At 45.2% G+C, this 115,343-nt stretch carries 101 protein-coding genes, 1 pseudogene and 2 other annotated features (2 of these 104 cut by a window edge); of the genes and pseudogenes, 76 read left to right on the top strand and 26 right to left on the bottom strand.

Annotated elements, in window-relative coordinates; translation table 11 throughout:
* Positions 1 to 243 carry the start of a helix-turn-helix transcriptional regulator gene (locus tag J2736_RS16330; protein ID WP_310499665.1) on the bottom strand. It extends 648 nt beyond the left edge of the window, so the window shows 243 of its 891 coding nt (coding positions 1–243); its start codon is at positions 241 to 243; its stop codon lies beyond the left edge, outside the window.
* Between the two features lie 158 nt (positions 244 to 401).
* Between J2736_RS16330 and J2736_RS16335 the strand changes: the two genes are divergently transcribed.
* Positions 402 to 1,799 carry an MATE family efflux transporter gene (locus J2736_RS16335; RefSeq protein ID WP_310499666.1) on the top strand — a complete coding sequence of 466 codons (1,398 nt, stop codon included), beginning with the start codon at positions 402 to 404 and terminating at the stop codon, positions 1,797 to 1,799.
* A 92-nt stretch (positions 1,800 to 1,891) separates the two neighbouring features.
* Here J2736_RS16335 and J2736_RS16340 read toward each other — a convergent pair whose 3' ends face one another.
* Positions 1,892 to 2,797 carry an ArsR/SmtB family transcription factor gene (locus J2736_RS16340; protein ID WP_310499667.1) on the bottom strand — a complete coding sequence of 302 codons (906 nt, stop codon included), beginning with the start codon at positions 2,795 to 2,797 and terminating at the stop codon, positions 1,892 to 1,894.
* A gap of 161 nt (positions 2,798 to 2,958) precedes the next feature.
* On the opposite strand from J2736_RS16340, the gene arfA reads away from it, so the two are divergent.
* The 16 genes from arfA to J2736_RS16420 all read left to right on the top strand — a co-directional run bounded on the left by arfA (position 2,959) and on the right by J2736_RS16420 (position 22,286).
* Positions 2,959 to 4,470 carry an arabinosylfuranosidase ArfA gene (gene arfA / locus J2736_RS16345; protein WP_310499668.1) on the top strand — a complete coding sequence of 504 codons (1,512 nt, stop codon included), beginning with the start codon at positions 2,959 to 2,961 and terminating at the stop codon, positions 4,468 to 4,470.
* 195 nt (positions 4,471 to 4,665) lie between these two features.
* Positions 4,666 to 5,001, top strand: a complete 336-nt coding sequence (locus J2736_RS16350) for a c-type cytochrome (protein ID WP_310499669.1) — start codon at positions 4,666 to 4,668, stop codon at positions 4,999 to 5,001.
* Positions 5,002 to 5,100: 99 nt separating this feature from the next.
* Positions 5,101 to 7,110, top strand: coding sequence for an LTA synthase family protein (locus J2736_RS16355; RefSeq protein ID WP_310499670.1), 2,010 nt, complete (start codon positions 5,101 to 5,103; stop codon positions 7,108 to 7,110).
* Positions 7,111 to 7,635: 525 nt separating this feature from the next.
* On the top strand, positions 7,636 to 8,412 hold the full coding sequence (locus J2736_RS16360; RefSeq protein WP_310499671.1) for an ABC transporter permease: 777 nt from the start codon (positions 7,636 to 7,638) through the stop codon (positions 8,410 to 8,412).
* Positions 8,409 to 9,200, top strand: a complete 792-nt coding sequence (locus tag J2736_RS16365; RefSeq protein ID WP_310499672.1) for an ABC transporter permease — start codon at positions 8,409 to 8,411, stop codon at positions 9,198 to 9,200. Before J2736_RS16360 ends, J2736_RS16365 begins: the two co-directional genes overlap by 4 nt.
* Before the next feature lie 31 nt (positions 9,201 to 9,231).
* A complete protein-coding gene (locus J2736_RS16370) occupies positions 9,232 to 10,203 on the top strand; it encodes an ABC transporter ATP-binding protein (RefSeq protein ID WP_310499673.1) in 972 nt (323 codons plus the stop codon).
* 26 nt (positions 10,204 to 10,229) lie between these two features.
* Positions 10,230 to 12,554: an RNA polymerase recycling motor HelD gene (helD, locus tag J2736_RS16375; RefSeq protein WP_310499674.1), complete on the top strand. Its 2,325-nt coding sequence runs from the start codon at positions 10,230 to 10,232 to the stop codon at positions 12,552 to 12,554.
* Between the two features lie 313 nt (positions 12,555 to 12,867).
* Positions 12,868 to 13,959 carry an endospore germination permease gene (locus J2736_RS16380; RefSeq protein WP_310499675.1) on the top strand — a complete coding sequence of 364 codons (1,092 nt, stop codon included), beginning with the start codon at positions 12,868 to 12,870 and terminating at the stop codon, positions 13,957 to 13,959.
* Entirely contained in the window at positions 13,960 to 15,411 is a 1,452-nt protein-coding gene (locus tag J2736_RS16385; protein WP_310499676.1) for a spore germination protein, read from the top strand.
* Positions 15,408 to 16,565 carry a Ger(x)C family spore germination protein gene (locus J2736_RS16390; protein WP_310499677.1) on the top strand — a complete coding sequence of 386 codons (1,158 nt, stop codon included), beginning with the start codon at positions 15,408 to 15,410 and terminating at the stop codon, positions 16,563 to 16,565. Before J2736_RS16385 ends, J2736_RS16390 begins: the two co-directional genes overlap by 4 nt.
* Positions 16,566 to 16,792: 227 nt before the next feature.
* The gene (locus J2736_RS16395) at positions 16,793 to 17,728 is read left to right on the top strand and encodes a hypothetical protein (RefSeq protein WP_310499678.1); all 936 of its coding nucleotides are present in this window, start codon (positions 16,793 to 16,795) and stop codon (positions 17,726 to 17,728) included.
* Between the two features lie 74 nt (positions 17,729 to 17,802).
* Complete coding sequence (locus J2736_RS16400; protein ID WP_310499679.1) at positions 17,803 to 18,540, top strand: ABC transporter ATP-binding protein; 738 nt, start codon at positions 17,803 to 17,805, stop codon at positions 18,538 to 18,540.
* On the top strand, positions 18,533 to 19,285 hold the full coding sequence (locus J2736_RS16405) for an ABC transporter permease (RefSeq protein ID WP_310499680.1): 753 nt from the start codon (positions 18,533 to 18,535) through the stop codon (positions 19,283 to 19,285). Before J2736_RS16400 ends, J2736_RS16405 begins: the two co-directional genes overlap by 8 nt.
* Positions 19,286 to 19,290: 5 nt before the next feature.
* On the top strand, positions 19,291 to 20,769 hold the full coding sequence (locus J2736_RS16410; protein ID WP_310499681.1) for a sensor histidine kinase: 1,479 nt from the start codon (positions 19,291 to 19,293) through the stop codon (positions 20,767 to 20,769).
* The gene (locus tag J2736_RS16415) at positions 20,766 to 21,455 is read left to right on the top strand and encodes a response regulator transcription factor (RefSeq protein WP_310499682.1); all 690 of its coding nucleotides are present in this window, start codon (positions 20,766 to 20,768) and stop codon (positions 21,453 to 21,455) included. The genes J2736_RS16410 and J2736_RS16415 overlap by 4 nt, the downstream gene beginning before the upstream one ends.
* A 144-nt stretch (positions 21,456 to 21,599) precedes the next feature.
* Entirely contained in the window at positions 21,600 to 22,286 is a 687-nt protein-coding gene (locus J2736_RS16420; RefSeq protein ID WP_310499855.1) for an MgtC/SapB family protein, read from the top strand.
* A 49-nt stretch (positions 22,287 to 22,335) separates the two neighbouring features.
* On the opposite strand, the gene J2736_RS16425 is transcribed toward J2736_RS16420, so the two are convergent.
* Positions 22,336 to 22,788 carry a flavodoxin gene (locus J2736_RS16425; RefSeq protein ID WP_310499683.1) on the bottom strand — a complete coding sequence of 151 codons (453 nt, stop codon included), beginning with the start codon at positions 22,786 to 22,788 and terminating at the stop codon, positions 22,336 to 22,338.
* A 158-nt stretch (positions 22,789 to 22,946) separates the two neighbouring features.
* Here J2736_RS16425 and J2736_RS16430 point away from each other — a divergent pair, with 158 nt between their 5' ends.
* The 6 genes from J2736_RS16430 to J2736_RS16455 all read left to right on the top strand — a co-directional run bounded on the left by J2736_RS16430 (position 22,947) and on the right by J2736_RS16455 (position 29,578).
* Positions 22,947 to 23,915, top strand: coding sequence for a TrmB family transcriptional regulator (locus J2736_RS16430; protein ID WP_310499684.1), 969 nt, complete (start codon positions 22,947 to 22,949; stop codon positions 23,913 to 23,915).
* Positions 23,912 to 24,580, top strand: coding sequence for an HD domain-containing protein (locus J2736_RS16435; protein ID WP_310499685.1), 669 nt, complete (start codon positions 23,912 to 23,914; stop codon positions 24,578 to 24,580). Before J2736_RS16430 ends, J2736_RS16435 begins: the two co-directional genes overlap by 4 nt.
* Before the next feature lie 1,147 nt (positions 24,581 to 25,727).
* Positions 25,728 to 26,975, top strand: a complete 1,248-nt coding sequence (locus tag J2736_RS16440; RefSeq protein ID WP_310499686.1) for a DUF445 domain-containing protein — start codon at positions 25,728 to 25,730, stop codon at positions 26,973 to 26,975.
* A 27-nt stretch (positions 26,976 to 27,002) separates the two neighbouring features.
* Positions 27,003 to 27,842, top strand: coding sequence for an ABC transporter ATP-binding protein (locus J2736_RS16445; RefSeq protein ID WP_310499687.1), 840 nt, complete (start codon positions 27,003 to 27,005; stop codon positions 27,840 to 27,842).
* On the top strand, positions 27,775 to 28,539 hold the full coding sequence (locus J2736_RS16450; RefSeq protein WP_310499688.1) for an ABC transporter permease: 765 nt from the start codon (positions 27,775 to 27,777) through the stop codon (positions 28,537 to 28,539). Before J2736_RS16445 ends, J2736_RS16450 begins: the two co-directional genes overlap by 68 nt.
* Positions 28,540 to 28,552: 13 nt before the next feature.
* Positions 28,553 to 29,578 carry an ABC transporter substrate-binding protein gene (locus J2736_RS16455; RefSeq protein ID WP_310499689.1) on the top strand — a complete coding sequence of 342 codons (1,026 nt, stop codon included), beginning with the start codon at positions 28,553 to 28,555 and terminating at the stop codon, positions 29,576 to 29,578.
* An 87-nt stretch (positions 29,579 to 29,665) separates the two neighbouring features.
* Here the strand turns inward: J2736_RS16455 and J2736_RS16460 are convergent, their stop codons facing one another.
* Both J2736_RS16460 and J2736_RS16465 read right to left on the bottom strand, forming a co-directional pair.
* Positions 29,666 to 30,130, bottom strand: coding sequence for a bactofilin family protein (locus tag J2736_RS16460; RefSeq protein ID WP_310499690.1), 465 nt, complete (start codon positions 30,128 to 30,130; stop codon positions 29,666 to 29,668).
* Positions 30,127 to 31,143, bottom strand: coding sequence for a M23 family metallopeptidase (locus tag J2736_RS16465; RefSeq protein ID WP_310499691.1), 1,017 nt, complete (start codon positions 31,141 to 31,143; stop codon positions 30,127 to 30,129). Before J2736_RS16465 ends, J2736_RS16460 begins: the two co-directional genes overlap by 4 nt.
* A gap of 185 nt (positions 31,144 to 31,328) precedes the next feature.
* Here J2736_RS16465 and J2736_RS16470 point away from each other — a divergent pair, with 185 nt between their 5' ends.
* The 8 genes from J2736_RS16470 (at position 31,329) to J2736_RS16505 (ending at position 39,292) form a co-directional block, all read left to right on the top strand.
* Positions 31,329 to 32,522 carry a beta propeller repeat protein gene (locus tag J2736_RS16470; RefSeq protein WP_310499692.1) on the top strand — a complete coding sequence of 398 codons (1,194 nt, stop codon included), beginning with the start codon at positions 31,329 to 31,331 and terminating at the stop codon, positions 32,520 to 32,522.
* 152 nt (positions 32,523 to 32,674) lie between these two features.
* The gene (locus J2736_RS16475) at positions 32,675 to 33,463 is read left to right on the top strand and encodes an alpha/beta hydrolase family protein (RefSeq protein ID WP_310499856.1); all 789 of its coding nucleotides are present in this window, start codon (positions 32,675 to 32,677) and stop codon (positions 33,461 to 33,463) included.
* Between the two features lie 77 nt (positions 33,464 to 33,540).
* Complete coding sequence (locus tag J2736_RS16480) at positions 33,541 to 34,476, top strand: ABC transporter permease (RefSeq protein ID WP_310499857.1); 936 nt, start codon at positions 33,541 to 33,543, stop codon at positions 34,474 to 34,476.
* Positions 34,477 to 34,494: 18 nt separating this feature from the next.
* Positions 34,495 to 35,361, top strand: coding sequence for a carbohydrate ABC transporter permease (locus J2736_RS16485; protein WP_310499693.1), 867 nt, complete (start codon positions 34,495 to 34,497; stop codon positions 35,359 to 35,361).
* Between the two features lie 57 nt (positions 35,362 to 35,418).
* Entirely contained in the window at positions 35,419 to 36,960 is a 1,542-nt protein-coding gene (locus tag J2736_RS16490; RefSeq protein ID WP_310499694.1) for an extracellular solute-binding protein, read from the top strand.
* Between the two features lie 121 nt (positions 36,961 to 37,081).
* A complete protein-coding gene (locus tag J2736_RS16495; RefSeq protein WP_310499695.1) occupies positions 37,082 to 37,591 on the top strand; it encodes a hypothetical protein in 510 nt (169 codons plus the stop codon).
* On the top strand, positions 37,527 to 38,012 hold the full coding sequence (locus J2736_RS16500) for a PDC sensor domain-containing protein (RefSeq protein WP_310499696.1): 486 nt from the start codon (positions 37,527 to 37,529) through the stop codon (positions 38,010 to 38,012). The genes J2736_RS16495 and J2736_RS16500 overlap by 65 nt, the downstream gene beginning before the upstream one ends.
* Positions 37,946 to 39,292, top strand: coding sequence for a helix-turn-helix domain-containing protein (locus tag J2736_RS16505; RefSeq protein ID WP_310499697.1), 1,347 nt, complete (start codon positions 37,946 to 37,948; stop codon positions 39,290 to 39,292). Before J2736_RS16500 ends, J2736_RS16505 begins: the two co-directional genes overlap by 67 nt.
* A 41-nt stretch (positions 39,293 to 39,333) precedes the next feature.
* Here J2736_RS16505 and J2736_RS16510 read toward each other — a convergent pair whose 3' ends face one another.
* The 4 genes from J2736_RS16510 to J2736_RS16525 are packed head-to-tail and all read right to left on the bottom strand — an operon-like array spanning position 39,334 to position 42,680.
* Positions 39,334 to 39,834 carry a hypothetical protein gene (locus tag J2736_RS16510; protein ID WP_310499698.1) on the bottom strand — a complete coding sequence of 167 codons (501 nt, stop codon included), beginning with the start codon at positions 39,832 to 39,834 and terminating at the stop codon, positions 39,334 to 39,336.
* A 27-nt stretch (positions 39,835 to 39,861) separates the two neighbouring features.
* A complete protein-coding gene (locus J2736_RS16515; RefSeq protein ID WP_463675858.1) occupies positions 39,862 to 41,040 on the bottom strand; it encodes an MGDG synthase family glycosyltransferase in 1,179 nt (392 codons plus the stop codon).
* A gap of 36 nt (positions 41,041 to 41,076) precedes the next feature.
* Entirely contained in the window at positions 41,077 to 41,652 is a 576-nt protein-coding gene (locus tag J2736_RS16520) for a thymidine kinase (RefSeq protein ID WP_310499700.1), read from the bottom strand.
* 50 nt (positions 41,653 to 41,702) lie between these two features.
* Complete coding sequence (locus tag J2736_RS16525) at positions 41,703 to 42,680, bottom strand: HD domain-containing protein (protein WP_310499701.1); 978 nt, start codon at positions 42,678 to 42,680, stop codon at positions 41,703 to 41,705.
* Positions 42,681 to 43,056: 376 nt separating this feature from the next.
* On the opposite strand from J2736_RS16525, the gene gltB reads away from it, so the two are divergent.
* The 3 genes from gltB to J2736_RS16540 all read left to right on the top strand — a co-directional run bounded on the left by gltB (position 43,057) and on the right by J2736_RS16540 (position 49,897).
* The gene (gltB, locus tag J2736_RS16530) at positions 43,057 to 47,649 is read left to right on the top strand and encodes a glutamate synthase large subunit (RefSeq protein ID WP_310499702.1); all 4,593 of its coding nucleotides are present in this window, start codon (positions 43,057 to 43,059) and stop codon (positions 47,647 to 47,649) included.
* Between the two features lie 33 nt (positions 47,650 to 47,682).
* The gene (locus J2736_RS16535) at positions 47,683 to 49,167 is read left to right on the top strand and encodes a glutamate synthase subunit beta (protein ID WP_310499703.1); all 1,485 of its coding nucleotides are present in this window, start codon (positions 47,683 to 47,685) and stop codon (positions 49,165 to 49,167) included.
* A 265-nt stretch (positions 49,168 to 49,432) separates the two neighbouring features.
* The gene (locus J2736_RS16540) at positions 49,433 to 49,897 is read left to right on the top strand and encodes a hypothetical protein (RefSeq protein WP_310499704.1); all 465 of its coding nucleotides are present in this window, start codon (positions 49,433 to 49,435) and stop codon (positions 49,895 to 49,897) included.
* A 67-nt stretch (positions 49,898 to 49,964) separates the two neighbouring features.
* Here the strand turns inward: J2736_RS16540 and J2736_RS16545 are convergent, their stop codons facing one another.
* Both J2736_RS16545 and J2736_RS16550 read right to left on the bottom strand, forming a co-directional pair.
* On the bottom strand, positions 49,965 to 50,645 hold the full coding sequence (locus J2736_RS16545) for a response regulator transcription factor (RefSeq protein WP_310499705.1): 681 nt from the start codon (positions 50,643 to 50,645) through the stop codon (positions 49,965 to 49,967).
* Between the two features lie 20 nt (positions 50,646 to 50,665).
* Positions 50,666 to 51,868, bottom strand: coding sequence for a sensor histidine kinase (locus J2736_RS16550; protein WP_310499706.1), 1,203 nt, complete (start codon positions 51,866 to 51,868; stop codon positions 50,666 to 50,668).
* A 205-nt stretch (positions 51,869 to 52,073) separates the two neighbouring features.
* On the opposite strand from J2736_RS16550, the gene J2736_RS16555 reads away from it, so the two are divergent.
* Both J2736_RS16555 and J2736_RS16560 read left to right on the top strand, forming a co-directional pair.
* Positions 52,074 to 53,009: an ABC transporter ATP-binding protein gene (locus J2736_RS16555; protein WP_310499707.1), complete on the top strand. Its 936-nt coding sequence runs from the start codon at positions 52,074 to 52,076 to the stop codon at positions 53,007 to 53,009.
* 19 nt (positions 53,010 to 53,028) lie between these two features.
* Entirely contained in the window at positions 53,029 to 53,937 is a 909-nt protein-coding gene (locus tag J2736_RS16560; protein WP_310499708.1) for an ABC transporter permease, read from the top strand.
* A 530-nt stretch (positions 53,938 to 54,467) separates the two neighbouring features.
* Here J2736_RS16560 and J2736_RS16565 read toward each other — a convergent pair.
* From J2736_RS16565 to J2736_RS16575, 3 genes are all read right to left on the bottom strand, one after another.
* Complete coding sequence (locus tag J2736_RS16565; RefSeq protein ID WP_310499709.1) at positions 54,468 to 55,202, bottom strand: HAD family hydrolase; 735 nt, start codon at positions 55,200 to 55,202, stop codon at positions 54,468 to 54,470.
* Between the two features lie 84 nt (positions 55,203 to 55,286).
* Entirely contained in the window at positions 55,287 to 55,739 is a 453-nt protein-coding gene (locus J2736_RS16570; protein ID WP_310499710.1) for a bactofilin family protein, read from the bottom strand.
* 1 nt (position 55,740) lies between these two features.
* Positions 55,741 to 56,805, bottom strand: coding sequence for a peptidoglycan DD-metalloendopeptidase family protein (locus tag J2736_RS16575; protein ID WP_310499711.1), 1,065 nt, complete (start codon positions 56,803 to 56,805; stop codon positions 55,741 to 55,743).
* Between the two features lie 175 nt (positions 56,806 to 56,980).
* Between J2736_RS16575 and J2736_RS16580 the strand changes: the two genes are divergently transcribed.
* The gene (locus tag J2736_RS16580) at positions 56,981 to 58,072 is read left to right on the top strand and encodes a ParM/StbA family protein (protein ID WP_310499712.1); all 1,092 of its coding nucleotides are present in this window, start codon (positions 56,981 to 56,983) and stop codon (positions 58,070 to 58,072) included.
* A 90-nt stretch (positions 58,073 to 58,162) separates the two neighbouring features.
* Here the strand turns inward: J2736_RS16580 and J2736_RS16585 are convergent, their stop codons facing one another.
* Genes J2736_RS16585 through J2736_RS16600 form a run of 4 tightly spaced genes read right to left on the bottom strand, consistent with a single transcriptional unit; the run spans position 58,163 to position 62,628 of the window.
* Positions 58,163 to 59,539: a GerAB/ArcD/ProY family transporter gene (locus tag J2736_RS16585; protein ID WP_310499713.1), complete on the bottom strand. Its 1,377-nt coding sequence runs from the start codon at positions 59,537 to 59,539 to the stop codon at positions 58,163 to 58,165.
* 20 nt (positions 59,540 to 59,559) lie between these two features.
* Entirely contained in the window at positions 59,560 to 59,790 is a 231-nt protein-coding gene (locus J2736_RS16590; protein WP_310499714.1) for a hypothetical protein, read from the bottom strand.
* A 2-nt stretch (positions 59,791 to 59,792) separates the two neighbouring features.
* Entirely contained in the window at positions 59,793 to 60,965 is a 1,173-nt protein-coding gene (locus tag J2736_RS16595; protein ID WP_310499715.1) for a Ger(x)C family spore germination protein, read from the bottom strand.
* A complete protein-coding gene (locus J2736_RS16600; RefSeq protein WP_310499716.1) occupies positions 60,952 to 62,628 on the bottom strand; it encodes a spore germination protein in 1,677 nt (558 codons plus the stop codon). The genes J2736_RS16595 and J2736_RS16600 overlap by 14 nt, the downstream gene beginning before the upstream one ends.
* A gap of 196 nt (positions 62,629 to 62,824) precedes the next feature.
* Here J2736_RS16600 and cls point away from each other — a divergent pair, with 196 nt between their 5' ends.
* Positions 62,825 to 64,252, top strand: a complete 1,428-nt coding sequence (cls, locus tag J2736_RS16605) for a cardiolipin synthase (protein ID WP_310499858.1) — start codon at positions 62,825 to 62,827, stop codon at positions 64,250 to 64,252.
* Positions 64,253 to 64,278: 26 nt separating this feature from the next.
* On the opposite strand, the gene ligD is transcribed toward cls, so the two are convergent.
* From ligD to J2736_RS16625, 4 genes are all read right to left on the bottom strand, one after another.
* Positions 64,279 to 65,169 (bottom strand): non-homologous end-joining DNA ligase, encoded by an 891-nt coding sequence (ligD, locus tag J2736_RS16610; protein ID WP_310499717.1) that lies wholly within the window; start codon positions 65,167 to 65,169, stop codon positions 64,279 to 64,281.
* Between the two features lie 93 nt (positions 65,170 to 65,262).
* Positions 65,263 to 66,555 (bottom strand): arsenic transporter, encoded by a 1,293-nt coding sequence (locus tag J2736_RS16615; RefSeq protein ID WP_310499718.1) that lies wholly within the window; start codon positions 66,553 to 66,555, stop codon positions 65,263 to 65,265.
* A gap of 154 nt (positions 66,556 to 66,709) precedes the next feature.
* Positions 66,710 to 67,186 (bottom strand): GyrI-like domain-containing protein, encoded by a 477-nt coding sequence (locus J2736_RS16620; RefSeq protein WP_310499719.1) that lies wholly within the window; start codon positions 67,184 to 67,186, stop codon positions 66,710 to 66,712.
* Positions 67,187 to 67,206: 20 nt separating this feature from the next.
* Positions 67,207 to 67,686 carry a hypothetical protein gene (locus J2736_RS16625; protein ID WP_310499720.1) on the bottom strand — a complete coding sequence of 160 codons (480 nt, stop codon included), beginning with the start codon at positions 67,684 to 67,686 and terminating at the stop codon, positions 67,207 to 67,209.
* A 154-nt stretch (positions 67,687 to 67,840) separates the two neighbouring features.
* On the opposite strand from J2736_RS16625, the gene J2736_RS16630 reads away from it, so the two are divergent.
* Positions 67,841 to 68,809, top strand: coding sequence for a helix-turn-helix transcriptional regulator (locus tag J2736_RS16630; RefSeq protein WP_310499721.1), 969 nt, complete (start codon positions 67,841 to 67,843; stop codon positions 68,807 to 68,809).
* 7 nt (positions 68,810 to 68,816) lie between these two features.
* Here the strand turns inward: J2736_RS16630 and J2736_RS16635 are convergent, their stop codons facing one another.
* A complete protein-coding gene (locus tag J2736_RS16635; protein ID WP_310499722.1) occupies positions 68,817 to 69,794 on the bottom strand; it encodes an ATP-dependent DNA ligase in 978 nt (325 codons plus the stop codon).
* Positions 69,795 to 69,961: 167 nt separating this feature from the next.
* On the opposite strand from J2736_RS16635, the gene J2736_RS16640 reads away from it, so the two are divergent.
* Genes J2736_RS16640 through J2736_RS16650 form a run of 3 tightly spaced genes read left to right on the top strand, consistent with a single transcriptional unit; the run spans position 69,962 to position 73,788 of the window.
* Positions 69,962 to 71,488, top strand: a complete 1,527-nt coding sequence (locus J2736_RS16640) for a spore germination protein (RefSeq protein WP_310499723.1) — start codon at positions 69,962 to 69,964, stop codon at positions 71,486 to 71,488.
* Between the two features lie 17 nt (positions 71,489 to 71,505).
* Entirely contained in the window at positions 71,506 to 72,657 is a 1,152-nt protein-coding gene (locus tag J2736_RS16645) for a Ger(x)C family spore germination protein (protein ID WP_310499724.1), read from the top strand.
* Positions 72,658 to 72,678: 21 nt separating this feature from the next.
* The gene (locus J2736_RS16650; protein WP_310499725.1) at positions 72,679 to 73,788 is read left to right on the top strand and encodes a GerAB/ArcD/ProY family transporter; all 1,110 of its coding nucleotides are present in this window, start codon (positions 72,679 to 72,681) and stop codon (positions 73,786 to 73,788) included.
* Positions 73,789 to 73,854: 66 nt separating this feature from the next.
* Here J2736_RS16650 and ku read toward each other — a convergent pair whose 3' ends face one another.
* Positions 73,855 to 74,736 (bottom strand): non-homologous end joining protein Ku, encoded by an 882-nt coding sequence (ku, locus tag J2736_RS16655; protein ID WP_310499726.1) that lies wholly within the window; start codon positions 74,734 to 74,736, stop codon positions 73,855 to 73,857.
* A gap of 158 nt (positions 74,737 to 74,894) precedes the next feature.
* Here ku and J2736_RS16660 point away from each other — a divergent pair, with 158 nt between their 5' ends.
* From J2736_RS16660 to J2736_RS16690, 7 genes are all read left to right on the top strand, one after another.
* Positions 74,895 to 75,080: a hypothetical protein gene (locus tag J2736_RS16660; protein ID WP_310499727.1), complete on the top strand. Its 186-nt coding sequence runs from the start codon at positions 74,895 to 74,897 to the stop codon at positions 75,078 to 75,080.
* Entirely contained in the window at positions 75,077 to 75,259 is a 183-nt protein-coding gene (locus J2736_RS16665; protein ID WP_310499728.1) for an H-type small acid-soluble spore protein, read from the top strand. Before J2736_RS16660 ends, J2736_RS16665 begins: the two co-directional genes overlap by 4 nt.
* Positions 75,260 to 75,394: 135 nt before the next feature.
* Positions 75,395 to 75,901: a tRNA (adenosine(37)-N6)-threonylcarbamoyltransferase complex ATPase subunit type 1 TsaE gene (gene tsaE, locus J2736_RS16670; protein WP_310499729.1), complete on the top strand. Its 507-nt coding sequence runs from the start codon at positions 75,395 to 75,397 to the stop codon at positions 75,899 to 75,901.
* Complete coding sequence (tsaB, locus tag J2736_RS16675) at positions 75,882 to 76,691, top strand: tRNA (adenosine(37)-N6)-threonylcarbamoyltransferase complex dimerization subunit type 1 TsaB (protein ID WP_310499730.1); 810 nt, start codon at positions 75,882 to 75,884, stop codon at positions 76,689 to 76,691. Before tsaE ends, tsaB begins: the two co-directional genes overlap by 20 nt.
* Before the next feature lie 2 nt (positions 76,692 to 76,693).
* Positions 76,694 to 77,197, top strand: a complete 504-nt coding sequence (gene rimI / locus J2736_RS16680; protein WP_310499731.1) for a ribosomal protein S18-alanine N-acetyltransferase — start codon at positions 76,694 to 76,696, stop codon at positions 77,195 to 77,197.
* A 64-nt stretch (positions 77,198 to 77,261) separates the two neighbouring features.
* A complete protein-coding gene (gene tsaD / locus J2736_RS16685; RefSeq protein WP_310499732.1) occupies positions 77,262 to 78,302 on the top strand; it encodes a tRNA (adenosine(37)-N6)-threonylcarbamoyltransferase complex transferase subunit TsaD in 1,041 nt (346 codons plus the stop codon).
* A 318-nt stretch (positions 78,303 to 78,620) separates the two neighbouring features.
* Positions 78,621 to 78,872, top strand: a binding site (T-box leader).
* A 60-nt stretch (positions 78,873 to 78,932) separates the two neighbouring features.
* Positions 78,933 to 79,197: a binding site (T-box leader), on the top strand.
* Positions 79,198 to 79,372: 175 nt separating this feature from the next.
* Complete coding sequence (locus tag J2736_RS16690) at positions 79,373 to 80,950, top strand: 2-isopropylmalate synthase (RefSeq protein ID WP_310499733.1); 1,578 nt, start codon at positions 79,373 to 79,375, stop codon at positions 80,948 to 80,950.
* Between the two features lie 530 nt (positions 80,951 to 81,480).
* Here J2736_RS16690 and J2736_RS16695 read toward each other — a convergent pair.
* A complete protein-coding gene (locus tag J2736_RS16695; protein ID WP_310499734.1) occupies positions 81,481 to 83,436 on the bottom strand; it encodes an ABC transporter ATP-binding protein in 1,956 nt (651 codons plus the stop codon).
* Positions 83,437 to 83,678: 242 nt separating this feature from the next.
* Between J2736_RS16695 and J2736_RS16700 the strand changes: the two genes are divergently transcribed.
* From J2736_RS16700 to J2736_RS16765, 14 genes and pseudogenes are all read left to right on the top strand, one after another.
* The gene (locus J2736_RS16700; RefSeq protein ID WP_310499859.1) at positions 83,679 to 84,308 is read left to right on the top strand and encodes a 5-formyltetrahydrofolate cyclo-ligase; all 630 of its coding nucleotides are present in this window, start codon (positions 83,679 to 83,681) and stop codon (positions 84,306 to 84,308) included.
* A 16-nt stretch (positions 84,309 to 84,324) separates the two neighbouring features.
* The gene (gene moaC, locus J2736_RS16705) at positions 84,325 to 84,819 is read left to right on the top strand and encodes a cyclic pyranopterin monophosphate synthase MoaC (RefSeq protein WP_310499735.1); all 495 of its coding nucleotides are present in this window, start codon (positions 84,325 to 84,327) and stop codon (positions 84,817 to 84,819) included.
* Positions 84,820 to 84,976: 157 nt separating this feature from the next.
* Complete coding sequence (locus J2736_RS16710) at positions 84,977 to 85,468, top strand: MogA/MoaB family molybdenum cofactor biosynthesis protein (protein WP_056608535.1); 492 nt, start codon at positions 84,977 to 84,979, stop codon at positions 85,466 to 85,468.
* A 17-nt stretch (positions 85,469 to 85,485) separates the two neighbouring features.
* Positions 85,486 to 86,523, top strand: a complete 1,038-nt coding sequence (locus J2736_RS16715) for a molybdopterin-binding protein (RefSeq protein ID WP_310499736.1) — start codon at positions 85,486 to 85,488, stop codon at positions 86,521 to 86,523.
* A 70-nt stretch (positions 86,524 to 86,593) separates the two neighbouring features.
* Entirely contained in the window at positions 86,594 to 87,133 is a 540-nt protein-coding gene (tatA, locus tag J2736_RS16720; RefSeq protein WP_310499737.1) for a twin-arginine translocase TatA/TatE family subunit, read from the top strand.
* Between the two features lie 82 nt (positions 87,134 to 87,215).
* Positions 87,216 to 87,956, top strand: a complete 741-nt coding sequence (tatC, locus tag J2736_RS16725; protein WP_397340941.1) for a twin-arginine translocase subunit TatC — start codon at positions 87,216 to 87,218, stop codon at positions 87,954 to 87,956.
* Between the two features lie 241 nt (positions 87,957 to 88,197).
* Positions 88,198 to 88,479 carry a co-chaperone GroES gene (gene groES, locus J2736_RS16730; protein WP_310499739.1) on the top strand — a complete coding sequence of 94 codons (282 nt, stop codon included), beginning with the start codon at positions 88,198 to 88,200 and terminating at the stop codon, positions 88,477 to 88,479.
* An 88-nt stretch (positions 88,480 to 88,567) separates the two neighbouring features.
* Positions 88,568 to 90,196: a chaperonin GroEL gene (gene groL / locus J2736_RS16735; RefSeq protein ID WP_310499740.1), complete on the top strand. Its 1,629-nt coding sequence runs from the start codon at positions 88,568 to 88,570 to the stop codon at positions 90,194 to 90,196.
* Positions 90,197 to 90,467: 271 nt separating this feature from the next.
* Positions 90,468 to 90,731: pseudogene (locus J2736_RS16740) on the top strand (transposase); the annotation flags it as partial.
* A gap of 359 nt (positions 90,732 to 91,090) precedes the next feature.
* Positions 91,091 to 92,230: an acyltransferase family protein gene (locus J2736_RS16745; RefSeq protein WP_310499742.1), complete on the top strand. Its 1,140-nt coding sequence runs from the start codon at positions 91,091 to 91,093 to the stop codon at positions 92,228 to 92,230.
* A gap of 877 nt (positions 92,231 to 93,107) precedes the next feature.
* Complete coding sequence (locus J2736_RS16750; protein ID WP_310499743.1) at positions 93,108 to 95,366, top strand: rhamnogalacturonan lyase; 2,259 nt, start codon at positions 93,108 to 93,110, stop codon at positions 95,364 to 95,366.
* A gap of 152 nt (positions 95,367 to 95,518) precedes the next feature.
* Positions 95,519 to 95,761 (top strand): hypothetical protein, encoded by a 243-nt coding sequence (locus tag J2736_RS16755; RefSeq protein WP_057315025.1) that lies wholly within the window; start codon positions 95,519 to 95,521, stop codon positions 95,759 to 95,761.
* Positions 95,762 to 95,882: 121 nt separating this feature from the next.
* Positions 95,883 to 97,457 (top strand): SWIM zinc finger family protein, encoded by a 1,575-nt coding sequence (locus tag J2736_RS16760; RefSeq protein ID WP_310499744.1) that lies wholly within the window; start codon positions 95,883 to 95,885, stop codon positions 97,455 to 97,457.
* A complete protein-coding gene (locus J2736_RS16765) occupies positions 97,454 to 100,462 on the top strand; it encodes a DEAD/DEAH box helicase (RefSeq protein WP_310499745.1) in 3,009 nt (1,002 codons plus the stop codon). The genes J2736_RS16760 and J2736_RS16765 overlap by 4 nt, the downstream gene beginning before the upstream one ends.
* A 41-nt stretch (positions 100,463 to 100,503) precedes the next feature.
* On the opposite strand, the gene J2736_RS16770 is transcribed toward J2736_RS16765, so the two are convergent.
* Positions 100,504 to 103,032: an O-antigen ligase family protein gene (locus J2736_RS16770; RefSeq protein WP_310499746.1), complete on the bottom strand. Its 2,529-nt coding sequence runs from the start codon at positions 103,030 to 103,032 to the stop codon at positions 100,504 to 100,506.
* Positions 103,033 to 103,144: 112 nt separating this feature from the next.
* Here J2736_RS16770 and rfbA point away from each other — a divergent pair, with 112 nt between their 5' ends.
* The 13 genes in view from rfbA to J2736_RS16835 are tightly spaced (at most 56 nt apart) and all read left to right on the top strand, a layout consistent with a single transcriptional unit that may run on beyond the window.
* Positions 103,145 to 104,044: a glucose-1-phosphate thymidylyltransferase RfbA gene (gene rfbA, locus J2736_RS16775; protein ID WP_310499747.1), complete on the top strand. Its 900-nt coding sequence runs from the start codon at positions 103,145 to 103,147 to the stop codon at positions 104,042 to 104,044.
* Between the two features lie 18 nt (positions 104,045 to 104,062).
* Entirely contained in the window at positions 104,063 to 104,905 is an 843-nt protein-coding gene (gene rfbD, locus J2736_RS16780) for a dTDP-4-dehydrorhamnose reductase (RefSeq protein ID WP_310499748.1), read from the top strand.
* 35 nt (positions 104,906 to 104,940) lie between these two features.
* The gene (locus J2736_RS16785; protein WP_310499749.1) at positions 104,941 to 106,083 is read left to right on the top strand and encodes a DegT/DnrJ/EryC1/StrS family aminotransferase; all 1,143 of its coding nucleotides are present in this window, start codon (positions 104,941 to 104,943) and stop codon (positions 106,081 to 106,083) included.
* A 10-nt stretch (positions 106,084 to 106,093) separates the two neighbouring features.
* Entirely contained in the window at positions 106,094 to 106,870 is a 777-nt protein-coding gene (locus tag J2736_RS16790; RefSeq protein ID WP_310499750.1) for an ABC transporter permease, read from the top strand.
* Positions 106,871 to 106,883: 13 nt separating this feature from the next.
* Positions 106,884 to 107,627: an ABC transporter ATP-binding protein gene (locus tag J2736_RS16795; RefSeq protein ID WP_310499751.1), complete on the top strand. Its 744-nt coding sequence runs from the start codon at positions 106,884 to 106,886 to the stop codon at positions 107,625 to 107,627.
* A gap of 4 nt (positions 107,628 to 107,631) precedes the next feature.
* Positions 107,632 to 108,468: a metallophosphoesterase family protein gene (locus tag J2736_RS16800; RefSeq protein ID WP_310499752.1), complete on the top strand. Its 837-nt coding sequence runs from the start codon at positions 107,632 to 107,634 to the stop codon at positions 108,466 to 108,468.
* Positions 108,413 to 109,243 (top strand): NAD-dependent epimerase/dehydratase family protein, encoded by an 831-nt coding sequence (locus tag J2736_RS16805; RefSeq protein ID WP_310499753.1) that lies wholly within the window; start codon positions 108,413 to 108,415, stop codon positions 109,241 to 109,243. The genes J2736_RS16800 and J2736_RS16805 overlap by 56 nt, the downstream gene beginning before the upstream one ends.
* A gap of 1 nt (position 109,244) precedes the next feature.
* Positions 109,245 to 110,261, top strand: coding sequence for an ATP-grasp domain-containing protein (locus J2736_RS16810; protein WP_310499754.1), 1,017 nt, complete (start codon positions 109,245 to 109,247; stop codon positions 110,259 to 110,261).
* A gap of 56 nt (positions 110,262 to 110,317) precedes the next feature.
* On the top strand, positions 110,318 to 112,135 hold the full coding sequence (locus J2736_RS16815; protein ID WP_310499755.1) for a glycosyltransferase: 1,818 nt from the start codon (positions 110,318 to 110,320) through the stop codon (positions 112,133 to 112,135).
* Positions 112,136 to 112,147: 12 nt separating this feature from the next.
* Positions 112,148 to 113,437, top strand: coding sequence for a glycosyltransferase (locus J2736_RS16820; RefSeq protein ID WP_310499756.1), 1,290 nt, complete (start codon positions 112,148 to 112,150; stop codon positions 113,435 to 113,437).
* 35 nt (positions 113,438 to 113,472) lie between these two features.
* On the top strand, positions 113,473 to 114,018 hold the full coding sequence (gene rfbC, locus J2736_RS16825; protein WP_310499757.1) for a dTDP-4-dehydrorhamnose 3,5-epimerase: 546 nt from the start codon (positions 113,473 to 113,475) through the stop codon (positions 114,016 to 114,018).
* A gap of 54 nt (positions 114,019 to 114,072) precedes the next feature.
* Entirely contained in the window at positions 114,073 to 115,086 is a 1,014-nt protein-coding gene (gene rfbB / locus J2736_RS16830; protein ID WP_310499758.1) for a dTDP-glucose 4,6-dehydratase, read from the top strand.
* Between the two features lie 46 nt (positions 115,087 to 115,132).
* Positions 115,133 to 115,343: the 5' portion of a glycosyltransferase family 2 protein gene (locus tag J2736_RS16835; protein WP_310499759.1), read on the top strand. The gene runs 740 nt beyond the window's last position; 211 of the gene's 951 nt are visible here — the first part of the coding sequence; its start codon is at positions 115,133 to 115,135; the stop codon falls past the right edge of the window.

Genomic DNA, 115,343 nt, shown 5'->3' on the forward strand with positions numbered 1-115,343 from the left:
TAATTCCTCACAAACTTTGGTTGCAAAATGATAGCGATCAGGCCGTAAAATGACAGCCTGCCCGACCCCAACCTCGAATCGTTCATCCTCTTCACCGATGTAGAAGCAGCCGGAAGTTGTGATAAGCAAATCGAATACTTGGATGTTGCTGCGACTGGGGTGCTGTCCTCCCTTGGGGATACTGTTATATCCACTTGCGATATAGTGGGGCAGAGGAGGAATCGTAATCTCAATAAATGCCATAATGCCACCTTCTTAAATTCTGTATTAAAAGTTGGAATTGTATAAGTTTCAGTTGCGATGTTGATACATAAATCCAACTATACCAGCTATAATTTGAACTGACTAGTAAGTTTCATTTTCATAATAAATAGCGAAGTATACTGGATGGTGGCGTGAACATGACGACGGAGAAAAATAAGTTTTCCTTATGGATTCTAGCATGGCCTATATTTGTAGAATTACTGCTTCAACTCCTTTTAGGCGCGGTGGATACGCTGATGGTAAGCCGAGTCTCGGATGATGCGGTAGCCGTAGTCGGATTAGCGAATCAAATCTTTCAGGCAGTGATGATTTTATTTATGACAGTTGCAAGTGGGGCAGGTATTCTCATTGCCCAGAAAATCGGGGCCAAACAACAGGAAGCCGCACGAACAGTTGGGATTATGGCGGTCACGATTAGCGGATTGATTGGTGCCATACTCAGTGTAATCCTCTATGTCGAGGCTGTTCCTTTAGCGCGACTGTTTCAGTTAGAAGAGCGGTTGCTTCCGCTAGCACATACGTATATTTCAATTGTCGGCAGCGGCATGTTATTAACTGCATTGACGGCTACACTCAGCACGGCCATTCGGAATACAGGGAACACGAAGGGGCCTATGATAACCGCGATCGGGATGAATGTGATTCACGTCATTTTGAACTATGTATGGATTAATGGAGCTTTCGGATTCCCACAGCTCGGCTTAACGGGTGTTGCCATTTCGACACTAGTGAGTCGGTTACTTGCGACTTGTTTGCTGCTTTATATGTTTGTTACAGCCTTTGAGCGAAGAATTAGATGGCGTGATCTTGCTATTTTTAATCGAAAGTTATTCCGTGAAATTATCAAAATCGGCTGGCCGCTCGGCGTCAATATGTCCTCATGGGTCTTATCACAGCTGGCGATTTATAGTTTTTTGGCAACGATGGGGGCTGCTGCTTTGGCGGCGAGAACGTATATGAATACGCTGGAATCTATCTGCTTCATGTTGGGTTATTCGATTGCTTTATCGGCTCAAATCCAGATTGCGCATCTATATGGCTCAGGGCAAACACAGGCCGTATATAAAGCAGGCTATCGCGGCACCTGGATTGGACTTGGCTTAGTCGGGTTCAATAGTATTCTTCTTTTGATTATCGGAAAAAGCTTTCTCGGTTTCTTCAGTTCAGACCAAGGTATTATCGATCTAGCACTCTCTTGCCTTGTACTAAGTGCGATACTTCAGCCAGGCAGGATGATCAATATGGGCTTTGGTAATGCTCTGAATGCGATTGGTGATACACGTTTTAATATGGTGATCTCGTTGTTTTCAATGTGGGGTGTCGCTGCGGGGCTCTCTTATGTGTTGGGGTTACACTATGGTCTAGGATTAACGGGTATTTATTTAGCGATGATGTGTGATGAGTATCTTCGCGGTATTCTGGTAGCTATCCGTTGGCGGCGAAAGAAGTATTTACGCATGGCGGAAGGAAAGGAAAAGATTGTTGATGCTTCAGGAGGGATAGGAGGGGAAATTCGGAGTGTGCATAGTGCTTAACTAGGGCACCTACATAGGTTGCTGGTGCACAAATAAGAGAGGGGAACAAGAGTGACAAGTCACTTGTGTTCCCCTTTGGTGTTCCATGTTAGTTAACTCCGGTAAGTTCGAAATCGGATGTCTTGGTTGTAGTTGCCGAAGCCTTCTCCATACAATGTCAAACCACCGACATGCTCGGCATGCTCAGGGACTTCTAAGCGTAATATCCACTCGTTGCGGGAGATGGGAAGATCCTGAATGGTCACATTGGATAACAGCTGTCCATCGAGGAAAGTCCCTTCTTCGGTGATGCGAAGCACCTTTAACCAACCATACTGGTTCGTGTAGTCCGACCACCAAGCTGGGGTCAGTTGACCGCGGCCATCCCCCGAATCGCCGGGGCTTGTCCAGTAGCCCAGCAAGGTGTCATTCACATAGAAGTGAATATCGGACGGCCAATTGGCTGCGATACCTGGTGCTTCGGAGCCTATCTCCAGCGAGATTTCGATCTCCTCCAAGTCTTGCCCTGCGAGCATATAGTTAGGAATCCGGTACTCGACGAAGCCCTTGGCAAACCACAGGATTCTGGCATGCATACGCTCTGGCTCAAAGAAAAAACGAGGATCGTCAAACTGACCGATCAGCCGATCTTCCGTCGCTAAACCGCAGGTGGGATGAACCTCGAAACGCGTATAGTGACCGACGGGAATCGATACTTCGTTGAATAAGCGCTTCTGTTCAGTCGACTGAGGGAGCTGGACGTCAATACGCGCGAGGGCGAGTGTACAGATTTTGTGCGTACCGCCTTGCTTGCGAACGAGCTTCGTATGAATGAGCCCGCCTGCCTCCAGTTTCTTAACATGCATCGTCACGATGGCACTGCTTAACGAAAGCCGCTGAGCTAAGTCCTTTACGTTCATCTCTTGTTCAGCTAATAATTCCAATATGTTAAGCCGCACATCGCTAGCCAAGGCTTCATATAAGGGCAGCCATTTGCGGTCTGTTGTCGTGTGAATCATGTCCATCAACTCCTTTTCTAACTGATTAACATAAATGTGAATGCAACGAAAACGGGGGAAGGGTCTTGATCTTCCTTCTTTTTTATTGTTTAATATGATCATACATAATAATTATATTAACTGATTCATATTTTTATTAATTATACGATGAGGTGATCGTAATGTCTATGAAAGCAAGCATGATCATTGATAAGGATTTTGTAGTAGGAGAAGTAGATCCACGTCTGTATGGTTCCTTTATTGAGCATTTGGGGCGCGCGGTATACGGCGGTATTTATGAACCTGGACATCCGCAAGCAGATGAGCAAGGATTTCGCGGAGATGTGTTGGAGTTAGTTAAAAGTCTACAAGTGCCAATCGTTCGTTACCCAGGAGGAAACTTTGTATCGGGTTACAATTGGGAGGATGGTATCGGGCCTCTCGATCAGCGTAAGAGACGTCTTGATCTTGCTTGGCGCACAATTGAGCCGAACCTAGTCGGTCTGAATGAGTTCATGGACTGGTGCCGCAAAGCGAATACAGAAGCAATGATGGCCGTGAATCTGGGAACTCGCGGACCTGATGAAGCTAGGGATATTATCGAATACGCGAACATCACAGGTGGCACCTACTGGAGTGATTTGCGAATCTCTCATGGCTATCGGACGCCGCATAAAATTAAAACGTGGTGCTTAGGCAACGAAATGGATGGTCCTTGGCAAACAGGAAGCAAAACCGCAGTCGAGTATGGTCGTACCGCCTGTGAAACGGCCAAAGTGATGAAATGGGTAGATCCTTCGATCGAGCTAGTCGCTTGCGGCAGTTCAAGCTTAACGATGCCTACCTTCCCAGATTGGGAAGCAACCGTACTTGAGCATACCTACGATCATGTTGATTATATTTCGCTTCACCAGTATTACGGCAATCGTGAACAGAATTCAGCGAATTTCTTGGCGCAATCCCTGGGTATGGATCGATTCATCCACACGGTCATTGCAACGGCAGATTACGTTCAGGCTAAGAAGCGCGGCAAAAAGAAAATCAATCTTTCCTTCGACGAATGGAATGTATGGTACCACTCCCACGATGCTGATCGTAAAATCGAGCCTTGGTCCATCGCACCGCCCCAACTGGAGGACATTTATAATCATGAAGATGCGCTCCTGGTGGGCTGTATGCTGATTTCCATGCTCAAACGTGCTGATCGTGTCAAAATGGCTTGCTTAGCTCAATTGGTCAATGTGATCGCTCCGATTATGACAGCCAATGGCGGTGCGGCTTGGAAGCAAACGATTTACTATCCTTATCTTCATGCTAGTGTATTTGGCCGCGGAACGGTCCTTGTACCGCTCATTAAATCGCCGAAATATGATGCGAAAGACTACACAGATGTCCCTTACCTTGAGGCTGTTGCTGTACATAATGAGGAAACATCGGAGTTGACGATCTTCGCAGTGAATCGCCATCTGGCCGAAGCGCTCCCTCTAGAGATGGATCTTCGCAGTTTCAGCGGGTTCAATATCGTTGAGCATATTGTTTTAGAGCATGAGGATCTCAAGGCGACCAATACGTTAGAAGCGCCGGACCGAGTAAAACCGCATTCCGCAGGGAATGCGAAAATTTCTTCGAATGGGCACATTGAAGCTGTTCTAGGTAAAGCGTCTTGGAATGTAATTCGTCTTAAATTGGTATAAAAGTCTTCGAGTACCGAAAACTTATTCTTTGATATGTGCTAAAAAGTCGCGTTTGGTACCATAATAGTCATAGGAAAAACCTCGATCGTATAAGGTATGCGAGGCTTTCCAGGTGACGGTGCCCGCGGCTTTTCTTTCTTTTCCAATCCACGCTCTGGTATGATGAGAGAAATGAGATTGAAGGAGTTAGGGCACATGAAAATGAGAGTAAGTTGGGTTGGGGGATTCATGTTGGTAGCTGCAATAGGCTTAACCGCTTGTGGGGGAGATCAACCATCGGCTACACCTAGTGCGAGTGTTTCTGCTAATGTGAATGTTTCAAAGTTATATCAGAACTATTGTATCTCGTGTCATGGTAATCAATTACAGGGCGGACAAGGTCCCAATATCCAAAAAGTGGGAGAACGCCTCGACGAAGCTGAAATAGTAAAACGGATACAAAAGGGTGGTGGCGGGATGCCGCCGTTTCAGGTCACGATGAAAGAAGAGGAATTGAAAGCACTTGCAACTTGGTTGGCTGGTCTTAAGTAATTGTAAATAACTGGTATGATTAAGGTTACGTTAAGGTTAGCTACATAATTTCTTCACAATTGACATTTACAATTAGGGGCATGAGGAGAGTGATGTTAGATGCACTTGAATTTGAAGCCCCGGAAGCGTCTTTCGAGTAAAAAGAGCTCAAGCCGTCTGGGAGCATCGATTTCACTAGTTTTATTTATGATCGGATTACCAATTCTGTCTGTCGTAGGTATGGAGTTTCTTGAGCGTGGCAATTTTGCCGAAACTATGCAATGGATTACAAGTAATCAACCTTTATTTGTGCTAAACGTAGGTTTATCTTTTTTCCTTCTCGCCTTTATTTATGCCCTTGTTGGGTCATTGGCGATCTCCGGCTCCATCTCGACCTTAATTCTTGGTCTGATGGCAATTATCTCGTATATGAAAGTGAAAATGATCGGGGAGCCGTTCTTCCCTTGGGATATATTGCTAAATAAAGAGAGTATGGACATTGCATCGCTAGTTACGGGTAAAGCCGCATTAATTCGAATAAGTGCGGTTGCGGCAGCGATTCTCATCGTTCTTGCACTTAGATGGATCATTCCGCGTGCTACAATTCCAGTCGTCGCTCGAATCGGTTTAGGGCTTTTTTCGCTCTATGCCTTGTATGCATTTGGGATCAAAACACCTTTGGCAGGCAAAGTGTTAGACCATGCAGGCGTGAACGAAATTGTATGGGATCAGCAGCAAAACTACGCGAACAACGGCCTCACACTTGCCTTCACACTTAATGTGAAGAACTCGATTGTGCAGAAGCCGGATACGTACAGTGAGCAAGCACTGGCTGCGGCCGCGGCAAATATTCAAGAGGCAGCAGTACAAAAAGATGCTGGCGTTCGTAAAGCGAAAGCTACGCTTGCTGACGGGAAACAGCCGAATGTTATTTTCGTTATGAGCGAAGCATTCTGGGATCCAACCCTACTAGAGAATGTCACGTTTAGCGAAGATCCACTTCCGACAATTCACCGTCTGCAGAAGGAGTCAAGTTCCGGTTACTTGCTTTCCCCTCAGTATGGAGGCGGTACGAGTAACGTTGAATTTGAAGTGTTGACGGGGAACTCGATGAGCTTCCTACCTGGTGGGTCCATTCCGTATCAGCAGTACATTTCTAAGCCAGTTCCAAGTTTGGCGAGTTATTTTGCTGATCATGGCTACAAAAGTATGGGAATTCACTCGTATGAAGGATGGTTCTGGGATCGGAATTCCGTCTATAAGCAGCTTGGTTTTGAAGCGTTCAAAAGCAGCGAGCACTTCGATAATCCGGAAATGAAAGGTTACTTTATCTCCGATGCAGAAGTGGCAAGAAACGTGATTAGTGAAGTGGATAAAACGGAGAATCCGATGTTTATCTACACCGTTACGATGCAAAATCACGGACCTTACGATGACCCTCGTTATGGAGAAAATCAGTTCAAAGCAACAGGTAATCTATCTGCGCAAGCAAAAAGTATTCTAGAAACGTACACGCAAGGCGCGCATGACGCGGATCAAAGCTTGCAAATGATGATCGATCATTTCAAGGATTCGGATGAGCCTACGCTAATCGTATTCTATGGTGACCATTTGCCGATGTTAGGCATGGATTATCAGGTGTATAAAGAAGCAGGCTTCATCTCAACAAGCGATGCTAACAAGTGGTCGTTGGAAGAAATCAAGAAGATGCATAGCATTCCCTTAGTTACGTGGTCTAACTTCGATATGCCGAAACAGGACATTCCACTCTTGAGTGATTCCTTCCTAGGTGCACACGTTCTGGATATGCTTCATATGGAAAAGCCTGCGAATTTTGCATTGGATGCGGAGTTGGCGAAGCAAGTACCAGGCTTACTAAGCAACCTGATCGTGGATCAGGATGGGCAACTGCACGGAAGTACACCGGAATCCGCGGCATCATTGATAAATGACTATCGAAACGTGCAGTACGATTTAATGTTCGGCAAGCAATACTTGGCCGACTATTTGGATCATGATTATTTGACCAAGGGTACGCAAGCCGACTATAACGCCGAATTTGGCACTACGGAAGCTGCAAAGTCCGAGGCTCAAGGCAGCAATGACACCAAGCAGCCAAGTACACAGTAGTATAGTTTGGATAAAAAGGCCGTCTCTTCAAGTAGAGGATACTTGAGGGGCCGGTCTTTGTGTGTTTGGGGGGAACCCACCCCAACCCAACCCACCCCAACCCAACCCAACCCAACCCCTTCAATTCCGCTTACACCGCGGCATTAACTGGAAAACCTCCATCTATTTTTTAGGTAATTCTCTAATTAAGAGGAATAAATGGAAAACATACAGTTAAATTCAGCCATTTCCCCCTATTTCATCGAATTCATGAGAAATAACTGTACCTTTTCCATCTATTTCGGCTAAAAGGCTCATCCACGGAAAATTAGCTGTACCTTTTCCAGTTAATCAATACGGCAAGGCACCAAGCAAAGCATAAATTTGCCAAATATTTACCAGCTAAACAGCACAGCACTCCCAACAAGAAAAAACTGTTGCCAGCTACAGGGTTATTTTGGTAATATGAAATTCCGTCTCTACGCGGCGACTGCACGTAAAATGAAAAAGCAAACGGATCTTGAATGACAAAACAGGAGGTGTTATATGCTTTTTGCGGTTTTAGCGCGCAAGGCGTACGCAAGGAATTTGCAGTATCGCGGCTCGCATCTACTGCATAACGCAGTAAGCGCAGTGTTCGGCTTTATTTATGCGAGCATCTGGACAGGTTTAGGCAGTGATGCATCGCTAGGTGAGTATGGTGCCAAAGGCATGGTCGGCTATATTGCTTTTAACCAAGCGATTCTATGGATCACACAATTTACGACGAAAGGGCTGGGACTCGAGCAATCCGTTCGTACGGGTCAAATAGCGGTCGATCTCATGCGGCCAGTGCATTTATTTTATCAAGCAATGAGCCGCGAATGGGGCCAGGTGTGGTATCAACTTTTATATAAAAGCATTCCGATTTATGTCCTCTATTATTTCATCTTCTCTTTACAGCTTCCTCAGCACGCTCCGGTGTATGGTTGGACAGCGCTCTCACTCATCATGGCCTCTTACATTTCCATCTGTATGAATTATTTGATCGGCGTTGCCGCGCTATGGACAACGGAATCTGCATGGTTTTACTGGGTCAATTACTCATTCGCTATGCTGCTTTCTGGGTTCTTTATCCCTGTGGAATGGCTGCCTGGCTGGCTTCGAACGATTAGCTTATACACACCGTATCCTTATCTACTCTACTATCCAACACGCATCTACTTAGAACTTGAACATGGAACTGTTGTGCTCGGCGCTCTCCTATGGGGCATCGGGTTTACTTGTGTCTGCTTGGCCGTTACCCGAGTGGTTCGCAGGAAGCTGGAGGTGCAGGGCGGATGATATCGATTCGATTGTTTATGCTGCTCATTAAAGCAAGTCTGCGAAGCCGCATGCAATATAAGTTTAACTTTGTTTTTTCGACCATCATGGCTTCGTTTATTCAAATCTCCGAATTCCTAATGGTGGCGCTGGTGATGATGAAATTTGGTAATATCAAAGGCTGGACACTGTACGAGGTGGGTTACTTGTATGGAGTTATTATGATTTCCAAAGCGATCTATCGAACACTCGCCTCAGACGTGCATCATCTCGAAAAATATCTCGTTTCCGGTGACCTGGATGCGATTCTGATTCGGCCTGTTCCTGTCTTAGTCGCCTTGATGACACAGAATTCACGGATTCAATTTGCTGAGATTGGACAAGGATTAATTCTGTTAATCATTTCTATGAACGCACTTCAAGCTAACGGGCAAATCGGGTGGATCGCCATTCCTCAGACGGGGTTCATGATCCTGACAGGAGCTGTCATATTATTCGCCATAGGGCTTGCGACCGCGGCAGCTGGCTTTTGGCTTACACGTATCGAGTTTCTTCAAAATATGACCGAAGATGCTTCCCATACCGCTGCACGTTATCCACTTAGTATCTATCCCAAATGGCTGCAAGGCGCACTATTAGTGCTCGTTCCAGTAGGCTTTGTTAATTATATTCCTACACTATACGTGCTAAGGCATCAAGGTGGAGTCGAGTTGCTATTCGGCACGCTGGCTGTTTCGCTAGCCGTTCTCGGGTTAGCCATGTACTTTTGGAAACTAGGACTTTCACGATATCAAAGTACAGGTAGTTAACCATATAAATAAATGGGAGGGCATGCACCCGATGATAACGGTCAAGCATTTACGCAAAACCTTTCAATCCCCTGTTATCCAGGAAGGGAAGTTTTCGGGGATTCGAACCCTATTTTCTAGGGCATATAAAGAGAAAGAAGCCGTACGTGATGTCAGCTTCGAGATTGAAACCGGCGAGTTCGTCGGGTATATTGGACCTAATGGGGCAGGAAAGTCGACGACGATTAAAATGCTGACAGGCATCCTGCACCCCACCTCGGGTGAGGTTCTGATTCATGGTCGCAGCCCGCAGAAGCAACGGAAGCAGGTTGTTAGGCAGCTTGGTGTTGTTTTTGGACAGCGAAGTCAGCTGTGGTGGGATCTCCCTGTGAAGGATTCCTATGAAATCCTTATCGCGATGTATCGCGTAAAGGAGACAGATGCTCGCCGCCGATTAGGGGAATTGTCAGAGCTCTTGGATTTAAAAGAAATCTTAGATACCCCGGTTCGTAAGTTATCTCTAGGTCAACGGATGAGAGCGGATCTGGCAGCTTCCATGCTGCATGATCCAGCGATTTTATTCCTAGATGAGCCTACAATCGGCCTAGATGTCGTCGCTAAGCGAAATATCCGCGGGTTCTTGCATACGTTGAATCGCGATTTCGGGAAGACGATATTGCTAACGACACATGATATGGACGATATTGAGCAGCTTTGTCCAAGAGTCATTGTCATTAATCATGGGCAAATTGGCTATGATGGTTCCATAGACAAGCTGCGTGATCGAATCGGCTTGCCAACGATGATGAAGGTGTCCTTTCGTGGTGAGATTCGAGTCCCTGCAAGTTGGGAGCTGCCGTTCCGCGTAGTAGAGCAAGAAAAGAACTTTTTGAAGATTGCCTGCAACCGTCAAGAACTCAAAGCGATGGATGTGTTGCGGCTTGTGAGCAGCTGGGGCGACATGAACGATGTACATATGGAAGAACCGGAATTTGAAGAAGTGATTCAGAACGTCTATTTATAGATCGAGTATGGGAGTGGAACGAAGCTATGGCGATAGGAAATGAAGAACGAGAGAGGGAAGCGCAGCGTGTCGCTGCAGTTAGAACGAATATTCAGCGGCGAATTGTAGAGCTGCGCCAAACCGTAGATGACCGCAGATCAGAAGCAACGGCTATCGGCCGGAGCTTCTGGGATGATATTTCCGTCAACGCAGACAATGACGATGATTTGATTGAAACGGCTGCGAGTATGGCACAGCAGGAGCATGTACTGCAAGGGCAGGAGCGAAGCTATCGCTTGGCACAAGATGCACTGCGCAAGCTGGAACGCGTCGTCGATGCGCCGTATTTCAGCCGAATTGATTTTCAAGAGAAGGGCGAGCAGGAGCGGGAGAAAATCTATATCGGTTTGACGTCGTTCATCGACAGCAAGACCGATGAAATTCTTATCTATGACTGGCGAGCTCCGATCGCCAGCTTGTTCTATGATTATCCGCCGGGTCCAGCGACCTATCGGACGCCGGAGATGGATGTAAGCGGCGAGCTGTGGCTCAAGCGCCAATATATTATCAAGGCCGGCGAGCTGCAGGATGTGTTCGACACGGGTATCTCGATCGGTGATGAGATGCTGCAGAAGATGCTCAGCCGCAGTGCAGACGAGAAGATGAGCTCGATCGTGACGACGATTCAGCGCGAGCAGAACCAGATCATCCGCGATGACCAGCACAAGGTGCTGGTCGTTCAAGGCGCGGCTGGCAGTGGTAAAACGTCCGTTGCGCTGCAACGCATCGCGTACTTGCTCTATAAGTATCGGACGACGCTGAGCGCCGATAATATGATTCTCTTTTCGCCGAATTCACTGTTCAGCGATTATGTGTCTCGCGTTCTGCCAGAGCTCGGGGAAGCGACGATGCAGCAAACGACCTTCCAAGATTATTTAACGCATAAATTAACCGATACAGGGCTAAAGCTGGAGGATCCGTATGACCAGCTGGAATATATTTTGACAGGCAATGGACAGGATCATTTGTACGCTGCACGTTTGCAAAGCATTACCTACAAAGCCTCCGAGGCTTTCCTACGCGTGATTGAAGCATACGGAGAGAAGTTGAAGCTGAATGGGATTCGATTCGTTGATCTGGCTGTGGGCAAGAAAGTACTCATCACAGGGGCAGAGCTAAGCGAACGCTTCTATAGCAAGTCCTCGATACTGGCCATCGGTGAGCGGATGGAGCAGTTGTCGGAGTGGATTCTGGAGCAGTTGGATGTCTTCCAAGCCGATGTGCAAAAACGGTTCTATCGCAAGCTTGTACGAGAACCGAAGTATATGGGCAGCGAACCTGAGATGAAGAAAATGAGCCGTGTCAAAGCGCACAAAGCGATTACACCGCTTCGGGAAAAAGCGCAAAAGCTAGCCTATGTCGACGTGCTCGGCATGTATAAAGAGTTATTTACAGATACGAGCTTACAGCAGGAGCTGGTGAAGCTAGCCGGTGAGCCATTGCCAGAAGCATGGGCTACAATTAGCAATTTCACAGTAGAAGCGCTGGAGCAAGGTCATCTTCGCTATGAGGACGCAACACCGCTTGTGTATCTGAAAGGACTTGTTGAGGGGCAGCTGCGGGTAGGTACAATCCGTTATTGCTTGGTGGATGAAGCACAGGATTATTCACCTTTTCACTATGCTTATTTGAAAAAGCTGTTCCCACGCGCCCGCTTCACGTTGCTCGGCGATTGGAATCAAGGGATCTTCACGCACGCGAACGCGAATGTGAGCGAGCTCGTAAGTGCTGGCGCCGGCTCAAGCGCCACGCAGCAAGAACAAAGCTACAGCTCGATTAGCGAGCTGATGGGCGAAGACGAGACGAAGACGATCCGTCTCGTCAAGAGCTACCGCTCCACACGCGAAATCACGGAGTTCGCGTGTCAGGTATTGCCGGGCGGCGAACCGGTGGAACCGTTCAGCCGCAGCGGCGAAGAGCCGCGCTTGCTGCGCGCAGCAAGCGAGCAAGAGCTGATCCGCCTCGTCGCAGAGGCGGCGGTAACCCGTCGCGACGGCGGCGCAAGCTCCGTCGCGATCATTTGCAAGACCGAGCGCGAGACGGAGTACGCGCACGGACGATTGAAGCCGCTGCTGCCAGACCTCGCGCGGATCAGCAAAGACACGCTGCACTACGAAGCAGGCGTGATGATCTTGCCGGCGTACCTCGCCAAAGGGCTCGAGTTCGACGCGGTTATTCTCTACAATGCCGGGGCGTCTGTCTACGCGGAAGCGAAGGAACGCAAGCTGTTCTACACGGCTTGCACGAGGCCTCTTCACTATTTAGATGTCTGTTATCTAGGTGAATTGACACCTTTTCTTCCGGGCAAATAGACATCCGTCCATACCCATCCACCCTGCCTAACATAAGATATAGGGAGCAGCCAAGATGAGGTTTTACCAGGCGGAAGGGGGAACTACCCATGTCAAACGTTGGATATTCCAGCACAGCAGTTATTCTGGTGCTGTACATTTTATTGGTTATTATTTTGGCAACATTCTAATAGGAACATGAGGAATAAAAGCCGTTTCCCGGTCATCGGGAAGCGGCTTTGTTGCGTCTATACGCATAAATTTCCAATTGGGGGAGAACTTAACGATAACTGATGCCATCATTTCCACGTCATACCAAAGCGGGAGAACGCTTATGTTTGTAAATAAACAAATTACTTCCATTCAATTATATGGGATCGTGATCATTGCCATCGCGATAACGAATCATGTGCTACTCATCCCAGTTCTACTGCACTATGGGAAACGAGATTCCTGGTTAGGAGCCTCATTGGCCATTGTCCCAATGCTTGTCTGGACTTGTCTGATCTACTTCTTGGTTAAACGAACGAAACAAGGTGACTTGATAGCATGGATAAGATTGAGGTTGGGAAACTGGGGGGCGTATCTCATTCAATCTTTCATTATCTTGATCTGTTTAACGCATGCCTTAGTCACGATTAAAGATGTCACCATGTGGACTCACGTCACTTACTTGCCAAGAACCCCTCTTTTTATGATTTCATTAATGTTTATCCTATTTTGCTTTTTTGCAGCAAGAGAAGGTATTAAAGCGATTGCGATTGCATCTGGCCTCCTTTTACCAGCTGTTGTTGTTCTTGGTTACTTTGTGATGGGGGCTAATTTTCAATACAAGGATTACACGCTGCTAACACCGCTTTTCACACACGGATATGGTCCGACACTCATATGTATGCTGTTAACTTGCAGCGCTTCCTTCGAAATACTGAGTATTCTCGTTATGCAGCATCATGTCCGAACGCGTATCCGACTACGAGGATTATTGATACTGACCACGTGTGTAATAGGGCTTACCATCGGTCCACTAACAGGAGCGATCGCCATATTCGGTCCCTTTGAAGCGGCGGATTTAAGGTATCCCGCCTTTGAACAATGGCGGATGTTGACCCTTGGGAAATACATTTCCCATCTAGATTTCTTATCCATTTTCCAATGGATTTCAGGGTCTAGCATGCGGACCTCGATATTGTTGTTTATTAGTTTGGATATGATGAGAATAGAGAAAAAATCTACAAGAACATACATTCTCATTGGGTTGAGCCTAGGTTTATTTGGAATTACCTTGTATCCCGTATCGGATAATCAAATGGTGATTTGGCTGCAGAAATATTACTATTCGTTGATGTTTGTAGTCGGTCTATCTCTTCTGTTGTTTTTACTTGTAGTTGCTATGCTGCCTATTCGGCGAAAGGAGCAGGATGCTTAAGTGAATGAGCAGGATTTCCGTGAATGGTTTGCCCTTTCGGACGATGTTATTGTGAAAACGTACCCTATCACGCAAGGGGACAAGGTTGAGCGTGTAACATTAGTGTATTGCGAGGGTATGGTAAGAAGGGATATGATCGATGGTCTCGTGCTGCCTAATTTGCAGGCGTTTATTAATAGTGATTATTACCAAGATGAGGAAGCTCTTGATTTGAGTACGTTGCTTCAATTGGTCAAGCTCACGGGTAAACATATCATTGATGATATGAAATTATCAGTTTTTGCGGGTCAGCTAATTTTATTTTTTGAAAATAGTCAAGCGATTTACGGACTGGATATTGCCGCTCCTCCGAACCGTACACCTGAAGAATCTAGTACGGAAACGTCGATTAAAGGGCCACGCGACGGATTTATTGAAGATGTTATCACGAATATCGCCTTAATCCGCAAACGCTTGGCCACATCGAGTTTATGTGTTGAAAAGATACAATTAGGACGAAGAAGCAACACGGTAGTTGCTTTATTGTATCTCGGCGATATCATCAATGAGTCGGTCCTGCAAGAGGCCAAAGATCGCCTGCAATCCATTGATGTCGATGCGGTTATCTCCAGCGCACAGCTCGATGATGCCTTATCAGGGCGGACCTATTCAATTTTCCCTCTCCTAAATTATACGGGGAGACCCGATTTTGTGGCAGATAGCCTACTTCGTGGCCGATTTGCGATTATCGTGGATGGTTCACCGATGGTTCTCGTTGCACCAGTCACCTTAAGCTATATTTTAAACTCACCTGAAGATGTCCATAATCCCTTCTATTATGTCGCATTTGAGAAATTGCTTAGAATAATCGGTTTGCTCATATCGGTATTGTTGCCAGGTCTTTGGATTTCAGTGTCCAGCTTTAATTTGGACCAAATTCCGTATCAACTCGTAGCCACGATTTCTTCTTCACGACTAGGCTTGCCTTTATCCGGCCCAATGGATTTCATTATCATGCTGATGTTATTTGAATTGTTCCGTGAAGCGGGCGCTCGATTGCCCAAGGTAGTTGGACAAACGGTTACCGTTGTAGGTGGATTAATTGTTGGCGATGCGGCGATACGCTCTGGCATTACAAGCCCCACTACCTTGGTGGTTACTTCCCTATCTACGATATCAATGTATACGCTAGTTAATCAAAATCTCGCTGGAACCATTACAGTGTTACGTATTATTATTCTGCTCATCTCCACCATGTTTGGTATATACGGATTCATGATTTCGCTCATGGGCTTAGTTCTTTTTATGTCGACGCTAGAGTCATTTGGCGTACCTTATCTAACACCAATTTCACCGCCATTTATCGGAGAAATGATCACTGCCTTATTTTCAAAGGCTTGGAAGAAACTTGCACGCAGGCCGATTGAGCTCAATACGAAGGATGATACAAGACAAGGCAGTGAATCTTCATGATGAAAATGTGGCTGAAATTAACGGTGTCTGCCTTCTTGTTAACTAGCTTGACGGGCTGTTGGGATTTAAAAACGATTCAAGACACGAACTACATGACAGCGATTGGCTTTGATTATAAAGATGGGAAATACATCGTCTACGGACAAATGTTGGATTTCGCAAGTGTGGCCAAACAAGAAGGAGGTCAATCGGCACAGTTACCTTTGATTTGGGTAGGTAAAGAAGAGGGCGCAACTGTTAGCGAGGCATTCAATAAGCTCTACCGAACGTCCCAGCAACGTGTATTCTGGGGACATGTCGGTGCTTACTTGTTTTCCAAAAATGCGTTAAATCAAGGAATAGGCAAATTTACAGACGGAAACGTTCGCTACAGTGAAACGAGATTCACGCAGTGGTTTTATTGTACAGACGAGTCGATTGAGGACATTTTCTCGGTTATTCCCTTTTTCAATGTCTCGCCGATGAGTTCCATCTTAATGCAGCCAGCGGATAGCTATCGACAACGATCTTACATTGCTCCGCATCGGCTGTTTTGGGTGGCTTCGAGATTACGAGAGCCTGGGGATACGGTGATGTTGCCCACATTGGACATTGAAGATGAGGTATGGAGGAAAAACAAAAAGCCAGATCCCAAACTAAGAGTGAATGGCGTTTATGCCTTGAACAAGCACCGTAGTTTGCAATGGTTTTCGGAGGAAGAATTTGTTGGTGCAAGGTGGTTGAATACATATACAATTCGTACCCCAATGCTCGTTTATAGAGAGGAGAAACCGGTTCACAACGTGATTATCAAACCGAAGGCTCATATTAAGATACGAGCGGATGGTGAGAAAACCATTTTCGATGTGAAAGTTTTAGCTCCGTCTACAATAGCTGAAATATTCGAAGAGGTTGATGAGATTGAATTGAAAAAACTGATTGCTAAACAAGTAAAGGAAGAAATTGAGATGACCTTTAAACTTGGCAAAAGCAGAGGAATTGATGTATATGGACTGGAGCATAACCTTTATAGGGATGAATTTGCCACATGGGCGAAACGGACCGCTTACGGTGAAAAGCCGCTATCCGACTATGAGCTCGGTACCATTCATGTAATACCCACTATTCTCCACTCAGGCATGTTGAAAACGAATATAAAACAAACACAATATTAGTCAGCAACGAATCAACAAGAAGCTACCCATCGCCGATCAGGAGGGAGGCTTCTTTTTCATTTGAGCTCGTTATTAACCAGTTTAGAAAAATTTAAGAATTGTTTTAGCCCGTGTTAATAGGCGGTTTAGTGGCAATTAAGTCTTGAGGGCTAAGATAGTCAATATGGAAGCGCAACTAGCGCGGCCAAATTAGAGAAAGCGTATGGATTACGCGGAGGCAGGACGAGATGAATAAGAAGTTAGCGATGTTGGGATTAGGTGTAGCTGTAGGCAGCATGATGCTAGTGACTTCCGTATATGCAGGTGTGGGAGAGGCTCCCGGTTATGAAGCTTTCAAATCAGCAGTGAAACAAACAGCGACAATTAAGAACGTAACACGCCAGGTCAACGTGTCTTTACAGGACAATGGAGCTTCCCTGCTCCAAGTAAAATCAACGATTAAAACCGGCGGAGCCGATCACGCTGGAAGTGCACAAGTGAATGTAACCAGTGGCACGAATGAGCAGCAAACCATTCAATTCTACAGCCAAGATGGCAAGCAGATTGTCAAAACAGCAGATTCTGACGTCTATAAAGTCATTGAAGGTGACAACGCACCGTCGAAGTTCAAAGGACATAACAAAGGCAATCATACCCCAGACCCTGAAGTCATCAGCGAAGTGGAAAATGTTGTAGATACATTGGTGGGCAATTTGAAAAATTATGTCACGATGGACGAAACGGCAGGAAACGGCAAAGAAATTCATTTCAAGCTTTCCGGCAGCCAAATCTCTCCCGTTGTGAACACGGTAGGTTCACTTGTTATCAAGCATGGTGTGATGGCCAAAGATGAGCCTATGCCAACCAAAGCCAATACGCTCGGTATCGACCTAGCGACATTAAGAAATAGTCTGCCGCAGCTTTCTTCCGACATCTCAATGGACGCAGTGGAAGTAAATGCGAGCGTGGATGAGGATGATCACATTACGAGTCAGTCGGCGCAAATTCATTTGTCTGGTAAAGATGCGCAAGGCGCTGAACATGATGTTGTGCTTCGCATTGACATGACGCTGTCCAGCTTGAACTCGACGACGCCGGATACGGTTGATTTGAGCGGGAAGCAAGTAGAGAACGTGAAATTTGACGAATTGTCGGGCCACAAAAACTGGGGCGATAAGCACTAAGCATTACTTATATCAAAGAGGAGCTGTCAACCTCAGTTGACCTCCTCACTTCCTTATTGAAAGGCGGAGGCCGTGTGAAACACATCGTTGAGATGAGCCAAGTAACGAAGATTTTTAGTAACCTGCGCGGCATCCATGCGGTTAATATGACCGTGCAACGCGGCGATATTTATGGCTTTTTTGGGCCAAACGGAGCGGGAAAAACAACCGTCATGAAGATCATGACAGGCCTTTCTCAAGCACAGCAAGGCGAGGTGAAGCTTTTCGGCTACAATGTGAAAACACAGTATGAGCAAGCGATGGCGAAGGTCGGCGTATTGATCGAAACAGCAGAAGCTTACACCTACATGAGCGGCAGAAGAAATCTGGAGCAAGCAGCGCGATTGTACCCAGAGGTGAGCAAGCAGCGTGTGGATGAAGTGCTGGAGATTGTAGATCTCACTCCTTTTCAGCATGAAAAAGTAGCGGGTTACTCACTTGGCATGAAGCAAAGGCTGGGACTAGCGGCCGCGATGCTTGCTAAGCCGGAGCTGCTCATTCTCGATGAGCCTACGAATGGTCTGGATATTGAGGGCATGGTTCACATTCGTGAAATCATCCTACGGTTAGCGCGAGAGGAACGGATAACGTTTCTAATCTCTTCTCATCTCATCCACGAAATGGAGTTAATGTGTAATCGGATTGGCATTATCCATCAAGGAAAGCTTATCCGTGAGGGATTAGTCTCCGATTTGCTCAAAGGCAGCCCCTCATTGGAAGCCGCCTACCTGCGGGAAATTCAAGAAGTCAGGGGGCTAGCCGCGCATGCCTAGCATACTAACAGCTAACGTCTGGAATGAGACGCTGAAACTCGCCTACAAGAAGAAAACCATCTTCTTCCTAGCCGTAACCTTGCTGCTGCCTATTCTAGCAGGTATCTTGCTCTCGAGATTTCAGCAGGGCATCGGTATCGGCGCGATCGCTGCGAAGGATTTTCCCATTGTGATGCTGGGCTTATTCACGACGATTTTCTTGCCTTTATTCGTATTCATGGGAGCTGCGGATGTGTTTTCTGGTGAAATGGGTGATCGTACGATGAAAAATATTCTGACCCGCCCACTTTCCAGATTCAAAGTGTTTGCTTCCAAGCAGTTGGCACTCGCCATTTACATTGCGCTCTATTTAATAGTAGCTCTTGTGGCATCCGTGATTGCGGCCCTATTTTTTCAGCATTTCGGAGGCATCGGGACCCTCTCCAATTGGCTTCTTGCTTATGGCGCGGCCTTCGTACCTCTGCTAGTCTTGAGTGTTGCAGCGGTCTGTCTGGCACAGTTTTTCTCAAGCAGCAGCTCTGCGTTAACGGTGAGCATCCTCGTGTATCTGGCTTTTAAGGTTGCAGCCTTCTTTTTGCCGCAGATTGCAACTTACTCCCCGACAGCTTACATGGATTGGCATATGCTATGGGTTGGCGGTTCGATTGTGGGGAGCAAGATCCTTTCGATCTTTATGTTTTTGATAGCGTGCAGTATACTATTTTTTACAGCTGGTTATTATTTGTTTGATAAAAAGGAGCTCTGAACCCGATGTCGATTCGCTTTCGGCTAGTCTTGTCCTATATAGCCATGCTGCTTGTACCGCTTGTGCTTTTCGGGCTAGCCGTTATCCTAATCAGCATCGCCACTTTCGGGAGCCTGAAATCAGGTTTTGAAGTGGACTTCTCTCAGCACGGCAACCCGATTAAGCGTGTTATTGATCAGGAAGCGGAAAATGTCGCTTATATCAAGGCCAAAATTGAAACGGAGCCTGATGCCTTTCTACAAGAAGAGTTTGTGAAGGACTTGAACGAGCGCTTTCACAAAATTAATATGGGACTGATCATTCGAAAGGATCAATCGATTACGTATGTATCTTCTTATTTGAAAGACAAAGAAGCCGGTGACACCTCGCTGCTCCCACTTTACGGTACACCACCGGGGAAATTCCAACGAAATCAAGGTTCCCTGTGGATAACTAGACAGCAGGATTTCTTGTTTTCGGATCAAAGTAAAGGAACGGTATTCGTATTTCTAGATGGCGGTCCTTTTCAGAAATATTTGCTCCAATTCTCAAAAACGGTTTTCTTAACCTTTATCATCATCTTGATTGTTACCAATGGCGTGCTGACTTATTTTGTTTCACGCAGCATTATTCGACCACTACGAGCACTCAAAAAGGCGACTGAGGAAATCAAAGAAGGGAATCTAGACTTTGAGATTGTTCCACAGGGCAAAGACGAGCTTGGCGAACTTAGCATTGCATTTGAAGAAATGCGCCGTAAACTCAAAAAATCAGTAGAACTTCAGCTCCAATATGAGGAGAATCGCAAGGAGCTCATTTCGAATATTTCCCATGATTTAAAAACGCCGGTCACCGCAATCAAAGGGTATGTCGAAGGCATCATGGATGGCGTTTCGAATTCACCAGATAAGCTGGATAAATATGTTCGAACCATCTATAACAAAGCGGCGGATATGGATCGACTCATTGATGAGCTGTTTCTATTTTCCAAGCTGGATTTGGGTAAAGTTCCGTTTCAATTCGAAACCGTCGATCTTGGACTTTACGTGCAGGATTGTGCGCAGGAATTACAATTTGATATGGAGAAAAAAGGAGTTCAGTTTACACTTACCGATCTCCCACAAGAGCCGATATTGGTTACAGCTGATCGCGATAAGCTGAGACGTGTGCTCCTCAATATAATAGAAAATGCAATAAAATACAGCGAAGAAGGCAACTGCCAGATTACATTAAGTGTGCAGCAACAGGGGGATTTCGCCGTCATTCAAATCAAGGATAATGGCCAGGGCATCTCAGAGGAGGCGCTTCCGCATATATTCGACCGGTTCTACCGCGCAGATCCTTCGCGCAATACGGCAACCGGAGGCAGCGGGTTAGGACTCGCTATTGCGAAGCAGATTATCGAAGAACATGGCGGGCGAATTGGGGCAACTAGTGTGGTTGGGCAGGGCACCACGGTGTTTATGGCCTTACCACGCCATCAAGGGAAGGGAAGCGAAGCATGAGTCGGATTTTAATCGTAGAAGATGAACAAAGCATTGCCGAGCTCGAACGTGATTATTTGGAAATTAGCGGGTATGAGGTTGATATTGAGACTAGTGGTGAGCGTGGACTTGAGCGGGCACTAACGTTTGACTATGATCTGGTGATTCTCGATCTGATGCTCCCGATTATGGATGGCTTTGAAATTTGCCGGCGCATTCGCAGCGTGAAGGACATTCCCATCGTCATGGTTTCTGCCAAAAAAGAAGACATCGACAAGATACGCGGCCTCGGTCTTGGCGCCGACGATTACATGATCAAGCCATTTAGCCCAAGTGAGCTGGTGGCTAGAGTGAAAGCCCATTTGGCTCGTTATGAACGGCTGATGGGGAAACGCGAGTCGAAGAACGATGAGGTTCGTATTCGTGGTTTGATGATTGATAAAACAGCGCGACGCGTGTTCGTGAATGATAAGGAAGTTATGTTTACGACCAAAGAATTTGACCTGCTGACCCATCTGGCGATGAATCCGAATCGGGTGTATAGCAAAGAGCAATTATTCGATCTGTTATGGGGTATGGACGCGATGGGGGAGATTGCCACAGTAACCGTACATATCCGTAAGCTTCGAGAGAAAGTGGAGCAGGATCCCTCGAATCCACAATATATTGAAACAATTTGGGGAGCGGGTTATCGTTTCCGAATCTAACTAGCTAAGCTTGGGAGAGTGAACAAACTCGTCTCAGGCTTTTTGGTTGTCGGCATAAACATATTTCTAATTTGCAATTGGTTATTTACTTCCCTACTTTGTTAAGATATTGTAAAGGTTACTTAACAAGAGGAGCAGGCGATGATGGAATTTACGGTAGATCTACATATTTTAATGAAACTAGGGATTTCAGCCATTTTTGGATTAATTATTGGATTGGAACGGGAAATTAGAAATAAACCGCTCGGACTCAAAACATCACTTGTCATTTGTTTAAGCAGCTGCTTACTGACAATCGTGTCCATTGAATCGGCCAACAAGTACGCAGTTGCTGGTTTGCATGTGATGGACCCCATGCGGCTAGCGGCGCAGGTGGTCAGCGGAATCGGTTTTCTCGGAGCTGGTGTTATTCTGCGCAAGCACAATGATGTCATTATTGGACTGACGACAGCTGCGATGATTTGGGGCGCTGCGGGGCTTGGTATTGCTGTTGGGGCGGGGTTCTACATTGAAGCCTTTTTCGGACTTGTGCTTATTCTCATTAGCGTAATCGTATTGCCTTATTTTATTAAAAAATTGGGGCCAAGACCTCTGATCATGAAAGATCTGCGTGTACGACTTATCGTATCCCATGATGGGAACTTAACAGCGATTATCAAAGAGATCATTGGCAAAGGGTACAAAATGAAAAGTGTTCATATCAAAGAGTTGAGCCAGGAGCTGCAAGAGCTCAATTTTATCGTGTATGTGGATCGCAAATATGCTTCCGAAGTGTTCGATGAAATGAAAAGCATGGCCTATATCGAAATCGCCGAAGTTGAAACGCTGTAAGAAGAGGACCGGATCGTGGCCGCAGGGCTGCTATCCGGCCTTTTCTTATTTAGGCTGAAACGCCCAGAGCAGTTGCGAATTTGAGACCGAGTTCGTGGCATTGTTGTTTCTCATCCTTGCTCGGATTAAGCTCAACTTTGAAGCCATCAAATACTTTTTCTCCACCAATTTCGGCTAATTTCTCTTCAAGTGTATCCACTGCTTTACCAAAATACGTGTAAGAGGAATCAGCTGAGCCGAATACGCCGAACTTGCGGCCGTCTAGATTAATATCATCCATGTCATCATAGAAATCTTCGAATTCATCAGGCAGATCGCCGTCTCCCCATGTATAAGCACCAAGCAGAACACCTTCATACTTCTCGAGCTCACTAGCATTGGTATCCATCACGTTTTTGAGAACAGGCTCGATACCAGCTTCTTGAATGCCAGCAGCAATAGCCTCGGCTAGTTCTTCCGTATTTCCAGACATGCTTGCGTAGACGATAATGATTTTGGACATGGTGGACCTCCTATTGGTTTTTAGCAACCCATTAACTTCCATCATATTAGATGATAATGATTATCATTGTCAATATAAAATTTTAGTATCTACGTACTGTGAAGCAGTACGACTAGGCAATCATCGTGCTACAATAGGGATATGAGGGGGACTGCGCCATGGAGAATGTTCTACAGCATTTGAGAAACCTTGGCTTCACGGATCTGGAAGCTAAGTGTCTGCACGTGCTTGCCGTGAATGGTACGCAAACTGGCTACGAAATTGCCAAGGGGCTTGGCGTATCGCGTTCAAACGTATACGCAGCTTTACAAAAGCTCGCAGAAAAAGGCGCAGTGCTCACAAGTCATGGTGAACCCACTGTGTATCAAAGTGTGCCGATCGAGGAAATCGGCGAGCGAATGGAAGCGGAGCTGCAAGCCTCTATCCGCTACGTGAAAGAGCACCTGCCTAAGCAAGAGGCGCATCGTTCCGAGTACTTCAGCTTGGAAGGTGAAACCAAGGTTATCGAGCGAATCCGCTCGGAATTGAGGAGAGCGAAGGAAGAGGCCTTTTGTGACTTGTCGCCAGAGGAAGCCAAGCTGCTGAAGGATGACATTCGCGAAGCTGCTACGCAAGGCGTACGTGTAATTGTTATGCCGACACGCGAAGCGGGAGCTGGTTTCTACCCTTTTGCCCGAAAACGAGTTGAAGGTCTGAAGGGTCAGCAGGGACGTAAATTCGCGCTGCTTATTGATCGCAAACTGGCGATCGTTGGCACGCGTGGTGTGGAAGATCCGACGGTGGCTATGCTAACCGAGCATCCAGCTATGGTGGAAATGCTGTATAATCATTTTTGCAGTAGTGTCGTGTTTCAAGAGCTTCAGCAGGATATGGGGACGAAGCTAGAGGATAAATACGGAAAAAATTTCAAAAAAATCATACAGAAACAAATTGATGGCAAAGTGCCTGAACCGAAGAAAATGGAAGAGGGCAAATTGATTGCACTTAAGCTTCATTCTGGGAGTGAGACTGCTGCGGAGCTTGGTAGACTCGATGAGGGTGTATCTAGCGGAAAGATTATGAGTGATGAGGCTAGAGAAGATAGTCCTGAGAAGCTGGAACAAGGAAAGAGGAAGAAGAAGAAATGATGGAACAAGAGCTTGTGGAAGGTCAAAAGAGGATACTACTCGCGGCGGAGGCGCTCGTGAAGGAAAAGCTAGAGCGCGATAGCAGCGGCCACGATTGGTGGCACATATATCGCGTGGTACAAACGACGAAACGCATCGCCGCCCAAGAGGGCGCTGATCGCTTCGTCTGCGAGCTTGCGGCGTTGCTTCACGACGTCGTCGACGAGAAGCTGAACGCCGATCCAGCTGCGGCGCAGCGCGAGCTGGAGGCTTGGCTCGCCGCCAGTGGCACGCCGGCGGCGCAGGTAGAGCACGTGCTGGAGATCATCAGCACGATGTCGTTTAAGGGCGGCGCGCGGCCGCCGATGCGCACGCTGGAGGGCCAGGTCGTGCAGGATGCCGACCGGTTGGATGCCATTGGCGCGGTGGGTATCTCGCGCGTGTTTGCCTATTCGGGCTGGAAAGGCCGCCCGATTCATGATCCTTCCGTCATCGCGCGCGAGCAGATGACGGAGGCGGAGTATCGCGGGGGCAATGACACCGCGATTAATCACTTTTACGAGAAGCTCCTCAAGTTGAAGGAGCTTATGAATACGGCCTACGCGAGGCAACTCGCGGAGGAGCGGCATCGCTTTATGGAGCTCTATCTGCAGCAATTTTATGCAGAGTGGGAAGGCGAGCGATAACAATTATAAGAAAGAGCCACTCGGTGGCTCTTTTTTTCTTAGTCGTGTACAGATTAGCTGAGCTAACAATAATCGACGTCTCACACTGTGGGCCACGTCACATGAGCCTAACTAGTTAACCGAGCGAGCGAATTTCGACGTCTCAGAGTGAGATGTGTGCAGATGAGCTACTGAGCCCGCAATAATCGACGTCTCGTGCAAGGAGCCACGTCATTTGAGCCTAACTAGTAAGCCGAGCGAGCGATTTTCGACGTCTCAGAGTGAGATGGTTGCAGATGAGCTACTGAGCCAGTAATAATCGACGTCTCGCGCAGGGAATCACGTCATTTGAGCCTAACTAGTTAACCGAGCGAGCGAATTTCGACGTCTCAGAGTGAGATGGTTGCAGATGCGCTACTGAGGCAGCAATAATCGACGTCTCACACTGTGGGCCACGTCACATGAGCCTAACTAGTTAACCGAGCGAGCGAATTTCGACGTCTCAGAGTGAGATGTGTGCAGATGAGCTACTGAGCCCGCAATAATCGACGTCTCGCGCAAGGAGCCACGTCATTTGAGCCTAACTAGTAAGCCGAGCGAGCGATTTTCGACGTCTCAGAGTGAGATGTGTGCAGATGCGCTACTGAGGCAGCAATAATCGACGTCTCACACTGTGAGCCACGTCACATGAGCCTAACTAGTTAGCCGAGCGAGCGAATTTCGACGTCTCAGAGTGAGATGTGTGCAGATGAGCTACTGAGGCAGCAATAATCAACGTCTCACACTGTGGGCCACGTCACATGAGCCTAACTAGTTGGCCGAGCCAGCGAATTTCGACGTCTCAGAGTGAGATGTGTGCAGATGCGATACTGAGGCAGCAATAATCGACGTCTCGCGCAGGGAATCACGTCATTTGAGCCCAACTTGCTGCCCGAGCGAGCGATTTTCGACGTCTCAGAGTGAGATGTGTGCAGATGCGCTACTGAGGCAGCAATAATCGACGTCTCACGCAGGGAGTCACGTCACATGAGCCTAACTAGTTAGCTGAGCGAGCCATTTCCACCGCACAGGATACTGCCCGCCAACACCCCTCCCACCTTTCCTTCCAAAATGTGATAAAATAGAAAGAATGAATCATCAACCTCACGCGGAAAGAGATGTTACAACGATGAAAAAAGAAGCTAAGTATATAGCAACGGTTTCACTTGGCGTCATGGGCGCCGGATTTTTAGCCACATTGCCGGTATCTTCAACGGTATGGGGTGCGTTTCTGCAAGGCGGGTTCGAGGCAGGGGTAGTCGGTGGTTTGGCCGACTGGTTCGCAGTCAGCGCCTTGTTCCGTCATCCGCTGGGCATTCCCATCCCGCACACGGCGCTGCTGCCGAACAATCGGGAGAAGATTACGAAGGCACTCGTGTCCACCGTGCAGAATGAGCTGCTCTCCAAAGAAACGATTCGCGCGCGCTTGCAGCAAATTCGTTTCTTGGAGCGAGGTCTAGAACTCGCAGATAAGCAACTAGACAATGCGTCGCTGCACAAAGGGCTTACTGCGTTAGCCAAGCAAGCGTTACAAGCCATTGATTTGGAGAAATTAACTCCTCTTATCGCAGAGGAAATTCATAAAGCGCTTCAAGACGTAGATACAAGTCGACTAGTTCGCACCCTTGTGGACACCATTGAGAACGGCGGCTACGACGGCAAAACGTTTGATTTTGTCCTCGATAAAGTGGCAGCTTGGGCGCTCAAAGCGGATACACGTGACCAACTCGGCGCGATGGCGATCAAAGCGTTTGAAGGCTTGCAGTCCAATGGTTTCATGGCTTTTGCTGTGAATGCTTTCATCGGCATGGTGAATGAGGAGAAAATCGGCGGTATCATCCAGAATTTCGTGCTGAGTTACATCGACCAAATGCGCACGAAAAACCATCCGCGCCGGGAATCTGTGCTTACTTTTATCCGAAGCGAACTGCATAAGTTGGAGCGCAATCCACAGCTAAATGCGGAGCTGGATAAACTGAAATCCAAGCTTCCTGAACTGTTTGACCTAGACGAGAAGCTGACACATATGCTCACCAAATTAAAAGAGAAGGCAGAAACCTTCATCGATGAACCGGACTTTGTCCCTCAGCACGTGGTACCGATCATTCGTAAAATGCTCCTATCCATACGTGAAAACCCCGAAATGCTGCACAAGGGGGAAGACTGGATTCAAGAGCAGATCGCCTCTTATGTGGAACAAAACCATAGTAAAATCGGCCAACTAGTGAAAGAAAACCTAGACAAACTCGACAACGAGAAGTTAACCGTTCTGATGGAAGAGAAGATCGGCAGCGATCTACAATGGATTCGGGTGAATGGGGCGATTTGTGGATTCATCATTGGGTTAGGCTTGGCAGGCTTGAAAATGTTATTCTAATGCGACAAACGTAGGGGATGAGAGAGCTTGATCGAGATTAAGGGAGTCAGCAAGACGTTCGTTCAACGGATCGGCGGCAGCTACAAGGCGTTGGATGACATCACGTTGACGATAAAAAAAGGGGAGTTCGTCTCCCTGCTTGGCCCTTCAGGCTGCGGAAAGTCGACGGTTCTAAACCTTGTCGCAGGCTTTGATACACAATCTGAAGGCATTATTCAGGTCAATGGTAAAAAGGTGACAGGAGCCGGCGCAGATCGCGTCGTCGTGTTTCAGGAGCATGGGCTGTTCCCCTGGCTGACGGTCCTAGATAATGTCGCCTTCGGCCTTAAGCAGAAGGGGATTGCGAAGAAAGAGCGCCTTGAGATGGCGATGGAACAGATCAAAGCTGTGCACTTGAGCCGCTTTGCGGATCGCTATCCGCACGAGCTTTCGGGTGGGATGAAGCAGCGGGCGGCGATTGCTAGAGCGCTGGCGATGGACCCAGAAATATTGCTGATGGACGAGCCTTTTGCGGCGCTAGATGAGCAAACCCGCCTTATTTTGCATAAAGAATTGGAAGAAATATGGATGCGTACGCGCAAAACGATTCTCTTCATTACCCACAATATTCGCGAAGCGGTCATCTTGTCTGATCGGGTTTTGGTGATGTCTACACGTCCCGGCACGATTAAGAAAGAGTTCGCTGTCAAGGCAGCGAGACCTCGCGATAGCGCAGATTCTGTGCTCCACCATATGGAAGCGTTGATTATGGACGCGTTGGCGGATGAGCTGGAGAAGGTTGTGAGAGAGGAGACTGGCGATGAGTACAGCATTAAGAAGAACGATTTTTCTGGTACTGCTGCTGATAGCTTGGGAGGCGGGATTTAGGATTTTCGACTGGGGATGGAAGTTCCCTTCCGTTACGCAGACACTGCAAGCGTTCTACGACGGTATCGCGCATGGCGAACTGCTGCAAGCAGCGGGAGCTAGTATGCTGCGGTTGCTCATTTCCTTTGCTCTTTCCCTCGCGATAGGGATGACGTTAGGGTTCCTATTTGCCCGTTACCGCTTACTGGATGACACGCTGGGCTTCCTCGTAGTCTCGTTGCAGACGATTCCGAGTATTGCTTGGCTGCCTTTTGCTATTATATGGTTCGGTCTTAACGAATCTTCTGTTATTTTCATTACGACGCTAGGTGCTACGTGGACAATGGCTTTGGCGAGCCGCACGGGCATTAAGAATATCCCGCCGATCTATTTACGCGCAGCTCAGACCATGGGGACGGGAAATGGGTTTAATCTGTTCATTCAAGTCATGATTCCGGCCGCTTTTCCACATTTAATCAATGGTGTGCGTACTGCATGGGCCTTCGCGTGGCGAGCGCTTGTGGCAGGTGAGCTGATTGCCAAGGGAGCGGGGCTGGGACAGCTTTTGCAGGATGGACGGAATCTCGGTGACACCTCACTGATGCTCTGTATCGTTATTATTATCGCTGTGCTCGGTACGGTTTCAGACCATTTTTGCTTCAAAAAACTAGAAGATAAAGTGCTAGAGCGCTACGGCCTCGCTGGCTCCAAGTCGTAGGGGAGTGAACGGGATGGCGCAACGCATCAAAGTACTCGTACTGCTTCTACTCACGGTTACACTTCTTAGCGGATGCGAGGAAAAGCTGACAGCGACAGGTAAACCACAGGTTGTTCGGGTCGGTGTATTCAAAAATGTCACACACGCCGCCGCTTACATCGCGCTGGAAAAAGGCTATTTTGCCCGCGAATGGGGCGATGAAGTGAAGATAGAAGTGACACCCTTCGATAATGGGTCCGATCTGTCTATTGCCATGGCGACGGGGGATATTGACGTTGGTTTTGTAGGTCCTGGGCCTGCGACGACTTTTTTCTTAAAAAGCGGTAATTTCCGCGTAGTCTCCGGATCCAATAACGGCGGTGCCGTGCTGGTAGCGAGATCGGACGCAGGCATTCAGACGACCGCAGACTTACGAGATAAAACCATCGCAATCCCAGCCAAGGGGAATACGAATGAAATCTCACTGCGTTTGCTCCTACAGCAATCAGGCATTGCACTAGGGAGAGGCGTAGATAACGCGCATCTCATTGTCCGTTCACCTTCGGATACGCTGATCTCTTTCCGTCAGAAGGAAATCGACGCAGCCTTAGTCCCAGAGCCATGGGGAACACAGATCGAGAAAGCAGGGCTCGGTAAAGTCGTCGTTGATTGGCAGGCGATCCCGCCGAACCATGGCGACTATCCAACTGTGATTATGGTGGCAAGCGACAAGTTCATCCAACACCATCGCGACATGGTGAAAGGTGCCATTAAAGCCAACATGGACGGCATCGCATTCATTCAAAACAGCCCTGACCAAGCCTATGATCTAATTAACAACCAGCTGAAACAATACAGCGGTAAAGGCATGGATAAAAGCTTGATTAAAGCCTCGCTCAGCCGCCTCAAGTTGACCACTGACGTTGATGTGAAGGTGATGGAAGAGATGGCGAAGGTATCGATCGGTGCTAGATATATTAAGGGCATCAAGCCAGAGCAACTGGATCTTAGCCCGTTCGTGGATCTCTCTATGCTGGCCGAAGTGAAGGATGGGAAGTAATGGAAATGAAGGTAATGAGAAAGAGTAAAGAGCTCGTCACACCCGCCGCAGGCGGATGAAGACGAGCTCTTTGTATATAATGCGGCTCTAGTTTCCACCAGAAGCGGCTTGTTGCTCATTTTTTTGCTGCTTATGTGCCTTGGCATCGATGACTTTGCCGCCACTGCTTTTATCCGCTGGTGCTGCCACCGCAGCCCCATTGGCATTCATCGCACTACTGCCTTGGAAGATACCGCCCTCTTCAATAATGAAGGAGCGAACATCAATATTGCCAATCAACACGCCAGACTTTGTCACTATCAGCTTACCCTTCGTATAGATATTGCCTTTCACTTTACCGGCAACGATCACATCGCGCGCGTGGATATTCGATTGTACGACAGCGTTCTCACCAATGGTGATGTCACCGGCACATTCAATGTCACCGTTCATTTGCCCCTCAATGCGAAGACTGGCTTCGGACATAATTTTGCCTTCACAGATCGTACTGCCTCCGATCAGCGTATCCGTTGTTTTGGCATCGATTCGTCTCAATTTCGAGCTTCCAATCATTTGCGTTCATCCTTTCGATCTGAAATGAGATAGGGTTTGGGATCAATCTGTACACCATTTTTATGAACCTCATAATGAAGATGGGAGCCCGTGCTGCGTCCAGTGGAACCAACGAGACCGATCTGTTGACCTTTTGTTACAGATTCTCCGCGTTTTACCAATATTTTATTCAAATGCATATATTCGGTTTCAATGCCTCTGGAATGATCAACAATGATGTAATTGCCTAACTCACCATCGAACCCCACGGAAACAACTTTCCCTGCGGCAGTAACGAACACCGGGTCGTTGTATTCACCATCGATATCATACCCGGTATGCATAGAAGGCCTGTATGTAAAAGGATCGATGCGGATGCCGAAGCCTGAGGTGATACTATGCGAGGTGATGGGCCAAAGCGTGGGTGTAATGCTGCGCAGGCGCTCGGCTTCTTTAATTTTGGCTTCAGATTCGTTGAGGTTGACGAGGAGCGCATTAATATCACCAACTAATGAAAAAAGCCCTTGCTTGGTATCGCTTACGAGGGTAGATACATCATCCATGCTGACAGGAACATCACTGCCGCCAACATCCACATTCGCACCGTTCACGGGCTTGGTGCTCGGGATGCTCGAAACCTTCTTGCTTGTCCCGTTTATGCCCTCTGGCTGACTCATGAGTTCGATCACATGATCTAGTTTTTTAATTTCCTCTAGCTTTACCTTAAATTCATCGGTCTGGTGAGCCAGGTCAATCAAATCAATTTGCAGTTTCTCCAGTTCACTTGTTTTATGTGTAATTTGATCAACCAGCTGACGTTCTTGTCCATCGAAAGCTTGCTGCATGCTGTTTTGAGTTTGATGAGATTGGGTATTCATCAAGTAGATGGTTACCAAGAATCCCATTAGTACAAGCAGGATCACGCTAGGCACAATATACAGTGAGCTGTGCGGAAGCTTGAATCTTACGGTATGGCGGTTGGCACCCGGAATGATCATGAAGGTCAGTTCCTTTTTGCCCCAAATGAATTTCAACAGATCCTCCTCCCTCTCCGTAACGAAGTCCCCCTTCTTGTTTACGATTGTATTCCACAGATGGATGAGTCATGCCTAATTTCTCGCATTCAGGGGAAGATGTTAAGGATGTGAGATCAACTTTTCCCTCTCTGGTAACGTCTATGAAATATCAACTACACAGGCAAGTGAAGGGAGACATTCCTATGTTAAAAAGGGCACTGCTGCTGTTGGCGATAACCACTCTGGCCTTAACAGGGTGTAAATCTTCAGGACAAACAAGTGGAAATGTGACCGTTTCGGATTCACCGAGTCCCCGTGTGGTGGCTACAACGGAGACAACAACGAGCCTCGCTGCACCTGGATCAGCGGCACCGACCGTGCCTGCCAAAGGCAGCGAGGGTACATCAACAACACGATTGCAGGGAGTTACGGCTGTAAGGCTCGCTGATGCGGAAAAAGGGTGGATTGGCGGCAAGGGCTGGATCGCTCGTACCGATGATGGCGGTGTGAAGTGGAAGGTGCAATATACAGGGGCTGGTGATATAGGGCAGTTATTTGCCCTTAATGATCAGGATGCTTGGGCAACGGAAGAAGCTGCGGCGAAACTGTTAAGCACCCATGATGGCGGTGCACATTGGTCGGCAGTCGGTACCGTTCCGAACCAAGCGTTTCTCCACTTCGTATCGAAACAGGAGGCTTACAGTGGGAATGCCCAGACTGTCGATGGCGGTGTCAAATGGAAGACGCTGCCTGTACCCGATGGTATCACAGGCGATGTCTACTATCATGACAGTAAGAACGGCTGGGCTGTTAGACAAGTGAAAGACACGATCGAAGTACTGCGGACGCAAGATGGCGGGCAAAATTGGAAAACCGTCATGTCGCGCCCAACTGTAGCGACACTAACAGGCGCCGTCATTCGCTCCGCAGGTGTGGATGACGCGTGGGTCGAGCTGATAGGGGAGTCGGGGATGACCCAAACATCGTATTCGCTGTTCCACACACGGGACGGAGGGAAGACCTGGCAGACCGTGCTGGTGAACAGTACGGCTGGTGGAGGTCCGGCCCCAGGCTTCCCTGTAGGGGATACGTCGGGGCCGAAGAACACGGGCTCGAAGCCCGGCCCACTCTACGTCGTGAACACCGACGTAGCCTTCATGGGCGGCAGCTGCCCGGCGTGCGACAAGCCGAACTCCGTCGGATGGACGAAGGACGGCGGCAAAACCTGGGTGAACGGGACGGAGTCGTTTACAGGGTACGGCGAGCTGCTGCTGGGCATGGCAGACGCGAATAGCGGCTGGCTCATCACGAATGATCATGAGCAGCCGAGTGTCATGTACACCACCCGCAGCGGTGGCGTGAACTGGAATAAGGTGCATACGTTCGATGCACCGTAATAGAAAGGGACACCGCTGATTCATGGCGGTGTCCCTTTTCTATTTGCGCCCAGCATGGCGGCATCAGCCCCCTTCGCTAATGATTACTCTAACTCGGTGAGGATTATTGATCTGACTTCTCCTAACTTGCTCGGTAATGATTGTAGACGGTTATCAGCGAGAGGGGTAGGGGGAGAGCCTTCTCGGAAGGTAATCCTGACTGCAACGGTTGGGAGCTGTTAGATGTCATCGATGCCGTGAATTATGTGCGCAAGCATTATGAAGAATGCATCGTCGATCCCGATGTCGTGTACTTTGAGGGAGGAAGCGGAGGAGGGGGTAACGCATATGCGATTGTCGGCAAATTGCCGGATTTTTTTGCAGCAGCTACGGCGATGTGCGGGATTGCGGATTATGCGGTGTGGTATGAAAATGACACAATTGGCGAATTCCAGGATGAATTGGATGTGTGGATCGGCTTCCCGCCGAAGATTGATCCGGAAGCTTACATGTCTAGGAGCGGCATAACGCTTGCGGACAATTTGCTCACTCCCTTGTTTATCGCCCATGGTGATATGGATATTCGAGTTCCTGTAGAGCATGCAAGAATGTATATGGAGCGTATCCACAAGCTCGGCTTCAACGAAAGAGTCCATTACTTGGAGTTAGAGGGGGTAGGAACGCGGGAGCATTGGGGGAACGCGTCGGAAGCGCAGATGAGACAGATGATGGAACTGAGCGAAAGAAATCGCATCCACAACGCTGCTCCGATTCAAATTCCTGACCAAGGCTCCTTTATCGTGGCAGGCTATCTCATCACGAAGAAATTCGCGGTAGTGCTGAACTCTCTAGATCAAGTCGCTATCGTGCACTACGATCTGAATAAAAATGAATTTACCGTGACAGGAGATCGCATTAACGTCTACTCGATTCAGCGATGGTGCGATAGTCGAAACAATTGAAACAGTGTGCTGAACTTTGAGGTTTAACGCTGGCAATGGAGGAGGACCCTATGGAAATAACCACATATAGCAAACGCATGGGTGAACAAAATAGTGTTAAACCAACTAGGAAACCCATCAGGAAGATCATTCTCCGGGACCGATGGCTGTATTTCATGCTTTTGCCAGGCATAATTTATTTTTTATTATTCAAATACCTACCGATGTGGGGCGTATTGATCGCCTTTCAGAATTACCAGCCCTTTCTTGGCTTTTGGCATAGCGACTGGGTGGGGATGAAGCATTTTATTCGGTTTTTCAATGAGCCGACGTTCTGGATGTTGTTTCGTAATACGGTCATTCTAGCGATATATAACCTGATCTTTTTCTTTCCGTTGCCTATCGTTATCGCTTTAATGCTTAATGAGGTCCGTAAGAATTTTCTGAAACGATTCGTACAGACGATGATCTATATTCCCCATTTCTTCTCATGGGTGGTGGTAGTCGGTATTTTCTATCTGCTCTTTACGGTGGAGGGCGGTGTGGTCAATGAGGCTATCGTAAGATTGGGTGGGGAGAAAGCGAATTTCCTGATCAGCGCAGATTGGTTTCGTACTTTAATCATGACCGAGGTCATTTGGAAAGAAACGGGCTGGGGTACGATTATCTTCCTTGCTGCCTTGGCGGGCGTGGACCCTGGGTTGTATGAAGCGGCCACAATCGACGGGGCCGGACGCTGGCGTCAGTTATGGCACATTACGCTGCCGGCGATTCGCAGCACGATTGTGATCTTATTGATATTGAGGCTCGGTCATTTCATGGGTACGGGATTCGAGCAGATCATCCTGATGCTCAATGCTATGAATCGGGAGGTCGGAGAGGTTTTCGATACGTATGTGTATTCCGTTGGGATCAATCAGGCCCAATTCAGCTATAGTACGGCAGTGGGGCTGTTCGAGTCGTTGGTTGGCTTGATTCTGGTGCTGACGACGAACGCGCTGGCCAAGAAGGCCGGAGATGAAGGAATTTATTAACAGGAGGAGGGAGAGCCGATGAAAGACCGCACATGGGGTGGACGGTTGTTCGACATTACCAATATTACGCTATTACTTCTGTTTGCTGCACTGGCAGTGCTTCCGTTTCTATATATGGTGCTGGGTTCATTCGCGTCACCGGAGGAATTCGCCAAGCGAGGCATGATGCTGATCCCAACCAAGTTTTCACTGGATGCGTACACGTATATTTTTTCAACAAATACGATTGTCCGTAGTTTGTTTAATACAATTTTCATAACCGTGGCTGGGACATTTATCAATCTGCTCTTTACAGTGCTGATGGCGTATCCGCTGGCCCGTAAGGAACTGCTCTGGCGCAAGCCGGTTATGTTGATGGTCATATTCTCCATGCTGTTCAGCGGGGGAATGATTCCGACTTTTCTTGTGGTCAAAATGCTGGGCTTAATGAATTCTTTGTGGTCTCTGCTGATTCCGGGGGCAATTAGCGCCTTCAATCTGATTATTTTGAAAAATTTCTTGCCCGAAGGTATCGAGGAATCTGCCAAAATCGACGGTTGCAATGATGTAGGCATTTTGTTCAGAATCGTGCTTCCTTTATCGCTGCCGGCAATTGCCACCTTCTCGCTATTCTATGCGGTGGGGCACTGGAATTCTTTTTTCTCAGCGATTTTATATATCAACGATACGACCAAGTGGCCAATTCAAGTTATCTTGCGTCAGGTCGTCATTATGGCCGAAGGGGGAATTGGCGATTCCAGCCAAGTGAACGAAGCGTTCGTTATCCCTCCGCAATCGATTAAGATGGCAGTCATTACGGTATCGACACTGCCGATTCTCATTGTATATCCATTTTTGCAAAGGCACTTCGCCAAAGGGGTTTTATTGGGTTCGGTTAAGGGATGACGCAGGATGGGTTATCTTTTAATTTAAAATAAGGGAAGTAAAGGGAGGCTCACAGAAATGACAGGATGGAATGGACGAAAAGGAAAAGGTTGGAGGGTTACTGGAGCTATTATACTGTCGGCAGGGTTGATTGCGGGATGCAGCCAAGGTACAGAGAAAGCAGCAAATCCTTCCGCATCTCCTCAAGGGACACAGGGATCAGAGAAGCCGAAGGAACCACTTAAATTGTCCATGATGAACATGTATTACTCAGCTGAGCCGCCGAAATCGGATAACGAAGCGATCAAAATCATTGAGGAGCATACAGGGGCCAAGCTCGATATCACCTGGGTGCCGAATTCGGCTTACAATGACAAAATCAATGCAACTATAGCGGCGGGAGAGCTTCCCCAGATTATGATGATTGCCAGTAACAAGAGCCAAAGTATCGTCAACGCGGTAAGGTCCGGCATGTTCTGGGAGGTGGGTCCTTATCTCAAGGATTACCCGAATCTGAGCAAGCTGAACCCGCTCGTTCTGAACAATATCGCTGTCGACGGCAAGACCTATGGCATCTTCCGCAGCCGTCCGGTCGCACGTGAAGGAATTATTTTGCGTAAGGATTGGTTAGATGCGGTAGGGTTGAGTGAGCCTAAGACAATTGATGATTTCTATAATGTCATTAAAGCGTTCAGCACGAAGGACCCGGACAAGAATGGTAAGAATGACACGTTCGGCATGTATGAAGGAAGAGGCATGAATGGTTTCCAAACGATTCTCGGCTGGTATGGCGGTCCTAACCTATACGGGCTACAAAACGACAAGATCGTTCCTGACTTTATGACCAAAGAATACGTCGATGCGCTTAAGTTCTATAAGCGTCTGTATGACGAAAAGCTGATCAACCAGGACTTTGCCGTTGTGCCGGGCACAAAGCGCCAGGAATCGATGAATCAAAGCAATGCTGGACTTATTATCAGTACGTTGGACGATGTGAACGCAGGATTCAATGATCTTGCCAAAGCGAATCCGAAGGCCATTCTTGATGTGGTTAGCAGAATCAATGGGCCGAAGGGTGAGAGACTCATGCTGTTTAACGGTGGATATGTGGGTGTGTACATGTTCCCCAAAACAAGCGTGAAAACCGAGAATGATCTCAAAAATATACTAGGCTTTATGAATAAACTTGCCGATGACAAGATACAAAATCTGTTTGAATGGGGTGTAGAAGGTAAGCATTACAAGGTCGAGAACGGTAAACCGACGCGCACGGATGGCAAAGCGTACGAAACAGACATCAACGCGATTTACCAGCTGCGATTCGATGATGGCGCTCTGTCCAAAGCAGGAGAGGATGCGCCGATCGTCAAGAAGTATAAGCAAATGTTCAAGGATAATGCGGCTATCGCTGTTGCCAATCCGGCTGAGTCGTTCCAATCCGTCACACTCGCCGAGAAAGGTTCCGAGCTGACCAAAATCATTCAGGATGCCAGGATCAAATTTATTATGGGCAACATGGACGAGGCGGGGTGGAATCAGGCTGTGGAGCAATGGCGCAAAGGCGGCGGAGACAAAGTCATTGAAGAATACACTGCGCAATACATGGCGATCAAGAAATAACGAGAGTTTGGCTAGCTGTATATGGATGGCTGGACTACAATAAGGAAAAGGATTTCATCCTGTTTGTGATTTACGGCAGTGAATTCCATCGTATTTCGAAACCATGGAGGTTTGACACATCATGAGAATCCGTCCACCCAAATTTTTGCTTCGTTTGTTTCTGTTCAGCATGCTACTGGGAACCCTCCCGGTGCTTGTACTCGGGGTGTTGTCCTATCAGAAATCCTCCGAGATCGTTCAGGATAAAGTGGCTAAGGGAAACATGCTAAATCTGGAGCAAACCCAGCAAAGGGTGGAACAGATTCTGAAGACAGCGGACAAATCAGCGGTGCAATTTATTAGCTCCTCTTTGGTAGGTTCAGCCATGAATATGCCGCTAACCCCGGACCAGTTCGAGACAGTCAATGGCTTGTTGCTTGGGTTGCATCAGCTTCAGAGCTTCGAGTTAGGCATCTATGATGTGCTACTGGTCAGCTTGAACGCGGGTTGGGCGATTAACAACAGTACCGAAGTGTTCAGACTGGATAGCTTCGGAGAGACAGAAATGGTGAGAAATTACGCTAAGTATGGCAAGACCAGTTTCTGGACGATTGCGGAAGCAGGGAAACAGGGAAACAGGTACATCTGGTGAAGAAGCTGCCATTGCATTCGCTTACGCCTTCGGGTTTGATGATTATGAAATTTCAAAGCAAGAGATGAACAAGCTGTTGGCTAACAATAGCGATCTTGGGGAAGTGATGATCCTCAATGAGGAGGGGATAGTGATTGCGCACAGCAATTCGGACCTTATTGGGAGGGACTTCAGCCATGCTGGTGAGCTGCAGCCTCTTTTGCAGGGAACGGATGCAATAGGTACTTATCATTCGAATGAGAATGCTGATGTCGGTGTAACCTTTCGCAAGTCCCCTTACAATGGCTGGACCTACGTGTCTATATCAGCATTTTTGCCGTCACGATGCTGCTTTCCTGGCTGGGGTCAAGGAAAATGTACAGCCCTATCAACCGTTTGTACCGCTCGCTTCAAGCGGAACCGGGGCAGATGCAATCGGTAGATCGCAATCGCGACGAGCTTCAATATATCGGTAGTCAGGTTCATGAGATGCTGCATACCAAACACCGCTTAACTGGCATTATCGAAGGACAGCAGCGGCAGGTGGAGGAGCTGTTCATGATCAAGCTTTATCAAGGGGAAGTGAAGTCCCAGGAGATTAAGGAAAGGCTGGGTGCGTTTACCGATAAGGAGGCTTGGAAGCATGTATGCGTCATGGCAGTCCAGATCGATTCACTGAAAGACACCCGATATGAGGAGATGGATAAAGACCTGCTGCTGTTTGCCATCAATAATATAGTTGGTGAAATCGTACCATCGTTCGCAAGGTTGAAGCCGGCGGTCATTCATCATACGCAGGTTACGCTCATTGGCAGTACAGGGTTGTCCGAGGATTCGTATAAGAAGCGGATTAATGATTGGGCTGCTGAGATCAGGCAGAAGGTGGAGCAATTTCTGGAATTAGGAGTCAGCGTGGGCATCAGCCGATTCTACCCTACGGTCGAGTCCGCTCAGATAGCCTATCAGGATGCGATGGAAGCGCTGAAATATACGATTCGTACAGGGCCGGGTTCTGTCATTCATATCGTTGATGTGGAGCCGGAGGGGACGATTTTGTCCAGGTTCCCTGACCGAATTGAGCAGGAGCTGCTGGATGCTGTGAAGCTTGCGGATTTCGCGCAGGTGGATATACTGTTGGAGGGATATCTGAAAGAGATCTTTCAAGAAAAGGTGGGGCATCGGGAATATTTTGTACCGCTGACAGCATTTTTGCTGGATTTGACTCGAATGGCGCAGAATTTAGGCGAACCAATAAAGTCATTGTATGACGGGGAGAAGTCGCTGATTGATCAGTTATACCAATTAAAGACGATCAATGAGATCGGGCAATGGTTCCGGGAGACACTCATTTATCCGATGATGGAGCTATTCGAGAAGAAACGTAAATACCAGTATGCCAAAATCTCTGATCAGATGCTGACGATGATTCATCAGGAGGCGGAGACGGATTTATCGCTCGATCTATGTGCAACCAGGCTGGGCTACCATCCGGATTATATCCGGGGGGTATTCCGCAAGGAGGTAGGGGTCAATTTCAGCGATTATGTATCGAGCTTCCGCTTGCAGCAGGCCAAGTCGATGCTGGTGGATACAGATTTGAAGATTGCTGAGATTGCCGAAAGATTGCATTATAACAATTCACAGAATTTTATTCGTTATTTTCGCAAGCAAGAGGGCATTACACCCGGACAATACCGTGAAAAATACCTTTCCAGGGAGTGATCATACCCAATTGTTTGCTGGGTTCTTGCTCTTTCTCGATTCTACTTTGTAGGCGTATCGCTCCCGTTGCCATTCCCATTCTCGTTCGTCCCATTCGTATTCTTTCCGTTAAAGAAGGTCGAAGTGAGGTCACGCAGCTTCTCCATGAACTTCCCGTAGCCGTAACCAGTCAGAAAGGCGATGCTGATCCGCGCTGACATGGAGTCACCGACTTCTAGCAGCATGATGCCACTTTCGAAAAGAATAATCGTAATAATCGCGGAGCCGAAGCAAAGAATTGGCCGCATAAGGTACCAGTAGATCCACTGCGTGGTCAGCTCCTGATAATGCTCGTGGAACATGCGTAAGCCGTACAACGCACCACCAAGCGCACCTGCGAACCCAAAGCAGGCATACTCATGATAGATGGCAAAATCGATGCCCATCCATTTACGCTCAAAGGATCCACTCCCTAGCACACCCATCATCCACAGGCTGCCGACAAACCAGATGACTAAATAGCTAAATATAGCCTGCTTGCCGAATCGGTGAATGGGATTCATAACAAAACACCGCCCTTACAATGGATACTACCATTGTATGAGCGGTGTTTTTGATGATGCCTGAATATAGGAACGTTTGTCCGACTGCTCCAAATACGCAATGATCGCAGCCGCGCAGCTGCTCTCTTCCTCATTGTTACCTTCACGGATGTCCGTTCTACGTTGAACGAGCTCGGGGTGTTGCTCTAGCAGCAGTTTGAACCAGTGGTCAATCATCGCAAGCGATGTGATGCGTTGTCCGTATCCATTTTCCTGAAAATAAGTGCAGTTTTTCTCTTCCTGTCCGGGAATCGGGCTGTAGAACAGCATAGGAATACCCTTGGCCATCGCCTCTGTACATGTCATTCCGCCTGGCTTCGTAATCAGCAGATCGGAGATGTCCATCAGCTTGCTGATTTCGGTTGTATAGCCAATGAGATGGACATTTGGTTGACGAAAGGCGTCTTCCTCCAGCAGCTGGAGGCGTGCTTTCTCGTTCGTGCCGAGACAAATCAGCAGCTGAATATCTTTGCTCCAGCTCGCTAAATAAGTCAGCATCTCTTCTTTTTCTTCTTTCTTAAAAACACCCCAGCCACCGCCCATGACCATTACGGTAGGCATCGCTTTGAGACCAAATTCCTGACGAATATGTTCCTTGCTATGCGCCATTCGGAAATTAGGGTGGACGGGAATACCTGTTACTTCGATCCGCTTGTCCGGAACACCGCAGTCCATGAGACGTTCCCGAACTAGTGGTGTAGATACGAGATATTTGTCTACAGCAGAATTAATCCACGTGCCATGCGCATCATAGTCGGTGATTACAGTGAAGAGCGGTATATCCAGTCCTGCGCGTTTGAGCCTAGAGACAATAATGCTTGGGAATGGATGCGTACAGACGATCAAGTCCGGCTTTAATTGCTTGATAACGGCTTTCGTCCGCGAATAGAAGATGCGATGCAGCACGAGACTGGCTATACGACTCGGCCTTTTATTATAGTGATGTCGATAGAGCATACCGTACAGTCTGGGTTGTGATGTTACCGTGCGGCGGTATGCCGAGAAGACCCAAGGTGCTAAGGCAGGATGCAAAAAAGCGCCAAGCTCGATCACGCGGGTTATCATGTCAGATGATGATTGCCTGAGCTCGCCAGACAGCGCATGAGCAGCTTGTGTATGACCTTTCCCGAAGCCCTCGGATAATAGCAGAATCCGTTTTTTACGCAAGGAACTCACCTTTCTTTGCACATACCATATCAATCCTTAGATGTGCGCAGCTTTCTTTTTGGAGGCATAGCACTTGCGGCATACGGGAACGTAACTTTCGTTACCGCCAATCTGAATCTGCTCTCCATGGAAAATAGGAACACCATCTTTGCATCGCATATTCATGATCGCCTTTTTATCACAATACCAACAAACGGTTTTAATTTCCTCGATTGTATCGGCGACAGCCAAGAGTGCATTGCTGCCTTCGAATAATTGTCCCATGAAATCAGCGCGAAGCCCGTAAGCGATAACAGGAATATCCAGTTCATCGACGACTTCAATCAACTGAGAGACTTGGGCTTTGTTTAAGAACTGTGCTTCATCGACCAAAATGCAGTTCGGACGCTCGGTCTGCGCGAGGGCGACCATATCCAGATGTTCGTCTACAACGATGGCCCCTTTTTGCATACCGATACGGGAAGCGACTTTACCAACGCCGAAGCGATCGTCCATAACGGAAGTGAGGAGAAGTACCTTTTTGCCTTGTTCTTCATAATTATGAGCAACACGTAAGACTTCAATGGATTTACCGCTATTCATCGTGCCATAACGAAAGTACAATTTTGCCAAGCTGGGACAGTCCCTTCTGCGGATGTAAGATAGTTGATTTCATAATAAAGTTAGATGGTAAAAAAGTAAGTCGCGGCCATGCTATCCAACTCATTGAGCTTAACAGCGGCTTGGAAGCTCACCTCAGAGGCGAGTTTTTCACCGATTAAGGGTTGTTTTTTGTAAACCTTGCCGATCTTAACCTCGATACTGCCTGGGACAGGTTGCTGTGTAACTTGAATGCGGTGAGGCTCATACATGAGCACATGAATGGTTTCCCTTGCCGTATCATTGTTACTCTGAAGCAGCTCCTGGATTAATTCATGATCCATAAGTGCTGGAATGCGATCCCGCATGTCTGGGTTAGACTCACAGTGATGGGCTGTTGCTTTCGCCAGTAGCGCATCCATGGCTAGAAACTGAGGGTTCAAGAAAAGTCGATGATCTTCGACGATGGCATCAACAAGTGCCGCGGCTGAAGGCTCATCTGCTTCAATATAGGGACCTCGTAAGCGCAGCCCTTTAACTATCTCTGAAGGTGGCAGTGTCTGCAGACCCGCATAATACGTATCACGCAGAAAGCTATCTAGATGATCAAGTCCCAGAATCGTTGATTTGTTGGTAAGTGGCGTCTCTAGCTTCAAAAGATCGATAATAGACTGTGGCGAGATGCCATGTTTAATTAAGATATCGGCGATGACGCCTTGTCCGATCAATTGCTCCGTATGACGATGATGATTATATCCAAGCGTCCGCTCAACCGCATGGGAGAAGGGCAGGTGCCCGATATCATGGAGTAATGCCGCGATGCGCAGAAGCGGTTCTTCTGGGCAAAAGTGGGCCATGAGTGACCAAACGCCAACCGTATGTTCGAAACGTGAATGTGTAAGTGGTGAAAACAGAGCGGATGCTCCAAAATGATGTAAAAATTTAAGGCGGCGTACCGGTTTAGAGCGGAAAAGCTCAATTTCAACCGGATGGGCTTCTAGCTGCCATTGGTAAAGAGGCTCTCTAATCAAGCCGTCCCCAAAAGTATGCTGTATACTCAAACAGAGCTCCTCCTAAGATGTGGAATCTGGATGTTGTTCTTGCAGCGGTATTAGCTATCATAGCATGAAACATAGAAATTGTGCTATCACATGCATAGCCTGTCGTATTTATATAGGAAACCCAATAAATAACCGTGCCTATACAATATGATTTTACTGGGGATTCTATTAAAATGAAAACCTTTTCAACTTAAATATTTTTAAATTGAACTATAAGAAATCAAGTGTTAATATAATAGAAAAAATATTGAGAATATTTCCTCTACTTATTGCGGTTGTAGTCGAAATATGTTGCTTCGAATTTTTGGTTTTTAGCACTTTAAAGCAGGCGGTTAACAAAGTCCAGTGAATAACGAGGGAAGAAAGGTTGCAAAACATGACTATTAAAGGATTACCTCCCAAACAGGGATTGTACGATCCGAGGAATGAACATGATGCCTGTGGGATTGGCTTTGTTGCCAATATTAAGGGTGTCAAATCACATGCCATCGTTAAGCAAGCGCTTCGTGTACTTTGTAATTTGGATCATCGCGGTGGGCAAGGTTGTGAGCAGAATACGGGAGATGGAGCAGGCATTTTGATGCAGATTCCGGATACGTATTTCCAATCAGCTTGTGAACAAGAAAATATTAAATTACCAAGCGCAGGAAATTATGGCGTAGGTATGGTGTATTTACCTCAGGAATTAGAAGCTCGACAAGCGTGCGAAAGTACAATTGAGCGAATAGTCAAACAAGAAGGTCAACAGTTCCTAGGCTGGAGAACGGTTCCAACAAATAACAGTTCATTAGGAGATTCTGCAAAATCAGCGGAGCCATATGTTCGTCAGGTATTTATCGGCCAAAGTGCGGATACGGCAACGAATCTTGATTTTGAGCGCAAGCTTTATATTATTCGTAAATTATCTGAAAACGCTATCAAAGTATCTCACGCGCAATCGCAATTTTACTATTCTAGCTTGTCTAGCAGAACGATTGTATATAAAGGGATGTTAACTCCCGAACAAGTGGATGCCTATTATGTGGAACTGCAAGACGAAAAGGTAGACTCTGCCTTAGCTCTTGTTCACTCGCGTTTCAGTACGAACACCTTCCCGAGCTGGGAGCGTGCACATCCATACCGTTACTTGATTCACAATGGTGAGATTAATACGCTTCGTGGCAACGTGAACTGGATGCACGCGCGTCAAGCGATGTGTGATTCTGATTTATTTGGCGAGGATTTTAAACGCATTCTTCCTGTTATTGATACCGATGGTTCCGATTCCCAAATGTTTGATAATACACTAGAGTTTCTGATGCTTTCCGGTCGCTCCTTGCCGCATGCTGCCATGATGATGGTGCCAGAGCCATGGTCCAAGCATGAAGGTATGGATGATGAGAAGAAAGCGTTCTACGAATATCACAGCACTTTGATGGAGCCATGGGATGGTCCTGCTGCGATTGCTTTCACAGATGGCAGTCAAATCGGAGCGATTTTGGATCGCAATGGTCTGCGTCCGTCACGTTACTATGTCACGACAGACGATTTCATCGTACTTGCATCTGAAGTAGGCGTGCTGGATATCGAGCCGGAGCGCATTTTGTACAAAGATCGTTTAAGACCGGGACGTATGCTGCTTGTAGATACGGTTGAAGGCCGCATTGTGACCGACGAAGAAATTAAGAGCGGTATTGCTAGCGAACAGCCGTATCGGGATTGGTTGAATGAGCATCTTGTTTCCTTAGAGGATTTGGAAGATGCGCCAATTGTACTTGGCTCTGACCATGACACGATTCTTCAGCGTCAGCAAGCGTTTGGTTATACCTTCGAACAATTGCGTAAGACCCTTGAGCCTATGGGCAAAACAGGTGTGGATCCGATCGGTTCTATGGGTACGGATGCGCCGCTTGCCGTGCTTTCGGACCGTCCGCAGCTGCTGTATAACTATTTCAAACAATTGTTCGCGCAAGTAACGAACCCGCCAATTGATGCGAACTTCGAGGAAATCATTACCGCGCAAGGCACCACGATTGGGCCAGAGCGCAACCTGATTAAGCCGGAGCCTGAGAGCTGCCGTCAAATCCGTTTGAAATCGCCATTTCTCTCCAACGAAGAATTGGCAAAGCTGCGCCATATTCAGCGCGATGGCTTCAAAACAGTGACATTGTCTACGCTTTTCGAAGCGGCGGCAGGGACAGCTGGGCTTGAGAGCGCGATGCAGGACTTGTATGCGGCTGCTGATCAAGCCATCGTGGATGGCGCAACACTGATCATTCTTTCTGACCGTGGTGTAGATAGTGCAAAGGCGCCGATTCCGGCACTCCTGGCAACATCAGGCTTGCATCACCATTTAATCCGTCAAGGTACACGTACGAAGGTCAGCTTGCTTGTCGAGTCTGGTGAACCGCGTGAGGTGCATCATTTTGCTCTGTTGCTTGGCTATGGAGCAGGTGCGATTAACCCGTATCTAGCGCTAGAAACGCTCGACGACATGATTCAGCGTAAGCAGCTTGTTGGCGTTGATCATGAGAAAGCGACTTACAACTACATCAAAGCTGTTACAAAGGGTGTCGTCAAAGTGTTAGCGAAAATGGGGATTTCCACCATTCAGAGTTATCGCGGGGCGCAAATCTTTGAAGCAATCGGCTTGAGCCAAGAGCTAGTGGACAGCTACTTCACTTGGACGTATACACCAGTAGGTGGTATCGGCATCGAAATGGTTGCGAAGGAAGCCCTGATGCGTCATAGCCGTGCGTTCTCTGAGCAAGAGGGACGCGACCGCGTGCTGGATACAGGCGGGGATTTGCAGTGGCGTAGAGATGGGGAAGATCACATTTATACCCCAGAAACAGTGCATGCCTTGCAATCTGCTGTTCGCAGCAACAATTACGGCATGTATAAGAATTTCTCTAAGCTCGTCAAGCGTGAAGACGAGAAATATATGGCTTTGCGCGGACTGCTGAGCTTCAAAGCAGGACGCACACCGATTCCGATCGAAGAGGTAGAGCCGATCGAATCGATCTTTAAGCGCTTCAAGACGGGAGCCATGTCCTACGGCTCCATCTCCAAAGAAGCGCACGAAACGATCGCGATTGCGATGAACCGCATCGGCGGCAAGAGCAATACCGGCGAAGGCGGAGAGCATCCGGAACGTTTCACACCGGATGCGAACGGCGATCTTCGCCGTAGCAGCATTAAGCAGGTGGCGTCCGGCCGCTTCGGCGTCACGAGCCATTATCTCGTCAATGCTGACGAGATTCAGATCAAGATGGCGCAGGGCGCGAAGCCCGGCGAGGGCGGTCAGCTCCCGGGAACCAAGGTGTACCCTTGGGTAGCCGAGGTTCGCGGTGTTACGCCAGGCGTAGGCTTGATTTCGCCGCCGCCGCATCATGATATTTATTCGATCGAGGATCTCGCAGAGCTGATCCACGATCTCAAGAATGCCAACCCGCGGGCACGAATCAGCGTTAAGCTGGTATCCGAGGTGGGGGTTGGCACGATCGCTGCCGGCGTAGCCAAGGGGAAAGCGGACGTCGTCCTCATCTCCGGCTACGACGGTGGAACAGGCGCGTCGCCGCAGACGAGTATTCGTCACGCGGGACTGCCGTGGGAGCTCGGTCTGGCGGAGACGCATCAGACACTCGTGCTGAACAACCTGCGCAGCCGTATCGTCGTCGAGACGGATGGCAAGCTGATGACAGGGCGCGACGTTGTCGTAGCTGCCCTGCTCGGTGCCGAGGAGTTCGGCTTCGCAACAACGCCGCTGATTACAATCGGCTGCGTGATGATGCGCGTCTGCCACTTGGACACTTGCCCGGTTGGCGTCGCCACACAAAATCCGGAACTTCGCAAGAAATTTGCTGGAGATCCGCAGCATGTCGTTAACTTCATGACCTTCATCGCGAACGATGTGCGTGAGATGATGGCAGAGCTTGGCTTCCGTACGATCGAAGAGATGGTTGGACGCACAGATATCCTCGAGTCTAAGCAAGCGGTCTCACACTGGAAAGCCAAAGGTGTCGATCTTTCGCCACTGCTGCATCAACCGGATATGGGCGAAGAAGTTGGTCGTTTCTGCTCAATGGCGCAAGATCACGGCTTAGATCGTTCCCTGGATATGACGAAGCTGCTTGAGATTTGTGAACCAGCCATCGAGCGCAAAGAGCACGTTCATTCGGTTCTGCCGATTACGAACGTGAACCGTGTTGTTGGAACGATCGTGGGCAGTGAAGTGACACGCCGTCATGGCGTTGAAGGTTTGCCGCACGATACGATTCGTTTGCATTTTGAAGGCTCAGCCGGTCAAAGCTTTGGTGCTTTCGTACCGAAGGGGATCACACTCTCCCTCGAAGGAGATGCCAATGACTACGTAGGAAAAGGATTATCCGGCGGTAAGCTGGCCATTTTCCCATCGAGCAAGTCTTCATTTGTACCGCAAGAGAACGTGATTATTGGAAATACAGCCTTCTACGGCGCAACCGATGGGGATGCTTATATCCGTGGTATCGCGGGCGAGCGCTTCTGCGTGAGAAACAGTGGTGTGCGTGCCGTCGTCGAGGGCGTTGGCGATCATGGTTGTGAGTACATGACAGGTGGTCGTGTCGTTGTTCTAGGTTCAACTGGACGGAACTTTGCAGCTGGTATGTCGGGCGGTATCGCCTACGTATTGGATGAGAAGGGTGACTTCCAAAGCAAAGTGAACAAAGAGATGGTTTACCTAGAGCAGCTGGAAGAAACGTATGAGATGAATGAGTTAAAAACGATGATCCAGCATCATGCCACATTTACGGATAGCAGCGTTGCCCACCAGGTTATTCAGCACTGGGATGAGTACGTTTGGAAGTTCGTGAAGGTTATACCGAAGGACTACAAACGGATGTTTGATGCCATCGAAAAGGTGAAACGTTCCGGTCTTAGCCAACAAGAAGCAGTCATGGTTGCTTTCGAGGCGAATATGCGAGATGTTTCCCGCGTAGGTGGAAATTAACAAACTCAAGAACTCAGGAGGGATTAAACGTAAATGGGTAAACCAACCGGTTTTATAGAACATGCTCGTGAAGTGGCATCCGAGGCTGCTCCGCTGGTCCGAATCGGCCATTGGAAAGAGTTTGCGACACCGCTCACACAAGATAAATTACAGACACAAGGCTCCCGTTGTATGGATTGCGGGATTCCTTTCTGCCACACAGGGGCATTAATCAGCGGCATGGCCGCTGGTTGCCCAGTGAATAACCTCATTCCCGAGTGGAATGATCTCGTGTATCGCGGTCAGTGGCGTGAAGCTTTGGATCGTCTGCATAAAACGAATAATTTCCCGGAATTTACGGGCCGTGTTTGTCCAGCGCCTTGCGAAGGCTCTTGTACAGTAGGCTTGAAAGATACACCGGTTACGATTAAAAGTATTGAGAAAGCGATCATCGACAAAGGCTTCGATGAGGGCTGGATCAAGCCTGAACCGCCGGAAACGCGCACAGGCAAGAAGGTTGCGGTTGTGGGTTCAGGTCCTTCCGGGCTTGCGGCCGCAGCGCAGCTGAACAAAGCAGGGCATTGGGTTACCGTATTTGAACGAGCAGACCGCGTTGGCGGCTTGCTGATGTACGGTATCCCGAACATGAAGCTGGACAAAAAGTACGTCCAGCGCCGTGTAGATCTGCTTGAAGCCGAAGGCGTAGCCTTCATCACGGGTGCTCACGTCGGTGTGAACTATCCGATCGAGAAGCTGCAAGAAGAATTCGATGCGATTGTCCTGTGCGGCGGAGCTACGAAAGGCCGCGATCTTCCGATCGAGGGCCGTGAACTCGGCGGCGTGCATCTGGCGATGGAATTCCTGAGCAAGAATACGAAAAGCTTGCTCGATTCGGAGCATGCGGATCGTGAATTCATTTCCGCCGAAGGTAAAGACGTTATCGTCATCGGCGGTGGTGACACGGGAACGGACTGTGTGGGTACGTCCATCCGTCACAAATGTAAGAGTGTGACGCAGTTCGAGATCATGCCGAAGTCGCCGGAGACACGTCCAGCGAACAACCCTTGGCCAGAGTGGCCGAAGGTGCTCAAAGTGGACTACGGTCAACAAGAGGCAGCTGCGCTTCAGGGCGAAGATCCGCGGACGTACTTGATCAACACGAAGAAATTCGTGGGGGATGAGAACGGCAACTTGAAGGAGCTGCATACGGTTCTAATCGAGTGGCAAAAGAATGAGAAGGGTGCTTTCGTACCTGTTGAAGTGCCTGGCAGCGAGAAGGTGTACCCAGCGCAGCTCGTGTTGATTGCGATGGGCTTCACGGGACCAGAAAGCACTGTTTTGGATCAGCTCGGCGTTGCCAAAGACGAGCGTTCTAACGCGAAAGCGGACTACGGGAAGTTTGCTACGAACGTAGATGGCGTTTTCGCTGCAGGCGACATGCGTCGTGGGCAAAGTCTCGTGGTTTGGGCGATCAACGAAGGTCGCGCAGTCGCGCGTGAAGTGGACCGGTTCTTGATGGGATCTTCAAATTTACCATAAGATGATTAGCGGGAACTGCTTGCAGGTAGAGATTCTACTTACAGGCAGTTCTTTGTTTCATGCCACTATCCCTTTGACTCAGAAGAACAAGTTGTTGAAGGTTTGTCAGGGAATTGTAACCTGAGTGAAGGGGATAGTGGAGATAGTGATGAGTAACTCGCCTTATAGGACTATATAAACGTGAACATTTTTTCATTCTCATGTACAATAGGAGAAAGTGTAGTCCAAGCAGGGACACCAAGATGTACGGAATGGAGGAAAGCACATGAAGAAGGAAGAGTTCATAACACCGGCGGAACTAGAGGCATTACTAGCAGGGAATGAGGAGAGTGAGCAAGATGAGCCGCTCAAAGGGCAGGATCTGAATTCTTTGCAAAAGGCTGTTATGCTTCTTTCTAAGCAGGTAGAAGAGCTTCAGGCACAACTTCATGAGCAGTTTGAACTCCAGAATAGACAGCAAGAGCAATTTCTCCGACTATGCAGGCACCAACTCGAGAACAAACTGCATGAGCAGTTGGTTAATACCATCGTTGTGCATCAACATGCAGCAAATCAAGAAGATGGGATGGAGCTGCAGCAAGCTGGAATAACTTCGGAAGAGACCGGCCCCCAGAAGGAAGCTTTGGCGGACTCCTCAGTGGCAGATACGCAGCTGCCCTTCTCTAGAGTAAAGAGCTACGGCAAGATTCGCAAAAGAAAAAAGGGCTTTCTCGAAAAGCTGTTTGAATAGGATGCACAAAGACCGCTTCTTCATTGTGAAGAGCGGTTTTTGTTTACCCGTGGTTGTTTATATTGCCTTACAGAATTCCCTCATCATGTGCTTTCTTTGATGCTTGAACACGGTCACGAACATCCATTTTTGAATAAATGTTGGAGATGTAGTTTTTTACGGTACCTTCAGAAAGAAAGAGTTTCTCGGCGATCTCACGGTTGTTGAGACCATCGGCGATACTATGGAGCACTTGCAATTCACGTTCGCTAAGCCCGTAGGTCTCTGCACGAACAGTCTCTTCTTTTCCTTCAGAGGAAGTCCCGCTTCCACCGTCACGTGCTTGCTGAACGAGCATTTTGGCAATGTCATGCGGAATTAATGTACCGCCTTGATGAACCCATTTGATCCCCGTGGCTAGCTCTTTGGGATGAATAGCTTTGAGCAAATAGCCCTCAGCTCCTGCACTAAGTGCGTCTACAACGTAACCAATTTCCTGAAAAGTGGTCAAAATAACGACGCGGATGTGCGGCCAAGCGCTTTTGATTTGACGTGTCGCCTCAACACCATCCATGACTGGCATGTGAATGTCCATCAATACGACATCGGGCTGTGCCTCTTTACATAGCTTGACCGCGACTTGGCCATTTTCGGCTAGGCCGACGACCTCAATATCGGGGTCCATACCCAAGACGATGTGTAAGCTTTCACGTATTAAATCCTGATCATCGACCAGGAGCAATTTGAGTGGGGCTTGATTGACGGTCATAGGGAGTCCTCCTTCAGGGATTAAAAGGTTGGAAATCGTTTTACGGGAATGAAACAATGAACCACGGTTCCTTGTTCAGGTAGGGAGCGTACTTGCAAGGTGCCTTGCAGCGCAGATATCCGCTCTTGCATCGAAGTAATGCCGAAGCCCATTTTCAATTGGTCGGTGCCGATGCCATCATCTTCGATGCGAAGGGAGACTTGGTCTTCGGCATAAGTGAGCACAATCTCAATTGAGGTTGCTTTTCCGTGGCGTTTGGCATTCGTCAAGGATTCCTGCAGACAGCGAACGAGTGAAAGCTTGGTTTGTTCAGGGATCTCGAATTCATCACTAACCGTTGTGAAATGAATCTGTGTGCCCGTGTGCAGCGCAAACTCATTGGCTAGACGAGATAGCTGCTGGGAAAGCAGCATATCTCCCTCTTGTGGGACCATCTGATGAATGCTGCGGCGAACTTCTTCTAAACCGCCTCTAGTCACATTGCGTAGGACGTCGAGCTTCTGCTTCGCTGTCTCTGGCGAGACTTCGATGAGATAGGAGACAGCGTCCATCCCCATAATCACGGAGGTAAACGTATGACCAACCGTATCATGCAGCTCACGTGCCATCCGATTGCGTTCTTCCATTAAAGTGAGTTGTTCGATCTGATTCGCATACTGCTCTAGTACGTTATTTTGCTCGTGAATTAAATGATACTGACGTTGGTTCTCCCCTAGCAGCTTCTCCGTCTTCTCGTTGGAAGTAACGGCACGTTGCAAGCTAAGTCCAATTGCGAAGAAGAGGACGGCATTGAGGATTACACTAAATAGCTGTCCGACACCAGTGTCGCTGTGGAGCAGGAAAAAGTAAGTGACAGGCATCCCCAACATGAAGATAGGGGCGGTCCACCACGCATTTTTTCGGTCGGCAAGGAATCCAATGACCATAATTGGACAATTAATGGTAAGTAGGGCATCTTGCTCCATCCAAGCCAAGTAAATTTGCAGGGGGATCCCAGTCAGCAGAACGGCAATGGGGTACCCTGTCGAATTGATATAGTGGGGTCGCCAGAATAAAAATGGAGCCCCATAGGATAGCAAAATAGCCAATATGGTTAATAGGATTTGTGAGAATGGTTGCTCATAGATGTGAAGGCAGCTATAAAGTAAACCAAGCAGTGCAGCACCGGTTAAGACGATGAACAGGGACCATTCTACACCGTGCCACGGTCTTCGTTGGATCATAGATGAGCTCCTTTACTGGCAGGTCTTATCTTTCCATTGTACATAAAAAAAGGAAAAAGCCATAGTGAACGCAGTCATATGATTCTGTATGACCGCAATCCGTGCTGCTTACCAGAAAGGTTCGAATGAGATTTTATGACTAGGCATGACATAAGAAGTAAGGTAGGATTGGATTATATTGGAGTTAGAAGAGAGGAGATGTCGAATGTCAGCATCACAAGAGGCTCTTACACCCATCGTACAGGTGGATCAGATTTCCAAACGCATTGGTTCCAAAACCATTATTGATAAGTTAAGTTTCGATGTACCACGCGGCGAGGTTTTCGGTTTTCTTGGGCCGAACGGCGCGGGCAAAACGACAACAATCCGCATGATGGTCGGTCTCATGTCGATCTCGGAGGGGGATATACGCATTGGCGGGTATTCCATTCGGACTCATTTTGAGCAAGCGATTCGCCATATTGGCGCGATTGTAGAAAATCCGGAAATGTACAAATTTCTAAGTGGATATAAAAATTTAGTGCATTATGCCCGGATGATTCCAGGTATTGACGAGAATCGGATTGATGAGGTTATTGATCTTGTCGGGATGTCGAATCGTATTCATGACAAGGTCAAAACGTACTCCCTGGGCATGCGCCAACGACTAGGCATCGCGCAAGCACTGCTGCATAAGCCTTCCGTTCTGATACTGGACGAGCCTACTAATGGATTGGATCCTGCAGGGATACGTGAGCTTCGCGATCATTTGCGAAAGCTAACCCGTGACGAAGGGATTTCAGTTATCGTTTCCTCTCACCTATTGGCAGAAATGGAGCTCATGTGTGACCGCGTAGCCATTATCCAAAATGGCAAATTAGTGGATGTTCGACTTATCAAGGAATATGTTCAAGAGGATGGCAAGCAGCGGGTCGTCTTCGAAGTAGAAACGGTAGAGCAAGCGATGAAGCTAGCCTCCGAACAACACATGCAAGTAGAAATCGTTGACGACGAACTTGTCATGGATCTCGACAAGCAAGAAACGGCCGAGTGGAATAGGCGATTCGTTGAGGCAGGTATTGCGGTATATGGCATTCGCAAAACGGCGAAGTCGCTGGAAGATCAATTTTTGGAAATGACGGGAAGTGATCCTATTGCTTAATCTCATCAAGAATGAGCATATGAAAATTTATAGTCGGCTTCGAACATGGATTCTCATGATTTTACTCATTGTGATTGTCGTACTGACAGGCGTGTTAACACATTCGGATAATCAACAAGATGATAGTTGGAAGACCAGAGCAGCAGAAACCGTTGAACATAATAAGACTGAGCTTGCGAATCCGGATATTCCAGATAGTTTCAAGAAGCAAATGCGTGAAGAAAGTGCACGTCAGCAATATATGCTGGACCATAATTACCCGCCTATTGATAACACGTTATGGGGTGGCATGATCACTGCTTCTAGTCTGGTCATTCTGGTTACACTATTCACGGTTATTATTGCAGGAGATATGGTCGCGGGGGAGTTTACGTGGGGAACCATCAAGCTGCTGCTCATTCGGCCAGCTAGTCGATCAAAAATCTTATTGTCGAAGTATCTGACAACTTTACTTTTTGCAGCTACGCTTCTGGTTCTCTTGTTCATCACGGCCTTGATTGTGTACGGCTTTTCCTATGGTTTTGAGCGATTGGGGCTTCCACATCTAACTGTCAATGCGGCAGGGCAGGTGCAGGAGAAAAACATGCTGCTGTATGTGTTTGCAACCTATGGGTTTAAATTAATTGAGCTTGTGATGATTGTTACACTGGCTTTTATGATCTCGACTGTGTTTCGCAGCGCTTCCCTTGCAATCGGACTCAGCATTTTCATCATGTTCGCTGGCCAAGTGATTACGTTACTGTTCCTGCGGTATACGTGGGGCAAATACTTCTTATTCGCGAATACGGATCTTACGCCGTATCTGGAGGATAGGCCGTTAGCAGAGGGAATGACGATGGGCTTCTCGATCACCATGCTTATTCTGTATTTCTTACTATTCAATGTACTTTCCTGGGAAATATTCCGCAGACGCGATGTCGCGGCTTAGTATAGCTTAGCTTAGCGAGTAGGAGGGCTGACCGGTAGTGCTGAGTCCTTTTAACTGGAAAATGTACAGGTAATTTTGTTGTTTTTTAGTTTTACAGTGAATCAACTGGAAAATATACAGTTAATTCAGCGCATGCTAGACAAATCGCTAGAAATAGCTAGAAATAACTACGTAAAATCCAGTTATTTCTATAAATTGAGCATTCTCGTCTAGAATAGCTACATAAAATCCATCTATTTCAAAAGGGAGGGTGCTTTTGAAGTAGGTAGAGCCCGCGATGGTTTCTCCCGCAGCAGTTGCCCTCACGGGAAGTGCCCTCGCGGCAGACAACCCTCGCCTGGGTCTTGACCACCGGCATGCGCCGAAGCAGCTTCGCCCCAACCAGACGCCCAACGAAAAAAGCCCTAAGTCCACTTCAGTGAAGTGGAACTGGGGCTTCTTTCAGTGTTGCGGCTCTTCAATGTGTATGAGCTTTCGCATGTGAACCTTCATGTGTATGAACTTTCCCACGTTCGAACTTGCTTTGTTCGTTATTTCTGAATATACGAATGAATCGCCTCTGGCACTTCCAAAAGAGAAGGCAGTTGGTAAAATGCGCCTTGCGGTGTGATATCAATCGTCCCGTTGTTAAATACCCAATCATCCGCAACTGGGATGTGAATCGCATGGATACCCGCATGCAGTGCTGGCAAAACATCGGTCGTGACCGAGTTTCCGATCATCCAAGTGTGCTGACGGTCAAAGCGCTGCTCCTGCACCAGCGTGTTCATAAACTCGCGTGTCTTATGAACGGTAACGAAGATACGATCCTGGAAAAATGCGTCGAGGCCAACATCCTTGATTTTCTTCATCTGGATGGACACATCGCCGCCTGTGTAAAGATATAAACGATGGCCCGCTTGTTGAAGGTTCTCCAGGGTCTCATTCATCAGGGGATAAGGTTCAACCGTGTAACTATAGACGGTATGACCGAGCTGCATGAGCCAGTCCACTTCTTTGGCGCTGACAGGGCGGTTGTAATACTGTGCGAACCAATGGTAAGTTTCCACGAAAGACTGTGGAAAACGCTCTGGCATAAAGCCGTGAATTTGGATGCCGGCAAGGTCGATTTGTAACTGTTTTTGCTTAATATCCTGCTTAGTTAGTCGATGACCAGCATACCAGGTTAACATCAGATCAACGAATTGATCGATAACAAAGTCAAAATATTTATTGCAATGAACTAACGTGTCATCTAGATCAAATAGGATAGATTGTTCTCTCATAGTTTGCGCTCTCCTACATCAGTTAGAAAATGAGTTTCCAACTAGTATATCATGCAGGGCGCTTCAATCCTAGCCGTCGGAACGTTACATGGCCACCGTGTTGCCTTTGTACATATTCTCAGGTGCAGCGACAGGTCTATTTCCACTCTCAGGCTCATTGTTGGGTACAGGCGCAGGCACGGTAGATTTGGTTTCCATTTTACTGCTGCCTTGGAAGACGCCGCCTTCCTCGATGATAAATGAAGCTGCGCTAATATTGCCATGCAGGGAGCCAGTTGAAGTGATGGTTAGTTTACCTTTGGTTGTAATATTTCCTTGCACGCTTCCAGCCAAAACGACGTCCCGCGCTGCGATATTGGATTTTACAATCCCATGTTCGCCAATAATGACGTCGCCAGCGCAATCGATATCTCCAGTAATTCCGCCCTCAATGCGAATGCTGGCCTCTGATTTAATACGGCCTTCAAAGCTAGTTCCTTCACCTATCAGTGTATCGGTTGTATTAGGATTCATGAGGTTTTTTGTTTTTTTAAACATGTTAGTTGTCATCCTTTCGAAGCGATTTAAGATAAGGTTTGGGATCGATACTTTCGCCATTTTTGAGTACTTCATAGTGGAGATGTGCCCCTGTGCTTCGGCCTGTAGATCCGACTAAACCAATTGTACCGCCTTTTTCTACAGAATCTCCTTTGTTCACTAAAATTTTATTTAAATGCATATACCAGGTGCGTAAGCCCTTGGAATGCTCGATCACAATGTTGTTGCCGTGGTAAATGTCCTTACCTGTACTGACAACTTTACCAGCTGCCGTTGCATAAACAGGGTCATTCTCATGAGCGCCGAAATCAATGCCGGAATGATAGCTCGGTATTTTGGTAAAAGGATCAGATCTGTAGCCAAAAGGGGAGGTTACCACCTTCGTACTTGTTGGCCATAGTGTTGGCGTTATACGAAGCTGCTCTTGTTTATCGGCTACTTTCTGCTTCGTTGCTGTCAAATTGGTTTGCAAAGTCTGAACTTCGCCATTCAGTGCCGTAAAAGAGGCTAATGTATCTTGGCCTAGTTTAAGAATGAGTTCTTGTGTGACGGGGTTAGGGCTTCCTCCTACACCCGTTGAAGCTGTAGATTCACCAACGACTGGCTGATTGGCATTTTTCTTAGCCGTATCTGTAGTGGAGGTGCTTGCAAGTGCCTTGTTTCCGGGTTCTGGATCAATGCCAGCGATGGATTTAAGATCACTTTCAAGCTTCTTTACTTCTTCGACCTGTGTTTTCATCTGTTCAGCTTGCTGGGACAGTTGAATCACTTCATTTTGTAATTGTTCGATGGCTTCATCTTTGGAAGATAGGGCTTTACTCCATTGCTGGTTGGCACCGCTAAGCTTCGACTGTAAATCACTTGCCTGTTTCAAGGTATGTGCGTGTGCAAAATAAATCGATATGGAAATCAGCATTAGCAAGGAAAAGCATGCTGCTGCGATATAGGCTACTAAATGAGATATGCGAAACCTGACGACTGATTGATTAGCGTCTGGTATGATAACCAGTGTCAGTTTTTTGGGTTTCCACTTGAGCTTCATAAGGGCTGGATTAACTCCTGTCATGGTTTAATTTGGTAAAGTGAAGTTCTGTACATCATTCGTCATAATTTGCTAAAAACCTGCCTTCCTGCCTACCAGTCCTAGTAAAATGAGTCTTAAGTAGGAAGGAATCCTGTCGTATATGATCGAATGTACTAATACAATTACAGAAAGCTGTAGATTTGGAGTGGAGGCACACATGATTAAGCTTGCAGGTATTGACATAGGGAACGATAGTATTAAGCTGGTGCTAGATGGGTCCAGAGAACCATTGGTGATACCGAATATCATTGCGCCAGGCTACGAAAGACACATTTTGCAGGAAGAAGATTCACCTTGGAAAGCATTGGATGTTGTCATTTACAGTCCGAGTCTTTCACAAAGGAATCAACGTTATTTCGTAGGGCAGCTTGCCTTGGAGCACGAGGATAACTTAGAGCTTGAAGATACGGACAATAAAGCGCTATCGGATCAATCCCTCATTGTTGCACTGACAGCACTGGCTTATCAGGGTCTTACGAATCAAGCGGCTAATCCTGGCTACGGCAACGTGGACGAAGTTGAATATACATTAGGCACAGGTTTACCTGTCCGTGCATTCCCCAAATATAGTCAGACCTTCGAACATCGCCTGCTGGGTGAGCACGAAGTGACGTTTCTTTCCACACCGCAATTCCATAATCGCAAAATCAAAGTTTCGATTCGCAAAGTTGCTGTATCCATTGAAGGTGCTGCGGCTATGTTTCACATGGCGACACACGACAGCCTGCAAGTGAAAGACGAAGAAATATACAACGGCTGCATAGGTGTTTGCGAAATCGGTGCATTGACGACAGACTTCCCTGTTATCAAACGTATGGCGATCGATAACCATTTCAGCCATGGCGAGCAAATTGGAATCGCTACGTATTTGGATGCCATCATTCGGGATGTTGAAGATGCCTATGGTCACTTGTTCCCGAGTCGTGCAAAGCTCGCGCAAAGGGTGAAGAATCGTCAGTTTACGATTCAGCTTCCTGGAGAAGGCCAAGTAGATATTCGGCCGATCGTTGATCAGCATTTCCGTCGCGCAGCAGTACGCATGGTAGAAATGATCAAGAAGCGCTGGCGCAAATGCCCGGATATTCAATGCTTTTACGTAATTGGCGGCGGTGCAACTGCACTGAAACCGTATATCCAAGACGCGGCAGGGGCCATGAAATTGCGTTTCACCAATGATAGTGAGTACCTAAATGTGCATGGCTATTTGAAGGTCGCAAAAAGCCGAATGAATCATTCCGTTCCTGTTTAATCTGTACAAAGCACTCGCTGAAGCGGGTGCTTTTCTCATTTTTAAACGATAAGCATTCCTCCATATCTCATTTCACGGTAGCTCCTAATGCTAATTACTTGCCTCCGCTTGTTTCAGCTTGGTGGTCTCCATATAAGTGGTAAGTGTCGTCAGTAGTAGACCACTGCCGAATCCAATCGCACAAATTGTACCAATCAATGGAGATTTTTCGCCAAACATGAGCCCGATCAGAATAAAAGCAACGCAAATGAACAGCAATAGATTCCCTCCCTGCAACCAATGGGAATAGGTTAGACGTTGGCTGAGCTTACCTGAATTTTGTTCAGGATCCTGCTTAGCATGAGTGCCGCCGGAGGAGGAAGGGGTAGCCAATGCATTTGGATTTTTCCGCCTCTTTCGAATCCCTACGATAAGGAGAAGAACCATAGTGAAAGGTTGGTAGGCCAGAACAATGACAGGTGAGCTAAAGTTGGAAAAGGAGAGCAGCTCGGTCGTGCTTTTAAAGGAAAGGCAAGTCGTTAGCGCCAACATAAGCCCGATGGGCTTGTTGATCATTGGATAATTCCGCCCATTGAATAGGGAGGTGATACCGATCAAAAGTGCCAAGTAAATCGCGATAATTTTACACGTCACTGTTGGAAACCAGATCATGAGCATGACGAGATCAAGTCGATCTAGGAAGTCAGTAACATGAATGGTTTGAACCAAGTTATACGTAGGATATGAGAAATTAGCAGGCATCCTAGGTCCGAGTACGGCAATTATGGCGAATAGAATAAGGGTGAGTAGAAAAAAACCGAGCAATGAGCCATGTCGAATAGCGGATCGCACATGATTGGAATTGTAAATCGTATGAAGAAAAGCACCTAGAATGAATACATCACCAGCACTTCCAAGTGTCAGAATGGAACTAGCTGTCCAATGCTGAAGCGGCATCGTTAAGACAGGTGTAGTAAGCCGTAAGAAGAATTCATTTGAAAGGAGCAGCGGCATAATGGTAATGGTAACCACGAATAGCGGGTAGAAGAGATCGTTTACACGAGCAATGACCTCTAGGCTTGTTTTGCCAAAATAAATAAGTAACAAGCAATTTAGCAAAAATAATATTTCCAAAGGTGTTGAATGTAGTAACAGCGTGGAACTAAATCTAGATACAGAGGAAATATCACGGACAACAATCTGCCAGAAATGAAACAAAATGAGTAGGTTTAGACAAGTGCCGAAGCCTTGACCTAATATTTCTTTGGATATTTCGAAAATGTTCTTTTGCGGATAGAGCTTGGTTATATAGCCAAAGAAGCCAGCTATCAGGAACACATAGATAATAGAAAGTAAATAGCTGAACCAAGCGTCCATTTGATTGATACGAATTAACTCATTTTGCAAGGTAAGGATGCCTCCACTGGTGACAATGGAAGAAGCTAGCCACGAGAGCTGACGTAGGTTAATGACTTGCTTACTATCCATGAGGAAGACCACCTTTCTGCTTAGATGCCAAGAACTCGGATGAGCCAAGGAGAAACATTTTGCACAAAGAAATAGGGAGGCATCGGTATGTTAACGTGAAAATATTTTGTGACAAGAAGAACAAGGATGATACCAACGGCAAGACCATAAGTTATTTTATAGCCTGTTTTCGCCTGCCGAAGCATTTTTCTATCCATAATAAAAAAGCCGGCCAGCATGCTGAGAAAGCTGATGATGAAGATACCATCCATCGTTAAATGCCTCCTTTGGTCACGTTGCGATTGATCACACCGGTATCAGGAATAATGGCTTTGACCACAATATTGAACTCAGCTTCTTTAAAATAATGTTCCCAGTCCTTCCCGTATCGTTCGTTCCACTCCTGAGGATGAGTTCGCCAAACCATGAGACCAAGCTGAGCCGAATCCGTGCCTTCCTTTTGCATCTGTTTAATCGTCGCTAGCACGGACAGCTTGATTTGCTCTGCGAACTTGGTTTCAACGTGATGAAGCTTTTCGGACTTGAATAAATCCTCATCAGACCAGTCTTCTCGTATCGCTCCACGAGCATCGACGAGAACGTCGAACTGGACCTTATCATCGAGAAGTTTGGGTGTGATAGCTGTCTGGCCCCCAATAATGGCAATGGAAATATCCTTACCTTCTTCCATGGGGAATGTGAGCTGCTGTTCTTTCACTTGATTTCGAAGCAACATGAGCCCACAAGCTTCTTTCTTCTTATAGACGCCAACCATCTTATCCCCTTTGAATTGTACATAACCAGTCAATTGGATTTCATGTGATGACTCGTTAGCAGGTTGTCCCTCATATGGTTGCATATAGCTCATAATAGGATCGCTGTTAAAGCTTAGAGAGAGACCCACATCCTTCATGGACGTAGGCATGGATTGACGTGATTTGGCCAGCTCTCGAATGGTTTCAGCGGGGAATCGTTCGAACTTGGGTTCGGCCTTCAAAAGGTCATAGCCCTTACCTTTCGCAACGACTAGGAAGCAAGTCATCCGATTCTCGGGTGATCGCGGTAGGACATCAAATATCGAATTAATGCCATCCTTAGCGAGTTCCTCACCAATGACAATCGTTCGTCGATGTGAGAGGAATATTCGCCGTGACAACCGCATTTGAAGCTTACTGACGGCATCGCGGAAGGTGTTCCCTACCTCAGAATCAATGTAGTAGCTTTTCCCTCCAGATGTTCCGCCGCCGCCGCCGCTAGCTCCGCCCATTGACCCAGGAAGCGGGAACATATACGTGACACGAAATCTGCCGTCATCCTCTAGATCAACTGAAGACGTAACGACAAACGCGAGGTCATTCGTCTCCGTACGATCCCAACAGCCAGTAAGAAGAGTCGTGGAGCATAGAAGGATGGCGACCATTCTTAAACGTAGTTTAGGATGAATCATTAGATTGCTCCTCCTTACTGGCTTTGTGTACGTGATCTATATTGCTGCCATCCAAGCCTCCGGCTTTCCTGATTTGATCAGGTAAGGCATTATCCATGCTGATGTTATCTTGAATGGCCATAAATTCGGGGCGCTTCTGCATTTGCCACCAGGGCGCACGGATAAGAACATCCCTAATATCCGTAGCGGATAATGGGCCGACAGGTGATAAATAAGGAACACCGAAGGAACGAAGATTCGCCATGTGCCCGATAAGAATCATTAAGGAGAAAAAGATACCATAGAATCCAAAAACGGCGGCAGCAATAAGAATAGGAAAGCGCAGCATCCGAATGGCAATTGCGCCATTAAATCGTGGAATCGTGAAGGAAGCTATCCCTGTAATTGAAACAACAATGACCATAGGTGCTGAAACGATGCCGGCTTGAACCGCCGCCTGCCCAACGACGAGCGCGCCCAAGATGGAAACGGCTGAGCCAACTGCCTTAGGGAGTCGAATACCGGCCTCTCGCAAAGCCTCGAAAGTGATTTCCATAATGAAGGCCTCTACAACAGACGGGAAAGGGATTGCTTCCCGTGAGGCAGCGACGCTAAGCATTAAGGCTGTTGGGAGTAGTGCTTGATGGTACGTCGTTATGGCAACATAGAGTGCAGGTGTCGTCAAAGACAGAAACATAAAGACATAACGAAGCATACGTAAGAGTGAGCTAATCTGGAATCGTTCATAGTAATCTTCGCTAGTCTGCATAATTTGAATGAATACGAAGGGAACGATGAGTGCAAATGGGGTCCCGTCAGTTAGGATAGCAACCCGCCCTTGAAGTAAGGCGGAAGCAACTACGTCAGGACGCTCTGTATATTGCATTTGTGGAAAAGGCGAATAGGCGTCGTCTTGAATGAGCTCTTCAATCATGCCTGATTCTAGAATGGCATCAATCTTGATTTGTTCCAGTCGTTTGACGACTTCTTCAACTAAAGAAGGCATGGCTAAGTCATCCATATAGCAAACGACAAGATTCGTATTGCTTTGTTTGCCGACACACATGGATTTCATCTTGAGTTTAGGTGTTTTTAACTTGCGGCGAATCATGGAAGTGTTCGTCCGGATGCTCTCGACGAAACCTTCCTTCGGCCCGCGCACGACGGTTTCTGTTTCCGGTTCACCAACGGAACGCTTCTCTGTGCCACGGATGCCGAGCAGAATAGCTTTCGCGTTCCCCTCAACAAGCAGAGCAGCATCGCCGCCCAAGACAGAAGTGAGTAAATCGCCATAATTATCGGAAATCTGTGTCTGAGACACGGGCAGAATCACATTCGCAATGCGTTCAATTGAAGTTTCTCCACCACCAATGAGCATGAGTGATTTCATGGTATCGTTCAGTAGTTCCGTATTGGTTAGACCATCAACGAATAGAAGCAGGGCTGGGATATGCGGATCAATCTCGAATTCCCTCACAACGACATCGGAGCATTCCGTGAACATATCTTTAATAAATTTATGGTTCTCATCTAACAGCAGCGAGAGCTTCGTTTTCTTAAGGTCTTCGATGAATGGAATATCGAGCGCTTGCTCCAGAGTGGGCGGGGGAGGCCCTTCACTTGATGAGTGAGATTTCCGACTTTGTAGGATGCTTTTCATCAAATATTTCGGTGTTTTGGCCATAAGCGATAGGCACCTCCTGTTACGCTGAGTTGAAGAAATAAGAATGCGTAGATTATATTCTGCGAAACAGAAGGATTTTATTACGAAAGTTGGAAAAATTTATTGTACGGGTCGTATTGGAAAGAAAAGGTATAGCACGGAAGACCTTAGCAAAAGCTATCTCAGCATGAAGATGTAGGGACTGGAGATGGTGTTGTTGTTATGGGTACTGCTACTGCTGTTGTTGTTTATATTTCAGGCAGCTACGATTCTCATTTGTGAATATAAAAGGCCTGCAAAGTCAGTCGCATGGTTAAGTATTTTGTTTATTTTTCCAATAATTGGATTTATTATGTATGTCTTCATTGCAAGGGAATACGTTAGACGGAAGCGAGTTCATGTCCTCGCCAGTCCTTATGATGATAAACGAGAGTTCCAAGGCGCCACTTCCAAAGTCGGATCAGTCTCACAAAATGGTGTAGACAGCTTCTTGGCAGGTGAACAACGCCTACGTGAGTGGCTGCGCCACGTGCCTCATGCACCGATTACAGCATGGAATCGCGTTGAAGTACTGACGAATGCAGATGTGGCGTACGAGGCGATGCTGCAGGAAATAAGGAAGGCACAACATCATATCCACTTCGAATTCTATACGATCCGCGATGATGCGATAGGCTTAAGATTTCAACAAGCTTTGCTTGAAAAAGCAAAGGAAGGGGTAATCGTGAGGGTCACCTATGATGGCATTGGCAGTCATTCGCTTTCGAAGGCATACACGGAGACAATGAAGCGTGCTGGGATTGCTGTTCAACCATTCTTAAAGCCGCTGATTGCGTTCTTTGATAAACGACTGAATTATCGAAACCATCGTAAAATCGTGGTTGTGGACGGCTTGGTAGGGTTCGTAGGTGGAATCAATATTGGTAATGAATACGTAGGCGGTGATCCGAAGCTTGGTTTCTGGCGAGATACCCACCTCATGCTGCAGGGTGATTCGGTCTATGATTTACAACGAACATTCTTGACAGATTGGTTCTTTGTGAGCGGTGAGAGATTGGTTGGACACAGCTATTATCCATCTCATTCCGTGCAAGAATCGTCGTTCGTTCAAGTCATTTCTAGTGGTCCCGATGTAAGATGGGATGCTATTCAGGAGATGTATTTCGCGGGTTTGATTGCTGCTAAGCAGCGAATATGGATGACAACGCCTTATTTTATTCCTGATCCCGGCATCATAATGGCACTCAAATCAGCGGCGATCAGTGGTGTAGATGTGCGTATTATTCTCCCTTTCAAGGCCGACTCTCTTATCGTTCAATACGCTTCAAGGTCTTTTTTACAGGAATTGCTGCAGGTTGGGGTGCGATTCTACTTGTACCGAAAAGGCTTTATTCATGCCAAAGTGATAATCGTCGATGACATCATGGCGACATCGGGGACGGCTAATGTAGATTTACGAAGCTTTTTCAGTAACTTCGAGTTGAATGCGGTGATGTTTGACGAGAAGGTGATTCGCCGTTTGGAGAGCGACTTCGAGATGGATCTGAAGGAATGTACGGAAGTTAGACTGGATGAGTTTGAGAGGCGGTCGCGAAGCGAGAAAAGGAAGGAGAGGATAGCGCGGCTATTATCTCCTTTATTCTAAATATAAAAGAGTAGTTCCGCATAGAACTACTCTTTTAATTTCGCTAAAATAGCGTCTAAGTTTTGGGGCGAAACTCGGTCAATTAGGTCTCCATAGGTTCGTAACCGATTCATGATGGTTAGTTGATTGAACTCGCGAGGGCTAGGATGAAGCTCGACCTCTTTCCAAAGTAATGGCGTTGAAACGGTGGCATCCTTTTTGGCGCGTGGCGTATAGGGAGCCGAGAGTGTTTTGCCATACCAATGCTGGAGATAGTCGATATAAATCTTATCACCCCGATTTTTCTTGAAGCGCTCAATAGTAAACAGTTTTGGATGCATATTCACCGCATACGCCGCTATAAACTGCCCCACACGTCGGAGTTCTTCGAATGTATAGCCAGGTTGAATAGGAATGTAAATTTGCACACCAGTAGCACCAGAGGTTTTGGGAACCGACTGAATACGCAGCGAATCGAGGACTTCACCTATAATAAGAGCAGCTTCCATGATGCGAGGTTCTTCCTCTAAGGTAGGGTCAATATCGATCAACCATTCCGCAGGAAGTGTTTCCCCGATGTAATGGAAAGAAGGATGAAATTCCAAGCATGTAAGATTCCCAAGCCACATGAGCGTAGATAAGGAGTCTAAATTCACATAGTTAATACCGTCCAGCGGCGCAAGCTTAACGAAGCTGGGGACAGGATCCGGAGCATTTTTCTGATAAAATGACTTATCATCGTACCCGTGTGGAAAGCGAATCGTCGTTAAATGACGATTACGACAGTAACGTAAGAGGTACGGCGAGAGCTCACTTAACTTCGTTAGATAATCCGCTTTCGTGATGCCTAGATCAGGCCACAGCGGCTTATTCGGATTCGTGATCGTTAACTCGTTGCCTTCTACGAGAAGCGTCGCTTTCTCTGCTTTGAACGCCATAGGTCGGGGAACTCCTTCTTAGCTTGGTCGTATCACCAATTATTGCCTAGTCAGACACTTCTCAAACGGAGTAGTAAGTGTTCCCCCTGCATGTCAGGCTACGACCTGCAACCATAGATACAAACCGATCAACGTGATAAGCAGTGTTGGTACCGTTAGAATGATACCTGCTTTCATATAACCGCCCCAAGTAATTTTGACACCTTTTTTGGCTAGAACATGAAGCCAGATAAGGGTTGCAAGCGAACCGATTGGCGTCATTTTCGGTCCCAGATCGGTCCCAACGACATTGGCGTAAATCAAGGCCTCTCTGACTATGCCGTCCGTTTGAGTACCTTGAATCGCTAGGGCATCAATCAGCACCGTCGGCAAATTGTTCATGATCGAAGAGAGGATCGCTGCAAGGAAGCCCATGCCTAAAGTGGCAACGAACAGACCTTCCCTTGAAATAATCTCGATCACATCCCCCAGCGCATCCGTGAGACCGACATTTTTAAGCCCGTAGACCACGACATACATCCCGATAGAGAAAATGACAACGGCCCACGGAGCTTCTTTCACAATTTTTTTGGTATCCATCACAGCGCTCGTTCTGGCAATGAGTAGGAAGCCAAGTGCGGCAGCGCCAACGAGGAATGAAACCGGAACATGAAAAAATCCACTGCCAATATAAGCGATTAATAGAATACCGAGAATCCACCAAGATAAGCGAAACAGAGGCAGATCTTTAATCGCTTCCGAAGGAGGTCTCAGCTCTGCAATATCATAGGTTTCAGGAATTTGTTTGCGATAATAAAGGTAGAGAACCAGCAAGCTTGCGCCTAATGAGAATAGACTCGTTACGAACATCCGGCTTGCATAAGTGACGAAATCGATCCCGAAAAAATCAGCAGAAAGAATGTTTACCAAATTGCTTATGACAAAAGGCAGTGACGAAGTGTCCGCGATAAAGCCGCTTGCCATAATAAAAGGAAGAATGGCGGCATCCGGTAACTTCATCGCGCGGACCATGGCTAATACGATAGGTGTAAGGATCAGGGCTGCCCCATCATTGGCAAAAAAGGCCGACACCGCTGCGCCGAGCAGGATCACGTAGACGAACATGAGCTTGCCGTTACCTTTGGCTAAGCGTGCCATGTGGAGGGCAGACCATTCGAAGAATCCGATTCCGTCTAAGATAATGGAGATTACAATAATACCCACAAATGCGAGCGTTGCGTTCCAGACGATGCCTGTAACTGTGGCGACATCCTGCAGGGAAACAACTTGGCAAGCGAGGGCAAGCAAAGCTCCTGCTGATGCTGTCCAACCAATGCTTAAGCCTCGCGGCTGCCAAATGACGAAGGTAATCGTAAGTAAAAAGATGAGAATAGCTAAATAAATCATGACAGCCTCCAGATCGACAGTTAAATAAACGACGATGTAAATATCTCAAATTTATGGAGGTCTGTATAGATATAATTTTATGGAGGGGGAGGAAGTGTTCAATTGAAAACATGCAGACAAGGGAATAAAACCCTAGTCTGCATGTTGAATACCCTTATTTTTTAACCACAGGCACCCAAAATTCGCCGTAGAATGTGCCATCGCCATTATCTTTGCGATAAGTCGCATTGGGACCGCCGATGTAAGCATAATCCGTGATTTGGGCCAAGACTTCGCCAAAAGCGCGGTAAGTCAACTGATCAAACAAAGTTTCCTTGTCGCCATTACCTGCGACCACGATGTACTCGCTCTCTGGAAATTCAATGATGCGCGTTGCGTCACCCACTGATTTGCCAGCTTCTACCGCGAAATAATTCCACGGTTTACCTTGATAAACCTCATTGACTGACCATTCGCGATCATCTTTTGCGGCGTTTTTGAGCTTATTAAAGCGCCCGTCAGCCTTGAGTTTGTCCCAAAACTCGGTTTTTTCTTTTTGCATAGCTGGCATGTCTTGAAAGTTCGACTGGATTGAAAAACCATAAGCGATCAATGTGAATGATTTCTTGTGATCAAGTGTGTAATTTGCCATGAGATTGCTCCTTACATGGATTAGTTTCCTACTTTATTGGCACGAAGCGACATTTCCCCGTAGAATTCACCTGTTTCATTTGCTTTCACGAACGTTGCGTTACCAGGACCGACATATTTATACTCTTTGATTTCTTGGAGCAGGCCGCCGAATACCTTGCCTGTGATTTCGTCAGCAAGACGGTCTTTGTCAGCACCTGTCCCAGGCACGACGATGTACTCGCCAGCTAGGAAATCGAGGACGACCGCGCCTTCCACTTCGAACTCACCCATTACGCCGAAGCCGCGCCAAGCCTTGCCGTCCACGACGTAATTGATTTGATATTCTTGCCCGTCAGTGAGTGCGAGAAGTTCAGCAAGCTTGCCATTTTCAGTGATTTCAGCTTTCTTCGCTGCTGTTTTTGCTGCATTACCTGCCCAGTCGTTAAAGTCATCAAATGTAACACCAAAACCCGTCATTTTGTAGTTTTCTGAGATTGTTTTGATTGCATAGTTAGTCATGTTTATTCTCTCCTTTGGGGAATGTTTTCTTCACAAGACTGATTCTATGGCTCAAATGTATCAAGAAATGATACCTTTTATTGAAAACTAAAAATTGACACTGTACATCCGTCCGTGCTGACATTTTAGGCTCCATATTTGATATAATAACATCATGAAAAAAACAGAACGAGTCAACCTAATCATGCGTTATATCAATAACCGCGCGCATTTTACAATTGGTGAGATTGTCCGGGAGTTCAAGATTTCCCGCGCGACGGCAATCCGCGATATCGAAGAGATTCAGACGATGGGTTTTCCGTTGACGTCTGAACTTGGGCGTGGTGGTGGATACCATGTCCTGCCCAATCAATATTTACCCGCCGCTCGCTTTACGCCAGAAGAGCTGAAAGCGATTTTTATCAGCTTTATCGCCTCGAAAAATTCGCAGCTGCCTTATCTGCAAAATCGCCGCTCCATTACCGAAAAACTGATCGGTATCGCATCGCAAACCCAGCAAGACGAGCTGATTGAGCTGAATAATATCTTGCTTTTCGAAAATACAAATCCCGCCAATCCGAATCTTTTGGAGCTCGATGATGCGGCCCCCGCGGAGCTAAACCAGCTGATTTCGCTTGCTGTTCGGGATAAACATTTACGCGTGACGTATGAGTTGAGTCTTGGCTGGCCACAGTTGCTGGACGTTTATTTGCTGCATATATTTAACTCAAATGCTCAGTGGCTGGTTGAAGTTTACGATTTGGATACGGATGAGTTTCGCTATTTACCTGTTGAGATGTTAAGGGATTCGGCCATTTCTGAGGGGAAGATGAAGTGGACTGAACAAGAGATTTTAAACAAGAAGCTGCTTCGCGCACGTGAATCCAATCTTGTTGTGAAACTGGATACGATTGGGATTCAGCGCTTTAAGCGTATGCACCCGCCTGGGATCATTTTGTCCTTAACGGGGATGTTTCAATCGAGCGGGATTTTCAATGTACAGTTGGATGTGACTGATACAGAAGCGCTGGCGTATTATGCGGATTGGCTTTTATTTTTGGGCAAAGGAGTCGAGTTTGAGCGGATTCCTGATGAACTGCGTGTAATTTTGGAAGAGCGTTTAACTGTGTTAAAATTCCGATAATCCCATCTTACTGCTGAAATGTACAGTCAGTAATCTGTACATCAACCAAAGACTGAATACTAGGGTGTCTCATGGTTCCATTGGATGTCCACTCTAGAAATTGCACTTTTACTGTATGCTCAGGTTTAAGCCAAATGGCCTCATTACTTCTTGCTGGTTCATTGGCAAACGGTCTTTCCGAAATAATCTTTGATTGAATTAACTGAGTCAAATTTCGCCAATCATTGTTGCTTAACTTTCCGGTTCCTGCATGTCCAATGTAATGCAAATTTCCTTGATCAAACAAACCTAAGAGCAGTGCATTCACAATGCCATTTCGAAGTGTTACTCCACCTATAACTGCATATAAATCATGAAATATCTTTTTCTTTTGCCAACGTGTATCTTTCCCTCCGATTAGATACTTTCCTCGAAGGTCCTTGCTAATAACGCCTTCCATACCATGTTCTTTCATAACCTCAAATAGTTTATTTCCATCGGCAAAATTTTGCGTTATTTGTACGTTTGAGTTTGGGATAATGACCTCTTCAAGAATTTTCTGTCTATCTAGCAAAGGTCGATCTAGTAACCAAATATCGTTGTACATGACTATATCAAAAATCATATAAGTGATTGGCGTGCGACTTAATGCAAGGTCAATACTTTTTTTATTTCTTAACGATTCTCTTTTCATTACCTCGTGAAACGCGGGTTTCTTTTGGTCGAATGCGATTATTTCCCCGTCAATGATACAAGAAGTAGCGGAGCAATAGGTTTGAATGGCTAATAACTCAGGATATTGGTTGGTTCGATCATTTTGTTTGCGATTCATTAATCGAACCTCATGACCATCAAAATAAGTTAGCATCCTCACGCCATCCCATTTTATTTGTGTTATCCAGTCACTTGACGTTGGTATTATTTCTGTGCGTATGGGCTCGAAGGGGGCTATTGGATGTAGTTTCATGAATGTCTCCAAGTATGTTTTACTTTCCATTATTTCCATTATGAGAAGAGAGAAACATGTAAGATGAGATGAAATTCATTTATCAAACAAAGCACACCAATGCTTTTTTGTTAAAATACACCTGCAAAGGAAACAACTGAATAGCCTAATGGATTTGAGAGCATAACAATACGTAAATGAATGTGGGAAGAAAAGGAGAGTTAGGCATGAATCAACCTTTTCCTGAGGATCCAAGTATCAGCAAGGAAACGTTTCATACCCTGGTTTCAGCAGATATTTCCTCTAATATCCTTCATTTGCGGACGTTATTTAAAGACTGTGATGATGTTGTTTTCTCGGCGTTTTATTTGGAAAACGGCATGAAAGCAGCCCTCCTGTATTTACGGGGGATGGTGAATGTAGAACTGCTTGATGGGCATGTCCTTGAACCGATTAAGCATGCTAATACCGAAAGTATGAAATCGATGGACGAGGCGATGAGCTACATCCAGGTGCCGGAGCTTAATAAGATAGGCATTTTGGGGGATATCCTGAACGAAGTGCTGAATGGTAAACCAGTTCTGATGCTAGATACCCTCGAAGGGGCCATATCAATTGGCATTTCGCATTTTGAAGGTAGGAACGTAGAAGAGCCATTGGCTGAATCTATCGTCAGGGGCCCGCGCGAGGGGTTCGTTGAATCCATAGAAGTGAATCGATCATTAATTCGCAAAAGGTTAAAAACCCCCGCGTTGAAATTCGTTCCTTTCATCCTAGGTAGTTATTCGAAGACGAATGTCACGATAGCGTACATCGAAGGGGTCGCGAAACCAGAAATTATAAAAAAAGTTACGGAACGAATCGCTCGAATTAAGATTGATGGCGTTCTAGAGAGCGGCTACATCGAAGAACTGATTGAGAACAATATCTACTCGCCTTTTCCTCAATTACAGTCAACCGAACGACCGGATGTGGCGGTATCGAGTTTGTTAGAAGGGCGTGTCGTCATTATTACGGATAACACGCCGATTGCGCTCATTGCTCCCACGACATTTTGGTCATTGATGCAATCGGCTGAGGATTATTATGAGCGATTTCTTATTGGAAGCTTGATTCGCTGGCTCCGATATACCTTTTTCTTAATCGCCATGCTAGCGCCAGCCATCTATGTTGCTGTATTAACTTTTCATCATGAAATGGTACCTACAACGTTATTGCTGCGTGTTGCCAAATCACGTGAAGAGATTCCCTTTCCGGCATTGGTAGAGGCGTTGATTATGGAGATTACATTTGAAGCGCTGCGTGAAGCGGGCGTACGACTGCCTAGGCAGGTTGGTTCTGCCGTCAGTATTGTGGGAGCACTCGTAATTGGACAAGCCGCCATTCAAGCGGGCTTGGTTTCTGCCCCGATGGTTATGGTTGTAGCCATTACCGGTATTTCCTCCTTTATGATGCCGCAATACTCAGCAGGTATCTCCTTACGCATCCTTCGGTTTCCCATTATGATACTATCTGGCATCTTAGGATTGTTTGGTTTAATTCTGGGGTTGCTGTTAATCATCAGTCATTTGTGTATTCTCCGATCTTTCGGTGTCCCATATTTGGCACCATTTGCCCCGATTTATCCAAAAGGCATTAAAGATGTCCTATTTCGTGCTCCCATCAGCAAATTGACATCTCGTCCTGCCTTTTATGCAGCTAAAACGAATTTGAAAAGACAAGGCGAAAACCAAGATGACCAGAATGAGAACTAGCGGATAGGAGGACCGCAATGAGGCACTATATTGTCTTTCCTGTCATTTCCCTTTGCGTGCTGCTCTTAACGGGATGCTGGGATCGGATCGAAGTGAATGACATGGCCTTTATCATTGCAGCAGGTATCGACAAAAGCGTAGATCATCAGGTAGAAGTGACGGTCCAAGTCTTCATCCCGAATCCAGCAGCTTCCTCTGGAGAAGGAAGTGCCGGCAACGGTAATGTTTATACGGTTTCAGTAATAGGAGATTCCATGCCAGATGCGTTAACTGAATTGCAAAAAAAGTTTCCTCGCTATTTCTCTTGGGGGCATGCCAAAGCCTATTTCTTCGGAGAAGAACTGGCGCGTAGCGGTATGTATGATGATTTCGATTTTCTATTTAGGGATATTCAACCGCGGGAACAGGCCAATTTCTTTGTATGCAGAGGAACGGCCAAGGCGCTGTTAGAAGCGCAAAATGATCCCAACTCGTATGAAACGTTAATTAAACTATCTCAGAAGCCACTGATTCGGTCTTCGACGATGCATGATATCGAGGAAGTGTTGAGTGGAGAGTCAGGGGATTTTTTACTGCCTGTTGCCAATAAAAGTAATTTAATTTCCAACAAATCTCACAAATCGATAATCACCGTAGAAGGCATGTGCGTCATTCAAAAGGGCAAGCTAGTGGGCTTTCTAGCGCATGAATCACAAATGGGGGTTCGATTGTTTATTCATGAAGATCTTGGAAGGAATATTACAATTACAGATCAAGAAGACGATGGGAAAATTGTTATCAAAATCATAACGACTGATCTTCATCTGAAGCCTTTGATTGAAAATGGGATTTGGAAAATGAAGGTCCAACTAAAGTTAGAGGCGGATGTTGTACAAAATTCAACAGACATCAGCCTGGCAAATGGCTCAGATAACATGAGGAAATTAGAGGAACCGTTCGATCGGCAGATTTGCAAAATTTTGACCGATACCTTACAACAATTACAAAAAGAACAAAAGGTAGACGTACTAGGCTTTGCACGAGCCTTTCATAAAAAGTATCCGCGGGAGTGGAAAAAGGCCAAAGAGGAGTGGCCTACCATCTATCCGACCATTGACGTTGAGTTAGATGTCAAAAGCGTGATACAGAGACCAGGCATATCTAATTTCCCGATTATAACGGCTCAATAATGGTAGAGAGGAGGGGCGTCCATGAGTGATATGGATTTATCGAACCGGCAAATATTCTGGATGATGGTTAGCACGCAAATTATTATGACCATCCTTCTTACGACTTCGCCAGCTGCTCAAATGGCCAAGCAGGATGCGTGGATATCGATCCTATTGGCGACATTGGTGGGAATGGCGATTGCTTATATTTGTGGGAAGCTTAATGTGATTTTCCCAGGACGGACACTCGCTGAATACAATCGAATATTGTTAGGCAAATGGTTAGGTTGGGTGATCACTGCTCTCTACATCTTGGTTTGGCTAGTTATTTTGACCGTGATCTTGCAGCAATTCAGTTTATTTATTACAGGTACCATTATGCCTAAGACGCCCCTCTATGTGGTTGAAGTGCCGATGCTTCTTGTCGTACTCTATCCTACCTTACATGGGGTAGGCGTGATAGCGCGTATATGTGAAATTACGGGACCGATTATTTTGCTCTGCGTAGTTGGCCCTATGCTGCTTGGTATCAATCAAATGAACGGAGATCGACTGTTCCCCATTCTTTTAGATAACAATGTCATGTCCATCATGAAGGGTGCGCTTCCGACATCAGCTTTCTTAGCTGATTGTATTCTGCTCATGGTGCTGATCGCTTTTGTGAGCAAAAGGAAGCACACCGTTCGCTACGCCGTCAGCGGTGTTATGCTTTCAGGCGTACTGACAACACTGTCCATAATCGTCAGTATCCTAATGTTTGGTCCCAATGTAGCTGCTGCCTATCCGTATCCGATGTTAATGATTGTTCGATCCATTTCTATTGGCGGCATTATTGAAAATTTGGATGCTATCGTGGTTAGTATTTGGATTATAAGCATTTTTACGAAATTGGGACTTTATTTATTTGTTGCAAGCTACGGGGCGTCACAGCTATTAGGTTTGCAAAATTGGAAAATCGTCACATGGATTACTGCACTCGTAGTGATGCTCTTATCCTTCATACCCGTTAACTATGAAGAGATCTCGATTATTTTCCCGCAAAAAATAGCGGCGCCCATTATATTTCCAATTTTCATGGTTATTGGGCCTTTAGTGCTGCTGATGTTAGCGCTGATGAAACGAAAAAAGCTGAAACCTGCCTCGCAGGGGTGAGGGCACGAAATATCTGGAAAAAAAGTGCCCATCTCGGATACCGAGACGGGCACTTTTTTATCGCTGTCATGTAACAGGCTCTTTGGGTTTTCGGGCGCGCGGCTTTGCTGCTGGCTTTTTCCCTTGCGATTTCTCCTCGGTCACCGAGGCATCCGCGCCAAGCGTTATTGTGCCCTCGGACGGTTTCGTCGCATTTAAGCTGGCTTGCAGCGCGGACATCAGATCGATGACGCTTGTCTTTTGCAATTGAGGGGCGGACTGGATCTCTTCGCCAGCGACTTTATGATCAATGGCTTCCAGTAAGCGAGCTCGATACTCATCTTTGTATTTCTCCGGTTCAAACGGAGTGGATAGCTGATTAATCAGCATTTTCGCCATTTCCATCTCCCGCTCATTCACAGTAACCTTCTCTGGAAGGTTAGGGACTTGCGAAATTGGCCGAATCTCATCCGGGTAGAAGATCGTTTCCATAGCTAAACAATTTTCAATGACGCGGATTGCTGCTAGCGAGCTTTTGGAGCGGATAGACACCTTGGCGATACCGATTTTGCCTGTTTGGCGCATCGAATCGAGCAATAGCATGTAAGCACCTGCACCTGTATCTCCAGGGCCGAGATAATACGTCTTTTGAAAATAAACGGGGTCGATATCTGTTAAATTGACAAAGTCCAAAATCTTAATTTCCTTATTGGCTTCACCGGAGATTTCTTCTAACTCGTCTTTTTCAAAAAGTACGAATCGTCCAGGCTCATATTCATAGCCCTTCGTAATCTCTTCCCACTCTACTTCCTTTTCGCAAGTCTGGCATTTTCGGACATAAGATAGCGGGGTAATACAAGTTTTGTGAATATAGCGCATAGAGATGTCTTTATCCTCTGTGGCTGAAAACATTTTAACAGGCACATGAACAAGCCCGAAGCTGATGGCACCTTTCCACACCGTATGCATAGATAGCGTTCCTCCCCCAACATACATAATTGTACTAGTATTCTCTTGAAGCAGAACCTTTATACGGCAGGGATTTAAGAGAATGGTTAGCGGGGAGAATGGAAAGCTTATTAATGCAACATGATAGCCCAAATAGCGAACCAAAGGAGGGATTACGGATGGCATCAGAATCAAATCTGTCACAAAATACGAACAATGAAGATAGGGACGATTGTTATATGGACATTGATCGTATGATTAATGAGGGGCTTGGCGGCGGTAACGTCACCATGCAGGGTGGGTTAATTGAGCACTCAACCACGGATACGATGGAATATCCGGAATCCGTACTGGATGAACCATGAATGTTCACCGCGCTCAGGAGATTTTAGCTGCAGATGAGAAAATTGAGGTGGATCTGAACGGTATGGCTGTCTGGATTGACAGTGTAGATTCCGGTAAAGGTCTCGTCAAAGTACATGCGGAAGGCAATCCCGCAGATGCTCGGGTCGTTCCAGCTAGGGAGCTTGAAGAGGTACACTAAGGTCCGTATGGGCAAAAGAAGCCTTCTCCGATGATTGAATCGGGGAGGGCTTTTCTTTTTTTCACAGGTGACAGGTTGCTGTCACCTGCTAGCGGGGACTATAATAGAAACAGCACGCGCACGCGGAAGAAAGGGATGAGATCATTGACTCAATCCACATTTGTGTTTCGTTCTGAGCATGAAGCAGATACGGATAAACTGGGAACCTTATTATCAACCTATCTACAACCAGGTACGGTCTTGACCTTAGATGGTGATTTGGGTGCTGGCAAAACAAGATTCTCACAAGGCTTCGCAAGAGCAATGGGGATTTCGGAGCATGTGAATTCGCCTACTTTTACGATTATCAAAGAATATGAGGGAGCAGGTCTCCCTTTCTACCATATGGATATGTATCGTATTTCGCAAGAGGAAGCAGATGAATTGGGATTAGAGGATTATTTCTATGGGGCAGGGGTCACGCTGATTGAATGGTCTAGTTTAATTGAGGATTTGCTGCCACCAGACAGATTAAGGATTACGATCACCCAAGAGGCTGATCAGACTCGTGTATTTCACCTGACTCCATACGGTTCGCCGTATCTAGGCTGGTGTGAACAGATGAAGGAGAACGGATATTTACATGACGGAACAGATAACTAATACAGGTCGATGCTTAGCCATCGATACTTCAACTTCGGCAATGACAGTAGCTGTTTTGGAAAATGGTCGTCTGCTTGGTGAAGTTAGCTCTCACGCGGAACGGAATCATTCTATTGGATTGATACCTCACATACAAGATTTGCTCTCTAGTTTAGGAATGAAGCCGAGAGATCTTCGCTCGGTCGTTGCAGGTCAAGGACCAGGCTCTTATACGGGCGTTAGAATCGCTGTTTCTGTTGCCAAGACATTCGCATGGTCGATCGGATTGGATCTCATCGGTGTATCCAGTTTAGAAGCGATGGCAATTGGTGGTTCTGTACAGAACGACTATAAAGGAACAGGGTTGACATGGGTAGTTCCGCTGATGGATGGAAGGCGTAAACAGGCGTTTACGGCTGTGTATGCGTTTGAAGGAGCAACACCAGTAACAGAAGCAAGAGTGCCTGATGCTACTTGGCGTGAAGTGTTGCCGGATGGTATTCGGGTCATTGGAGCGTGGACGGACCAGATTCTTACCCAAGCAGCAGCAGCTGCGCCTAGTCACATTTTATTTGTCGGAGAGACAGAGGGCTTTGTGGCGGAGCTTGAGCAGTTTGCCAAAGATTTTGGAGGCAGTGTAAGTGTGGTTCCTTATGGGATTGAAGCAGCGTATATTGGTATACTCGCTTATCCTAGACTTGCAAGTGGCGAGAAAGCGGATGTTCATACCTTCGTACCGAATTACACGAGGCTTCCAGAAGCGGAAGCCAATCTGCTGGCTGGCCTACAGACGAAGAAAGGGGAACAATAATCATGGAACAGAGACAGCCGCATGCCATAGAAAATGCATTGGTATTCCGCTCGATGACCATGGAAGACATTCCTTTTATTGTCGAAATTGAGCAGGAAGCGTTCACGACACCTTGGACCCGAGGTGCTTTTGAGAATGAGCTGACGAACAACCAATTTGCTCATTATATGATCATGGATATCGATGGGGAAGTTGCGGGATATGGCGGCATGTGGCTCATTATGGAGGAAGCCCATGTTACGAATATCGCGGTAAAAGACACCTACCGAGGTCGTAAGCTCGGGGAAAGACTCCTCCGTGAGTTGATGAAAACTTCATCGTTCCTCGGTGCCATTCGCATTACGCTTGAGGTAAGAACCTCGAATTATGTGGCACAAAATTTATACGAGAAGCTAGGTTTCCGTTCTGTTGGTGTGCGTAGAGGCTATTATACGGATAATCGTGAGGATGCTGTCGTTATGTGGGCAGATTTGCCCAATCGTAGAAAGGATAGCCTCAGTGAATGAGGTTTTCAAATAGGTGAATAGTGTGAGTAATGAACAGACGCAACAGGATGGACAACAAAGAAATATGAGAGATCAAGATCAAGATGTAACATCAAAGCCGGTGTATATTCTCGCTATTGAAACGAGCTGTGACGAGACTTCCGTAGCTATTGTCGAAAATGGCAAAATCATTCGCTCGAACGTGATTTCGAGCCAGATCGAAACGCACCAACGCTATGGCGGTGTTGTGCCGGAAGTGGCTTCCCGTAAGCATGTGGAGTCGATCACATGGATGCTGGAGGAAGCCGTCACAGAAGCAGGCGTATCGCTCCACGAGCTCTCCGCCATTGCCGTAACCGAAGGCCCTGGATTAATCGGGGCTCTGCTTGTGGGCGTCGTCGCGGGCAAAGCGCTCGCTTGCGCCCTAGAGCTCCCGCTGATTGGTGTTCACCATATCGCGGGACATATCTACGCCAACCAGCTCGTGCATGAGCTGGTGTATCCTTCGATTTCGCTCGTCGTGTCCGGCGGACACACCGAGCTTATTCTGCTCGAAGGCCCCGGCCAGTTCCGTATCATCGGGCGCACGCGCGATGATGCGGCCGGCGAGGCCTACGATAAAATTGCCCGGGCAATGGGATTGCCTTACCCGGGCGGCCCGCACGTGGATCGGCTTGCACAGGAAGCCGATTCCGAGATCAAAATGCCTCGCAGTTGGCTCGAGGCAGATTCCTACGACTTCAGCTTTAGCGGATTGAAATCCGCGGTGCTGAACGTCGTCAACCAAAGCAAAATGCGCGGCGAAACCGTTCAGGTCGCGCAGATTGCAAAAGGCTTCCAAGCATCCGTCATCGACGTGCTTGTAGAGAAGGCAAGCCGCGCCGTGAAGGAATTCGGCGCGAAACAGCTCTTGCTCGCGGGCGGTGTCGCCGCGAACAAAGGGCTGCGCAGCAGGCTCGCCGAGCGCTGCGAGCAGCTGGGTGTGCCGCTGCTGGTGCCGCCGCACCGGCTGTGCACGGATAATGCGGCGATGATAGGCGCCGCAGCTTTCTTGAAGTGGGACCAGCAAGAGTTCGACTCCATGGAGTTGAAAGCCGAGCCACAGCTTAAGCTCGAAGAGTGGTAGATGTTTTTCGCCCTCGCAAGCACGATTAGTCCGAAAAAACCAAACTAAATGGGCGTTTATCGCCCCCGATGAGCGTTTAATTCGATTCCGCCAAACTATTTAGCGGTCTAGCGGGTGGACGCCTGGTTTAAGGCGTTTTTAAGTGGGTGAAACCGAACTATTGGCCGAAATCTGTGTCAACAGCCGCAAATAAGCAGGGAAAGTCGAACTAACTCAGCATCAGCTCCGGGGCATGCTCCAAGTAATCAAATAAAATAAATTTTCAGACAGTTGTATTGACTTTGAAAAAAGTGCATATTATAATCACAATCAATACTTTCAAACGCAACGAACGGGAATAGTAAGGCATGAACAGTTTCGCTCAGAGAGCTGTGCGCTTGGTGAAAGCACAGACGAAACGTCACCTGAACTCGCCCGGGAGCGGTAGGACTGATAAGGATGCCAAGGATCCAGCACCCAAGTAGGTCTTGACGGTTGACCCCCGTGATCAGGTACATGAGTGGTTTCGAGTGTAACAGCTCGGATCAATTAGAGTGGTACCGCGGAAGGTTCAAGCCTGTCGTCTCTTTTATAGAGATGGCAGGCTTTTTTGGTTGTTCTGAAAGGGATTTATCTGACGAAACACATATAAATAACGCGATGAACAAGAGTAGTAAGGACTCGATGTCTCCGGTACAGAAAGCTGCGGGTTGATGCAACGCAGACCGAGAACGCCCTGAACTCGCTTGGAAGCGGTCATCCTGATCGGCTGGTGAACACTAGCTGTTAGGGATGAACGGATGACCTCCGTGATCAGGTGATATAGCGAGCAGCTCGCTGGCTATATCTGAGGTGGGCTCCTTCACGGAGTCAACAAGAGTGGTACCGCGCTGGGTGAAGACCCGTCGTCTCTTATGTGGAGATGACGGGTCTTTTTGTCGTCTGTGGATAGTGCGCTGCAGCCACTGAACACAGCGACAAAAGTCGCCGCTCGGATGAATCGCACGCTGTAACGGTGAAATTTGCGCTTACAGCACATGAGACCATACAAATTCACAGCCCTCACAGGCATACCTTAGGAGGAAAAAACCATGGAAAACCATACAAATACTAATCGACGCATTCGCATTTTTGATACAACACTTCGTGATGGAGAGCAAGCGCCAGGCGCATCCCTCTACCCAGAAGAGAAGATTCGCATCGCGAGACAGCTTGCGCTGATGGGCATTGATACGATTGAGCCGGGCTTCCCCATCTCAAGCCCTGGCGATTTTCAAGCGGTGCAGCAGATTTCACGCGAGCTGCAAGGCGTTGAGATCTGCGGCTTCGCTCGCGCGGTCAAAGCCGACATCGATGCAGCGGTCAAAGCTACGCAGGATGCAGCATCCAGACGCATTCACATGTTCCTGTCCTCGTCGGACATCCACCTGGATTTCCAGCTGCGCAAATCGCGTCAGCAGGTAGTCGAGATGGCTCGCGCAATGGTCGGATATGCGAAGCAATTCGTCGATCGGATCGAGTTCTCCCCGATGGATGCGACGCGAACGGGGGATGAGTTCCTTTTCGAAGTGCTAGAAGCTGTGATCGCCGAGGGTGCAACGATTCTCAACATCCCAGACACAGTGGGCTATGCACTTCCTGAGGAATATGGTGCGATGTTCCGCAGAGTGCGGCAAAGTGTAAGAGGCGGCGATACGGTCGAATACAGCGCGCATTGTCATAACGATTTGGGCCTTGCCGTTGCCAACAGCATTGCGGCTATTGCTGCCGGAGTCACGCATGTGGAGGTAACGGTGAACGGCGTCGGCGAACGTGCCGGCAACTGTTCACTTGAGGAGCTTGTTATGGCGATTGAGACGCGGAAGCATTCGATGGGCGTGGAAACGGGGATCGTAACGAGCGAGATTTTTAACACTTCCAAAATGGTCTCCCGCATCATGGGCTTCCCGATTGCCTATAACAAACCGATTGTCGGCCGTAACGCTTTCCAACACGAAGCGGGTATCCATCAGGATGGGCTGCTGAAAAACCGCAATACGTACGAGATTATGGATCCAGAAAAGCTGGGTATTCCGCGCTCTATGATTATCCTTGGTAAGCACTCTGGGCGCCATGCGCTGAAGCATCGCGTGGGTCAGTTCGGTATCGAGCTTACAGGCGAGGAACTGGATTCACTTTATACACGCTTCAAAGAAAAAGCGGATGAGCAGAAAATGGTCACAGATGACCAACTGATGGAGCTAGTAGGAAGCACGGTCGATGGGCAAATGGAGCCGTTCACGCTGTCGCATATGCAAGTGATTTCGAGCAGTGACCGCAATCGCGTAGCTTCCGTATCTGTCAGAAATAATCAGACGGGCACAGAGAGCGTCTACTCCGGTACCGGCGAAGGCCCAATCGAGGCTATTGTGCATTGTCTGCAACAAGCGATCCCGATGGATGTGGAGTTCTCTGATCTGGAGCTGCACTCGTTGTCCACAGGGGAAAAAGCAACCGGTGAAGCCGAAGTGACGATTTCGGTTGGTGGTCAAACCTACAAGAATACGGGTATCGACCAGGATGTTCTTGTTGCGGTAGCTAAAGCGTTCATATCGGCTTGCAATCAAGCGATTCGGATGCAAAATAGCGTGACCTCCGAGACAACGGAGACCGTTATTCCAGCTTCTTAACGAATAGATTTCGTCGCATACATCCGAATTGTAAGAAAACTTAGATATATACACATCGTGTGAGCAAGGTTATACACATACCCTGTGTACAATGTGCATAACTCATAGAAAACGTGATCTATCAACCTTTTTAAAGAGGGAAGGAATGGGATAACTTTTTCACAAAAAAATGTGGGTAATGTGGATAACTTTGTGGTTAAAACATGAAAATGCTGATGGGGGGCGGAAAATGCCTCCCATTTTCTGTGGATAACGCTGTGTATAACAAAATGTGGTGCGAGAAAGTACAGTTGAAATTATCGGAACAATTCGTCATTATTTTTCTGTGTATAAGAGAGGTCGAAGAGGTGAGTTTGAACAGTTTCGGGGGAAGTTTTCAAGTGATTGTCGTGCAAACCTGCACCTCCTGTGGGTAACTTTGAACATTTTGTGAACTTGTCCACAGTTATGCCTGCTAACCGGCCCGACAACCCACCGTAAAAAACAAAAAGTCCACGTCAACTGACGTGAACTCCAGATTTAACCCTATTTTAAGCTAATAAAACTTCCCACTCTTCGTAACAAGCCGCAAGCGAGCTCTTGCGTTTATCAACTTCGGCTGTTTTCTCCTGCACAAGCATATAGTCGTTATACACCGCGGGATCGGCAAGCTCTGCCTCTAGTTCTGTAACTTCTTCTTCAAGTCGAGCAATATCCAGCTCAAGCTGTTCTAGCTTCCGCTGACGACTGCGTTCTTCACGTTTCGCCAACTTGTCCGCCTCGTAACTGCCACCACCAACAGGTTCGGCTTTCACCGCATTCGTAGAAGTGGAATTGCCAGCTGATTTCTTCTCCGCCTCTTTGGCTAGACGCTTCGCTTCCATTTCAGCAAGCTCGGCTTTTTTCTCCACATAGTCATCGTAGTTGCCAAGATAGCTCGTTAAGCCATCTTTTTGCAGATCGAGCATGCTCTCCGCCATTTTATTGAGGAAATACCGGTCATGAGAGATGAATAACAAGGTCCCCTCATAGTCCATCAACGCTGATTCCAGCACTTCTTTACTATATAAATCGAGATGATTGGTAGGCTCATCGAGAATTAATACGTTGGCTTTCTGAAGCATGAGTTTGGCGAGCGAGACGCGAGCTTTTTCTCCGCCGCTTAATGCAGCAATCTTCTTAAATACATCTTCGCCGCTAAAAAGAAAGCTGCCAAGCACCGTACGAATACGCGCTTCCTCCAGGTGAGGATACGTGTTCCACACTTCTTCCAACACGCTATTGGAAGGGTTCAAGCCTTTTTGCTCTTGATCGTAGTAACCGATCGTGACGCCAGCGCCCCATTTGAACGTACCGGCATCTTGCTTGTGCTGACCAATCAATGTTTTGAGCAGGGTGGATTTCCCGACCCCGTTAGGTCCAATTAGTGCAGCGGTTTCGGAACGGCGAAGCTGAAACGAGACACCGTCGAGGAGACGTTTTTTGCCATCGTAAGAAAGCGACAGTCGGTCTACTTGCAGAACTTCTTTCCCAGATGTTTGCTCAATTTCAAAAGAGAACGAGGCGCGCTTCAGATCGCCCATAGGCTTGTCCAAACGGTCCATTTTCTCTAGCTGCTTACGGCGAGACTGCGCTCTCTTGGTCGTCGAAGCACGCACGATATTACGCTGCACGAAATCCTCCAACTTCGAGATTTCTTCTTGCTGCTTTTCAAACTGTTTCAATTCAATTTCATAGTTCGCTTCTTTAATCTCAATAAAACGGGAATAATTACCCGTATACCGTTTGGAGGCATGGCGTTCAATTTCATAAATCGACGTCACCAACGCGTCAAGGAAATAACGGTCATGGGATACGACGAGGATAGCGCCAGGATAGCCGCGCAGATAGCCTTCAAGCCACGTTAATGTGGCGATGTCCAAATGGTTGGTAGGCTCATCGAGCATGAGCAGATCGGGTTCTTCCAGCAACATTTTAGCCAAGGCCAATCTCGTCTTCTGCCCTCCGCTGAGGGTGTTGACTAAGGTCTCTGGTGCAAACTGTCCAAAGCCCATCCCGTGCAAAATACCACGGATCTTGGCTTCAATTTCATAGCCGCCATGCTCACGAAACCATTCGGAGCGCAGCGCATACCGATTCATGGTCGTTTCATACTTTTTCTCATCGGAGATGAGGTCGGGGTCAGCCATCAAGGCTTCCAGCTCACGCAGCTCTCGTTCGGTCTCCAACAATGAACTGAATACGCTAAGCAGCTCATTCCATATGGATTTATCGGTGTTAAGTCCGCTGTTTTGCTTAAGATAGCCGATCTTGGTTTCTTTTGCTTTGAAAAGATCACCACTATCATACGACATCTCACCCGCAATGATTTGAAGAAGGGTGGACTTCCCAGCGCCGTTGACTCCTACGAGTCCGATGCGCTCCCTATTTTCGATTTGAAGCGTTATATTAGAGAGTACGGAGCGTACCCCATAGCTTTTGGAAATGTTAGAAACTTGTAATAGCATGTTGCTGCTACCTCCTGCGTTTTAGATACATATTAATGTAAGAACCTTTTTAAGTTGACCTTAGAATCCTGTTTCAATCCCATCAAATCATTAGTATACACGAAGAATGAAGGCAACGCCTGCTTAATTTAGACATGAATTATAGGCGATTCGGAGTGGTCTGCGGTACGAGTATAGTTTTTTACTTTATTTATGTTAAAATGGGGGAAACCACTCCTCGCTAGGAAGGGCTGTAGCTTATGATGAACATCCGAGAGCGGAAAATAGAATTACGTAAAGAAATGGAACTACGACGTGCTTCGATTGTTGCTGAGATACGTGATGAAAAGCAACAACAGATAAACCAAAGAATGGTGAAGCTATGCTCGGATAAGCTGTTTGAACAGGGGCAGTTACCCTCACATTCACAGCCTACGCTGATGAGCTATATGCCTTTTCGCTCAGAACCAGACGTTGCGCCATTAATGGAATGGTGTTGGCAGCAGGGAATTCGTGTGCTGATACCGAAGGTAGTGGCGGATACGAAGACGATGAACTTGCACATCATAAGTCGATATGAGGACCTCGAAAGCGGTGCTTATGGGATTAGAGAACCGCGTAATGATGTTCCGATAGAACATGATTTAGGCGCCGTTTCGATGATTGTTGTGCCTGGGCTGGCGTTTGATCTGGATTTCGGTCGCTTAGGGTATGGCGGAGGTTTCTATGATCGTTTCATGCAGCTATTCGCTGCGCGTGGATTGAAAAGACCTTTTGCCGTTGCAGCTGCTTTCGATAATCAATTGATTCCTGCTGTTCCTTCTTCTTGGCATGATTTCCGAGTAGATGGCATCGTAACCGAAAGTAAGATGGTGTTCAAAACAGAAACCTAATATAGAGGTGATTGTAGTGCCCGATTCTTCACCATTGACGCATTTTAATGAACAGGGAAGAGCGCGAATGGTCGACATATCGGATAAAGATGAGACAAAGCGCACAGCCACAGCTCGCTCTACCTTAGTCATGAAGTCAGAGACCCTTGATTTAATTGTGCAGGGTAAAATGAAAAAAGGCGACGTCCTCGCCGTGGCTCAAGTGGCTGGCATCATGGCCGCCAAGAAAACGTCGGACTGGATACCGATGTGCCATCCCATTGCCTTAACTGGGGTAGATATTCAGTTTTCGAATAATGGCAGCAATGAACTATACATAGAAGCAACTGTACGTACAACAGGTCCTACAGGGGTAGAAATGGAAGCCCTAACGGCAGTGTCTGCCGCGGCATTGACCGTGTACGACATGTGCAAAGCTGTAGAGAAAGAGATGATGATTAACTCGACCCTGCTTGTCATGAAAACTGGCGGCAAAAATGGGGATTTTCACAGGCAAGACATGAAAGCGTGATGGGACGAAGTTCCAGTGCTAACAGACTGATAATCGGATGAGGTTGTACTGGGATCAAGAACCAGTGCCAACTGACTGATAAGTCTGATGAGGTACTGCGAATCACGCAGGTTAGTGGGTTGATCTCATTCAGTGAACAAGGGAGAGGTGACGAAGGATGCACTGGAAAGTTGCGATTTTGACAGCCAGTGACCGCGGTTACCGAGGAGAACGAGAAGACACTAGCGCTCAGGTAATCCGCGAGCTGATTGAAGAGGAAATTCAAGGCGAGATCATCGAGTACCGGGTCGTTCCGGACGAGATGGACGAAATTATGGCTTCCTTAATAGAAATGACTGATTACTATCAAGCTGATTTGATTTTAACAACTGGCGGAACCGGGCTGGCTCCACGGGATGTCACACCAGAAGCAACGCTCAATGTCATTGATCGTGTTGCACCTGGCTTTGCAGAAGCGATGCGCATGATTTCGATGCAAAAAACGAAAAAAGCGATGCTTTCCAGAGCTGTTTCTGGGATTCGCGGACGTACGCTGATCATTAATTTGCCAGGCAGTCCGAAGGGCGTGCAAGAGAATTTGATGGCAATTATTGATCAATTGCCTCATGCGCTGGGTATTTTGACTGGTAAGGAAGGCGATCACGGGTGAAAGCTAGAGACACTTCTATGCTGCGTGAGGTGAAAGTGGAGGATGCGATTGGGATGATCCTGCCGCATGATCTTACGCAGATTTTGCCGGGTGAGTTCAAAGGCCGTCTCTTCCGTAAAGGGCATCAAGTGACGGAGGCGGATATTCCTGCCCTGCTGAGCATCGGCAAGGAACATATCTACGTGATGGAGCTGCAGCCTGGCTATCTCCATGAGGATGAGGCTGCCTTGCGCATGGCGCGGGCGATTGCGGGAACGGATGCAAGCGCGAGTGCGAGTGCGAGTACCAGTGCGAGTGCGGATCTTAAGCTGACCGATCCGCATGAGGGCAAAGTGAACGTGAAATCGGAGATTCACGGTTTGGTGAAGATCGATAAGGCGTTCGTTGACAGTGTGAACGCCATCGATGAGGTCGTGTTGTCGACGATTCGCAGCAACACGGTTGTGCAAGCAGGCGCTTCGCTGGTCGGTACGCGGGTAATCCCGCTGATCGTCGACGAAGCGAAGGTTGAGGAGGTCGAGCGGTTAGCCGCCGCTCGCCGTGCAGAGGGCTTCACCTTGCTTGAGGTGAAGCCGTTTCGGGCGCTGCGCGTCGGCGTGATCACGACGGGCAGCGAGGTCTTCAAGGGCCGAATCCAGGATAAATTCGGCCCGGTTGTGAAAGAGAAGGTCGCGCAGCTCGGCTCCCAGGTTGTGGACCAGCGCTTCGTGTCGGATGACAGCGAAGCGATTGTGGGTGAGATCCACGCGCTCGCCGCGCTAGGCGTGGATCTGGTGTTGGTCACGGGCGGCATGTCCGTGGACCCTGATGATCGCACGCCGGGTGCGATCAAGGCGGCCGGCGCCCGCGTGGTCAGCTACGGCACGCCGATGCTGCCGGGCTCGATGCTGATGATCGCCTATCTAGGCGATCTGCCGATCATGGGCCTGCCGGGTTGTGTAATGCACGATCCGTACACGTCTTTTGATGTGTTGCTGCCGCGCATCTGCGCTGGCGAAGAGATCGTGCGCAGTGACATCACGGAGATGGGCTACGGCGGATTTTATCAGTGTTAGAAGACGTGTCACTTTATTCCTTTATTGATTTACCGTATTCATAACGCATTACATGATGGAGATGAAGTTTATGCTTCAAAATATAGGATTTACCGAACTATTATTGATTGCGGTCGTTGCGCTTGTCATCTTCGGTCCACAAAAGCTGCCGGAGATCGGCAGAATGCTGGGTAAGACGTTAAGGGATTTCAAGCAAGCGACGAACGAACTGATGAGTGACGAGCCCAAAGCACCGTTAGCATCCAAAACACCTGTTGCACCTGACCCGGTTACCCCAGTCGAGGTTGCTAGCAGCGTAGTTATTACAAATGATGACGTTTCAGTGCCTTCGCTTACAAAGTCACCATCACAACATGATTTGATAGACGCAGTGGCCGATATAAAAGTAGAGGTCGAATCAACTAGCTCATCTAAGGTGAAGCCAGCTGCGACTTTCATTTCTAACAAGTTTTCTGAGGTTGTCCATGTAACTGGGACGGCTGTTGAAGTCGTAGCCACACCAGCAGTCAGCGATGTGTTGTCCTCCGCTCCTGCACAAGCCTCGGCCCCTACCCCGGCGCCAGCGCAGCAGTCAGGCAACTCAGGCAATACACGGCGGTTACCGGATTAGTTTTAGGCAGATGAACAGTGGTTCAGCCTTGCAGGTTGTATGCACTAGATTAGGTAGGTGAACTCGGTTGAAAAATGAAGAAATGTCGCTTGTAGAGCACCTTGGTGAGTTACGCAAGCGAATCATGTGGATATTAGTTGTTCTGGTCATAGGCATGGTGGGTGGGCTTGTGGCTGCTAAACCTGTCATTCGGTATCTGAAAAGTATTCCCCCTGCGAATGATATTAGTTGGAATGTATTCTCGCCTTGGGATGCCCTGCGTTTGTATATGAATTTTGGTTTAGCTGTCGGCCTTCTTATTACATTGCCTGTTATTCTGTATCATATATGGGCTTTTGTTAAGCCGGGCTTGCGGGAAACGGAGCAGAAAGCTTCACTTCTTTACGTGCCCTATGCATTTTTGCTCTTTTTACTGGGGATATCCTTCGGGTACTGGGTTGTTTTTCCGATGGCCTTTTATTTTACTTCGTCGATAAGCAAAAGCTTGGAGATTACAGAAATGTACGGCGCTGCGCAGTATTTTACCTTTATGTTTAACATCATTCTGCCGCTGGCTTGTGTGTTTGAGATGCCTATTGTGGTGATGTTCCTCACCAAGATTAAGCTGCTGAACCCGAAACGTCTGCATAAGTTTAGAAGATATGCTTACATGCTCATGGTCATTCTAGCGACCGTTATTACGCCTCCTGATGCCATTTCGGCGATATTAGTTGCGGTTCCGCTTATTATTTTATATGAATTCAGTGTGTTCATGTCGGGCTTCATTTATCGGAAGCAGCTTGCGAACGATGCTGCTTGGGAACGGGAGTTTGGTGCAAAATAAGGAAATAGTTAAACATAGTCTGCCTTCGTGGTGGGCTATTTTTTTTCATATATGGAGGGAATATTTGGTTATCATTTGGGTAGAATGAGGGGGGTGTCCACAAGAATGAAAAATGTGTAAAAGGACTTGCAAATTACTCCCAGAATGAGTATCATAAGAGGTGTTGTTAGCACTAAACACATTCGAGTGCTAATAACAAAGAAATATAACCAGACAATTTTCTAAAGGAGGCTATTTTTCCATGATCAGACCGTTAGGTGATCGAGTTATCATTGAAGCCGTTGCGAAAGAGGAGACTACAGCAAGTGGCATCGTGCTGCCAGATACAGCTAAAGAAAAACCACAAGAAGGTAAAGTTGTAGCCGTTGGCGCTGGCGCGTTGAAAGATGGCGTACGCGTTGCGCTTGAAGTAAGCGAAGGCGACCGCATCATTTTCTCCAAATACGCTGGAACTGAAGTGAAATACGAAGGCCGCGAACTGTTGATCTTGCGCGAAAGCGACATTCTCGCTGTATTAGCCTAAGTTAGAGCAGCATATAGATCGGGCTTTACGTTATTAAAGATTTTTATACTTAGTATACAGGTTTCTTAATTAGAGGAGGTTACCAATCGTGGCAAAAGATATTAAGTTCAGTGAAGACGCACGCCGCGCGATGCTTCGCGGGGTAGATGCTTTGGCAAATGCCGTTAAAGTAACACTAGGTCCAAAAGGCCGTAACGTAGTTCTTGAGAAAAAATTCGGTAGTCCGTTGATCACGAACGATGGTGTTACTATCGCGAAAGAAATCGAACTTGAAGATGCTTTCGAAAACATGGGAGCTCAACTTGTTAAAGAAGTTGCTACCAAAACGAACGATGTTGCCGGTGACGGTACAACAACTGCAACGGTTCTAGCACAAGCTATGATCCGTGAAGGTCTGAAAAACGTTACTGCAGGCGCTAACCCAATGGTTATCCGCAAAGGTATCGAGAAAGCTGTTAAAGCCGCTATTGAAGAGCTTCAAGCTATTGCTAAGCCGATCGAAGGCAAACAATCCATCGCACAAGTTGCGGCAATCTCTGCTGCTGACGATGAAGTAGGCGAATTGATCGCTGAAGCTATGGAAAAAGTAGGTAAAGACGGTGTTATCACAGTTGAAGAATCCAAAGGCTTCTTGACGGAGCTTGAAGTTGTAGAAGGTATGCAATTCGACCGTGGTTACACATCCCCATACATGATCACAGATACGGATAAAATGGAAGCAGTTCTAGACAACCCGTACATCTTGATCACAGACAAAAAAATCTCGAACATCCAAGAAATCTTGCCTGTTCTTGAAAAAGTGGTTCAATCCGGTAAACAACTTCTAATCATTGCTGAAGACGTTGATGGCGAAGCACAAGCAACACTTGTTGTGAACAGACTTCGTGGCACATTCACTTGCGTAGCTGTTAAAGCTCCTGGTTTCGGTGACCGTCGTAAAGCGATGTTGGGTGATATCGCTGCTCTAACAGGTGGCCAAGTGATTACAGAAGAGCTTGGATTGGATCTGAAATCCACAACTCCTGATCAATTGGGTAGTGCTCGTCAAATCCGTGTTACGAAAGAAAACACAATCATCGTTGATGGTGCTGGTAACCCGAAAGATATCGCAGCTCGCGTTACACAAATCCGTTCCCAATTGGAAGAAACAACTTCCGACTTCGATAAAGAAAAATTGCAAGAGCGTTTGGCTAAACTTTCTGGCGGCGTAGCTGTTATCAAAGTTGGCGCAGCGACTGAAACTGAATTGAAAGAGCGCAAACTTCGCATCGAAGATGCTTTGAACGCGACTCGTGCAGCAGTTGAAGAAGGTATCGTTTCTGGTGGTGGTACTGCCCTAGTTAACGTATACAACGCAGTAGCGAAAGTTGTAGCTTCCGGCGATGAGCAAACGGGTGTTAACATCATCCTTCGTTCCCTTGAAGAGCCAGTTCGCACAATCGCAGCTAACGCTGGTCAAGAAGGCTCCGTAATCGTTGAGCGCTTGAAAAACGAAAAAGTAGGCATCGGCTACAACGCAGCAACTGGACAATGGGTAAACATGTTCGAAGCTGGTATCGTTGACCCTGCGAAAGTAACGCGTTCCGCACTTCAAAACGCAGCTTCCGTAGCAGCTATGTTCTTGACAACTGAAGCGGTTATCGCTGATAAACCAGAAAAAGACAAACCAGGTATGCCTGATATGGGCGGCATGGGTGGTATGGGTGGCATGATGTAAGGCTTTTGAGCCTTCGCATCAGATGAATAGTTTAGGGCAATTCTAGGCTATTTTCGCCCAGTTGTGAGAAATGGTCACGTAAAAAACTATTTAATAAAGTATAGACTACTTCCTTAAAACAGGAGGTAGTCTTTTTATGTTATTAAAATTTGCTTTTCAGGTTTTTCTCGATGACAGACGTTTTAGAAACACAACAGGAAAGAACATTAGGAATTACCAAACCATGCTTGGAGGATTTGTAGAGTATTGTATTCAGAATGAGGTTGTAAGTGTCGACCCTAGTGTTTTCAGTTCAGTAAAGTTTACGGCTGCAAGTAGCAAGATCACCAAGCGAATTTCTAAACGATTAAGGCGGGCGTTATGGATAGCGGTACAATGTGGTTTACGAAGAGGGAAAATTGAGAGAATCAAGGCTTATTATGACAAGAAAAAGAAAGAGGGCAAGCCCTACAAGGTGGTCGTGATCGCTTGCGCCAACAAGCTTCTCCATCACGTTTATGCCATCCTCACCCGAGGCGAGCCCTATCGCACTTAATCAATAAATTCCATAAACTTTTACGCCAATGGAGGTTTATTTGTCATTTCCATAAACATTATAAGAAAAATAGTTTTGAGTACCAAGACAATGATCCTTGACAAACATTAGCTGGTTTTTGTTTAGGAATCCTTTTGTAATTCAATTCCTCGTTATATGATTGATACCTTTCCATCCACTGAACCTGCTGAAATACTCGTTTTCTTCCTGCAAATAGGCGAACTTAGAGAGGTTGGATACGTCTACATTACTTTTCCTCATTATTACAACACCATGATAATTAGATAATATCGATCAAAAATTGTTATTGTGCATCTAAACCATAAGTACTATAATACCGACTGGGGGAGATGAAAAAATTGTTGAATTATGTTAAGGAACATTATGCCTATATTACGACACCTTCTAAATATCAAGGTGTAGACTTACTTCGAGCTTTAGCTGTAATTATGGTTATACTGTATCATTTTGGTCTATACAATATCACGTATTATTTGCAAAAAATAGGTTGGGTTGGAGTTGATTTATTTTTTGTATTATCAGGATTTCTGATAGGCGGACTACTAATTAATGAGTACGAAAAAAACACTCGAATAAATTTTGTTGAATTTTACAAGAGACGACTTTTTCGTATTTATCCAGTTTACATGTTTGCCACAATAGCAAGTATAATTGGACATTTATTTATTGTTAAATCAACAAAATTCAATTTTGTTACTTTCATTAATCAACTTTTCGTAGACGCTTTTTTTCTACAGAGTTACATCAGATATGATAACTCACTTATAGGTGAAGGAACATGGTCATTGGTGATTGAGGAATTCTTTTATCTTTTTGCACCATTATTTATTATTTTAGTTATGTGGTTATCAAAGAAGAATTTAAAAGTGTTATTAATTTCGCTATCGCTCGTTTTCGCAAGTGGAATATTCTCACGCCTATTTCTAAATCGTAATGTTGCCCCTACTGATGATAACTGGCATTTTGCACATTCTATATTGCCGCAAGCAAGATATGATGAATTAGCTATGGGAATCATAATTGCGGTAATCGTGAAGCTGGGCATATTGCAAAAGTTTTGGTCCAAATTATACATTATCGGAGGAATACTTCTGGTAATGTTATATGCTTATCTATATAAACATCCCGTGATATTTGATAAACCCTTTATGATGACACATCAGACTTATTATATATATACAATTTTGTCATTTTCGTTTGGTTGTATCTTATTATCAGTTTTCAGGTTAAAGGTAGGATCTAAGCTGGTAAATCTCATCGCAAAAATTTCATACTGTGCATACCTTGTTCAGTTCTTACCAGGTTTGTTCATTCCCAAAACATTTTTTAACCTTGATCAAGGATTACGTTTCTTATTTATTTTATTTTTGGCATATTTAGTATCATTGCTTATTGAATATCCTTTCTTGCGCTTATACAAATCTAAACCAATAATTAAAGAGAAATTAGAGTCTAATACTATAGTTGTTACAACATAAAATCTTTACCTCCAAATAAATATTCGAAGAATTTGCCTACTAATATTTCAAGTGATGTCACGATTTTTGTGTGTCGTATATCAAAGAGAACAAGACTTTTTAGACACAGGGTAAAAAATGTATTTAGAGTAAGTGGGTTTGATCGCAATCATGAAGTATATCCAATGTCCTGATAAAATAATCAAAGGCTTCACCAATTAAAGGATGAGGGCTTTTTTGTTTACGTTCGCATATAATGTTTTTGAGGTGATTTATGCTGCGAGATATCGAGTGCAAGGTTTTAAGCATCCTTTGGAACTATTCAATTTAACACCGTGGATATATGCCGTATTTAAAAGACAATACAACAATGACAGGTAGATTAGAAAACGAAATCAAAGTCATACTAAAAAATCTAGCTGAGAAAAATTTTATTATGTGGGATGGAAACCATCCAGATACTTCAGGGATAGGAAGATGAACCTCCTGCACAATCAAGTAATTCATTCAATGATTATAACAATCACTTCTTATAAAAACTCACAAAAAACTCACAAAAACTCCGTTCCACTGTGAACGGATATAAATATTGAAACTATTAATCTAGCATCTTTACTTATAAATCAATAGATACGATTATGCAAACGACTATAAATCTACCTGTAAAATGGGCGGCATGATGTAATTGGCTGAAAAGCCAATTGTTTCATAGCTCTATAGAAGAGGCTTTGTACAAATTCATTGAATTTGTACAAAGCCTTTTTTGCATGTTATTTTCGCCGGCAAAAATGTCTTAATGTAGTTAAACTTCCGATGAGGTATCGTAGTAGTCACGATAAATCAGGAGGATGGCCCACTTTGGTTGCCTATTCCTCTTCACCATAGGAGGCAGGATAAGATGAAGTCTGAACAAAACAAGACGTTGCATTTGCATGACGGCGGTGACGGTGGTTCTGCAAAGGGGATAGAGCTGGAAGATCTGGACCGAGGCTTGGTTGCGGCGGCAACATCGGAAGGTATCTTTCTCAGCTGGCGGTTGCTGGGTACAGAAGTGACAGGATTTTCGGCGCAAGGCATGGTAGGGGCAGATTTCAACCTATATCGGGATGGTGTCTGCATTGCGACCGTTTGTGATAGTACGAATTATTTGGATCGCAGTGGAAGTGGTTCTTCCGTATATTTGGTTTGTGCCGTTGAATATGGACAAGAGGTGGACCGCAGTGAAGAGGTGACGCCTTGGGAAAGCGACTATTATGAGCTTCCACTGCGCAAGCCTGCTGATGGAGTGACGCCAAGTGGCGAGCATTACACATATGCAGCAAATGATATGAGTGTTGGGGATGTGGACGGGGATGGTCAGTATGAGTTTTTCGTCAAATGGGATCCGTCCAATTCCAAGGATGTCTCGCATTCGGGATATACGGGACCCGTTTATCTTGACTGCTATAAGCTGGATGGTCGCCTGCTGTATCGGATTGATCTTGGGGTTAATATAAGGGCTGGCGCGCATTATACACAGTTCTTGGTCTATGATTTTGATGGGGATGGTAAAGCGGAACTCATGCTAAAAACAGCGCCAGGCACTAAAGTGATCACCTACGATCAGGAAGGCTGTGGCGCATCGGAAGACTATATTACGATGCCGGTGGAAGATTTGGCTTCCGGGTACAGCCATGAGGACGATTATCGCATGAGCAGTAAGGATTATTTTGAACATGTCGTGCACATGTTCATGGGGTGGCATGCGCATGAGGAAGTGGCGGCTGGCAATTGGCCCGAAACGCTGGAGGCATGTTTTGGTATTGAACCGGCCTATCCGTATCCGCTGTCACGGGAAGATGCCGAGCAACTGACGAATCACTTCATGGATGTGTACGCGCCAAGCCGCAGCAGCCGAAATCAGCTGCGCTCGTTCGAGGGATTTATCGTCAAGGGGCCGGAATATTTGACGGTGTTTCAAGGGGAGACAGGCGCGGAGCTGCAGACTGTTCACTATAAGCCAGGTCGTCAGGATGACGGCCTGATGTGGGGTGATTACGCCTGGAACCGCATTGAGCCCGGCAATCGGGTGGATCGTTTCCTTGCTGGCGTGGGCTATCTTGATGGCCGTAAGCCGCATGCGATTTTTGCGCGTGGTTATTATACACGTGCGGCGGTTGCGACGTATACGTGGGATGGGGCGCAGCTACAAGAGCACTGGTTCATTGACAGCGGATGGGTCCCGATGAACAATCCGTTTAACGATACGCTGAAGCAACAGGATGGTCGCAGCGAGCAGTGGGGCAGCCTAGCGAAGCAGGGAGCGCATTCTTTGAGCATAGCAGACGTGGATGGCGACGGCTGTGACGAAATCATTTATGGGGCAGCAACGATCGACCATGATGGTACGATTTTATACAGTTCAAGAGGGATCCTGACGGAAGGAAGTGCAGCACCAGGGAAATCGGCGAAGCTGGGGCATGGAGATGCGCTTCATGTGGCTAATATCGATCCGGATCGGCCAGGACTTGAGATTTTTATGGTGCATGAAAGCGGTGTATGGGGACCCTTCGGGTACACAATGCGTGATGCAGCGACAGGCGAGGTGCTGTATGGCGGTTATGCCACAGAGGATGTTGGACGTGGAATGGTGGGGCAAGTCGACCCATCTCATCGTGGGCTCCAGACATGGGCAAGTGAGAGTTACACGAGTGATGACGCTTTCGGTTTACTGACAGCAACGGGAGAAAGGATCAGCCAGCAGGTACCGGGGACGAATATGCGTATTCAATGGGCAGCAGATATGACAACTCAAATCATCAGCGGCAGCTTCGATCAGTCGGTTGTAATCGATGATTGGAAGCGAGGCCGTCTGCTGACAGCGGAAGGGACTTGCAGTAATAACGGGACGAAGGGCAATCCTTGCCTAGTCGCGGATGTGTTTGGGGACTGGCGAGAAGAATTGCTGGTCCGAACGTCGGACAGCTCCGCCATTCGAATTTACCTCAGTACAGAGCCCACAGATCGCAAATTGTATACGCTGATGCATGATAGACAGTACAGAACTGGCGTCGCCTGGCAAAATGTCGTGTACAATCAGCCATGCTATACGAGCTTTTACATGGCATCTGATCTGGATTGGTCTAAGGTTCCGATTCCTAATCTTAAGAAAGTGTAGGGTTGGAGCCTGGCTACTTTAAGTCTGCTTGGACATTTAACTGCTTGGCCCATGCGCATCAGCCCATTTATAGGAAAGATAGGCATTGGTACACTCTCTGGACTAGGGTTAGACGTATACTATCTCATACTAACAGAGGAGTTGACGCATTCATGGCTTTACAACCAAATCAAGGAAAACAATTTCAGTGTCCACCTGCTGACCCGATAATGACAGATCCAGAAAGAGTAGTTAGAGATTTTTATCATCCGCAAAAGGTTCAAGTCATTCATCCGATTCAAATTGTGAATCGCCATCACTGTGTCCCGGTATATGAGCATGTGTATACGTGTACCGAAACCGATGAGTATTGCGGAACTCACCCGCACCCGCATCAAGGTATGCTCAGGAAGTAACCACAAAGCACTTCTCGCTAGGAATCATTCGTTGATTCTGGCGGGGGGTGTTTTTTTGTAGGGGGAATTGATTATATAATGGTGGAAGGAAGTTGAATGGGGTAACGGGGGATAGGGAATTATGCAAGAATTAGTCGTAGACTGGTCGTATTGGATGGAGCGGATACGTCCTAAGTTTGATAAAGTAATCCTCGCGAGAGGTTGGGCATATTTCAACGAAGGTGCTGTTAGAGATATTCAAGTAGAAGGTACTTCAATAATAAAAGCAAGAGTGGACGGAACCAAAAGCTACAAGGTTACTTTGGATCTCAAGAGCTTCACAAGAAGCGGTTGCACGTGTCCATACGGATACTATTGTAAGCATATGGCTGCCGTATTGTTTGAAGTGGCGAAGCAGGAAGGGTATGATCCGGAGGAACTTCGGTCAGGTAAGATGAAGCTGTCGAGTGTAGCGTCCGATATTCCGCAAAAGTCAAAAACAAGGGATAGACTGCCGGAGCCAACGGATAGCTGTGAAATGTGGCGGTCTTATTTTCATAAACAATATAGCTCGGCGAAAATTTATAATTCTTTCAGCCTTGAGGAAGTGTGTCTTCGGGCTTGGCGAGAGCTGAATAAACAGGCCGACACCTGGGGACCAACCATTAGAGGTTTGTACGATGTCCAAGTGGCGCTATATGTGGTCAAGCTGTGCGATACGCTGGCAGGCCCGAAGACGAATACGTATGATTATTTTCAAAATACGAACTATTACGTTAAACGTGTTCTGAGCCATGCCCGTGAGCAGTTGGAAGCAACGCTTCATGAGTTAGATGTGAACCAGGCATACGAGCAGTATGCTGGACATATGAAGGAGTTATCCGATTATCTAGCAGATCTATGCGAGAAGGGTTCGGAGTCGTACCTTTATGAATGGATCGATTTGTATAAGCTGTTGTGGTCCCAACTATTTCAGAATAAGGACATGCTGGAGTTAGAAAAAACAAGACTGAGGCAACTGCTGGCAGATTCGCAAGCGAGTCAACATATGTATGAAGTTGCTGCCTTTGCTTCTATTCATTTGGATATTAGCCGAGGTGAGGATGAAAATGCCTGGGAACGAGCAGAAAGCGGGATGGTACATATTGATTCAGACTATTGGTTCGATTATTTGAACGGATTTATTTTTGAAAGTCAGTGGGACCGTTTGTTGAACTGGTTGCGGTGGTTGAAGCCGAGGCTGGGGTGGAGTGAGCGAGTATATGCGGATGAAATTCTACATTACTGGCGTTTGGCAGCGGAACAGCGAGATGTAGAGAAAGAGCAGCGGGAGGTCATGGTAACGCTTTTGCCTGCGAGTTATGATCACTATGCCGAATTCCTAGTAACAAAGGGTGAATACCAGGAATGGGCGGATCTCTGTCTGCTCTTGGATTTAACGACCGTACAAATAGATGCAGCGCAGCTAAAACTCGTCGAAAAAGCCAATGTTCGCTACCTGCTGCCGATCTATCATCATGCCATTGAAGCCTATATTCAGGGGAAAAACCGTGCCGATTACATACTAGCGATTAAATTATTGAAGAAATTAGCGGCTGCTTATAAAAAACTGAAGCTAACACCTCGTTTTGAAGCATACTTGGGGCAAATCGTTAAGCAATATGCTCGTTATCGCGCTTTTAATGAGGAATTACGGAGAGGAAACTTGATTCCATGATAGCCTTGTCACCGATTTATATGAGAATGCAGAGGCTGCCTTCAGGGAGCTTTGCTCTATATGGCGAAACGGAGGATGCGAACGAGGTTCCGGGTTATATGCTGCGTAAGCTGCTTTTTGCCTGGCATGAACGCTCATTCTATGGGACGCAATTGGAAGTCACGCGGATTTCTTATGGTGATGCGATTGTGCTTTCTCCTGCTATGGCGTTGGATTATATGCGTGCTCCCGGTATGCTGCTTCATAGCCGACTTTCTTGGGAAGAGGGAATTATCGAGCTGCAAAAAGGAGCGGCCATCCTTGGTGAGGCACTTGATGCTGGGTGGTATGTGCCATCCTACGAGCTTTGGCTCGAAGGTATCAACGGTTGGAAGCTGCGACTGCCTGAGGGGCAAGTTGATAGATTAAAGGAGCTGAGCGCGGGTGCGTTTCCGGAAAGCTTTTGGCAGAGATGGTTTAGCTTAGTTGTCAATGAGATGCTGGAGACGGATCCGGATTTCAGACTATCTCATGTGTGGAATGGATTAGCTCAGGGGAATAGCCTACTGCGAGTGAATGATCAGGGCTTTGAAGCATTGCAGAGTGAGGCTGCCTGGATGCAGGAAGCGGATTGGTTGTTCGCAATTGGGTGGACGCAGGATGACGGCGCCTATCGAATATGTGTGCAACTGGTTGAGCCCTATGCGGAGACCTATGTCGATGGGACAACGAAAGCGAAGGACAACGCAGCGGATTGGCGCTTGCGTTTTATTGCACAGGATCGCCGGGATGCGAACCGATTTGTTGAATTTAGTTCCACGGGCAATGTGCTGGTGGGTGATGTACCACTTGATTGGAAGACAGACATTGCGGATAAGCTTCAAGAGCAAATAAAGCGTGTTTTGCGGATGCTGCCTTGGCTGGAGAGTGCCTACCAACCAGGCAAAATCATCGAGCAATTGTCGGATGATGAGGCTTGGACATTTTTAACGGAATCGAGCATGCAACTGGTGGCAGCGGGTATCTCTGTCTTTTTACCCTCGTGGTGGGAAGAAATTCAGAAGATGAATCGTCCTCAGTTGAAGGCGAAAATCAAAAGCTCCGTGGGCTCAACACGCAAAGCGATGTTCGGGATGGATCAGATCGTGCAGTTCGATTGGCGAATCGCTCTGGGCGGCGTAGATTTGACTGAGGAAGAATTTAGGCAAATGGCGTTAGCGAAAAAACGCTTGATCTACATCCGCGGCAAATGGGTGCAGCTGGATCCTGCTCATTTGGAGCAAATTCGCGATGCGATGAAGCAGGTAGAGAGGAAAAAAGGCTTGTCCTTCCGGGATGTGTTGGAGATGCATCTGATGGAGGATGAGGAAGAGAGAGGCATGGCGGGCGCTGAGAAGGGGAAAGCTGTCGCAATTAAAGTAGAGCTCAATACGCATTTGCGGGGTTTGATGAAACAGTTGGGACAAACCAAAACGATTCCGCTTGTTGGTAAGATTGAGGATTTACGTGCAGAGCTCAGGCCCTATCAAGTGCACGGGGTGTCGTGGCTTTTGTTCCTTCGTAGCTTAGGGTTAGGTGGATGTCTTGCGGATGATATGGGATTGGGGAAGACGATCCAGTTTATTGGGTATTTGTTGAGGGTGCGGGATGGAAAAGAAGGAGAACCAAGATTAAAACCTTCCCTGCTCATATGTCCGACTTCGGTGTTGGGGAATTGGCAGAAGGAGTTGGCTCGATTTGCTCCTTCATTGCAAGTTCACCTGCACTATGGTGCACAGCGCGCGAAGGGAGAGGCTTTTGAAGCTTCGCTTGGGAAGGCGGACTTGGTGATAACCTCCTATACGCTCGCGCAGTTGGATGAAGAGGAGTTGTCGAGCGTTACATGGGATACCCTTTGTTTGGATGAGGCGCAAAATATAAAGAATGCTTATACCAAGCAGTCGCAGGCAATTCGTAAGCTAGAAGCAGGACAGCGAATTGCGCTGACGGGCACGCCGGTTGAGAACCGATTGACCGAGTTGTGGTCGATTTTTGACTTCGTGAATCCGGGGTACCTGGGGACATTGACCCATTTTAACCGCCAGTATGTAGGTCCGATTGAGAAAAATGGCGATGGCGCAAAGGAACTGACAGCACGTGTACAACGGTTGGTTCGACCTTTCTTGCTAAGAAGATTGAAGAAGGATCCCGCGATTCAGCTGGACTTGCCGGATAAATATGAGGGGAAAACGTATGTGCGGCTGACCACTGAGCAGGGGGCGCTGTATGAGAATGTCGTGCAGACCTTGATGGAGAGAATTGAGGACTCGAGTGGGATCGAGAAGAAGGGCCTCATTCTTACCTCGCTGATGAAGTTGAAGCAGATTTGTGATCATCCGGGGTTGTTCTTAAAGGAGATTGGTGGAGCGGGCGCGAGCCCGGTGGCAAAGGCTGGGCGTGGCGCGTTCGCCGCCGCGGAGATGAGAGCACGCTCAGCGAAGCTGGAGCGGCTGGTTGAAATGATAGACGAACTCAGGAGCGAAGGAGGCAGCTGCCTCATCTTCACTCAGTTCGTCGAGATGGGCCACCTGCTGCAGGCTACGCTTGCGCAGGCGTTGGGTGAACCCGTGCAGTTTTTGCACGGGGGTGTAAGTGCAGCGAAGCGCGATGCGATGATCGCGCGCTTCCAAGACGCGACGCTCCCTGCGGAGGAGCGTTGCCATATCTTCATCCTCTCGCTGAAAGCAGGAGGAACGGGGTTGAACCTCACAGCGGCGAATCACGTGTTCCACTACGACCGCTGGTGGAATCCGGCCGTGGAGAATCAGGCCACGGACCGGGCTTTTCGCATCGGGCAAACGCGCAGCGTGCAGGTGCACAAGTTTGTCACGCTCGGCACGCTCGAAGAGCGGATCGACGAGATGATCGAGCGTAAGCAGGGCCTCAGTGACCAAATCGTCGGCACCGGCGAGAACTGGGTCACGGAGATGTCGGCGAGCGAGCTGCGCGAGCTTTTTGCTTTGAGGCGGGAGTGGATGGAGAGGTAGTTTGTATAATAAAAAGCGCCACATCGCTGTGGCGCTTTTGCTTATTTTGCTGGGAAAACAGCTGCAAGAATGGCATCGACATTTTGCTTCTCAGCTGGATCCTTGGCGATAAGTTTGTTCATTAATGCTTGATCTGGGGTACCTTGCTTCTGCATGATAGCTAGATACCAACGGATGATTAGACGATTCACTTGGTCATCCATATTTTCAGTGATGTACGGCTGGATTATTGCGGCAGCACCTTTATAATCGGCGCGCATATAGCTGATTTGTCCTATGTTGAGTGCCATCGATGGCGTGACTGCAAACTCTCGACCTTGCAATTGTTCTTTCGGTAGGTTTTTTAACGAATCAATGCGTATTAGTACATCCTTATATGTGGCTAGTGCACTATCCAATCTTTTGTTGAATTCTTGAGTGTTACTTTTCGTATTTGCTTGGTTCGCAAGATCAATATTCAAGGAAATACTCTTCTCATACATATCCATATACCATGGGTAGTTAGGCATTTGAGCGTTAGACCATTCGAGTGCTCCCTGTTGATTGCCTTTGATGAGAAGCATATTCAGCTGCTGCATGGCTACTGCACGATTATGTGGTTCTTTTTTCAAAAGCTGACTCATGAGATCCTGAGCTTGGTTGAAGAATGGCTCACTCTTCTTCGGATCATTCGGGTTTTCCTTCTGCATTTGATTGTAAACACTAAGTAGTATTCCAATTCGACTAACTTGACCAGTCAGTAAGTAGTCTGGATGAGCAGGATGCAAAGAAATGGCCTTGTCGAGCGGTGTTGCAATCTGATTATAATCTGTACTCGTTTTAACAACCTCAACAGCTTGTCTATAGGAACCGTTGGCTGACAGAATTTGAGCAGAAATAAAGAACATAACAAGAGACAGAACCGCGATACTTGCAGGGAAAAGCTTGTGGATCACGGCTGAATTAGATTTCAAATTCAGTTCACCTGAAGAACTGTTGCTGAGCATCCCGCCAAGAGCGAGGAATAGGATAGCTCCTAAGTATACATAGCTCAAATCAAAGTCAATCATACTGTGGACCAAAAGAGAAATCATGATAATGAAAAATACGAAGTGTAAATCTCGCTTTTCTTGTGAGCTTCGGATATAGCTTCGAATGTAGAGCCAGCTTACTGCAATAACGAAGCCAATAAAAGCTAGGAAGCCTAACGCGCCAGCTTCAACTAAGTATTGTAGCGCAAAGTTATGTGCCTGACGGCTTGTGTATGGGTTATTTTGATACTTTTCATAAAGGGAAGCCCAGGCTCCACCACCAGCGCCAATGATCGGATATTCGGACCAGAGCTTTACAGCATCTTTATAAAATGTTCCGCGCTCCAAAACACTGTGTTGCTGGAAGTTAATATTCTCTACCCGCGTTTTCACGTTATCGGGAAGAATGTTTTTCAAGCCAGTGTCGCTTAAGAGTAAGATGGCACCAAGCAAACCAATAACTATCGCAGCTACTGGGAGAATGAACGTTGCGAACTTTTTAGAATCAAAACGAGCTGTCACACGCTCCAACCAAGGCTCTAGGTAGCGTTGAATAACGAATGATAGTGCGGCGAAGACTATGGATGCTAGCAGCAAAATCCACCAGCCATGCCAAGATTCTGAAGTGCTAGGTTTCGTTTGAAGTCCAATGCCGATATCCGTTATTTTTTGCAAGATAATCAGAGAAGTGACGAATGCTAATCCGAGTTGTAGGAGAGCTAGGATTTGCCTGCTCATTTTGAAGAAAAACATCATGATAAGGAATACCACAGGGATTACCACAATGGCTCCACGAGATAGCGTTAACCAGAATGAAATAATCGTTGGAATCAGTAAGAACGCATTGGTAAGTACGACATACCATTTCCGTGATTTACTAATGAAGAAAATGGCGCTAAGTGTTAAGGTTATTAAAAAGGCAGCATACGTGTTGGCATATTGGAAAACGGAAGTTAATCGAAAGCCGTTGGAGTCTGACATAACAGCATCGCGGTATAAGTTCGTATCCGTTCCATCCATTAAAGCAAACCATCCGACAAGGTGTCCGGCAAAGGTTTTGTTGCCTAACCAGTACATAAGACCGAATAACACGATGAAATATCCCGATATCATAAATAAACGGGCAACAATCGACACACCAAGCTTGTTTTTTGTCAAAAATACACCTAAAATGAAGAAGGTTGCATACAGCATTTGGATGTAAACCATATTAGTTGCCAAATAGTGCGAAGCTGCGTTCGACAATGAGATAACATACGTAAGAGGCATCATGAAGACGAGAATAGTAACGAGGTCTTTCTTTTCTTGAAGCTTAAACACAAAAAATGCTAGGATCGCAACAAGCAATAGGATAATGGAGGACCACACAGAAGCGGAGTAAATACTTCTCTCAAACTCTGATGTACCGCCATTAAACAGCGCCCTTTGAAAAGGTGCCCAGAACATGAATAAGCCCGTAAATACAGCTAATATCCAAAAGATGATAGAGCTTTTATCAGTTGTTATCGTTCCATTCGATTTTGCACGCGAAGCCGCGTATGCATTTTTACTTGCACTCATTCCAAATAGTCTCCTTCTTCGCTAAAGTTCGACTTTATTTTAGCATACTGGAAGAGGGTTTCCAAATGATTTTGAGATTGGATAAGAAGATAATAAAAAGGAGGAAGTATAATTGAAAGGAATAGTTTTAGCTGGGGGTAGTGGAACACGATTGTATCCCTTAACAAATGTAATTTCAAAACAGTTGCTTCCTATTTACGATAAACCTATGATTTATTATTCATTATCTGTACTTTTATTAGCTGGTATTAGAGAAATATTAATCATTTCAACACCAAATGACACACCTAAATATGAAAAGCTTTTTGGGGATGGTTCCCAATTGGGAATTGAAATTAAATATGCCATACAAGAAAATCCCAATGGTTTGGCAGAAGCATTTATTATTGGTGAAGATTTTATTGCTCAAGATAGTGTTGCTTTAGTTCTTGGGGATAATATTTTTTATGGTCATAAATTCACAGAATTGCTTGCAAAAGCCCGGAAATGTAACGTTGGGGCTACTATTTTCGGGTATGCAGTGAAGGATCCAAAACGTTTTGGTGTTATTGAGTTTGATAATAATTATAAAGCAGTTTCAATTATAGAAAAGCCGGAGTATCCAAAATCTTCTTATGCCGTAACCGGGCTTTATTTCTACGATAATCAAGTTATTGAGATTGCGAAATCAATTAAACCCTCAAGTAGAGGGGAATTAGAAATAACAGATATTAATCAAATATATCTAGAAAAAGGTCAGTTAAATGTTGAACTTCTAGGAAGGGGATTTGCTTGGCTAGACACAGGGACTCATGAATCGTTATTAGAGGCTTCACAATTTATCCAAACAATTGAAAATAGACAAAGTTTAAAAGTTGCTTGCATTGAGGAAATTGTTTTTCGTATGGGTTATATTAATGAAGAACAATTGAACAAACTAGCCACGCCTCTAAGTAAAAACGAATATGGTCAGTATTTACTAAGAATTTTAGAAAGCTATAGGACAGAGGAATCTTATAATTTATTTATATAAAAGGGAGACCGTATAGTAATGAAAATTCTTTTATTTGGAGGGTTCGGTTTACTTGGAAATGATATTTATAGTTTTTTAACTGAATGTGGTCACTCTGTGTTTAGATTCCAAAAAAATGAATTGAATTTGTTGGATATTAGTTTAGTCCGAGAAATGATAAATGAAATAAATCCAGAAATAATTATTAATTCAGCAGGTTATACGAATGTAAATGGGGCTGAGTTAAATTATAAAGATGCCATTGATGGAAATGTTAAATCACTACATTTGCTTGTTGAAGTCATTAGTAAGTTAGATATACCTCTTATATATTTTAGTACCGATTATATTTTTGATGGAGTTAAGAATATACCGTATGTCGAGAACGACTTTCCGAATCCATTGAATTTCTATGGCTGGACAAAATTCATGGCAGAACAGGTAATTCAAGCGAATCTAGAGCAGTTTTATATTATCAGAACGGCATGGTTATTTGGCAACAATGGGAATTGTTTTCCTAAGACAATTATTACTATGCTAAAAAATAAGCAAAAGATAAGAGTTGTTAGTGATCAAATTGGAAGCCCTACATATACAATGGATATTGCAAGGATGATACCTAACATATTTAAAATGCCATTTGGTATATACCATTTATCCAATAAAGGTGAAGTATCTTGGTATCATTATTCAAAATTAATTGCAAAGTACGGTGGCTTTTCTACTGATCTTATCGAGCCAATAAAATCGGAAGAGAATGCAAGTGTTCCCAAAAGACCAAGCTATAGTGTACTTGATAGCTCTAAAATAGTAAAATGCGCTAGTAGTGAAATTAGAGGATTCGAAGAAGCATTGAAAGAATTCATGCTAATTTTAGTATAAATTTATAAATATATAACTTAAGGAGAAATGATAAGATGTCAATTCAGTTATTCGTACCTACTTTTCGTGTTGAGGAATGTCTTGAGGAAATAAGAGAGTGCTTAGAAAAAGGATGGACTGGACTTGGGTTCAAAACAGTGCAATTTGAAGATGAGTGGAAAAAATATACTGGATTAAAGAATGCGCATTTTCTAAATTCTGCTACTGTCGGTTTAAGTTTAGCACTGAAAATATTGAAAATGGAAAATGAATGGAATGATGGAGATGAGGTAATTACTACTCCACTAACTTTTGTTTCAACCAATCATGCTATTGTCTATGAGAACTTACAACCTGTTTTCGCAGATGTTGATGACTCATTATGTTTAGATCCCGCTGATGTGGAGAAGAAAATAACAAGTAAAACCAAAGCTGTGCTTTTTGTTGGGCTTGGAGGTAACGTAGGGCAATATTCGAAAATTGTAGAACTGTGCCAAAAAAATGGATTGAAATTAATTTTGGATGCAGCTCATATGGCTGGCACGCGTGTTAATTCAGAAATCCCAGGTAAAGAAGCGGATGTGGTCGTATATTCCTTTCAAGCAGTTAAAAATCTTCCTACAGCCGATTCAGGGATGATTTGTTTTAAAGAACAAAAAAATGATGAAATATGTAGAAAGCTATCTTGGCTTGGAATCAATAAAGATACTTTCGCAAGATCAGGAGAAAAAGGAGCATACAAATGGAAGTATGATGTTGAATACGTAGGATATAAGTACCATGGCAATTCAATTATGGCAGGAATTGGACTAGTTCAACTAAAATACCTTGATCAAGATAATGCATATCGCCGGCAATTAGCCGAATGGTATGATGAGCAATTTAAGCTGTTCCCTGATAAGTTACGTATTATTTCTGTTACTGAAGGGTGCGAAGCATCTAGACATCTATATATAATAGAGGTAGACAACAGAGATGAATTACTTCATGATCTAAATGAATTTGAGATATATCCTGGAGTACATTACCGTGATAATACTGAATATAGGATGTATAGTTACGCAAAAGGTACGTGCCCGAATTCTCTATATCTAAGTGAAAGAATTCTTTCTTTGCCAATGCACTTAAGAATGACTAAAGAAGATGTTGATTTTATTTGTGAAAAAGTAATTGCATGTTTGACATCCAAAATCCTGTGAGGTAAAAGTTATGTTTGAAAGTTTTAGAGAGATTTATAAGTTTAGAGATGTGATTTATAATTTTGTTTCTCAAGAGTTAAAAGTGAAATATAAAGGTTCATTTCTTGGTTTCTTTTGGTCTTTATTAAATCCTTTGTTAACTATGACTGTAACAAGTATAGTATTCGCATCAATAATGAAGTTTCAACTTAAAGATTTTATTGTTTTTGTATTTTCAGCAATGCTGCCTTGGGGGTTTATTGCCGCTTCGATCGATGGAGCGGCAAATTCAATCATTAGTGCTGAGGGATATATTAAAAAAGTATATTTACCTAAAATGGTGTTTCCAATCTCAAATGTGTTGTCTAATTTTATTAACACCATGTTTTCCATGATTTCTTTAATTATTATTTTGCTATTTATTGGATATGATCCTAAAGTTACAGTGTTTTTCCTACCCATATCTTTTTTAATAATAATATTAATGTCATTTGGATTTAGTTTAATTCTATCGACATTAACTGTTTTTTTTAGAGACATGCGATATATAATTGGAGTTGTTTTGTCTACTCTTTTCTATTTGACAGCAATTATTTATCCAATTGAGGCTGTACCAAAGCCTTATTCTTATTTAATAAAATTCAATCCTTTTTACCATTTTATAATGCTATTTAGAGATCCATTATATTATGGGAAAATGCCATCTTTAAGTAATGTTCTTATTTGTTTAATAATAACATTTGCTGTTCTTTTTTTAGGGATAGTAATATTCCGGAAAAATGAAAAAAAATTCGTATACAAATTATAGGGTGGAATAGAGCATGACTTATGTGAAATTTAATAATGTCGGATTAAAATTCCAGTTGTATAAAGACAAAGGGATTACTCTAAAAGAAACATTAATTAATTTATTTAAGAAAAGAAATTATTATAAGAACAGTGATTTTTGGGCGTTGAAAGATATGTCATTTGAAATTAGTTCAGGACAAAGAGTTGGAATTATTGGTAATAATGGTGCGGGAAAAAGCAGTTTACTTAAACTATTAACTAAAATTTATGAACCTACAACCGGGGAAATAGTCTGTCAGGGGAAGGTAGCACCATTAATAGAACTAGGTGCTGGGTTTAATCCCGAACTTTCTGGATATGAAAATATTTTTTTAAATGGCGCTATTATGGGGAAATCTAAAAAAGAAATGCAAAAGCTTGCAGATAATATAATTAAGTTTGCAGAATTAGAAGAGTTTATTCATACTCCTATAAAATATTATTCAACAGGTATGTATATGAGATTAGCTTTCACAATTGCAACAGAAATTTCTCCTGAAATCTTAATAATTGACGAATTATTTGCTGGGGGAGATATTAATTTTATCGATAAAGCAAAAGCAAGGTTAGATAAAATCATTGATGAAAGTCAAATTGTTATAATGGTCTCACATAGCTTAGATTTAGTTCAAAAATTATGTAATAGAGTAATTTTAGTAGAAAAAGGTAGAATTTTATTGGATGGTGAACCAAAGGAAGTTTGTGATTATTATATTAATCTAAACAAGCCGGTGTAATAAGATGAAGCGAATAGCTGTTATTTCTGATATACATGGAAATTTTGAAGCACTATTGGCAGTTATTGAAGATATAAAGAAATTTAATGTTGATGAAATAATATGCCTTGGTGACATTATTGGATATGGACCTAATCCTAACGAGTGCTTAGAATTATTGCTTTCTCGAAGTAACATCAAATTAATCTTAGGAAATCATGAATCGATGTTAATTGGAGAAACTTCTTCAGAAAATTGTAGTCAATTAGGGAAAAAGTCTTGCGATTGGACTAATAATATTGTAAAAAGTGATTATTTGAGTGAAATAAACTCCTTATTTAAGGAAAACTTTGAAAAAGATTCGATACTATTTACTCATGCATCCTATCCATACAACCTAGAATGGAAATATGCATATAATGAGAAGACTTATCATCAAAATTTTGAAATGGAACAAGTTAATCAATATAATTTAATAATATTCGGTCATACACATAGACCACAAATTTATGTTAAATCAACGGCGGATGGAAATGAAATTATTACCAAAATTATCCATAATTTTAAATATAAAATACTAAAAGGTGATAGTACTATATTTTGTAATATTGGAAGTGTAGGCCAGTCTAGAGATGGAAGCACTAAAGCATCATATGTTTTGCTAACTTTAGAACAGAATGAAATTACTATCTTATTTAGAAGAGTAAAATATTCATATTTTACAGTATACAATAAGATAATAAAGAGTGGTTTAGGGAAGGAGATGGCTGATTTTCTTATTCAAGAGAAATGGAGGAAGAAACTTTATGGCTATACTTATTACTGGTGGCAGTGGATTTTTAGGGGAAAACTTAAAAATTAGCCTTGAGCAAGAACAAATTGAATATTTTGCTCCTTCTTCTAATGTAATGAATATTACGGATGAGATTAGTATTAAAAACTATTTGTCTGGTAAAAAGATAGAGGTGGTTATACATTTAGCTGCAAACTCGGATCATAAATCACAAGAATGTTTGGAAACCAATGTTATAGGAACATTTAATTTGGTGAATTCTTGCAAAAATGAACAAGTTAAACATTTTATTTTTTCCTCTACAAACAATGTTTATGATTATCACTGTAAAGGCATTTTTAATGAAATAGATAAACTCAGTAATATGAATCACTACGGGGTATCGAAAATCATGGGTGAATATACAATTCGAGAATTATATCATGATCTCACATACTCGATTTTAAGATTTAGTGATATTTATGGAAATGGTCAAACACAAGGGAATTTAATGAAAAATTTTATTTCAAATGTTATAAATGACTTACCAATAAATATTTATGGCTCAGGGGTTCGTACTAGAGATTATTTATATATTGATGATGCAGTTAATTCAATAATTTTTGCTTTGAAAAATAAATTACATGGAATATTTAATATTAGCACAGGAGTAGGAACAAATATTCTAGAACTTGCTAAAACAGTTAATTTAGTTTTTAACAAAAAAGAACAGTACAATTATATTAATATAGCACATGAAGATAAAACATGTGTAATATTAGATAATAACAAGCTTACTAAAGTAGGGTTCAAACCAAAATTCACTGTACAAGCAGGCTTAGAGGAAATGAGAAGGAGAATGTAAGATGGGGAAAATAAATGTTTTAATAACCGGTGCAGGAAGTACAATGGGATATAGTGTATTGAAAGCGCTAATGAGTTCTAAATATAAAGAACGGATTAATCTAATATTAACAAATAGCGATTCTGATGGGCCAGCTTTTTTCCTTAAACCTTTGGCTCATAAGTGTTATATTGTTCCAATTGCGAAAGATCCAACTTATATACCAACAATGTTGGAAATTTGTAAGGAAAATGAGATTCATATTTTATTTTCTGGAACAGAACATGAGATCTTTGAGTTGTCAAAGAATAGTGATAAATTTCTAAGTAATTCTAATACTGTAGTTATGCTAAGTGATTTAAATGTAATTAATATAGGAACAGATAAACTTAAAACGTATGAATTTTTTGTTGAGAATGGTTTGCCTTTCCCTGAAACAGTATTATTCGACGATTATCAGAAACTAATTGATGAAGTTGGATTTCCTATACTAATGAAACCGAGAATCGCATCTGCTTCTAGAAATATATTTATTGTTAATTCTGTTGATGAATTGATCCAAAAGCAATTTGCCCCTTCAGATCAAATAATTTTGCAACGATACCTAGATAGTGACATTGAGTACACCGTAGAAACTTTTATGGATAAGAGTGGAAGAATCTGCGGGACGATTCCTATGAAAAGAGAATTAAATTTCGGTTTATCGGTGTCAGGAAAAATTGATAGAAATATTGATGTGATTAAAGTTTCTGAAGATGTTACACATGCACTTAAACCAATGGGACCAGTAAATGTTCAATTAAGAGTGGTAAATGGAGAACCAATCCCTTTTGAAATAAACACAAGATTCTCAAGCACGGAATGTGTACGTGCTCATTATGGATTTAATAGTGTTGAAGCTAGTATTTCTAATTTTCTTTTTAATGAAGAAATAACTCTTGAGTACAGAGAAGGAATGTTTATGCGTTATTGGGATGAATGTTATTTTGAAAGTGATGAATACGAAAAATTAGTTGCCAATGGATATTTAATTCGCTGAAATTTATCTTGGTTCATTATTGAACCAAGATTTTTATATTGAATGGAGGAGATTTAGTGAAGCAACATAAAATACTAGCAATTCTACCAGCACTTATTCCCTCTACGTTAGTAGGAATTGTTAAGCCATTATTGAATTTGGATAGAGCAAGTCAAATAAAGTTTAAAGTCTCATTAAACAGTAAATATGTAAAAAACGACATTGATAAGTATGATGTAATTGTGTTTTGTCGTAATTGCGAAGCTACAGATTTAGAATTATTATACTATGCTAGATCGAAAGGGAAAAAAATAATATATGAATTAGATGATAATTTATTTGACATCAGTATAGATTCCGAATTAGGAAAATATCATAGATTTCCTGGGAGATTGTATACTGTTAAAAGGTTTTTTGAACTCTCTGATCTAGTACATGTTTATTCCAAACCGATGTTAAATTTGGCAAGTAATTATAATGCTAACGTAAAAAAAATCAATTCATATTTTGACTTTAATTTAATAAAATCAAATGTGACAAAGCGAACGAACAATAAAATTAAAATTGTGTATGCCACAGCAAGAAAAGACAATGATGAATTAAGTAAAATATTTGAAAAAGCTTTGATGAATATCATGGAAAAATATGAAGAGAATATTGAAATCTTTACTTTTGGTGAAATCCCAAGCATATTAAAAAATAAACCTAATATTTTTAAACTTAACTATATAAAAGACTATAATAAATTTATTTCCTTTTTTTCAGAACAAAATTTCGATATAGGTCTTGCTCCTTTAAACAATGATTTATTTCATCGTTCAAAAACAAATAATAAATTTCGTGAATATGGAGCTTGTGAAATTGCAGGAATATATTCTAATATTGATGTATATTCAGACTGTGTTGAACATTACGAATCAGGAATTCTTGTAGAAAACACCGAACAAGATTGGACCAATGCTATTAGCGATTTAATAGAAAATGAAAAATTAAGAAGTGATATTATTCATAATGCCAAAAATCAAGTGCAAGAAAAATTCTCTTTTGAGAGCTCACAAGCAATGTGGAAGGAAAGCATATTACAATTATTTGAAATGCATCCTCAAATAAAAGAGTTCAATTTCATTGGAAATTTTAAGGTTTTATTAGTCGTTGATAAACAAAACTATTATGACGTAGACAGTAGAATTAATGCTTTCTATGAAGCAGCAATTTTTTCTAATATGAAATATGATATTATTTTTCTAGAACATCTATTGAATAATCCAAATCTTATTATTAATTACAATATCTCGATATTCTTTTTTGAAAAAATTAGCGATTATAATAAAAGCTCAATTTCATATATGAAATTTAATAAACCTGTCATATTAGATTTTAAGGTTTTTGATGAATGGTTTGTCAAGGATTTAAATTCTAATATAAAAAAAGTATCTTCATCTAAAATTACAAATATCCCTTCAGATAAGTATGATAATTTATTTTTGGAAATTAAAAACTTTTCGGGGAATTTTGAAAATAAAAGATATACTGTAGAGGAGTTATTTCTTTTATTAAATGGAACTTCATTATATAGTCATCTTATAAATATTCAAAATAATGAAAAAGATGAGATGAAAAAAATGATTTATAGCATGCCCGAGCAAATAGAAAAAAATACTATGAATTTTTATAGTTTGGATTCACCAGTAATTAAGTGGATAAGTGTGATTGAAGAAAATGCTTTAATTGGACATGTCAAAAAAATAAGCTTGATAACCAAATTTTACAAAAAAATCGAAAGAAAATTTATTGTTAAATTAACACCATTCGTTAATCGTTATAAGAGAATTAATAATAAAATGGATGTTTTTTTATTGATTTTCAAGATTAATATTACAAAAAAATACAAATGATGGAAGGTATAAATGAAAAGAATTTTGATTATTAGTCCGGATATTATTTCGAAAAAAATGGCTGGACCTGGAATAAGATATTGGAACTTTGCAATTGAGCTTTCTAAATATTATAGCGTTGTTTTAATGACCCCTAACAAAAGTGAACTTACTCACGAGAGTTTTTCAATCGAACCGTATTCAAAAAGGAAATTGAAAAAAATAATGATTGAAATAAATGCGATTGTTTTACAGGGTTTAACTTTATTTAAAAATCAATTTTTAAAATATGCTAATATTCCGCTTATCATTGATCTTTATGATCCATTTGTATTAGAGATGTTAGAGGAAAGAACTAATCCTAAAGAGTATAATATGGACCTTAAGATATTAATTGAACAATTAAGATTTGGAGATTATTTTATTTGTGCTAGTGAAAAACAAAAAGATTTTTGGATAGGTATGTTAGTAGCAAGTAAAAGAATTAACCTAACATATTATAAAACAGACAAAGATTTAACAAAAATGATAGGAGTTGTACCATTTGGTATTTCAAATTTAGCTCCTATTGTAACCCGAAATCCATTTTCCGAAGATAATAGAATTAATGAAAATGATAGGATTATTTTGTGGGGTGGCGGGATATGGAACTGGCTAGATCCTGTCACTCTTATCAAAGCATTTCATGAATTGAAAAAGGAAATTACAAATATTAAACTGTATTTTATGGGTGTTAAGCATCCAAATGGATTAATCGAGCCTAAAGAAGTTATGAGAAAGATGTCTGAAATAATAACTATGCTCGAGATAGATGAAAATGATATTATTTTTAACGATTGGGTTGCTTACGAGGATCGACAAAACTACTATTCAAATGCAACTATAGGTGTTACAACGCATTACGAAAATTTAGAGACAAGATTTTCATTTAGAACAAGAGTATTAGATTATATCTGGTGTGAACTCCCGATGGTGCTGACTCAAGGTGATTATTTATCGAATTATATAGCTGAAAATGATTGCGGATCAAAAGTAACTCCAGAGAACATTGGCGATTTAAAGAATGAGATGAAACATCTACTTCTAAATAATGATTTATATTTACAGCAAAAGAGCAATTTTGTTAATATTAAGCCAAGTTTATATTGGCAGAACTGTACAGCGGATTTAATTGATTTTTGTAATACGCCCTTAAAAAAAGTGAAACTTAATCTACTATCGGTAATATTGGAAAAACAGAAGGATTTATTTCTTAAGTTGTATTACATCGTAGTTAAACTACCGAAAATCTGGAATAAGTTAATGAAAAACATACCCATATAAGAATTTGAAATAAGTTTTTTTCTGGAGGAATAGAAATGAAAGTAATAAAAACTAGTTTCAGTGATGTTTTTATAATAGAGCCAACTTGCTTTGTTGATCATAGAGGTTTTTTTATGGAGAGTTATAACCTAAAAGTATTTAGTGAAAATAATATTACGAATAATTTTGTACAAGACAACCAATCACTGTCCATTGAAGCAGGAGTGATTCGTGGACTACATTATCAACTTTCCCCAAAGGCACAAAGTAAACTTGTAAGAGTTGTATCAGGAGCCATTTATGATGTAGTTGTTGATATACGAAGAGGATCGAGTTCATTTGGAAAAGCACAAGGTTTTATCTTATCAGAATACAACCAGCGTCAACTATTCATTCCTAAAGGTTTTGCTCATGGCTTTTGTACTTTAGTTGCTAATACTCAAGTGAGTTATAAAGTAGATGAGTATTACTGCCCTACAAATGATCGTGGAATTTTGTGGAATGACCCATCTCTGAATATCGACTGGCCAATTTCATCCCCAATACTTTCTGACAAAGATAAACTTCATCCTACTTTAGAAGAAGCAGATATTAATTTCTAGGAAGCAGAAATCTATTAAAGATTATTTAAATTAGAAGAAAATGGGGGTAAAAATATGAAGTTACTTGTTACTGGTGGTGCAGGATTTATTGGTAGTAATTTTATCCAATATATGCTGAATCGTTATACTAACTACGAAATCTTAAATCTTGATAGCTTAACATATGCTGGAAATTTAGAAAACCTTAAATTAGTACAAGACAATAGTAATTATACATTTGTTCAAGGTGATATTTCTGACCAAAAATTTGTGTATAATTTATTTCAGCAAGGTATTGATGGGGTTATCCATTTTGCAGCAGAATCCCATGTGGATCGCAGTATTATGGATCCGGGAGTTTTTGTGAAAACAAATGTACTTGGTACACAGGTGCTGCTTGATGCTTCTAAAAAATACGGTATTAAAAAATTTGTACATGTTTCCACTGATGAGGTTTATGGATCATTAGGTGCAACTGGTCTCTTTACTGAAGAAACTCCTCTAGCTCCCAACAGTCCATATTCTGCAAGCAAAGCTGGATCTGATCTGTTGGTTCGTTCTTATTTTGAAACATTTGGTATTCCTATTAATATTACTCGTTGTTCTAATAACTATGGGCCTTATCAATTTCCAGAAAAGTTAATACCCCTAATAATTGCTAATGCGCTCTCTGATAAGTCACTTCCAGTTTACGGGGATGGTCAAAATGTAAGGGATTGGCTTCACGTAGAGGATCATTGTAGTGCCATTGATCTTGTATTTCATAATGGCATTTCAGGTGAAGTTTATAATATTGGTGGCAACAATGAGAGAACAAATATTGAAATTGTACAAAAAATTCTCTTGCAACTTGGAAAACCAGAATCTTTAATTCAATTTGTTAAGGATCGGCTTGGACACGATCGACGATATGGAATTGACGCTAGTAAGATATCGAAAGAATTGGGCTGGGAGCCGAGACATAATTTTGAAAGTGGCATTAAAGAAACCATTCAATGGTACTTGAGTAATCGAGATTGGTGGAGTCGAATACAGTCAGGAGAATATAGGAAGCATTATGTTGCACAATATGGTTCAAGATTAAGTTAATTGATTTAACTTTATAAAAAAGTACATTAATATGAAAGTTGACTCTATGTATACAGTAAGTGTTCATATAGTAACATTTAATAGCATGGATTATATAGATGATTGCTTAATAGCAGTGTTTAACCAAAGTTATTCTATTGATCGAGTTATGATTATTGATAATGCTTCAATCGATATAACTTTGAGTAAAGTGGAAGAATGGTCGGCACGATGCACAGTTATCGCTAATTCTTTTAACAATGGCTTCGCAGGCGGAC

The organism is Paenibacillus qinlingensis (assembly GCF_031455095.1).
GTDB classification, from domain to species: Bacteria; Bacillota; Bacilli; order Paenibacillales; family NBRC-103111; genus Paenibacillus_E; species Paenibacillus_E qinlingensis_A.

Coding starts and splice junctions, on each gene's coding strand:
- J2736_RS16335 (WP_310499666.1), top strand. CDS start 402: ATGACGACGGAGAAAAATAAGTTTTCCTTATGGATTCTAGCATGGCCT.
- J2736_RS16340 (WP_310499667.1), bottom strand. CDS start 2,797: ATGATTCACACGACAACAGACCGCAAATGGCTGCCCTTATATGAAGCC.
- arfA (WP_310499668.1), top strand. CDS start 2,959: ATGTCTATGAAAGCAAGCATGATCATTGATAAGGATTTTGTAGTAGGA.
- J2736_RS16350 (WP_310499669.1), top strand. CDS start 4,666: ATGAAAATGAGAGTAAGTTGGGTTGGGGGATTCATGTTGGTAGCTGCA.
- J2736_RS16355 (WP_310499670.1), top strand. CDS start 5,101: ATGCACTTGAATTTGAAGCCCCGGAAGCGTCTTTCGAGTAAAAAGAGC.
- J2736_RS16360 (WP_310499671.1), top strand. CDS start 7,636: ATGCTTTTTGCGGTTTTAGCGCGCAAGGCGTACGCAAGGAATTTGCAG.
- J2736_RS16365 (WP_310499672.1), top strand. CDS start 8,409: ATGATATCGATTCGATTGTTTATGCTGCTCATTAAAGCAAGTCTGCGA.
- J2736_RS16370 (WP_310499673.1), top strand. CDS start 9,232: ATGATAACGGTCAAGCATTTACGCAAAACCTTTCAATCCCCTGTTATC.
- helD (WP_310499674.1), top strand. CDS start 10,230: ATGGCGATAGGAAATGAAGAACGAGAGAGGGAAGCGCAGCGTGTCGCT.
- J2736_RS16380 (WP_310499675.1), top strand. CDS start 12,868: ATGTTTGTAAATAAACAAATTACTTCCATTCAATTATATGGGATCGTG.
- J2736_RS16390 (WP_310499677.1), top strand. CDS start 15,408: ATGATGAAAATGTGGCTGAAATTAACGGTGTCTGCCTTCTTGTTAACT.
- J2736_RS16395 (WP_310499678.1), top strand. CDS start 16,793: ATGAATAAGAAGTTAGCGATGTTGGGATTAGGTGTAGCTGTAGGCAGC.
- J2736_RS16405 (WP_310499680.1), top strand. CDS start 18,533: ATGCCTAGCATACTAACAGCTAACGTCTGGAATGAGACGCTGAAACTC.
- J2736_RS16410 (WP_310499681.1), top strand. CDS start 19,291: ATGTCGATTCGCTTTCGGCTAGTCTTGTCCTATATAGCCATGCTGCTT.
- J2736_RS16415 (WP_310499682.1), top strand. CDS start 20,766: ATGAGTCGGATTTTAATCGTAGAAGATGAACAAAGCATTGCCGAGCTC.
- J2736_RS16420 (WP_310499855.1), top strand. CDS start 21,600: ATGGAATTTACGGTAGATCTACATATTTTAATGAAACTAGGGATTTCA.
- J2736_RS16425 (WP_310499683.1), bottom strand. CDS start 22,788: ATGTCCAAAATCATTATCGTCTACGCAAGCATGTCTGGAAATACGGAA.
- J2736_RS16430 (WP_310499684.1), top strand. CDS start 22,947: ATGGAGAATGTTCTACAGCATTTGAGAAACCTTGGCTTCACGGATCTG.
- J2736_RS16435 (WP_310499685.1), top strand. CDS start 23,912: ATGATGGAACAAGAGCTTGTGGAAGGTCAAAAGAGGATACTACTCGCG.
- J2736_RS16440 (WP_310499686.1), top strand. CDS start 25,728: ATGAAAAAAGAAGCTAAGTATATAGCAACGGTTTCACTTGGCGTCATG.
- J2736_RS16450 (WP_310499688.1), top strand. CDS start 27,775: ATGAGTACAGCATTAAGAAGAACGATTTTTCTGGTACTGCTGCTGATA.
- J2736_RS16455 (WP_310499689.1), top strand. CDS start 28,553: ATGGCGCAACGCATCAAAGTACTCGTACTGCTTCTACTCACGGTTACA.
- J2736_RS16460 (WP_310499690.1), bottom strand. CDS start 30,130: ATGATTGGAAGCTCGAAATTGAGACGAATCGATGCCAAAACAACGGAT.
- J2736_RS16470 (WP_310499692.1), top strand. CDS start 31,329: ATGTTAAAAAGGGCACTGCTGCTGTTGGCGATAACCACTCTGGCCTTA.
- J2736_RS16480 (WP_310499857.1), top strand. CDS start 33,541: ATGGGTGAACAAAATAGTGTTAAACCAACTAGGAAACCCATCAGGAAG.
- J2736_RS16485 (WP_310499693.1), top strand. CDS start 34,495: ATGAAAGACCGCACATGGGGTGGACGGTTGTTCGACATTACCAATATT.
- J2736_RS16490 (WP_310499694.1), top strand. CDS start 35,419: ATGACAGGATGGAATGGACGAAAAGGAAAAGGTTGGAGGGTTACTGGA.
- J2736_RS16495 (WP_310499695.1), top strand. CDS start 37,082: ATGAGAATCCGTCCACCCAAATTTTTGCTTCGTTTGTTTCTGTTCAGC.
- J2736_RS16500 (WP_310499696.1), top strand. CDS start 37,527: ATGGCAAGACCAGTTTCTGGACGATTGCGGAAGCAGGGAAACAGGGAA.
- J2736_RS16505 (WP_310499697.1), top strand. CDS start 37,946: ATGTACAGCCCTATCAACCGTTTGTACCGCTCGCTTCAAGCGGAACCG.
- J2736_RS16510 (WP_310499698.1), bottom strand. CDS start 39,834: ATGAATCCCATTCACCGATTCGGCAAGCAGGCTATATTTAGCTATTTA.
- gltB (WP_310499702.1), top strand. CDS start 43,057: ATGACTATTAAAGGATTACCTCCCAAACAGGGATTGTACGATCCGAGG.
- J2736_RS16535 (WP_310499703.1), top strand. CDS start 47,683: ATGGGTAAACCAACCGGTTTTATAGAACATGCTCGTGAAGTGGCATCC.
- J2736_RS16540 (WP_310499704.1), top strand. CDS start 49,433: ATGAAGAAGGAAGAGTTCATAACACCGGCGGAACTAGAGGCATTACTA.
- J2736_RS16545 (WP_310499705.1), bottom strand. CDS start 50,645: ATGACCGTCAATCAAGCCCCACTCAAATTGCTCCTGGTCGATGATCAG.
- J2736_RS16550 (WP_310499706.1), bottom strand. CDS start 51,868: ATGATCCAACGAAGACCGTGGCACGGTGTAGAATGGTCCCTGTTCATC.
- J2736_RS16555 (WP_310499707.1), top strand. CDS start 52,074: ATGTCAGCATCACAAGAGGCTCTTACACCCATCGTACAGGTGGATCAG.
- J2736_RS16560 (WP_310499708.1), top strand. CDS start 53,029: ATGAAAATTTATAGTCGGCTTCGAACATGGATTCTCATGATTTTACTC.
- J2736_RS16565 (WP_310499709.1), bottom strand. CDS start 55,202: ATGAGAGAACAATCTATCCTATTTGATCTAGATGACACGTTAGTTCAT.
- J2736_RS16570 (WP_310499710.1), bottom strand. CDS start 55,739: ATGTTTAAAAAAACAAAAAACCTCATGAATCCTAATACAACCGATACA.
- J2736_RS16575 (WP_310499711.1), bottom strand. CDS start 56,805: ATGACAGGAGTTAATCCAGCCCTTATGAAGCTCAAGTGGAAACCCAAA.
- J2736_RS16580 (WP_310499712.1), top strand. CDS start 56,981: ATGATTAAGCTTGCAGGTATTGACATAGGGAACGATAGTATTAAGCTG.
- J2736_RS16585 (WP_310499713.1), bottom strand. CDS start 59,539: ATGGATAGTAAGCAAGTCATTAACCTACGTCAGCTCTCGTGGCTAGCT.
- J2736_RS16590 (WP_310499714.1), bottom strand. CDS start 59,790: ATGGATGGTATCTTCATCATCAGCTTTCTCAGCATGCTGGCCGGCTTT.
- J2736_RS16595 (WP_310499715.1), bottom strand. CDS start 60,965: ATGATTCATCCTAAACTACGTTTAAGAATGGTCGCCATCCTTCTATGC.
- J2736_RS16600 (WP_310499716.1), bottom strand. CDS start 62,628: ATGGCCAAAACACCGAAATATTTGATGAAAAGCATCCTACAAAGTCGG.
- ligD (WP_310499717.1), bottom strand. CDS start 65,169: ATGGCGTTCAAAGCAGAGAAAGCGACGCTTCTCGTAGAAGGCAACGAG.
- J2736_RS16615 (WP_310499718.1), bottom strand. CDS start 66,555: ATGATTTATTTAGCTATTCTCATCTTTTTACTTACGATTACCTTCGTC.
- J2736_RS16620 (WP_310499719.1), bottom strand. CDS start 67,186: ATGGCAAATTACACACTTGATCACAAGAAATCATTCACATTGATCGCT.
- J2736_RS16625 (WP_310499720.1), bottom strand. CDS start 67,686: ATGACTAACTATGCAATCAAAACAATCTCAGAAAACTACAAAATGACG.
- J2736_RS16630 (WP_310499721.1), top strand. CDS start 67,841: ATGAAAAAAACAGAACGAGTCAACCTAATCATGCGTTATATCAATAAC.
- J2736_RS16635 (WP_310499722.1), bottom strand. CDS start 69,794: ATGGAAATAATGGAAAGTAAAACATACTTGGAGACATTCATGAAACTA.
- J2736_RS16640 (WP_310499723.1), top strand. CDS start 69,962: ATGAATCAACCTTTTCCTGAGGATCCAAGTATCAGCAAGGAAACGTTT.
- J2736_RS16645 (WP_310499724.1), top strand. CDS start 71,506: ATGAGGCACTATATTGTCTTTCCTGTCATTTCCCTTTGCGTGCTGCTC.
- J2736_RS16650 (WP_310499725.1), top strand. CDS start 72,679: ATGAGTGATATGGATTTATCGAACCGGCAAATATTCTGGATGATGGTT.
- ku (WP_310499726.1), bottom strand. CDS start 74,736: ATGCATACGGTGTGGAAAGGTGCCATCAGCTTCGGGCTTGTTCATGTG.
- J2736_RS16660 (WP_310499727.1), top strand. CDS start 74,895: ATGGCATCAGAATCAAATCTGTCACAAAATACGAACAATGAAGATAGG.
- J2736_RS16665 (WP_310499728.1), top strand. CDS start 75,077: ATGAATGTTCACCGCGCTCAGGAGATTTTAGCTGCAGATGAGAAAATT.
- tsaE (WP_310499729.1), top strand. CDS start 75,395: ATGAGATCATTGACTCAATCCACATTTGTGTTTCGTTCTGAGCATGAA.
- tsaB (WP_310499730.1), top strand. CDS start 75,882: ATGACGGAACAGATAACTAATACAGGTCGATGCTTAGCCATCGATACT.
- rimI (WP_310499731.1), top strand. CDS start 76,694: ATGGAACAGAGACAGCCGCATGCCATAGAAAATGCATTGGTATTCCGC.
- tsaD (WP_310499732.1), top strand. CDS start 77,262: ATGAGAGATCAAGATCAAGATGTAACATCAAAGCCGGTGTATATTCTC.
- J2736_RS16690 (WP_310499733.1), top strand. CDS start 79,373: ATGGAAAACCATACAAATACTAATCGACGCATTCGCATTTTTGATACA.
- J2736_RS16695 (WP_310499734.1), bottom strand. CDS start 83,436: ATGCTATTACAAGTTTCTAACATTTCCAAAAGCTATGGGGTACGCTCC.
- J2736_RS16700 (WP_310499859.1), top strand. CDS start 83,679: ATGAACATCCGAGAGCGGAAAATAGAATTACGTAAAGAAATGGAACTA.
- J2736_RS16710 (WP_056608535.1), top strand. CDS start 84,977: ATGCACTGGAAAGTTGCGATTTTGACAGCCAGTGACCGCGGTTACCGA.
- J2736_RS16715 (WP_310499736.1), top strand. CDS start 85,486: ATGCTGCGTGAGGTGAAAGTGGAGGATGCGATTGGGATGATCCTGCCG.
- tatA (WP_310499737.1), top strand. CDS start 86,594: ATGCTTCAAAATATAGGATTTACCGAACTATTATTGATTGCGGTCGTT.
- tatC (WP_397340941.1), top strand. CDS start 87,216: ATGTCGCTTGTAGAGCACCTTGGTGAGTTACGCAAGCGAATCATGTGG.
- groES (WP_310499739.1), top strand. CDS start 88,198: ATGATCAGACCGTTAGGTGATCGAGTTATCATTGAAGCCGTTGCGAAA.
- J2736_RS16750 (WP_310499743.1), top strand. CDS start 93,108: ATGAAGTCTGAACAAAACAAGACGTTGCATTTGCATGACGGCGGTGAC.
- J2736_RS16755 (WP_057315025.1), top strand. CDS start 95,519: ATGGCTTTACAACCAAATCAAGGAAAACAATTTCAGTGTCCACCTGCT.
- J2736_RS16760 (WP_310499744.1), top strand. CDS start 95,883: ATGCAAGAATTAGTCGTAGACTGGTCGTATTGGATGGAGCGGATACGT.
- J2736_RS16765 (WP_310499745.1), top strand. CDS start 97,454: ATGATAGCCTTGTCACCGATTTATATGAGAATGCAGAGGCTGCCTTCA.
- J2736_RS16770 (WP_310499746.1), bottom strand. CDS start 103,032: ATGAGTGCAAGTAAAAATGCATACGCGGCTTCGCGTGCAAAATCGAAT.
- rfbD (WP_310499748.1), top strand. CDS start 104,063: ATGAAAATTCTTTTATTTGGAGGGTTCGGTTTACTTGGAAATGATATT.
- J2736_RS16785 (WP_310499749.1), top strand. CDS start 104,941: ATGTCAATTCAGTTATTCGTACCTACTTTTCGTGTTGAGGAATGTCTT.
- J2736_RS16790 (WP_310499750.1), top strand. CDS start 106,094: ATGTTTGAAAGTTTTAGAGAGATTTATAAGTTTAGAGATGTGATTTAT.
- J2736_RS16795 (WP_310499751.1), top strand. CDS start 106,884: ATGACTTATGTGAAATTTAATAATGTCGGATTAAAATTCCAGTTGTAT.
- J2736_RS16800 (WP_310499752.1), top strand. CDS start 107,632: ATGAAGCGAATAGCTGTTATTTCTGATATACATGGAAATTTTGAAGCA.
- J2736_RS16805 (WP_310499753.1), top strand. CDS start 108,413: ATGGCTATACTTATTACTGGTGGCAGTGGATTTTTAGGGGAAAACTTA.
- J2736_RS16810 (WP_310499754.1), top strand. CDS start 109,245: ATGGGGAAAATAAATGTTTTAATAACCGGTGCAGGAAGTACAATGGGA.
- J2736_RS16820 (WP_310499756.1), top strand. CDS start 112,148: ATGAAAAGAATTTTGATTATTAGTCCGGATATTATTTCGAAAAAAATG.
- rfbC (WP_310499757.1), top strand. CDS start 113,473: ATGAAAGTAATAAAAACTAGTTTCAGTGATGTTTTTATAATAGAGCCA.
- rfbB (WP_310499758.1), top strand. CDS start 114,073: ATGAAGTTACTTGTTACTGGTGGTGCAGGATTTATTGGTAGTAATTTT.